This window comes from Streptomyces profundus (genome assembly GCF_020740535.1).
Classification (GTDB): Bacteria; Actinomycetota; Actinomycetes; order Streptomycetales; family Streptomycetaceae; genus Streptomyces; species Streptomyces profundus.
Genome location: NZ_CP082362.1, coordinates 5,303,605 through 5,418,947, shown reverse-complemented (window position 1 = coordinate 5,418,947; position 115,343 = coordinate 5,303,605). Strand labels below are relative to the sequence as shown.

General features: G+C 73.5%; 91 protein-coding genes, 1 pseudogene and 2 riboswitches (2 of these 94 only partly in view). Of the genes and pseudogenes, 38 read left to right on the top strand and 54 right to left on the bottom strand.

The features are described from left to right. The 5 genes from K4G22_RS23905 to K4G22_RS23885 all read right to left on the bottom strand — a co-directional run. Positions 1–911 carry the 5' portion of a branched-chain amino acid aminotransferase gene (locus tag K4G22_RS23905; RefSeq protein ID WP_228082402.1) on the bottom strand. 193 nt of this gene lie to the left of the window's left edge, so only the first 911 of its 1,104 coding nucleotides appear in the window; the start codon lies at positions 909–911; its stop codon lies off the left edge, out of view. A 281-nt stretch (positions 912–1,192) separates the two neighbouring features. Continuing rightward, the gene (locus K4G22_RS23900) at positions 1,193–2,236 is read right to left on the bottom strand and encodes a 3-isopropylmalate dehydrogenase (protein ID WP_228082401.1); all 1,044 of its coding nucleotides are present in this window, start codon (positions 2,234–2,236) and stop codon (positions 1,193–1,195) included. A 76-nt stretch (positions 2,237–2,312) separates the two neighbouring features. After that, a complete protein-coding gene (locus K4G22_RS23895) occupies positions 2,313–2,525 on the bottom strand; it encodes a hypothetical protein (RefSeq protein ID WP_228084300.1) in 213 nt (70 codons plus the stop codon). A gap of 216 nt (positions 2,526–2,741) precedes the next feature. Next, on the bottom strand, positions 2,742–4,373 hold the full coding sequence (gene pruA, locus K4G22_RS23890) for an L-glutamate gamma-semialdehyde dehydrogenase (protein ID WP_228082400.1): 1,632 nt from the start codon (positions 4,371–4,373) through the stop codon (positions 2,742–2,744). 82 nt (positions 4,374–4,455) lie between these two features. Beyond that, positions 4,456–5,382 carry a proline dehydrogenase family protein gene (locus K4G22_RS23885; RefSeq protein ID WP_228082399.1) on the bottom strand — a complete coding sequence of 309 codons (927 nt, stop codon included), beginning with the start codon at positions 5,380–5,382 and terminating at the stop codon, positions 4,456–4,458. A 190-nt stretch (positions 5,383–5,572) separates the two neighbouring features. On the opposite strand from K4G22_RS23885, the gene K4G22_RS23880 reads away from it, so the two are divergent. The 4 genes from K4G22_RS23880 (at position 5,573) to K4G22_RS23865 (ending at position 10,079) form a co-directional block, all read left to right on the top strand. Continuing rightward, the gene (locus K4G22_RS23880; protein WP_228082398.1) at positions 5,573–6,694 is read left to right on the top strand and encodes a PucR family transcriptional regulator; all 1,122 of its coding nucleotides are present in this window, start codon (positions 5,573–5,575) and stop codon (positions 6,692–6,694) included. A 168-nt stretch (positions 6,695–6,862) separates the two neighbouring features. Then, positions 6,863–7,888 carry a glycoside hydrolase family 6 protein gene (locus K4G22_RS23875; RefSeq protein WP_228082397.1) on the top strand — a complete coding sequence of 342 codons (1,026 nt, stop codon included), beginning with the start codon at positions 6,863–6,865 and terminating at the stop codon, positions 7,886–7,888. A gap of 307 nt (positions 7,889–8,195) precedes the next feature. Further along, positions 8,196–8,963, top strand: a complete 768-nt coding sequence (locus tag K4G22_RS23870) for an SDR family NAD(P)-dependent oxidoreductase (RefSeq protein ID WP_228082396.1) — start codon at positions 8,196–8,198, stop codon at positions 8,961–8,963. Between the two features lie 75 nt (positions 8,964–9,038). Next, positions 9,039–10,079 carry an NAD(P)-dependent alcohol dehydrogenase gene (locus K4G22_RS23865; protein ID WP_228082395.1) on the top strand — a complete coding sequence of 347 codons (1,041 nt, stop codon included), beginning with the start codon at positions 9,039–9,041 and terminating at the stop codon, positions 10,077–10,079. Between the two features lie 69 nt (positions 10,080–10,148). Here K4G22_RS23865 and serA read toward each other — a convergent pair whose 3' ends face one another. From serA to K4G22_RS23835, 6 genes are all read right to left on the bottom strand, one after another. Next, positions 10,149–11,738 carry a phosphoglycerate dehydrogenase gene (gene serA / locus K4G22_RS23860; protein ID WP_228082394.1) on the bottom strand — a complete coding sequence of 530 codons (1,590 nt, stop codon included), beginning with the start codon at positions 11,736–11,738 and terminating at the stop codon, positions 10,149–10,151. Between the two features lie 214 nt (positions 11,739–11,952). After that, positions 11,953–12,951: a ketol-acid reductoisomerase gene (gene ilvC / locus K4G22_RS23855; protein ID WP_228084211.1), complete on the bottom strand. Its 999-nt coding sequence runs from the start codon at positions 12,949–12,951 to the stop codon at positions 11,953–11,955. A 126-nt stretch (positions 12,952–13,077) separates the two neighbouring features. Beyond that, positions 13,078–13,602: an acetolactate synthase small subunit gene (ilvN, locus tag K4G22_RS23850; protein ID WP_062205756.1), complete on the bottom strand. Its 525-nt coding sequence runs from the start codon at positions 13,600–13,602 to the stop codon at positions 13,078–13,080. 77 nt (positions 13,603–13,679) lie between these two features. Next, entirely contained in the window at positions 13,680–15,569 is a 1,890-nt protein-coding gene (locus K4G22_RS23845) for an acetolactate synthase large subunit (RefSeq protein WP_228082393.1), read from the bottom strand. A gap of 246 nt (positions 15,570–15,815) precedes the next feature. Next, on the bottom strand, positions 15,816–18,710 hold the full coding sequence (locus K4G22_RS23840) for a putative bifunctional diguanylate cyclase/phosphodiesterase (protein ID WP_228084210.1): 2,895 nt from the start codon (positions 18,708–18,710) through the stop codon (positions 15,816–15,818). Positions 18,711–18,817: 107 nt separating this feature from the next. Then, entirely contained in the window at positions 18,818–19,768 is a 951-nt protein-coding gene (locus K4G22_RS23835; protein WP_228082392.1) for a 2-hydroxyacid dehydrogenase, read from the bottom strand. A gap of 98 nt (positions 19,769–19,866) precedes the next feature. Between K4G22_RS23835 and K4G22_RS23830 the strand changes: the two genes are divergently transcribed. Beyond that, entirely contained in the window at positions 19,867–20,868 is a 1,002-nt protein-coding gene (locus tag K4G22_RS23830; RefSeq protein WP_228082391.1) for an aldo/keto reductase, read from the top strand. A 103-nt stretch (positions 20,869–20,971) separates the two neighbouring features. Then, positions 20,972–22,147: a PQQ-dependent sugar dehydrogenase gene (locus tag K4G22_RS23825; RefSeq protein WP_228082390.1), complete on the top strand. Its 1,176-nt coding sequence runs from the start codon at positions 20,972–20,974 to the stop codon at positions 22,145–22,147. Positions 22,148–22,301: 154 nt separating this feature from the next. Here the strand turns inward: K4G22_RS23825 and K4G22_RS23820 are convergent, their stop codons facing one another. From K4G22_RS23820 to K4G22_RS23760, 12 genes are all read right to left on the bottom strand, one after another. Continuing rightward, the gene (locus K4G22_RS23820; RefSeq protein WP_228082389.1) at positions 22,302–25,313 is read right to left on the bottom strand and encodes a helix-turn-helix transcriptional regulator; all 3,012 of its coding nucleotides are present in this window, start codon (positions 25,311–25,313) and stop codon (positions 22,302–22,304) included. A gap of 43 nt (positions 25,314–25,356) precedes the next feature. Next, positions 25,357–25,611: a hypothetical protein gene (locus tag K4G22_RS23815; protein ID WP_228082388.1), complete on the bottom strand. Its 255-nt coding sequence runs from the start codon at positions 25,609–25,611 to the stop codon at positions 25,357–25,359. A 191-nt stretch (positions 25,612–25,802) separates the two neighbouring features. Next, positions 25,803–28,829 (bottom strand): helix-turn-helix transcriptional regulator, encoded by a 3,027-nt coding sequence (locus tag K4G22_RS31860; RefSeq protein ID WP_322785129.1) that lies wholly within the window; start codon positions 28,827–28,829, stop codon positions 25,803–25,805. 68 nt (positions 28,830–28,897) lie between these two features. Next, entirely contained in the window at positions 28,898–29,047 is a 150-nt protein-coding gene (locus K4G22_RS23800) for a hypothetical protein (protein WP_228082387.1), read from the bottom strand. A gap of 210 nt (positions 29,048–29,257) precedes the next feature. Further along, positions 29,258–30,766 (bottom strand): Asp-tRNA(Asn)/Glu-tRNA(Gln) amidotransferase subunit GatB, encoded by a 1,509-nt coding sequence (gene gatB / locus K4G22_RS23795; protein WP_228082386.1) that lies wholly within the window; start codon positions 30,764–30,766, stop codon positions 29,258–29,260. Positions 30,767–30,796: 30 nt separating this feature from the next. Further along, positions 30,797–31,018, bottom strand: coding sequence for a hypothetical protein (locus K4G22_RS23790; RefSeq protein ID WP_228084209.1), 222 nt, complete (start codon positions 31,016–31,018; stop codon positions 30,797–30,799). A gap of 2 nt (positions 31,019–31,020) precedes the next feature. Further along, the gene (gene gatA / locus K4G22_RS23785; protein ID WP_228082385.1) at positions 31,021–32,514 is read right to left on the bottom strand and encodes an Asp-tRNA(Asn)/Glu-tRNA(Gln) amidotransferase subunit GatA; all 1,494 of its coding nucleotides are present in this window, start codon (positions 32,512–32,514) and stop codon (positions 31,021–31,023) included. Between the two features lie 5 nt (positions 32,515–32,519). Beyond that, entirely contained in the window at positions 32,520–32,816 is a 297-nt protein-coding gene (gatC, locus tag K4G22_RS23780; protein ID WP_228082384.1) for an Asp-tRNA(Asn)/Glu-tRNA(Gln) amidotransferase subunit GatC, read from the bottom strand. A gap of 137 nt (positions 32,817–32,953) precedes the next feature. Further along, positions 32,954–35,065, bottom strand: coding sequence for a putative bifunctional diguanylate cyclase/phosphodiesterase (locus tag K4G22_RS23775; protein WP_228082383.1), 2,112 nt, complete (start codon positions 35,063–35,065; stop codon positions 32,954–32,956). 255 nt (positions 35,066–35,320) lie between these two features. Next, a complete protein-coding gene (gene ligA / locus K4G22_RS23770; protein WP_228082382.1) occupies positions 35,321–37,546 on the bottom strand; it encodes an NAD-dependent DNA ligase LigA in 2,226 nt (741 codons plus the stop codon). A 14-nt stretch (positions 37,547–37,560) separates the two neighbouring features. Then, on the bottom strand, positions 37,561–38,571 hold the full coding sequence (locus K4G22_RS23765) for a methionine synthase (protein ID WP_228084208.1): 1,011 nt from the start codon (positions 38,569–38,571) through the stop codon (positions 37,561–37,563). A gap of 39 nt (positions 38,572–38,610) precedes the next feature. Further along, a complete protein-coding gene (locus K4G22_RS23760; protein ID WP_228082381.1) occupies positions 38,611–39,300 on the bottom strand; it encodes an SDR family oxidoreductase in 690 nt (229 codons plus the stop codon). Positions 39,301–39,345: 45 nt separating this feature from the next. On the opposite strand from K4G22_RS23760, the gene K4G22_RS23755 reads away from it, so the two are divergent. Next, the gene (locus tag K4G22_RS23755; protein WP_228082380.1) at positions 39,346–40,146 is read left to right on the top strand and encodes a carbon-nitrogen hydrolase family protein; all 801 of its coding nucleotides are present in this window, start codon (positions 39,346–39,348) and stop codon (positions 40,144–40,146) included. Between the two features lie 19 nt (positions 40,147–40,165). Here K4G22_RS23755 and mnmA read toward each other — a convergent pair whose 3' ends face one another. Both mnmA and K4G22_RS23745 read right to left on the bottom strand, forming a co-directional pair. Next, positions 40,166–41,341, bottom strand: a complete 1,176-nt coding sequence (mnmA, locus tag K4G22_RS23750) for a tRNA 2-thiouridine(34) synthase MnmA (RefSeq protein ID WP_228082379.1) — start codon at positions 41,339–41,341, stop codon at positions 40,166–40,168. Positions 41,342–41,365: 24 nt separating this feature from the next. Beyond that, positions 41,366–42,535, bottom strand: a complete 1,170-nt coding sequence (locus K4G22_RS23745) for a cysteine desulfurase family protein (protein ID WP_228082378.1) — start codon at positions 42,533–42,535, stop codon at positions 41,366–41,368. A 100-nt stretch (positions 42,536–42,635) separates the two neighbouring features. Here K4G22_RS23745 and K4G22_RS23740 point away from each other — a divergent pair, with 100 nt between their 5' ends. Continuing rightward, entirely contained in the window at positions 42,636–43,340 is a 705-nt protein-coding gene (locus K4G22_RS23740; RefSeq protein ID WP_228082377.1) for an N-acetylmuramoyl-L-alanine amidase, read from the top strand. A 40-nt stretch (positions 43,341–43,380) separates the two neighbouring features. Here K4G22_RS23740 and K4G22_RS23735 read toward each other — a convergent pair whose 3' ends face one another. From K4G22_RS23735 to K4G22_RS23715, 5 genes are all read right to left on the bottom strand, one after another. After that, positions 43,381–43,557: a hypothetical protein gene (locus K4G22_RS23735; RefSeq protein ID WP_199823913.1), complete on the bottom strand. Its 177-nt coding sequence runs from the start codon at positions 43,555–43,557 to the stop codon at positions 43,381–43,383. A gap of 129 nt (positions 43,558–43,686) precedes the next feature. Then, positions 43,687–44,778, bottom strand: coding sequence for a peptidoglycan recognition protein family protein (locus tag K4G22_RS32030; RefSeq protein ID WP_228082376.1), 1,092 nt, complete (start codon positions 44,776–44,778; stop codon positions 43,687–43,689). A 191-nt stretch (positions 44,779–44,969) separates the two neighbouring features. Next, positions 44,970–45,443 carry a Dps family protein gene (locus tag K4G22_RS23725; RefSeq protein WP_228082375.1) on the bottom strand — a complete coding sequence of 158 codons (474 nt, stop codon included), beginning with the start codon at positions 45,441–45,443 and terminating at the stop codon, positions 44,970–44,972. 82 nt (positions 45,444–45,525) lie between these two features. After that, complete coding sequence (locus tag K4G22_RS23720; RefSeq protein ID WP_228082374.1) at positions 45,526–46,299, bottom strand: enhanced serine sensitivity protein SseB C-terminal domain-containing protein; 774 nt, start codon at positions 46,297–46,299, stop codon at positions 45,526–45,528. 122 nt (positions 46,300–46,421) lie between these two features. After that, positions 46,422–47,189: an enhanced serine sensitivity protein SseB gene (locus tag K4G22_RS23715; protein WP_228082373.1), complete on the bottom strand. Its 768-nt coding sequence runs from the start codon at positions 47,187–47,189 to the stop codon at positions 46,422–46,424. A 178-nt stretch (positions 47,190–47,367) separates the two neighbouring features. Further along, positions 47,368–47,463: riboswitch (glycine riboswitch) on the top strand. Then, a riboswitch (glycine riboswitch) is annotated at positions 47,464–47,568 on the top strand. A gap of 56 nt (positions 47,569–47,624) precedes the next feature. On the opposite strand from K4G22_RS23715, the gene gcvT reads away from it, so the two are divergent. From gcvT to K4G22_RS23690, 5 genes are all read left to right on the top strand, one after another. Continuing rightward, positions 47,625–48,743 carry a glycine cleavage system aminomethyltransferase GcvT gene (gcvT, locus tag K4G22_RS23710; protein WP_228082372.1) on the top strand — a complete coding sequence of 373 codons (1,119 nt, stop codon included), beginning with the start codon at positions 47,625–47,627 and terminating at the stop codon, positions 48,741–48,743. Positions 48,744–48,822: 79 nt separating this feature from the next. Further along, positions 48,823–49,209, top strand: a complete 387-nt coding sequence (gene gcvH, locus K4G22_RS23705) for a glycine cleavage system protein GcvH (protein ID WP_228082371.1) — start codon at positions 48,823–48,825, stop codon at positions 49,207–49,209. Between the two features lie 7 nt (positions 49,210–49,216). Beyond that, positions 49,217–50,599, top strand: a complete 1,383-nt coding sequence (locus K4G22_RS23700) for an L-serine ammonia-lyase (protein WP_228082370.1) — start codon at positions 49,217–49,219, stop codon at positions 50,597–50,599. Positions 50,600–50,654: 55 nt separating this feature from the next. After that, the gene (locus tag K4G22_RS23695; RefSeq protein WP_228082369.1) at positions 50,655–51,098 is read left to right on the top strand and encodes a hypothetical protein; all 444 of its coding nucleotides are present in this window, start codon (positions 50,655–50,657) and stop codon (positions 51,096–51,098) included. Between the two features lie 226 nt (positions 51,099–51,324). Beyond that, a complete protein-coding gene (locus K4G22_RS23690; RefSeq protein ID WP_228082368.1) occupies positions 51,325–51,726 on the top strand; it encodes a hypothetical protein in 402 nt (133 codons plus the stop codon). A gap of 50 nt (positions 51,727–51,776) precedes the next feature. On the opposite strand, the gene K4G22_RS23685 is transcribed toward K4G22_RS23690, so the two are convergent. Beyond that, complete coding sequence (locus tag K4G22_RS23685; RefSeq protein WP_228082367.1) at positions 51,777–52,604, bottom strand: class I SAM-dependent methyltransferase; 828 nt, start codon at positions 52,602–52,604, stop codon at positions 51,777–51,779. A gap of 148 nt (positions 52,605–52,752) precedes the next feature. On the opposite strand from K4G22_RS23685, the gene rpmF reads away from it, so the two are divergent. The 6 genes from rpmF (at position 52,753) to K4G22_RS23655 (ending at position 57,276) form a co-directional block, all read left to right on the top strand. After that, complete coding sequence (rpmF, locus tag K4G22_RS23680) at positions 52,753–52,923, top strand: 50S ribosomal protein L32 (protein WP_228084207.1); 171 nt, start codon at positions 52,753–52,755, stop codon at positions 52,921–52,923. Positions 52,924–52,951: 28 nt separating this feature from the next. Further along, positions 52,952–53,188: a 50S ribosomal protein L28 gene (gene rpmB, locus K4G22_RS23675; protein ID WP_228082366.1), complete on the top strand. Its 237-nt coding sequence runs from the start codon at positions 52,952–52,954 to the stop codon at positions 53,186–53,188. A gap of 38 nt (positions 53,189–53,226) precedes the next feature. Further along, positions 53,227–53,532, top strand: a complete 306-nt coding sequence (gene rpsN / locus K4G22_RS23670; protein WP_228082365.1) for a 30S ribosomal protein S14 — start codon at positions 53,227–53,229, stop codon at positions 53,530–53,532. An 85-nt stretch (positions 53,533–53,617) separates the two neighbouring features. Further along, positions 53,618–53,881, top strand: a complete 264-nt coding sequence (locus K4G22_RS23665) for a type B 50S ribosomal protein L31 (RefSeq protein WP_228082364.1) — start codon at positions 53,618–53,620, stop codon at positions 53,879–53,881. Further along, a complete protein-coding gene (locus K4G22_RS23660; protein WP_228082363.1) occupies positions 53,881–55,032 on the top strand; it encodes a CobW family GTP-binding protein in 1,152 nt (383 codons plus the stop codon). The genes K4G22_RS23665 and K4G22_RS23660 overlap by 1 nt, the downstream gene beginning before the upstream one ends. 114 nt (positions 55,033–55,146) lie before the next feature. After that, entirely contained in the window at positions 55,147–57,276 is a 2,130-nt protein-coding gene (locus K4G22_RS23655; RefSeq protein ID WP_228082362.1) for a hypothetical protein, read from the top strand. A 15-nt stretch (positions 57,277–57,291) separates the two neighbouring features. Here K4G22_RS23655 and K4G22_RS23650 read toward each other — a convergent pair whose 3' ends face one another. Genes K4G22_RS23650 through fxsT form a run of 3 tightly spaced genes read right to left on the bottom strand, consistent with a single transcriptional unit; the run spans position 57,292 to position 65,433 of the window. Next, positions 57,292–58,308: a hypothetical protein gene (locus K4G22_RS23650; RefSeq protein ID WP_228082361.1), complete on the bottom strand. Its 1,017-nt coding sequence runs from the start codon at positions 58,306–58,308 to the stop codon at positions 57,292–57,294. Continuing rightward, the gene (locus tag K4G22_RS23645) at positions 58,305–59,591 is read right to left on the bottom strand and encodes a hypothetical protein (protein ID WP_228082360.1); all 1,287 of its coding nucleotides are present in this window, start codon (positions 59,589–59,591) and stop codon (positions 58,305–58,307) included. Before K4G22_RS23645 ends, K4G22_RS23650 begins: the two co-directional genes overlap by 4 nt. Positions 59,592–59,595: 4 nt before the next feature. Continuing rightward, a complete protein-coding gene (gene fxsT, locus K4G22_RS23640; protein ID WP_228082359.1) occupies positions 59,596–65,433 on the bottom strand; it encodes an FxSxx-COOH system tetratricopeptide repeat protein in 5,838 nt (1,945 codons plus the stop codon). 152 nt (positions 65,434–65,585) lie between these two features. Here fxsT and K4G22_RS23635 point away from each other — a divergent pair, with 152 nt between their 5' ends. From K4G22_RS23635 to K4G22_RS23605, 7 genes are all read left to right on the top strand, one after another. Continuing rightward, positions 65,586–66,392, top strand: a complete 807-nt coding sequence (locus K4G22_RS23635) for an AraC family transcriptional regulator (protein WP_228082358.1) — start codon at positions 65,586–65,588, stop codon at positions 66,390–66,392. A 220-nt stretch (positions 66,393–66,612) separates the two neighbouring features. Then, a complete protein-coding gene (locus K4G22_RS23630; protein ID WP_228082357.1) occupies positions 66,613–67,686 on the top strand; it encodes an iron-siderophore ABC transporter substrate-binding protein in 1,074 nt (357 codons plus the stop codon). After that, complete coding sequence (locus tag K4G22_RS23625; protein WP_228082356.1) at positions 67,683–68,726, top strand: FecCD family ABC transporter permease; 1,044 nt, start codon at positions 67,683–67,685, stop codon at positions 68,724–68,726. The genes K4G22_RS23630 and K4G22_RS23625 overlap by 4 nt, the downstream gene beginning before the upstream one ends. Continuing rightward, entirely contained in the window at positions 68,723–69,769 is a 1,047-nt protein-coding gene (locus tag K4G22_RS23620) for a FecCD family ABC transporter permease (protein WP_228082355.1), read from the top strand. Before K4G22_RS23625 ends, K4G22_RS23620 begins: the two co-directional genes overlap by 4 nt. Next, positions 69,766–70,581, top strand: a complete 816-nt coding sequence (locus tag K4G22_RS23615) for an ABC transporter ATP-binding protein (RefSeq protein WP_228082354.1) — start codon at positions 69,766–69,768, stop codon at positions 70,579–70,581. The genes K4G22_RS23620 and K4G22_RS23615 overlap by 4 nt, the downstream gene beginning before the upstream one ends. Before the next feature lie 84 nt (positions 70,582–70,665). Next, complete coding sequence (locus K4G22_RS23610) at positions 70,666–71,853, top strand: S8 family peptidase (RefSeq protein WP_228082353.1); 1,188 nt, start codon at positions 70,666–70,668, stop codon at positions 71,851–71,853. 100 nt (positions 71,854–71,953) lie between these two features. Further along, positions 71,954–72,877, top strand: coding sequence for a phosphotransferase family protein (locus K4G22_RS23605; RefSeq protein WP_228082352.1), 924 nt, complete (start codon positions 71,954–71,956; stop codon positions 72,875–72,877). A 7-nt stretch (positions 72,878–72,884) separates the two neighbouring features. On the opposite strand, the gene K4G22_RS23600 is transcribed toward K4G22_RS23605, so the two are convergent. Continuing rightward, on the bottom strand, positions 72,885–74,126 hold the full coding sequence (locus K4G22_RS23600) for a PP2C family protein-serine/threonine phosphatase (protein ID WP_228082351.1): 1,242 nt from the start codon (positions 74,124–74,126) through the stop codon (positions 72,885–72,887). Positions 74,127–74,342: 216 nt separating this feature from the next. Here K4G22_RS23600 and K4G22_RS23595 point away from each other — a divergent pair, with 216 nt between their 5' ends. After that, positions 74,343–74,573, top strand: a complete 231-nt coding sequence (locus K4G22_RS23595; RefSeq protein ID WP_228082350.1) for a DUF4287 domain-containing protein — start codon at positions 74,343–74,345, stop codon at positions 74,571–74,573. Positions 74,574–74,646: 73 nt separating this feature from the next. Here K4G22_RS23595 and K4G22_RS23590 read toward each other — a convergent pair whose 3' ends face one another. The 3 genes from K4G22_RS23590 to K4G22_RS23580 form a co-directional block, all read right to left on the bottom strand. Further along, a complete protein-coding gene (locus K4G22_RS23590) occupies positions 74,647–76,590 on the bottom strand; it encodes a PA14 domain-containing protein (RefSeq protein ID WP_228082349.1) in 1,944 nt (647 codons plus the stop codon). 356 nt (positions 76,591–76,946) lie between these two features. After that, positions 76,947–78,005: a Gfo/Idh/MocA family protein gene (locus tag K4G22_RS23585; protein WP_228082348.1), complete on the bottom strand. Its 1,059-nt coding sequence runs from the start codon at positions 78,003–78,005 to the stop codon at positions 76,947–76,949. After that, on the bottom strand, positions 78,002–78,775 hold the full coding sequence (locus K4G22_RS23580) for a ThuA domain-containing protein (RefSeq protein WP_228082347.1): 774 nt from the start codon (positions 78,773–78,775) through the stop codon (positions 78,002–78,004). The genes K4G22_RS23585 and K4G22_RS23580 overlap by 4 nt, the downstream gene beginning before the upstream one ends. Before the next feature lie 238 nt (positions 78,776–79,013). Between K4G22_RS23580 and K4G22_RS23575 the strand changes: the two genes are divergently transcribed. Further along, complete coding sequence (locus K4G22_RS23575; RefSeq protein ID WP_228082346.1) at positions 79,014–80,225, top strand: MFS transporter; 1,212 nt, start codon at positions 79,014–79,016, stop codon at positions 80,223–80,225. 61 nt (positions 80,226–80,286) lie between these two features. Next, positions 80,287–81,252 carry an aminoglycoside phosphotransferase family protein gene (locus K4G22_RS23570; RefSeq protein WP_228082345.1) on the top strand — a complete coding sequence of 322 codons (966 nt, stop codon included), beginning with the start codon at positions 80,287–80,289 and terminating at the stop codon, positions 81,250–81,252. Here K4G22_RS23570 and K4G22_RS23565 read toward each other — a convergent pair. Genes K4G22_RS23565 through K4G22_RS23550 form a run of 4 tightly spaced genes read right to left on the bottom strand, consistent with a single transcriptional unit; the run spans position 81,203 to position 89,091 of the window. Further along, on the bottom strand, positions 81,203–85,135 hold the full coding sequence (locus K4G22_RS23565) for an SAV_2336 N-terminal domain-related protein (RefSeq protein WP_228082344.1): 3,933 nt from the start codon (positions 85,133–85,135) through the stop codon (positions 81,203–81,205). The two genes, K4G22_RS23570 and K4G22_RS23565, sit on opposite strands and share 50 nt — an antisense overlap. After that, on the bottom strand, positions 85,128–86,069 hold the full coding sequence (locus K4G22_RS23560; RefSeq protein WP_228082343.1) for an AAA family ATPase: 942 nt from the start codon (positions 86,067–86,069) through the stop codon (positions 85,128–85,130). Before K4G22_RS23560 ends, K4G22_RS23565 begins: the two co-directional genes overlap by 8 nt. Continuing rightward, positions 86,066–88,144, bottom strand: coding sequence for a vWA-MoxR associated conflict system protein (locus tag K4G22_RS23555; RefSeq protein WP_228082342.1), 2,079 nt, complete (start codon positions 88,142–88,144; stop codon positions 86,066–86,068). The genes K4G22_RS23560 and K4G22_RS23555 overlap by 4 nt, the downstream gene beginning before the upstream one ends. Further along, a complete protein-coding gene (locus tag K4G22_RS23550; protein ID WP_228082341.1) occupies positions 88,141–89,091 on the bottom strand; it encodes an RBBP9/YdeN family alpha/beta hydrolase in 951 nt (316 codons plus the stop codon). Before K4G22_RS23550 ends, K4G22_RS23555 begins: the two co-directional genes overlap by 4 nt. A 281-nt stretch (positions 89,092–89,372) precedes the next feature. Between K4G22_RS23550 and K4G22_RS23545 the strand changes: the two genes are divergently transcribed. Continuing rightward, the gene (locus K4G22_RS23545) at positions 89,373–89,888 is read left to right on the top strand and encodes a flavin reductase family protein (RefSeq protein WP_228082340.1); all 516 of its coding nucleotides are present in this window, start codon (positions 89,373–89,375) and stop codon (positions 89,886–89,888) included. A gap of 17 nt (positions 89,889–89,905) precedes the next feature. Here K4G22_RS23545 and K4G22_RS23540 read toward each other — a convergent pair whose 3' ends face one another. The 3 genes from K4G22_RS23540 to K4G22_RS23530 form a co-directional block, all read right to left on the bottom strand. Continuing rightward, on the bottom strand, positions 89,906–93,334 hold the full coding sequence (locus K4G22_RS23540) for a HEAT repeat domain-containing protein (RefSeq protein WP_228082339.1): 3,429 nt from the start codon (positions 93,332–93,334) through the stop codon (positions 89,906–89,908). A gap of 12 nt (positions 93,335–93,346) precedes the next feature. Next, a complete protein-coding gene (locus tag K4G22_RS23535; protein ID WP_228082338.1) occupies positions 93,347–93,697 on the bottom strand; it encodes a hypothetical protein in 351 nt (116 codons plus the stop codon). 124 nt (positions 93,698–93,821) lie between these two features. Further along, a complete protein-coding gene (locus K4G22_RS23530; protein WP_228082337.1) occupies positions 93,822–94,427 on the bottom strand; it encodes a hypothetical protein in 606 nt (201 codons plus the stop codon). A 242-nt stretch (positions 94,428–94,669) separates the two neighbouring features. On the opposite strand from K4G22_RS23530, the gene K4G22_RS23525 reads away from it, so the two are divergent. Next, complete coding sequence (locus tag K4G22_RS23525; protein ID WP_228082336.1) at positions 94,670–95,365, top strand: response regulator; 696 nt, start codon at positions 94,670–94,672, stop codon at positions 95,363–95,365. Between the two features lie 108 nt (positions 95,366–95,473). Here the strand turns inward: K4G22_RS23525 and K4G22_RS23520 are convergent, their stop codons facing one another. Further along, the gene (locus K4G22_RS23520) at positions 95,474–97,171 is read right to left on the bottom strand and encodes a sensor histidine kinase (protein WP_228082335.1); all 1,698 of its coding nucleotides are present in this window, start codon (positions 97,169–97,171) and stop codon (positions 95,474–95,476) included. Between the two features lie 184 nt (positions 97,172–97,355). On the opposite strand from K4G22_RS23520, the gene K4G22_RS23515 reads away from it, so the two are divergent. After that, positions 97,356–98,420: an enoyl-CoA hydratase/isomerase family protein gene (locus K4G22_RS23515; protein ID WP_228082334.1), complete on the top strand. Its 1,065-nt coding sequence runs from the start codon at positions 97,356–97,358 to the stop codon at positions 98,418–98,420. A 315-nt stretch (positions 98,421–98,735) separates the two neighbouring features. On the opposite strand, the gene serS is transcribed toward K4G22_RS23515, so the two are convergent. The 3 genes from serS to K4G22_RS23500 all read right to left on the bottom strand — a co-directional run bounded on the left by serS (position 98,736) and on the right by K4G22_RS23500 (position 103,162). Further along, positions 98,736–100,052: a serine--tRNA ligase gene (serS, locus tag K4G22_RS23510; protein WP_228082333.1), complete on the bottom strand. Its 1,317-nt coding sequence runs from the start codon at positions 100,050–100,052 to the stop codon at positions 98,736–98,738. Positions 100,053–100,401: 349 nt separating this feature from the next. Continuing rightward, positions 100,402–102,168, bottom strand: a complete 1,767-nt coding sequence (locus tag K4G22_RS23505) for a siderophore-interacting protein (protein ID WP_228082332.1) — start codon at positions 102,166–102,168, stop codon at positions 100,402–100,404. A gap of 1 nt (position 102,169) precedes the next feature. After that, complete coding sequence (locus K4G22_RS23500; protein ID WP_228082331.1) at positions 102,170–103,162, bottom strand: ABC transporter substrate-binding protein; 993 nt, start codon at positions 103,160–103,162, stop codon at positions 102,170–102,172. A 162-nt stretch (positions 103,163–103,324) separates the two neighbouring features. Here K4G22_RS23500 and K4G22_RS23495 point away from each other — a divergent pair, with 162 nt between their 5' ends. The 5 genes from K4G22_RS23495 (at position 103,325) to K4G22_RS23475 (ending at position 108,152) form a co-directional block, all read left to right on the top strand. Then, positions 103,325–104,074: a helix-turn-helix transcriptional regulator gene (locus K4G22_RS23495; protein WP_228082330.1), complete on the top strand. Its 750-nt coding sequence runs from the start codon at positions 103,325–103,327 to the stop codon at positions 104,072–104,074. A 13-nt stretch (positions 104,075–104,087) separates the two neighbouring features. Continuing rightward, positions 104,088–105,134, top strand: coding sequence for an iron chelate uptake ABC transporter family permease subunit (locus K4G22_RS23490; protein WP_228082329.1), 1,047 nt, complete (start codon positions 104,088–104,090; stop codon positions 105,132–105,134). Then, positions 105,131–106,162, top strand: a complete 1,032-nt coding sequence (locus K4G22_RS23485; RefSeq protein WP_228082328.1) for a FecCD family ABC transporter permease — start codon at positions 105,131–105,133, stop codon at positions 106,160–106,162. Before K4G22_RS23490 ends, K4G22_RS23485 begins: the two co-directional genes overlap by 4 nt. Before the next feature lie 19 nt (positions 106,163–106,181). Continuing rightward, complete coding sequence (locus K4G22_RS23480) at positions 106,182–106,961, top strand: ABC transporter ATP-binding protein (protein WP_228082327.1); 780 nt, start codon at positions 106,182–106,184, stop codon at positions 106,959–106,961. Positions 106,962–107,069: 108 nt separating this feature from the next. Further along, positions 107,070–108,152, top strand: a complete 1,083-nt coding sequence (locus K4G22_RS23475; RefSeq protein WP_228082326.1) for an epoxide hydrolase family protein — start codon at positions 107,070–107,072, stop codon at positions 108,150–108,152. Here the strand turns inward: K4G22_RS23475 and K4G22_RS23470 are convergent. The 5 genes and pseudogenes from K4G22_RS23470 to K4G22_RS32025 all read right to left on the bottom strand — a co-directional run. Next, complete coding sequence (locus K4G22_RS23470) at positions 108,142–108,780, bottom strand: hypothetical protein (RefSeq protein ID WP_228082325.1); 639 nt, start codon at positions 108,778–108,780, stop codon at positions 108,142–108,144. The genes K4G22_RS23475 and K4G22_RS23470 overlap by 11 nt on opposite strands. Positions 108,781–108,824: 44 nt before the next feature. Continuing rightward, on the bottom strand, positions 108,825–109,481 hold the full coding sequence (locus K4G22_RS23465) for a lysoplasmalogenase (protein WP_228082324.1): 657 nt from the start codon (positions 109,479–109,481) through the stop codon (positions 108,825–108,827). Continuing rightward, the gene (locus K4G22_RS23460; protein WP_228082323.1) at positions 109,481–110,356 is read right to left on the bottom strand and encodes a sterol desaturase family protein; all 876 of its coding nucleotides are present in this window, start codon (positions 110,354–110,356) and stop codon (positions 109,481–109,483) included. The genes K4G22_RS23465 and K4G22_RS23460 overlap by 1 nt, the downstream gene beginning before the upstream one ends. A 117-nt stretch (positions 110,357–110,473) precedes the next feature. After that, the gene (locus K4G22_RS23455; RefSeq protein WP_228082322.1) at positions 110,474–111,868 is read right to left on the bottom strand and encodes a DUF6055 domain-containing protein; all 1,395 of its coding nucleotides are present in this window, start codon (positions 111,866–111,868) and stop codon (positions 110,474–110,476) included. Between the two features lie 604 nt (positions 111,869–112,472). Then, positions 112,473–112,838, bottom strand: a pseudogene (locus K4G22_RS32025) (AAA family ATPase); the annotation flags it as partial. 884 nt (positions 112,839–113,722) lie between these two features. On the opposite strand from K4G22_RS32025, the gene K4G22_RS23445 reads away from it, so the two are divergent. Next, positions 113,723–115,343, top strand: the 5' portion of a protein-coding gene (locus K4G22_RS23445; RefSeq protein WP_228082321.1) for a caspase family protein. It continues 302 nt past the right edge of the window; the window shows 1,621 of its 1,923 coding nt (coding positions 1–1,621); the start codon lies at positions 113,723–113,725; the stop codon falls past the right edge of the window.

Sequence of the window (115,343 nt, the reverse complement as noted above, 5' to 3'; positions counted from 1 at the left end):
GCGCCGCTGGCGCTGCCCTCCCGCCAGTCGTCGGTGGAGATCTTGACCTCACCCGTCGAGTAGCCGAGGTCGCTGGCGATGCGCAGCAGCGAGTCGCGGGTGATGCCCGGCAGCAGGGTGCCGCTGAGCTGGGGGGTGACGATCTGGGTGTCGGCGCCACCGCCCCGCACGAAGTAGAGGTTCATGCCGCCCATCTCCTCGACCCAGCGGCGCTCCACGGCGTCCAGCCAGACCACCTGGTCGCAGCCCTGCTCGGTGGCCTCGGCCTGCGCGAGGAAGGCGGCGGCGTAGTTGCCGCCGGTCTTGGCCTCGCCCGTGCCGCCGGGGGCCGCGCGCACGTACTCCTGGGAGAGCCAGACGGAGACCGGCTTGATGCCCCGCGGGAAGTAGGCGCCGGCCGGGGAGGCGATCACGACGAAGAGGTATTCGTTGGCCGGGCGGTTGATGCCCAGGCCGACCTCGGAGGCGATCATGAACGGCCGCAGATAGAGGGACTGCTCCCCGCTGGCCGGGACCCAGGCCGAGTCCTGGCCGACGAGCACGTCGATGGCCTCGACGAAGAGCTCGACGGGAAGCTCGGGCATGGCCATCCGCCGGGCGGAGCGCTGGAAGCGTTCCGCGTTGGCCTCGGGGCGGAAGACGGCGACGGAGCCGTCGGCCTGGCGGTAGGCCTTCAACCCCTCGAAGATCTCCTGCGAGTAGTGGAAGACCATCGTGGCCGGGTCCATCGGTAGGGGCGCGTAGGGCTGAAGTCGCGCCTCGTGCCAGCCCTGTTCCTCGGTCCACCTGATGGTGACCATGTGGTCGGTGAAGTGATTGCCGAACCCGGGGTCGACCAGCGCCGCCTCGCGGTCCGCGTCGGACCGCGGCTGGGCCGCGAGCTTACGGTCGAAGGGCAGGGAGGTTGTCATGGTGAGCGCGTCCTTCACTGAGTGTCGAAGCGGACCGCGCCCCGGAGCCCGAGGGTATTAGGAAGTCCGAGCATCGGGGCGGAAACCGGGCGATGACGTGGGTGGAACGGATGCCCGCCCGCGGTCTGCCCGAACCCCGCCTGGAACGACGGCGTCCGGTGAGCCCGCTGGCCCGGCGTCCGCGCCCGTCACCCGGTCGCGGTCCTTACGAGCGATGGTGGCACCCAGCGGCGGCCTCGCACCAGCCGCCGGGCACCAGAGCCCGGCGGCCTTCGGCCGGGCTAGCCGGCTACTCGCGCCGCCAGCGCGTCGCCGATGGCCTCGGTGGAGCGGGGCGACGCCGCGTCGCGCTCGGCGAGGTCCGCCGTGACGACGTCCTCGATGCGGGTGGCCTCGGCCTGGTAGCCGAGGTGGCGGAGCAGCAGCGCGACCGACAGCACGGTGGCCGTCGGGTCGGCCTTGCCGGTGCCGGCGATGTCCGGGGCGGAGCCGTGGACCGGCTCGAACATCGACGGGAAGGCGCCCTCGGGGTTGATGTTCCCCGAGGCGGCGAGGCCGATGCCGCCGGTGATGGCGGCGGCGAGGTCGGTGAGGATGTCACCGAAGAGGTTGTCGGTGACGATCACGTCGAACCGCTGGGGCTGGGTGACGAAGAAGATGGTGGCGGCGTCCACATGCAGATAGTCGACCTCGACGCCCTGGTACTCCTCGGCGACGCGGTCCACGGTGTTCTTCCACAGGTGGCCGGCGTGCACCAGCACGTTGTTCTTGTGCACCAGGGTGAGCTTCTTCGCCGGCCGGGCGACGGCCCGCTCGAAGGCGTCGCGCACCACGCGCTCCACACCGAAGGCCGTGTTGAGGCTGACCTCGGTGGCGACCTCCGCCGGCGTACCGGTGCGCATGGAGCCGCCGTTGCCCACATACGGGCCCTCGGTGCCCTCGCGGACCACCACGAAGTCGATCTCGGGGCGGCCGGCCAGCGGGCTCGGGGTGTTGGGGAAGAGACGGCTCGGGCGCAGGTTGACGTAGTGGTCGAAGGCAAACCGCAGCTTCAGCAGCAGCCCGCGCTCCAGCACGCCCGAGGGAACGGACGGATCGCCGATCGCGCCGAGCAGGATCGCGTCGTGGCCGCGCAGGCGCTCCAACTCCGCCTCGGGCAGGGTCTCCCCGGACGCGTGCCAGCGGCGCGCGCCGAGATCGTATGCGGTGGTCTCGCACTTGACGTCCGAGGGCAACACCGCGGACAGGACCTTGAGCCCCTCCGCGACCACCTCAGGGCCGATGCCGTCGCCTGGGATCACCGCGAGATCGATACTGCGAGCCATGGGATGGACCCTACGCCCCGTCCCACCCTTCGAGGGCGGATGTCCACCATGCGGACGGAACCCGGCGGGCGGCCGGTCAGAGCGCGACGGGGCCGCCGTTGTCGCGCCGGTCCATGGCCTCCTGGAGGGCGAGGGCGGCCTGCCGGCGGCTGGCGATGCCGGCGGCGCGGGCATCGGCCCTGGCGCGGCTGCGCGCGCTGGGCCCCGCGGCGGCCACCTGGGCCTCACGCGCGGCACGGACGGGAACGACGGCGACGGCAGGGGCAGTCGTGACTGCGGTGGCGTCCATGGCGGTCAGCTCCAGGTGGGGGTGACAGGCTGCCGGGGCGACGGTGACCCGACGTATGGCCTCCACAAAAGTAGCCCCCGGATCCCGTGCTGTCTGCCCAAATAGTCGACCGTCCTACTATCTGAGACGCGGACGACCCCCACACCTATCCCCTGAGGCACGGGGGACCTCGTGGGGCGGGTGGGGGCCGAGTCAGGTGACCGCGTCAGAGGGGCGTCACCCCATGTGCGGATAGCGGTAGTCGGTGGGGGCCACCTGGGTCTCCTTGATCACACGGGGCGACACCCAGCGCAGCAGGTTGAGCTTGGACCCCGCCTTGTCGTTGGTGCCGGAGGCGCGCCCCCCGCCGAAGGGCTGCTGGCCGACGACGGACCCGGTGGGCTTGTCGTTGAGGTAGAAGTTCCCGGCGGCGAACCGCAGCCGCTCGCTCACCTCGGCCGCCAACGCCCGGTCCCTGGCCAGAAACGCGCCGGTCAGCGCGTAGTCGGCGACGGACTCCATCTGGTCGAGCATCGCGTCGAAGTTCTCGTCCTCGTAGACGTGGACGGCGATGATCGGCCCGAAGTACTCGCTGCTGAACACCTCGTCGTCCGGGTCCGAGCAGGTCAGCACCGTCGGCCGGACGAAGTAGCCGACGCTGTCGTCATAGGTGCCGCCGGCGATGATCTCGCAGCTGGGGTCGGCGACCGCCCGGTCGATGGCGGCGCGGCACTTGGCGAACGCCCGCTCGTCGATGACGGCGGCCATGAAGTTGCCCAGATCCGTCGGGTCGCCCATGGTCAGCCCGTCGGTCTCGGCCGCCAGCTCGTCCCGCAGACCGCCCTCCCAGAGGGAGCGCGGCACATAGGCGCGGGAGGCGGCCGAGCACTTCTGCCCCTGGTACTCGAAGGCGCCCCGGACGATCGCGGTGCGCAGCACCGCCGGGTCGGCGCTCGGGTGGGCGACGATGAAGTCCTTGCCGCCGGTCTCCCCCACGATCCGGGGGTAGTTGCGGTAGCGCTCCAGATGGTCGCCGACGCCACGCCAGAGCGCCCTGAAGGTCGGCGTCGAGCCGGTGAAGTGGATGCCGGCCAGGCTCGGGTGCGGCAGCGCCACCTCGGAGACCGCCCGGCCGTCCCCGGTGACCAGGTTGATCACGCCGTCCGGCAGCCCGGCCTCCTCCAGCAGCCGCATCAGCAGCACGGCGGCGTGGGTCTGGGTGGGCGACGGCTTCCACACCACCACATTGCCCATCAGCGCCGGCGCGGTCGGCAGGTTGCCGGCGATCGCCGTGAAGTTGAACGGGGTGACCGCGTAGACGAAGCCCTCCAGCGGCCGGTGGTCCATCCGGTTCCAGACGCCCTTGGGCTGCACCGGCGGCTGCTCCGCGAGGATCTCCCTGGCGAAGTGCACGTTGAACCGCCAGAAGTCGATCAGCTCGCAGGGCGCGTCGATCTCCGCCTGCTGGATCGTCTTGGACTGGCCGAGCATGGTCGAGGCCGCGATGGTCTCCCGCCAGGGGCCCGAGAGCAGCTCGGCGGCCTTCAGGAAGACGGCCGCCCGGTCGTCGAAGGACAGCGCCCGCCAGGCGGGGGCCGCGGCGAGCGCCGCGTCGATGGCGTCACCGGCGTCCTGCTCGGTGGCGTTGCCATAGGTGCCGAGCCTGGCCGCGTGCCGGTGCGGCTGCACCACGTCGAAACGTTCGCCCCCAGCGAGCCGCCGATGGCCGCCGATGGTCATCGGCAGCTCGATCGGGTTCTCGCCGAGCTCCTTGAGCTTGCGTTCCAGTCGGGCGCGCTCGGGAGAGCCGGGCGCGTAGGTGAGCACCGGCTCGTTCACCGGCACCGGGACCTGGGTCACAGCGTCCATGGCCGTTCGTCTCCTTCGGTCAGCGGGGATCCATCAGCGGGCATCCATCAGCGGGGATCGGTCAGCGGGGGATCTTCTCCGGTCAGCCCCGGGTCGCCAGGGAGCGGGCGAAGAAGGTGAGGTTGGCGGGGCGCTCGGCCAGCCGGCGCATGAAGTAGCCGTACCAGTCGTCGCCGTAGGGCACATAGACCCGCACCCGGTGGCCGAGCGCGGTCAGCCTGCGCTGCTCGGCGTCGCGGATGCCGAAGAGCATCTGGTACTCGTAGGCGTCGAAGGCCCGGCCCTCACGCTTGGCGAGTTCCTCGGCCACCGTCACCAGCCGGGGATCGTGGGTACCGACCATCGGGTAGCCGCCGCCCGCCATCAGCAGCCGCAGGCACCGCACATACGCCAGGTCGACCTCGGACCTCCGCTGGTAGGCGACGGAGGCCGGCTCCCGGTAGGCGCCCTTGACGAGCCGCACCCGCGCGCCCGCCTCGGCCAGCTCGCGGCAGTCGTTCTCGCTCCGGAAGAGGTAGGACTGGAGCACGGCGCCCGTCCGGGGGTAGGCGCGGCGCAGCTCCCGGTGGATGGCGAGGGTGGAGTCCACCGTGCGGTGGTCCTCCATGTCCAGGGTGACGGCGGTGCCGGCCTCGGTGGCGGCGGCGACCACCCGCTCCACATGCCGACGGGCGATGTCGTGGCCGTCGGGGAGCGCCTGGCCGAAGGCCGAGAGCTTCACCGACAGCTCGGCGCGCTCGGCGAGACCGTGCCCCGTCAGCTCGTCCAGCAGCTCCAGATAGCCGTCCCGGTTCCGCACGGCCTGCGCCGGGTCGGTCACCGACTCGCCGAGCCGGTCGAGGGTGACCGTCATCCCCTGGTCCAGCAGGGTCCTGGTGGTGTCCAGCGCGTCGGACACCTGGTCGCCCGCGATGAAACGGTCCACCACCGGACGGGTGAGCGAGGCCGACGAGACCAGCCGCCGAATGCGATCGCTGCCGGCCGCCGCCAGCAGTACGGGTCCAAGCACGGGCACCTCCCGATGGGTCCGCCGAAGTGGAGCGACGACGCGTTACCCAGAAGGTAGGACCGCCGCGTCCCCGCGCCTATCGACAGCTGTCGAGCGGCCGGTCGCACGAACTCAGACATCTGTATGGGACTGCACGAGAATGGTGACGGACCGCCGGGACCGGCGCGAGAGGAAAGGTGGCGAACGGGCGATGCGCTCCCCCTACCAGGAACTCATCGACGAGATCTGCGCGCTGCTCGACGCCCCCGCGACGCTGGAGGGACGCGACTTCGGGCTGATCGCCTTCGGCGCCCACGACAGCGAGGACGACCGGGTGATGGACCCGGTCCGCACCCGTTCCATCCTGCGCCGACGCTCCACGGCCGCGGTGCGCTCCTGGTTCGAGGGCTTCGGCATCACCAGGGCGCGCGAGCCGGTGCGTATCCCGCCCGATCCATCCGCCGGCGTGCGCACGGGGCGCGTCTGTCTCCCCGTGCGCCATGGCGGGGTGGTGTACGGCTACGTCTGGCTGATCGACGACGGGACGTTCCCGTTGGACGACCCCAGGCTGACGGAGGCGATGGAGATCGCGGGGCGCGCGGGCGCGCTGCTCGCCGAGGAGGCCAGGGCCGGCTCCCGCGCCGGCGAGCTGCTGCGCACGCTGCTCGGCGCGCCGGCGGGCGAGGAGACGGCCGACGCGGCCGGCGAGCTGGCCGAGGCGCTCGGCCCGGCGGCCGAGGGGCCGCTGGCGCTGATCGCCGTGGCGCCCTGGGACGCGGCGGCGGATCTGCCGGCGGCGCCGCCGGGCGCGCTCGCCCTGATCGCCCTGCCGCCGGGGCAACGCGCCGGCGCCGGCTGGGCGTTGGCCGCGCTGGTCCGGCCGAGCGCGGCCCGCGCGGTGGCCGAGCGGCTGGGCCGCCGCGCCGGCCTGAGCGCGCCCAGGCAGGAGGTCGCCGAGCTGGCCGCCGCCTGGCCGGAGGCGCTCGCCGCCGTCCGGGCGGCCGGCGCTGACGACCGCCTCGGGCCGCTCGCCGACTGGGCCTCGATCGGCCCCTACCGGCTGCTGGCCGCGCTCCCCGCGCAACTGCCCACCGACCCGGCCGTCGCCCCCCTGCTGAGCCCCGAACACCGCGAACTCGCCCACACCGCCGAGACCTTCCTCGACCTCGCCGGCCAGGCCACCCGCACCGCCGCCGCCCTGGGCATCCACCGCCAGACGCTCTACTACCGCGTCTCCCGCATCGAACACCTCACCGGCCTCAGCCTGAACAACGGCGACGACCGCCTCCTGCTGCACCTCGCCCTGAAGCTGGCCCGACTGCGCTCCCCCTGACGCTGTCGCCAGCCCGCCGCCCCCCAGGGCCCGACGCCGGTCAGCGCCCGTCGGCCGGACGTTGTGTGCGAACGGTTTACTCGTCGACGCGAACCCGCTATGTTCGTGCCTCAGCGATGGGAGCGCTCCCACACCCCCACGCCATCGTCCCGAGAGGAACGATCCATCGTGCGCACCGCAAGAGCCGCACAGTCCCCCACCCCCACCACCACCGACCCGCGTCGGCGCCGACGCCGCGCGCCGCTGCTGTTGGCCGCCGCGGCGTCGGTCGGCGGGCTGCTCGCCTCAGGCACCTTCGCGTCGAGCGCGCAGGGCGCGGACACCGCCGCGCTGCCCGACGACACCGTGTTCCACAACTATCCGGCCAATGTGCACGCCTGGGTCGAGGAGAACCCGAACGACCACAGGCAGCCGCTGATCGCCGAGCGGATAGCGAGCCAGCCGCAGGCCGTGTGGTTCGCCAACTACGAGCCCAGCACCGTGACCGCCGAGGCCACCGCCGTCACCTCGGCGGCCTCGGCGGCCGGCGAGGTGCCGGTGATCGTCTCCTACATGATCCCGAACCGGGACTGCGGTGGCGCGTCGGCCGGCGGCGCCCCCGACTTCCCCGCCTATCTGGACTGGACCCAGGACTTCGCCGCCGGTCTCGGCGACGAGCCGGTGCTGATCGTCCTGGAGCCGGACTCGCTCGCGCTCACCACCTGCCTGGACGGGGCGGAGCGCGCCGAGCGGTTCTCCTCGCTCGCCGAGGCGGCCGACATCATCCACGCCGCCAACCCGGAGGCCAAGGTCTACTTCGACGCCGGCCACTCGGACTGGCACGAGCCGGCCACCATCGCGGACACCCTCCGCGAGGCCGGCGTACTGGAGAGCGGCGACGGCATCTACAGCAATGTCTCCAACTACCGGGTGACCGGCGAGGAGAACGCCTTTGTCGAAGGGGTGCTCAACGAGCTGGGCGACCCGAGCCTGACCGCCGTCATCGACACCAGCCGCAACGGCAACGGCCCGGACGGCTCCGAGTGGTGCGACCCGCCGGGACGGCTGATCGGGGAGAACCCGACCGCCAACACCGGCAACGAGCGGATCGACGCCTACCTGTGGATCAAGCTGCCCGGTGAACTGGACGGCTGCGCGGGGCCCGCGGGCTCGTTCTCGCCCGATATGGCGTACGAGTTGGCCGGGGGGAACTGACCCCGAGCCACGCTCCACGCCACGCGAACCGGCCGGTGTCGCCCCGTCCTCGGGGGCGACACCGGTCTTCGCGTTCCCGGGCGCGGTGGCCGCGGAGGAGCCCCCGAAACTGACCGGAGCCGACCGGAGCCGACCAGGGCTGACCAGGGCTGACCAGGGCTCGTTGAAGCCCACCAAGATCAAACGGGGACAGCTAAAGCCGCAGATAGTACATCCTCGGATATATTCTGTCGCACCCGCGCATAAGGCTTACCGTGGAATCGTGCCGCCCGCCCTGGCGGGCCAGCCGAGCGCCGAAGGAATCCCGATGAGCGTCACGGAGTACCGCACGGAGTTCGCCGACAAGACCGCCCTGGTGACCGGTGGTGCCTCCGGGATCGGCCGGGCCGTCGCGGGGCGGCTCACGGCCGGCGGGGCGCGGGTGGTGATCGCCGACTTCAACGAGGACGGCGCGAACGGGGCCGCCGAGGAGCTGGTGGCCGGCGGCGGGAAGGCGTCCGCCGTGCGCCTGGACGTGACCGATCCGGCGTCCGTCGAGGCCGCGGTCTCCTTCGCGACCGGCACCTACGGAACGCTCCATCTGGCCGTCAACAACGCCGGTGTCGGCGGCGCGAGCGCGCCCGTCGGCGACTATCCGCTGACGGAGTGGCGGCGGGTGGTGGACACCAACCTCACCGGCGTCTTCCTGTGCCTGCGCGCCGAGTTGCCGGCGCTGCTGGCCGCCGGCGGCGGGGCGGTGGTGAACATGGCCTCGATCCTGGGCACCAACGGGTTCCCCGGCTCCGCCGCCTACGCGGCGGCCAAGCACGGGGTGGTGGGGCTGACCAAGAGCGCCTCCCTCGAATACGCGGAACGGGGGGTGCGGATCAACGCGGTGGGCCCGGGCTTCATCGACACCCCGCTGCTGCGCCAGTCGGAGACCGTGGACTTCGAGCAGCTGGTCTCGCTCCACCCGGCGGGCCGCCTGGGCACCGCGGAGGAGGTGGCCGAGCTGACCGCGTTCCTGCTCTCCGACCGGGCGTCGTTCGTGCACGGCGGCTACCACCTGGTCGACGGCGCCTACTCGGCCCGCTGACCCCCCGGCCCAGCGAATCCGACGACTGCCAGGACACGCCAGACCGCGCGCCCGCGCGGAGTGAGGAGGCCCACCATGAAGGCCGTTCAGTACCGGGAGATCGGAGCCGCCCCCGAGGTGGTCACCGTGCCGGAACCCACGCCGGGGCCCGGACAGGTGCTGCTGCGGGTGGCGGCGGCCGGGGTCTGCCACTCCGACATCGCCCTGATGAGCTGGTCGGCCGAGAGCTTCCCCTACCAGCTGCCGCTCACCCTCGGCCACGAGGGCGCCGGCACCGTGGCGGCGCTGGGCGAGGGCGTCACGGGCGTGGAGGAGGGCGACGTGGTGGCGGTCTACGGGCCGCAGGGCTGTGGCCGCTGCGTCAAATGCGCGCAGGGCAAGGAGAACTACTGCCTGCGCGCCGCCGAACTCGGCATCCTGCCCCCGGGGTTGGGCGCGCCGGGTGCGATGGCGGAGTTCCTGTTGGTGAACGACGCCAGGTTCCTGGTGCCGTTGAACGGTCTTGACCCCGTCACCACCGTCCCGCTCACCGACGCCGGGCTCACCCCCTACCACGCGATCAAGCGCTCGCTGCCCAAGCTGGTGCCGGGGACGACGGCGGTGGTGATCGGCGCCGGCGGGCTCGGCCATGTGGCGATCCAGCTGCTGCGGGCGCTGACGCCCTCGCGGGTGGTGGCGGTCGACGTCTCGGAGGAGAAGCTGGCGCTGGCCCGATCGGTCGGCGCCCACGAGACGGTGCTCTCCGACGAGGGCGCGGCCGACCGGGTGCGGCGGCTGACCGGCGGCCTCGGCGCCGAGGGCGTCTTCGACTTCGCCGGCGTCCAGCCGACGGTGACGCTCGCCGGCGCGGTGGCCGCGGTGGAGGCGGATGTGGCGATCGTGGGCATCGGCGGCGGCGCGCTGCCGGTGGGCTTCAACAGCACGGCGTTCGACGTGGCGGTGACGGCGCCCTACTGGGGCAGCAGGAGCGAGCTGGCCGAGGTGTTCGACCTGGCCAGCGCGGGGGCGGTCGAGGTGCGGGTGGAGACCTACGGGATCGACGAGGCGCCGGTGGCCTACGAGCGGCTGCACGCCGGCAAGATCAACGGCCGCGCCGTGATCCTGCCGAACGGCTGACGCGGCCGGACGCGCGAACGGGCCCCGCCATGTTGTCCCATGGCGGGGCCCGTTCGGAGACAGCGTCGGTCAGGGCTCCAGATCGACGCCCCGGGCCGAGGTGGCGCCGATCTCCTCGCCGACCTCGTTGAGCACCTGCGCCGGGATGGTGCCGTCGACGGTGAGCACGATCAGCGCGTCGCCGCCCTCCTCGGCGCGGGCCACCTGCATCCCCGCGATGTTGATCTCGGCCTCGCCCAGGATGCGGCCGAGCGTTCCGACGACGCCGGGACGGTCCGTGTAGCGCAGGAACGCCATGTGGTCGGCGACGGCCAGATCGACGGTGTGCCCGCCGATGCCCACGATCTTCTGCTGGTGCTTGGGCCCGGCCAGGGTGCCGGAGACCGAGATCACCTCACCGTCGGTCAGCGTGCCGCGCACGGTGATCAGGTTCCGGTGGTCGGGGGACTCCGAGCTGGTGGTGAGGCGCACCTCCACGCCGCGCTCCTGCGCGAACAGCGGGGCGTTGACATAGGACACCGTCTCGGCGACGACATCCTCGAACACGCCCTTGAGCGCGGAGAGTTCCAGCACCTTGACGTCGTGCTGGGTGATCTCGCCGCTGACCTCGACGTCGAGCCGCTGGGCGACCTCGCCGGCGAGCGCGGTGAAGATCCGGCCCAGCTTCTCGGCGAGTGGCAGGCCGGGACGCACATCCTCGGCGATGACGCCGCCCTGCACGTTGACCGCGTCGGGGACGAGCTCGCCGGCGAGGGCGAGCCGCACCGACCTGGCGACCGAGATGCCCGCCTTCTCCTGGGCCTCCCCCGTCGAGGCGCCCAGGTGCGGGGTGCCGACGACCTGGTCGAACTCGAAGAGCGGGGAGTCCGTGCAGGGCTCGCTCGCGTAGACGTCCAGGCCCGCGCCGGCGACCCGGCCCTCCTTGAGGGCGCTGTGCAGCGCCGCCTCGTCCACGATGCCGCCCCTGGCCGCGTTGACGATCCGCACCGAGGGCTTGACCTTGTGCAGCGCCTCGTCGCCGATCAGCCCCAGGGTCTCCGGGGTCTTGGGCAGGTGGACCGTGATGAAGTCGGCCGTCTCCAGCAGCTCGTCCAGGCTCAGCAGCTTGACGCCCAGCTGGGCGGCGCGGGCGGCCTGCACATAGGGGTCGTAGGCCACGATCTTCATGCCGAAGGCGGCCATCCGCTGGGCCACCAGCAGGCCGATCCGGCCCAGGCCCACCACGCCCAGGGTCTTCTCGGACAGCTCGACGCCGGTGTACTTGCTGCGCTTCCACTCGCCGTTCTTGAGCGCGGCGCTGGCCTGCGGGATGTTCCGCGCGGTGGCGATCAGCAGTCCGCAGGCCAGCTCGGCGGCGGTGACGATGTTGGAGGTGGGCGCGTTGACCACCATCACGCCCGCCTTGGTGGCGGCGGAGACATCGACGTTGTCCAGGCCGACGCCGGCCCGGGCGACGACCCGCAGCCGGCGCGCGGCGGCGATCGCCTCGGCGTCCACCTTGGTGGCGCTGCGGATCAGGATGGCGTCCACCTCGGCGATGGCGCTCAGCAGGGCGGCGCGGTCGGCGCCGTCGCAGTGCCGGATCTCGAAGTCCGGCCCCAGCGCGTCAACCGTGGCGGGGGAAAGCTCTTCGGCGATGAGTACGACGGGCTTGCTCACTTGGTCTCACTGGTCCTTTGCGGAAGGCCGCGTCCCGACGGCCGACGACGGGGGTGGAGAGGTAGGCAGCCGCGTGGAGACGCACGACGCTGTGAGCCTTTTTACGCGCTTGTGGTTGGCAGTGTATCGGCGCGCCGTGGGCCCGACGGCAGTCCGTCGGGCCCACCGCTCGTTCGAGCGAACTCCCGCGGTTCGGACGGGTTTCCGCCCGCGCTCAGGCTTCCTCGTCCACCCAGCTCATGAGCTTGCGCAGCTCCTTGCCCGTGGTCTCCAGCAGGTGGTCGCCGTCGGACTTCTTGTACTCGTTGTAGCGCGGCAGGCCCGCCTCGTACTCGGCCATCCAGGCGTTGGCGAAGCTGCCGTCCTGGATCTCGCCGAGGATCCGCCTCATCTCGGCCTTGGTGTCGGCGTTGATGAGCCGCGGGCCCGAGACGTAGTCGCCCCACTCGGCGGTCTCGGAGATCGACCAGCGCATCTTCTCCAGGCCGCCCTCGTACATGAGGTCCACGATGAGCTTCAGCTCGTGCAGGCACTCGAAGTACGCGATCTCCGGCTGGTAGCCCGCCTCGACCAGGGTCTCGAAGCCGGCCTTGACCAGCGCCGAGGTGCCGCCGCAGAGCACGGCCTGCTCGCCGAAGAGGTCGGTCTCCGTCTCCTCGGTGAAGGTGGTCTTGATCACACCGGCGCGGGTGCCGCCGATGGCCTTGGCGTAGGAGAGCGCCAGGGCGAACGCGGCGCCGGAGGCGTCCTGTTCGACCGCGGCGATACAGGGCACGCCGCGCCCCTCCTCGTACTGGCGACGGACCAGGTGGCCCGGACCCTTGGGGGCGACCATGCAGACGTCGACCCCGGCCGGCGGCTTGACGAAGCCGAACCGGATGTTGAAGCCATGGCCGAAGAAGAGCGCGTCGCCCTCCTTCAGGTTGGCGCGCACGGACTCCTCGTAGACCTTGCCCTGGATCGGGTCGGGCACCAGGATCATCACGACGTCGGCCTCGGCCGACGCCTCGGCGGGGGTGGTCACCCGCAGGCCCTGCTCCTCGGCCTTGGCGCGGGAGGCGGAGCCCTCGTGCAGGCCGACGCGGACGTCGACGCCCGAGTCCCGCAGGGACAGCGCGTGCGCGTGACCCTGACTGCCGTAACCGAGAACCGCGACCTTACGGCCCTGGATGATGGACAGGTCGGCGTCGTCGTCGTAGAACAGCTCGGCCACTTCGGTTTTCTCCTTGTTGTTGCTGGTGGTCCGCCACACGGGGGACCACCACCGTATGACATGGGCCTCTTCCGTCCGGCTGAGGACGGAAGGGGCGTGGACGGCGGGGGGCGCGTCCGCCCGGGGTCAGGCGGAGCGCTCCAGAGCGCGCAGCGAACGGTCCGTGATGGACCGGGAGCCACGGCCGATGGCGATGGCGCCGGACTGCACCAGTTCCTTGATGCCGAACGGCTCCAGCATGCGCAGCATCGCGTCCAGTTTGTCGCTGCTGCCGGTGGCCTCGATGGTGATGGCCTCGGGCGCCACATCCACGGTCTTGGCGCGGAAGAGGCGGACGATCTCCACGATCTGGCTTCGCGTGTCGTTGTCGGCGCGCACCTTCACCAGCACCAACTCGCGGTGCACGGCGGCGGACGGCTCCAACTCCACGATCTTGAGCACGTTGACCAGCTTGTTGAGCTGCTTCGTCACCTGCTCAAGCGGGAGGTCCTCGACGCTGACCACGATGGTGATCCGCGACACCTCGGGGTGTTCGGTGGTGCCGACGGCGAGGGAGTCGATGTTGAAGTTCCGGCGGGAGAAGAGCGAGGTGATCCGGGAGAGCACCCCGGGCTTGTTCTCCACCAGAACGGAGAGCGTGTGCTTGGACATGGCGGTTCTACCTTGTCGATGGCGGCAATGGCGGCGTTGGCGGCGTTGGCAGGCGGCTGCGGTGGGGACGGCGGGCGTCAGTCGGAGGCGTCGCCGAAGTCGGGACGCACGCCCCGCGCCGCCATCACCTCGTCGTTGGAGGTGCCGGCGGCGACCATCGGCCAGACCATGGCGTCCTCGTGGACGATGAAGTCGACCACCACCGGACGGTCGTTGATGGCGTTGGCCTTCTCCAGCACGGCGTCCAGCTGGTCCGCGCGCTCGCAGCGCAGCCCCACGCAGCCCATCGCCTCGGACAGCTTGACGAAGTCGGGGACGCGGGTGCCGGTGTTGGTGGCCGTGCCGCTGCCCGCGGCCGAACCGCTGTAGGAGCCGCCGCTGTCGTCGTGCAGCACGGTGTTGGAGTAGCGCTGGTTGTAGAAGAGCGTCTGCCACTGGCGGACCATGCCCAGGGCGCCGTTGTTGATGATGGCGACCTTGATCGGGATGTGGTTGAGCGCGGCGGTGACCAGCTCCTGGTTGGTCATCTGGAAGCAGCCGTCGCCGTCGATCGCCCAGACCGGGGCCTCGGGGCGGCCGGCCTTGGCGCCCAGCGCGGCGGGCACGGCGTAGCCCATGGTGCCCAGGCCGCCGGAGTTCAGCCAGGTGCCGGGGTGCTCGAAGGAGAGGTAGTGCGCGGCCCACATCTGGTGCTGTCCGACGCCGGCCGTGAAGACCGTGCCGGCCGGGGCCAGCTGCCCGATCCGCTGGATCACGTGCTGGGGGGAGAGCGTGCCGTCCTCGGGCTGGTCGAAGCCGAGCGGGTAGGTCGAGCGCCAGCTGTCCAGCTGCCGCCACCAGGCCGCGTAGCGCTGCCTGGCGTCGCCGCCCGCGGGCTCCGCCTCCTCCGCCAGGGCGGCGGTGAGGTCCGTCATGACCTCCTTGACGTCGCCCACGATCGGCACGTCGGCCAGCCGGTTCTTGCCGATCTCGGCCGGGTCGATGTCGGCGTGCACGATCTTGGCGTGCGGCGCGAAGGAGTCGATCCGGCCGGTGACCCGGTCGTCGAACCTGGCGCCGAGGGCGACGATCAGATCGGACTTCTGGAGGGCGGTGACGGCGGCGACCGAGCCGTGCATCCCCGGCATGCCCAGATGCTGCGGGTGGCTGTCGGGGAAGGCGCCCAGCGCCATCAGCGTGGTGGTGACGGGGACGCCGGTGCGCTCGGCGAGGATCCGCAGCTCGGCCGCGGCCCCTGACTTGATCACGCCGCCGCCCACATAGAGCACGGGGCGCCTGGCCTCGGTGATCAGCCGGGCGGCCTCGCGGATCTGCTTGGCGTGCGGACGGCTCACCGGACGGTAGCCGGGCAGCTCGGGGGTGGGCGGCCAGCTGAACGTGGTCTGCTTCTGAAGGGCGTCCTTGGCGATGTCCACCAGGACGGGGCCGGGACGCCCGGTGGCCGCGATGTGGAACGCCTCGGCGATGGTGCGCGGGATGTCGGCCGGGTCGGTGACCAGGAAGTTGTGCTTGGTGATCGGCAGCGTGATCCCGCAGATGTCGGCTTCCTGGAAGGCGTCGGTGCCGATGGTCGGGGCGGCGACCTGACCGGTGATGGCGACCAGCGGCACGGAGTCCATGTGGGCGTCCGCGATGGGGGTGACCAGGTTGGTGGCACCGGGGCCCGAGGTGGCCATGCAGACGCCGACCTTGCCCGTGGCCTGCGCGTATCCCGTGGCCGCGTGGCCGGCGCCCTGCTCGTGCCTGACCAGGATGTGCCGGACGCTCGTGGAGTCCATCAGCGGGTCGTAGGCGGGGAGGATCGCACCGCCGGGAATGCCGAACACGGTGTCGGCGCCGACCGCTTCGAGGGAGCGGATGAGCGACTGGGCGCCGGTGACATGCGCGACAGCGGGGGTTGGCTGGGGTGCTCCGCCTCGGGGGGCCCTGGGTTGCGGCTTCGGTGCCCCGGTGGCCTGCTCGGTCATCGCGATCTCTTCTCGGAGGATACGGGTGGTGGCGCCGCGTGGGACGCGGGCGAACGTCTTGCGTGGGGGGCTGCTGGGCTGCTGGGGGTGTCGGTGCAACAAAAAACCCCCCGTGCCGGTGAGGCAGGCGAGGGGAAGCGCGTCGCTGGGGGCCGCAGGATGTTCCTGGGGTCAGCCGACGCGCCGCGAAAGTACGAGAATTCCGGTGTGCATGGCACAGACATTGCTCCCCTCCGCCATCGACTGTCAAGCGCGGGGGATGGAAGTCTCACTATGTGGGCGCGGGACCGCGTCCGGCGGGGGCAGCTGCCCGGCGGCCTGCTCCGGGGCGGGCGTCCGGCCGCGCGGCAGCACCGGCGCCCGGGGCAGTGAGGGGCTGGGCAGCGGGAGCCGGCCCTCCTCCAGCAACCGGCCGAGACGGGCGGCGTCCAGCGGCTCGCTGAAGGCCAGGCCCTGGGCTCTGCGACAGCCGAGCGCCCGGAGCGCGGCGGCCTGCTCGGGCCGGTCGACCCCGTCGGCGAGGGAGTCGATCCCGAGATCGTCCGTCATCCGCAGCAGCCCGGCGACGATCTTGCCGAGGGCCGGGGAGTCCAGCACCCCCTCGACCAGCTCGGCGTCCAGCCGGACCAGATCGACGGGGAGGCGGTGCAGGGCGGCCACCGCCGTGCCGGCGCCGCCGAACCCGCCGAGGGCGATGCCGACCCCGAGCCGGCTGAGATCCGTGAGCCGATGCCTCAGCTCGGTCGACGCGAGCACCGGATCGGCCTCCGGCAGTTCGAGGAGCAGCGCGCTCGGGGGGAGGTGGTGCTCGCCGAGGAGCGCTTCGAGGGTGCGGGCGGACAGCGCGCGGTCGGCGAGCCGGCTCCCGGGGACCCGGACGCTGACCGGCGGGGTGTGCCCCGCGCGGTGCCGGCGTCCGGCCGCGGCCACGGCCTGCGCCACCAGCCAGGCCGTGACGTCGAGCGTGGCGTCCGGGCCGCCGTGCGCCGCCAGCGGCGGATCCCACCGGCCGCCGTGGAGGAACTCCAGCGGGGTGGTCAGCAGGCCGTGCGCGGAACGCCAACGGGCCTGCGCGCAGACCGCGGCGACCCGGCCGTCCGTCAGCTGGACCATGGGCTGGTGGAGCAGCGCGAACTCCCCGTCGTGCAGGGCGCGGCGCAGCCGGTCGGCCAGCTCGGTGCGGCGCACCGCCTCGGACTGGAGCTGGGGGGCGTAGAGCTCGACACGGGCCTTGCCCGCCTGCTTGGCGCGGTACATCGCGAGGTCGGCGTTGCGCATCAGGGCGGCGGGGGTGGCCCCCGGCTCGGCGAAGGCGACGCCGATGCTGGCGGCCACGCCGAGCCGCTGCCCGTCCACCGTGTAGGGGCGGGAGAGCGCGACGCGGACGCGCTCGGCGATCTCCAGGATGCGGTACTCCCTGGGGCCCTCGTCGCCGCCGTCGCCGAGGATCAGCGCGGCGAACTCGTCGCCGCCGAGCCGGGCCGTGGTGTCGTCCGAGCGGACCGAGTCCCGCAGCCGCTGGGCGGCCTGGACCAGCAGCTCGTCACCGGCCTGGTGGCCCGCCGAGTCGTTGACCGCCTTGAAGCCGTCGAGATCGATGAAGAACACCGCCACCCGCTCCTCGGCGCCCCTGCCGCCGCTGAGGGCCAGCCGGACCCGCTCGGTGAACAGGGCGCGGTTGGGCAGGTCGGTGAGCGCGTCATGGGAGGCGCTGTGCTGCAACTGGGCCTGGAGGCGGACGCGTTCGGTGACATCCCGGCTGTTGAAGATGAGGCCGCCCTCGTGGCGGTTGACGCTGGACTCGACGTTGAGCCAGTGGCCGGCGCCGTGCCGCACCCGGCACTCGACCCGGGTGGCCGGCTCCCGGCTGGGCGGCACGGCGAGGAAGCGGCGCAGCTCGTGCAGGACGCGGCCGAGATCCTCCGGGTGGATCAGGGTGGACAGCTCGCTGCCGATCAGCCGGCCGGGCTCCTGACCGTAGACGCCGGTGGCGGCCGGGCTGACATAGCGGAGCTTGCCGTCGGGGGCGGCGATCATGATCACATCGCTCGACCCCTGGACCAGCGATCTGAAGTAGTTCTCCTTCTGGGTCAGCTCCCTGGTCAGCGAGATGTTGTCCAGCAGCGTGATGCCCTGGCGGACCAGCAGGGCCAGCACCACGGCGCAGGCCAGATAGACCACCGTGGCGTCGACGGGGCGGCCGGCGACGATGGTGCCCAGGATGCTCAACACACAGACGGCGGCGGCCAGATAGGGCGTCAGCGCGGCCAGCGAGCCGGCCAGCGGATGGCCGGGCGCGCCCCGCCCGTCCCTGGGCCCCTGGGCCTCGACCGGGACCGGGCCCCGGCTGGTCGTCCAGGGGGCGCAGGCAAGCAGCAGGGAGCCGGCGAACCAGCCGGCGTCGAGCAACTGCCCCGAGCTGTACTGCTCGCGCAGCGGCGGGCTGGTGAACAGGGCGTCGCAGAGCACGGTGAGCGCGAGGGCGCCGATCGCCGCGTTGATCGCCGGGCGGTGGCGGGCGCTGCGCCGGAAGTGCAGCACCGCGACCATGCTGACCAGCACGATGTCCAGCAGCGGATAGGCCAGGGCCAGGGCGACCTGGCCCACCGACTCGTCGCTCAACTCGGCGGTGTGCGCCAGCGCCACGCTCCAGGAGAGCGTCATCAGCGAGCCGCCGATCAGCCAGACGTCGAGCCCGAGGCAGACCCAACCGGCCCTGGTGCGGGGACGTTTGGCGAGCATTAAGAGCCCGACGATGGCCAGCGGCGCGAACAGCAGGAAGCAGACGTCGGCCAGCGAGAGACTGGGCACCGGCTCGCGGAGCACCACCTCGTACCAGCCCCAGGTGGCGTTGCCGAGGCCGATCATGACCGAGGAGAGGCCGAACATCGTCCACGCGGCGCGGAACTCCTGGGCCTGGCGCCGGGCGTACCACAGGCAGGAGACGGCGGCGGCGAACGCCGCGGCGCTCAGCCCGAAGTCCCCCATCACCCTGGCGAACTGGGGGGATCCCCAGCCCGCGAGGGCGCCGGCCGCGTAGCAGGCGCAGACCGCGGCGAGCGCGAGCTGCGGGAGCGGGCCGCTCAGCGGCGGCCCCGCCGGCACCTCACCCGCGCGCGATCGCGCCCATGAGTGGTGCATCGCCATCGCCCCCCTCTCGTTCTGGGCTCACCCCGAACCGGACGATACACCAGAACAGTCACGCAGCGACATAGACGCATCACCCATAGTGATGGTTTGGGGCGAGGCTAACGCTCCGAGCCGCTGGCCGCGACCACATGCCGCAGCTCCTCGCCGGCGGCGAACCGGGAGAGCTGGGACCGCAGCAGCCGCTTGGCGCGCGGCTCGAAGGCGGTCGAAGGGCCGCCCACATGCGGCGTGATCAGCACGCCGGGCGCGCGCCAGAGCGGATGGTCGGCCGGCAGCGGCTCCGGGTCGGTGACGTCCAGCGCCGCGCGCAGCCGCCCGCTGGACACCTCGGCCAGCAGCGCCTCGGTGTCGACGACCGGCCCCCGTGACACGTTGACCAGCAGGGCGCCGTCGGGCAGCAGCGCCAGCTCCCTGGCGCCGAACAGCCCGCGCGTGGCGTCCGTCAACGGGGTGGCCACCAGCACCACCTCGGCGTCGGGAAGCAGTTCGGGCAGCTTCGACGAGGGGTGCACCTGGCCGCGCGGGGCGGTCCTGGCGCGGCCGGCGACGCGGACGACGTCGGCGACCTCGAAGGGCAGCAGCCGCTCCTCGATGGCGGCGCCGATGCCGCCGTAGCCGACGATCAGCACCCGGCGGTCGGCCAGCGAGGTGTGCATCGCCGACTCCCAGCGCCCTTCCGGCTGGGCGCGCGCCGCCTGGTCCACGCCGCGCAGCGCGGCCAACGCGAGGGCGAGGGCCAGCTCCGCGGTGCTGGTGTTGTGCAGCTCGCCGGCGTTGCAGAGCACGGCGCCGGACGGGAGCCCCGGCACCTCGGGGAGCATGTGCTCCACGCCCGCCGTGAGCGTCTGCACCACCCGCACCCCCGTCATCGCTGGCAGCGGTCGCACCGCGACCTCGGGGCCCTTGAGATACGGCACGGTGTAGAAGGCGCAGTCCGCCGGATCGGCGGGGAACTCCCCTTCGCCGTTCCAGAAGTGATAGCGCAAGGTGTCGGGCAGGGACTCCAGTTCGGAGGCGGGATAGGGCAGCCAGACTTCCGGTGTACTCATGGCGCCAGGCTAACCGGGGCATCCCGGGCGGGGTCCTGGCTGTCGGTGGCAGGGGATACGTTGGTGACGACGGCTCACGCCGGGAAGGGAACGGCCAGGTGCGGTACAGGACGTTGGGCGCTGGGACGCTCCGGGTGGGCGCTGTCGGCCTGGGCTGCATGCCGATGAGCTGGGGGTACTCGGCCTCCCAGCGGGATGGTGAGTCCTCGCTCCGGGCGCTGAACGCCGCGCTGGACGAGGGCTGTTCGCTGCTGGACACGGCCGATATCTACGGCCCGTTCACCAACGAGCGGCTGCTGGCCCGGCTGCTCAAGGAGCGGCGGGACGAGGTCTTCCTGGCCACCAAGTGCGGGCTGCTGGTGGGCGAGCAGCATCTGGTGGCCAACGGCAGCCCGGCCTATGTGCGGCGGGCCTGCGACGCCTCGCTCCGCCGTCTGGGCACCGACGTGATCGATCTCTACCAGCTGCACCGGGCCGATCCCGAGGTGCCGGTGGAGGAGACCTGGGGGGCGATGGCCGAGCTGGTCCGCGCCGGGAAGGTGCGGGCGTTGGGCTGGTGCGCGCTGGATCCGCACGACCGCCGCCGGGGTCGCGGGGCCGGCGGGGAGCACGGGCGCACGCTGGAGCTGCTCTCCCGGGCCCAGCAGGTCTTCCCGGTGAGCGCGGTGCAGGCGGAGTTCTCCGTCTGGTCGGCCGAGGCGCGCGCTGAGCTGCTGCCCTGGTGCGAGGCCCGTGGTGTCGGCCTGCTCGCGGCGATGCCGCTCGGCAGCGGCTTCCTCACGGGCACCCTGGTGCCCGGCGGCGGTTTCGAGCCGGACGATCTGCGCGCCCGGCATCCCCGGTTCACGGCCGAGATGATGGCCGCCAACCAGCCGGTGGTCGCCGGGCTGCGGCGGGTCGCGGCCCGGCATCCGGGGGCGACGCCGGCGCAGATCGCGCTCGCCTGGCTGCTGGCCCAGGGCCGCCAGGTGATCCCGCTGCCCGGCGCCAAGCGCGCGTCCTGGGTCCGGGAGAACGCGGCGGCGGCCGAGCTGACGTTGACCGAGTGGGATCTGGCGGAGATAGCCGCGCTGCCGGCGGCCCGCGACTCCTGGCGCTGAGGGCCGCGCCACCGCGCGCCGGCGCGCGGTGTGGTGTCCTGGAGAGGGGGCGGATACCCCGTCGCGTCGGGAGTCGAGAATCGTGAATCGTGAAGGAAACCCCATGAGGCAACGCTCGGTCGGCGGCGTGCTGCTGGCCCTCGCACTGACCGCTCCCCTGCTGGCGGGCTGCTCCTCGTCGGACGACGAGAACGGTCCCGCGCCCGACCGGAACACGGCCGAGCCGTCCGCCGAGGGCGGGACCGCCGATGAGTCGCCCGCCGCGTCGGCGGCGCCCGAGCGGGGCGAGGTGGAGGTGCTTGAGACGCTGGCCGACGGCCTCGGCTCGCCCTGGGGCCTCGCCCCACTGCCCGACGGGGACGTGCTGGTGGGCTCCAGGGACGGCGGCACGCTGTCCCTGGTGGCGGCCGGCGGCGAGGTGACGGAGCTGGGCGGGGTTCCGGGGGTGGTGGCCAACGGCGAGGGTGGGCTGCTCGGCCTGGCGCTCGCCCCCGACTTCGACACCACGGGCCGGCTCTTCGTCTACACGACGACCGCGTCGGACAACCGGATCATTCCCCTGACGCTCGACGGGGACCCCGACGCGGACGAGCGGCTCACCTTCGAGGAGCCGCTGCTGACCGGCATCCCCAGGGGCGAGGTGATCCACAACGGCGGCGGCCTCGCGTTCGGCCCCGACGGGATGCTCTACGCCAGCACGGGGGACGCGGCCGATCCGCCGCTCGCCCAGGATCCGGGCTCGTTGGCCGGGAAGATCCTGCGGATCGACCCGGAGACGGGCGCCCCGCCAGCGGACAACCCGGATCCGGAGTCCCTTGTCCTCTCGCTCGGCCACCGCAACGTGCAGGGCCTGGCCTGGGACGCCGAGGGCCGGCTCTGGGCCTCGGAGTTCGGCGACGACAGCTGGGACGAACTGAACCTGATCGAGTCGGGCGGCAACTACGGCTGGCCGGAGCACGAGGGCGAGGGCGGCGCGGATGACGGCTTCGTGGACCCGGTGGCGAGCTGGCCGCCCGCCGAGGCGTCCCCCAGCGGGCTGGCCTTCAGCGGTGGTTCGCTCTGGCTGGCCGGGCTGCGCGGCGAGCGGCTCTGGCGGGTGCCCATGGACGGCGCCGAGCCCGTAGCCGATCCCGAGGCGTTCCTGGAGGGCGAGTTCGGCCGACTGCGCGGGCTGGTCGCCGTGGGGGACGACGAACTGCTGTTGGCCACCAACGAGACGGACCGCCGGGGTTCACCGGGCGAGGGCGACGACCGGCTGCTCCGACTGCGGGTACGCTGACCGGCTCCCGCCGGAGCCACGGACGACCGGCATGCCAGGACCGCCGGCACGGGGCAAGGGGCGCGACAGGGCCCAGCTCGACGCGCGGCCGGCCGGCGCCGCCGGACACCAGCGGCGCGTTCAACGCCCGAACGGCGGCCGGCCCCCCGGGGCCTCAGCCGACGGGCCGGCCCAGCTCGCTCAGGAGGCCGAGGCGGTGGGCCAGGGCGGCGGCCTCGCCCCGGTTGGCGACCTCCAACTTGGCCAGGATGTTGGAGACATGGACACTCGCCGTCTTCGGCGAGATGAACAGCTCCTCCGCTATCTGCCGGTTGCTCCGCCCCGCCGCCACCAGACCCAGCACATCCCGCTCCCGAGGCGTCAACCCGAAGGAGACGCCCGGCTCGGGCGGCGAGCCGGCGGCGGCGCGGTCGCCGAGGGTCAGCCGCCCCCTGAGGGCCAGCCGCTGGGCCTCCTCCGTGAGCGGCGCGGCGCCCAGCCGCCGAGCGATGCCGCGCGCCGTGGTCAACGCCTCGCCCGCCGCGTCCCGTCGGCCCTCGGCCAGCAGCGCCTCCGCCCACCGGGCGAGCGCCCTGGCGCGTTCGAAGGGCCTGGTCCGCTCGTCGAAGGCGGCCACCACCGCGGCCCAGTCGGCCGCGCCCGCGCGGCCCTCGGCGCGGCGCAGCTCGGCCTCCACCAGCAGGGCGTACCCGGCCCAGACCGGATAGTGCGGGGGCAGCGACCGCGCATAGGCCCGGATCCGCTCGATCGCCGCGCACCGCCCTGGCTCGGCGACCGGCACCCCCACCGCCTCGGACTCGGCCCTGGCCATGGTGTGCAGCACCGGCCAGGTGTAGTTGCCGACTCCCGGCGCCTGGTTGACCCGGACGACCTCGGCGAACAGCTCCCGCGCGTCCAGCAGGCGCCCGCGCCAGGCCGCGACCGCGATGCGGTGCTCCGCCACCGGATGGGCGCTCTGCGCCGCCGCCCCGTCGTAGTCCTGTAGCTCGCAGTGGACGGCCAACTGCCGCTCGGCCTCCGGAAGATCGCCCCTGGCGATCGCCAGCCTGGCCCGCCGCAGCGCGACCTGGGCCTTGGTCACCGGCGTCTGCGCCCAGCTGAGCGCCTCGGCGCAGGCCAGCTCGGACTCCTCCCAGCGGCCCAGCGAGAAGAGCGCGTCCGCGCGGTTCCCCACGATCCAGGCGCGGGTGTCGGCCAGGCCGTAGCGGTGGGCCAGCTCCAGCGCCTCGTCCGCGATCTCCAGCGCGGCCTCCGAGCAGCCCATGCCCTCCAACTGGGACTGGAGGTTGACATGGCTGCGGGTGAAGACGCCGACCCGCTCCTCGGGCACCACCCGGTCGGCGACCGCCCGCAGCTCGGCCACGCCGCGCTCGCCCTGGCCGATGTCGATCAGCAGCTGCCCCCTGCTGAGCAGCGCGTTCAACAGCACCTCGGGATCGCCCATGGCGCGCGACAGCTCCACGGCCCGCTCGGCGATGGCCAGGCTGTCCTCGCCCGGGTCGAAGACGGAGCCCCAACTGGCCGCCTCGGTGAGCACCAGGGCGTGCACCGGCGAGGGGGCGAAGCCGTCGAGCAGCTCCTGAGCCCTGGCCAGCTCCTGCCAGCCGTCGCCCCGACCCAGCTGCCGCACCAGCCGGGACCGCTGCGTCCAGAACCACGCCGCGCGCAGCGGATGGTCCATGTCCGCCAGCAGGCGCAGGGCGCGCTTGGCGACCGAGAGGCCACGCTCCTGCTCGCCGGCGAACCGGGCGGCCAGCGTCATCTCGGCCAGCAGATCCAGGAAACCCAGCGTCTCGTCCGGACACTCGCAGAGGGGGTAGGACTCCACGTCAGAGGCGATCCGCAGCGAGCGCCGCACCTCGGCCGGGACGTCGTCCCACAGCTCGGTGCCCCGGTGCAGCAGGTGCAGTTGCTCGGCGTAGGCGTGCCGGCAGCGGGCCTCGGCCGCGGCCTCGAAGACCACGGGCAGCGCCTTGGCCGGCACATGCGCGTGGTACCAGTAGCTCGCGAGGCGGGTGGTGCGCTCGTCGGCCGGCACCAGCTGGGGATCGGCCTCCACGGCCTCGGCGTAGCGCCGGCTCAGCCGGGAACGCTCGCCCGGCAGCAGCTCGTCGTCGACCGCCTCGCGGGTGAGCGCGTGCCGGAAGCGGTAGGTGTCGTCGTCCCCGGCGCGGAGCACGCCGGCGCCGACGGCCGCGCGCAGCGATTCGATCAGCTCGTCCTCACTCAGCCCGACGACCGCTCTGAGCAGCCCGAACTCCACCCGCGAGCCGCCTTCGGCGGCCACCCGCACCACCCGCTGGACCGAATCGGGCAGCGCCTCGACCCGGAGCAGCAGCAGATCCCGGACCGAGTCGCTGAGCGTGCCGGCTCGGCCGTTGCCCGTGATGCTGGCCAGCTCCTCGACGAAGAAGGCGTTGCCGTCGGACCTGCGGAAGATCTGGTCGAGCAGCTCGGGAGCCGGCACCTCGCCCCTGATGCCGGCGAGCTGCTCGCCCACCTCGCCCCTGGTGAGCCGGGGGAGCTCGATCCGCCGCACCGTCGGCAGCCGATCCAGCTCGGCGAGGAAGGGGCGCAGCGGATGCCGGCGGTGGATGTCGTCGGAGCGGTAGGTGGTGACCACGAGGAGCCGGCAGCTCCGCACCACGCGGAAGACATAGCCGAGCAGCTCCCTGGTGGAGCGGTCCGACCAGTGCAGATCCTCGAAGACCAGCACCAGCGTGCGCGTCTGGGCCAGCCGCTCCAGCAGCCGGGCGGTCAGCTCGAAGAGCCGGCCGCGCACCTCCTGGTCCCTGGCGGCGTGGTCCTGCGGGTTGGGCGGCCCCAGATCGGGCAGCAGCCGGGAGAGCTCCCCCTGGAAGCCGGCGGCGGCATCCGTCAGCTCCTCCCCCAACTCGCGGTGGAGGACGCGGAGCACCGCCACGACGGGTGCGAACGGCAGACCGTCCGCACCCACTTCGACGCAGCCGCCGACGGCCGTCAGCGCGCCCTCGGCCTGCGCCGACGCCAGGAACTCCTCCACCAGACGGGACTTGCCTATCCCGGCCTCGCCGCCGACCAACGCCGCCTGCGGAACGCCGTCGGCCGCCTCGCGCAGGGCCTCACGCAGAGCCTGGATCTGGGGGTTCCTGCCGACGAAGACGGGGCTGACGGATCTGGTGCGCATGCTCCGCAGGATCGCACAGGGCACTGACAACGGCACGGGTGTTCTAGGCCCTGGCCCGACGGCGGCGCAGCCGCTGTACCAGGCCCACGGCGGACGACCGCCAGCCCGACGCCCCGGCGTGGGCCCGGGACACCGGCCGGCTGGACCGGCCGCCGCTGGCGCGACGTGACGTCTCGCGCCCCCTGAGCACCTCGCGGACCAGGCGCTCGTGCTCGGCCTCGCGCAGCAGCAGCTCGACGCGCTGCTGGTGGGCGTACATCTCGAAGGTGTTGAAGGACGTGGAGTACGGCTTGTTCATGGTGGCTCTCCCGAGGTCCAGGAACGGTGTCCGGTCCACCCGTCCACCAGAGCTTGGTGGACACCCGTCGTCCCTGCGATGCCTCCACGCTCGTCCCCCAGGGGCCCTCGCCGCATCGGGCCATCGCCGCAAACCTCGACGTCCCAGGGGCCTTAGAGGCCCCTAGGGGCCGCCTTAGCCGCCGTAGCGCCTCAGGTCGGTCGGAGCGGCACCATGCGCAGCCGGTGGGCGACGGCCGCCGCCTCGCCCCGGCTGGTGACCTCCAACTTGGCCAGGATGTTGGAGACATGGACACTCGCCGTCTTCGGCGAGATGAACAGCTCCTCCGCTATCTGCCGGTTGCTCCGCCCCGCCGCCACCAGACCCAGCACATCCCGCTCCCGAGGCGTCAACCCGAAGGTGTCCCCCGGCTCGGGGGCCGCCTTGGGCTCGGGCCGCGCGCTGAGATCCAGCCGGGCGCGCTGGGCGAGCCGCTCCACGCGCTCGCGCAGCGGCGCGGCGCCGAGCGCCAGCGTCGTCTCCCTGGCCGCCCTGAGCTGCTCGGCGGCCCGGGCGCGGGCGTCGGGCTCGCCGGCGGCGAGCAGCGACTCGGCCCAGCCGTACCGCGCCTCGGCCAGGTGGTGGGGCAGGTCGAGCGGCTCGATGGCGTCCACCGCCTCGGCCCAGTGGGGTGGGCGGTCGCGGCTCTCCGCCCGGTACAGCTGGGCGTCGACCAGCAGGCCGAGCGCCACCCGGATGGGAAGGTTGCGGGGCAGCGAGCGCGTCAGCTCCCTGATCAGCGCGACCGCCTCGGGCCGCCCCTCGTCGGCGCCCGGCATCCCCCGGCCCTCCGCCTCGGCCATCGCGGCCGAGGAGACCAGGCCCCACACCAGCTGGGTGAGGCCCAACTGGAGGTCGGAGCGCGCCGAGCGCAGGATGTCCCTGGACCGCTGGGGCTCGCCGGTGAGCAGGGCCAGATCGATCTCCAGGCGGGCCAACTCGACCTCGAAGGTGGCACGCACCCGGTCGGCGCTGAGCTTTGTCCGCACCGCCGTGGCCGCCTCCCGGGCGGTGTCGACGTCGCCGCGCAGGGCGGCCAGCTGTCCCGCCAGGATCCGGCTGACATGCTCGCTGTGCGGGCTGCGGGCCTGCCGGCGGGCCTGGTCGAGCGCCGACCCCGCCTCGTCCCAGCGCCCCTGGAGCGTCAGCACGAAGGCGAGGTTGGCCTGGAGCCAGCTCTTGGTCTCCTCCAGGCCGTAGCGGTCGGCCAGCTCGATGCCCTCCGCGATGGAGATCAGGCTCTCCCGCAGCTCGCCGGCGTCGGCCAGCACCGCGGACAGGTTGACCAGGCAGCGTCCGAGCAGGCTGACCTCGCCCCGGTCGAGCACCGTCCGCAGCACGGACCGCATCTCGACGACGGCCCCCGCGCTGTCCCCGGCGTCGGCCTGGAGGGAGGCCAGGGTGTAGCGCGCGTACAGCTCGGTGCTGGTGGCGCCGACCAGCCGGGCCAGCGAGACGGCGCGCTCGGCCTGCTCCAGCTGCTCGGGTCCTGGGCCCTGGAGCGAATGCCAGGCCGCGGTCAGCGCCAGCACCCTGGCGTGCACCTCGGAAGGCGGCAGGCCGCGCACCAGCTCCTGGGCGCGGGACAGCTCGTGCACGCCGTCGCCCCGCACCTCGCGCTCGGCCATCCCGGCGCGCTGGACCCAGAACCACGCGGCGTGCAGCGGCAGCCGGATCTCGTCCAACTCGCGCAGCGCGCCCCGGCAGATGGCGTTGGCCCGGTCGTACTGGCCGGCGAGGCTGGCCGCCACCACGGCCTCGGCCTGGAGGTCGACCCAGCCGACCGGGCCGTTCGCCCCGCCGGCGCCGTCCGGGACCTCGCCCGCCGGGTAGCCCCACATCGGCTGGGCGGGGCGGAGCGTGGCCCGCACCTCCTCGGGCGCCGCGTCCCACAGCTCCTGGGCCCGCTCCAGCAGCCGCAGTTGCTCGGCGTAGGCGAAGCGGCGGCCCGCGGCGACGGACGCCGTCAGCACGGCGGGCAGCGCCTTGGCCCGGTCGCCCGCGCACTCCCAGTAGCTGGCCAGCCGGGTGGGCAGCTCGTCGGCGGCGATCAGTCCGGGCTCGGCCTCCAACGCCGTCGCGTAGCGGCGGTTGAGCCGGGCGCGCTCCCCCGGGAGCAGATCGTCCGTCACCGCCTCGCGGGTGAGCGCGTGCCGGAAGCGGTAGCCGTCGGCGTCGTCGGTGGCGGCCAGCAGCCTGGCGCCGACGGCGTCGCGCAGCGCGCTCAGCAGCTCGGGCTCCGGCACCCCGGCGACCCGGGCCAGCAGCGCGTGCTCCACGGACGAACCGCCGACGGCCACCACCCGCAGCACGTCCTGTACCTGCTCGGGCAGGGTCTCCACGCGCACCAGCAGCAGATCGCGGAGCGACTCCGTGAGCCCGCGCGCCGGGTCGGGGTCGACGGTCAGCTCCTCGACGAAGAACGGGTTGCCGTCGGAGCGGGCGAAGACCGAGGCGGCCAGCGTCGCCTCGGGCGGGGTGCCCAGGATGCCGGCCATCTGCGCGGCGACCTCGTCGCCGGAGAGCCGGGTCAGCTCGATCCGCTGGACGGTGCGCAGCCGGTCGAGCTCGGCGAGGAAGGGGCGCAGCGGATGGCGGCGGTGGATGTCGTCGGCGCGGTAGCTGCACAGCACCATGACCCGGGCGCCCGGGTGCACCGAGCGGAAGAAGAAGGCGAGCAGCTCCCTGGTGGAGCGGTCGGACCAGTGCAGGTCCTCCAGGACCAGCACCAGCGTGCGGCGCTGCGAGAGGCGTTCGAAGAGCCGGGTGATCAGCTCGAACATCCGCGCCCGGTCCACGGTGTCGACGCCGCCGGCGAGGTGCCCTGGGGCCTCGCCCAACTCGGGCAGCAGCCGCGTCAGATCGCCGGTGGGCTCGCTGGCGGCCTCGACCAGCTCGGGGCCCAGCTGGCGGTGGAGCGAGCGCAGCAGGCCGACGAGCGGCGCGAACGGCAGCCCGTCCGCGCCGAGTTCGACGCTGGCGCCGACCGCGGTGGTGGCGCCGGCGGCGCCGGCCACCGCGAGGAACTCCTCCAGCAGCCGCGTCTTGCCGATGCCTGCCTCGCCGCCGACGACCACCGCCTGCGAAACGCCGGCCTCGGCCCGGCGCAACGCCTCGACCAGCTCGGCCAGCTCCGCCTTCCGGCCCACGAACACCGGGCTCACATCGCGCGTCTCCACGGGGTCGAGGATGGCACGCGCCGGGGAAGGGGCGGTACCGGATTGGCCGACGGCAGAGCGTGGGCCGGTCACGCCGCGGTGACCCAGTCGACGTCGAAGCCGGCGACCCGGCGCCGCGCCAGGCGCATCAGCCGGCGGAGCGCCCGTGCCCTGCGGTGGTCCCGCGCCGCGCTCTCAAGCTCGGTCGCGCGCTGACGGTGCAGTTCGTACTCCAGCATGGTGGTGCTCCTCGCGATCGTGCTGGTGTCGAGGAACGGCCCCTCGACCCGACAACGTCCACGATCCGCGCCAAGGCCCCCCTTCCACATCGGGCGAAGTCAGCGACCGACGCGCCGACCGTCCCTATCCGGCGAAGGCCCCCGACACCGGGATGGAGTCGGGGGCCTTAGACCGGACCCGTCGAGTCCTTAGGCGCGTCGTGCCATGCCCTACTCCGTCACGCCGAGCCGCTCCAGGATCAGCTGCCTGGCCCTGGCCGCGTCGGCCTGCCCGCGCGTCGCCTTCATCACGGCGCCGACCAGCGCGCCGGCCGCCGCGACCTTGCCGGCCCTGACCTTGTCGGCGATGGGCGCGTTGGCCTCGATGGCCTCGTCCACCGCCTTCCCGAGGGCGCCGTCGTCGGAGACGATGCGCAGCCCTCGCCGCTCGACCACGGTGTCCGGATCGCCCTCGCCGGCCAGCACGCCCTCGATGGTGGCGCGCGCCAGCTTGTCGTTGAGCGCCCCCTCGGCCACCAGCGCGGTGACCCGGGCCACCTGCGCCGGGGTGATGGGCAGCGCCGAGAGATCGGTGCCCTGCTCGTTGGCGCGGCGGGCCAGCTCGCCCAGCCACCACTTGCGCGCCGAGGCGGCGTCGGCACCGGCGTCGATGGTGGCGACGATCAGCTCGACGGCGCCCGCGTTCAGCGCCGACTGCATCTCGTGCGCCGAGATGCCCCAGTCGGCGCGCAGCCGGTTGCGGCGCGCGAGCGGCAGCTCGGGCAGCTCGGCCCGCAGCTCCTCGACCCAGGCGCGGTCGGGGGCCACCGGCACCAGATCGGGCTCGGGGAAGTAGCGGTAGTCCTCCGCCTCCTCCTTGACCCGGCCCGAGGTGGTGGTGCCGTTCTCCTCGTGGAAGTGCCGCGTCTCCTGGATGATGAGGCCGCCGCCGTCGAGCACGGTGGCGTGCCGCTGGGCCTCGAACCGCACCGCGCGCTCCACGCTGCGCAGCGAGTTGACGTTCTTGGTCTCGCTGCGGGTGCCGAACGCCTCCCGGCCGTGCGGGCGCAGCGAGAGGTTGACGTCGCAGCGCAGCTGCCCCATCTCCATCCGGGCCTCGGAGACGCCCAGCGCCCTGATCAGCTCGCGCAGCTCGGCGACATAGGCGCGGGCCACCTCGGGCGCCCGCTCGCCGGCGCCCTCGATCGGCTTGGTGACGATCTCGATCAACGGGATGCCGGCCCGGTTGTAGTCGAGCAGGGAGTGCGAGGCGCCATGGATCCGGCCGGTGGCGCCGCCGATATGCGTGGACTTGCCGGTGTCCTCCTCCATATGGGCCCGCTCGATGCCCACCCGGAAGACCTCGCCGTCGGCCAGCTGGACGTCCAGATGTCCGTTGAACGCGATCGGCTCGTCGTACTGCGAGGTCTGGAAGTTCTTCGGCATGTCCGGATAGAAGTAGTTCTTCCGGGCGAAGCGGCACCACTCGGCGATCTCGCAGTCGAGGGCGAGGCCGATCCGCACGGCCGACTCCACGCCGACGGCGTTGACCACCGGCAGCGCCCCGGGCAGACCGAGGCAGGTGGGGCAGGTCTGCGCGTTGGGATCGGCGCCGAGGGTGGTGGCGCAGCCGCAGAACATCTTGGTCTTGGTGCCCAGCTCGACATGGACCTCAAGGCCCATGACGGGGTCGTAGGACGCCAGCGCGTCCTCGTACGACACCAGGTCGGTGACGGTCACGGGTACTACCTCTCGGATGTGCGGGAGCGCTCAGTCGCTGAGGACGTCGTTCTCATCGCGGTTCAGACGGCGCAGCTGACGGGCGAGCAGCGCCACGCCGGTGACGATGCCCGCGGCGGAGATGACGGCGTCGGTCAGTTGCAGCGCGTCCTGCTTCTCGCGCGCCTCACGCAGCTGCTTCGCGACACTGATCACGGCGAACAGACTGCCGCCGATGGACAGATAGGTGCCCATCTTGGACTTCGGCTGCATACTCACAGTGCTGGTACCTCCTCAAGGATCGGATGACCCCAGCGTGCCTGGAATCCCGCCTCGACGGCGGCTCCGACGCGATAGAGGCGGTCGTCGGCCATCGCGGGGGCGATGATCTGGAGCCCCACGGGCAGACCGTCCTCAGGCGCGAGGCCACAGGGCAGGGACATGGCGGCGTTGCCCGCCAGGTTGACCGGGATGGTGCAGAGGTCGGCCCGGTACATGGCCATCGGGTCGTCGGCGCGCTCGCCGATCGGGAAGGCCGTCGTCGGGGTGGTGGGCGAGATCAGCACATGCACATCGGCGAACGCCCGCTCGAAGTCGCGGGTGACCAGCGTCCGGACCTTCTGGGCGCTGCCGTAGTAGGCGTCGTAGTAGCCGGAGGACAGCGCGTAGGTGCCCAGCATCACGCGGCGCTTGACCTCGGGCCCGAAGCCGGCCTCGCGGGTGAGCGCGGTGACCTCCTCGGCCGACCTGGTGCCGTCGTCGCCGATCCGCAGCCCGTAGCGCATCGCGTCGAACCTGGCCAGGTTCGACGAGCACTCGGAGGGCGCGATCAGGTAGTAGGCGGCGAGCGCCAGATCGAACGAGGGACAGGACACCTCGACGATCTCGGCGCCCAGCTCGCGCAGCAGCTCGACGGACTCGTCGAAGCGCTGGAGCACCCCGGCCTGGTAGCCCTCGCCACGGAACTCCTTGACCACGCCGATCCGCAGCCCGGCCACCGAGCCGCCGCGCGCCGCCGCCACCACATCGGGCACCGGGGCGTCGATGGACGTCGAGTCCAGCGGGTCGTGGCCGGCGATCACCTGGTGCAGCAGCGCCGCGTCCAGGACCGTGCGGGCGCAGGGGCCGCCCTGGTCGAGCGAGGAGGAGAAGGCCACCATGCCGTAGCGCGAGACGCCGCCGTAGGTGGGCTTGACGCCGACCGTGCCGGTGACGGAAGCGGGCTGCCGGATGGAGCCGCCGGTGTCGGTGCCGATGGCCAACGGCGCCTGGAAGGACGCCAGGGAGGCCGCCGAACCGCCGCCGGAGCCGCCGGGGATGCGGGTGAGGTCCCACGGGTTGCCGGTGGGGCCGAAGGCGCTGTTCTCGGTGGAGGAGCCCATGGCGAACTCGTCCATGTTGGTCTTGCCGAGGATCACCACGCCGGCCGCCTTGAGGCGCTTGGTCACCGTGGCGTCGTAGGGCGGGATCCACCCCTCAAGGATCTTCGAGCCGACCGTGGTGGGCACGCCCTCGGTGGTGAAGATGTCCTTGAGCGCCAGCGGCACGCCGGCCAGCGGGCCGAGCCGCTCCCCGGCGGCGCGGCGCTCGTCGACGGCCTTCGCCTGGGCGATGGCGCCCTCGCGGTCGACGTGCAGGAAGGCGTGCACCTTCTCGTCCACGGCGTCGACGCGGTCCAGATGGGCCTGGGTGATCTCGACGGAGCTGGCCGTGCCGTCCGCGACGGCGGTGGCCAACTCGGCGGCGGTGAGCCGGATCAGGTCTGCCATCTCGCTCACTCCTCCCCCAGGATCTGGGGCACCTTGAAACGCTGCTGCTCCTGCGCCGGCGCGCCGGCGAGGGCCTGGGCCGGGGTGAGGCCGGGACGGACCTCGTCGGCACGCATCACGTTGGTGAGCGGCAGCGGGTGGGAGGTCGGCGGAACGTCCTGGGAGGCGACGTCGGAGACGCGGGCGACCGCGCCGATGATGTCGTCGAGTTGTCCGGCGAAGTGCTCTAGCTCCTCGGCCGTAAGCTCCAGACGCGCCAGCTTGGCGAGGTGGGCGACCTCCTCGCGCGTGATGCCGGGCATGTGGCGATCCTCTTGCTCGTCGCGGGCGGGTTCGATGGGCCCAATCCTAGGACGCGGCACCGACTGCCCGCGCACGCGTTGTCGCTCGGGCGTCCCCTGGCGTCCTCCGGGCCCGCGGATTGCCCGGGGCGGCCCGCTCAGCACGTGGGCGCACGCCCCGCGGGCTGTCCGTGCGGCCGGCCGGCGGGCAGCGCACGGGCCGCGCGCTCGGCCTCGGGGGCCTCGGTGTCCCGGGCGCGCAGCCAGGAGGTGGCCTCGTCGACCGGCATCGCCGCCGCGACCAGCCAGCCCTGGACCGCGTCGCAGCCCAGATCGCGCAGCCGCTCCCAGGTCTCGTCGTCCTCCACGCCCTCGGCGACCACCACCAGGCCCAGGGAGTGCGCCAGATCCACCGTGCAGCGGACGATCTCGGCGTCCTGCGCGTCCAGGACCAGCCTGGCCACGAAGGAGCGGTCGATCTTCAGCTCGCTGACCGGGAGTTTGCGCAGGTGGACGAGGGAGGAGTAGCCGGTGCCGAAGTCGTCGAGGGACATCCGGACGCCGTGCCCGGCCAGCGCGGCGAGGGTGTCGGCGGCGTGGTGCGGGTCCTCCAGCATCACGTGTTCGGTGATCTCCAGCTGGAGGGCGTCGGGCGGCACCCGGTGACGGGCCAGCCGCGCGGCGACCGCGCCGGCGAAGCCGGGCGCGTGCACGTCGCGGGGCGAGACGTTGACGGCGACCGGGACGGTGAGGCCGGCGGCGCGCCAGCGGGCGACCTGCCGCAGGGCCGACTCCAGGACGTGCTCCGTGAGTCGGGGCATCAGCCCGGACGCCTCGGCGATCGCGATGAACTCGTCAGGAGGAACCTTTCCGCGCACCGGGTGGTTCCAGCGGACCAGCGCCTCAAGACCGGCGACCACCCCGTCGAACCGCACCTTGGGCTGGTAGTGCAGCTCCACCTCGCCGGCGTCGAGGGCCCGGCGCAGATCGCCCAACAGGGCCAGCCGGTCGGGCGTGTTGCCGTCGCGGCTGGCCTCGTAGACCTCGACCTCGCTGCGGTCCCGCTTGGCGAGGTACATCGCCACATCGGCGCGGCGCAGCAGGCCCTCGGCCTCGCACGCGTGCTCGGGGAAGACGGCGACCCCGGCGCTCGCCTCGACCAGGAGGCTGAGGCCGTCCAGTTCGAGCGGCGCGTTCAGGGCGCTGATCAGGGTGCGCGCGGTGCGCTGCGCCGCCGTGGCGGAGCCCGCGTGCGGCAGCAGGATGGCGAACTCGTCGCCGCCGAGCCGGGCGGCCGAGGCGCCGGCCGGCAGCCCGGCCCGGATCCGGTCGGCGATCAACAACAGCAGTCGGTCGCCGGTGAGATGGCCCAATGTGTCGTTGACCGAACGGAAGCTGTCCAGGTCGATCAGGATCAGCCCGACACGACGCCCCTCGCCGGCGGCCTCGCGCAGCACGGCGTCGGTGCGGGTCAGCAGCCAGCGGCGGTTGGGCAGCCCGGTGAGCGGATCGAGCAGCCGCTCCTCGACGCGGACCCTGGCCATCCAGAAGGTGTGGTCGAGGACGATCAGCGGGACGGCGAAGAGCGGCAGCAGCCCGGGGGTGGCGACGGCGACCACGGCGATCAGCGGGGTGGTGCACAGCAGGGCGAGGGCCACCAGGGCGTCGCGCGGCCACGGCCAGGTGACCAACGCCCGCGCGCCGTTGGCCGGTTCGACGGTCAGCCGGTGCACGGTATGGACGACGAGCAGGTAGGCGCAGGCGCCGAGGAGCAGCTGCGGGAGGCTCTCCAGGCCCCAGTCCGCCGGGCTCCAGGGCCGCTCCACGGTCGGCGTGGTGCCGAAGGCGGCCAGCACCAGGGCCGCGGCCCCCACCCCGAGCGCCTCGGTCGCGCCGTCGTGCAGCGGCCGGCGCCTGGGCCCGACGCGGGCCACACCGATGACCGCGGCCATGGACACCGTGACCAGGACGGCGGGCAGCCAGCCGTAGAGCAGCAGCGTGGCCAGCGCCAGCGCGGCTCCCGCGCTGCTGCCGTGGAGCCAGCGGCCCCGGTCCAGGGCGAGGAAGTAGGCGACCACAAGGCCGATGAGGACGCCGAGGCCCCAGCCCGCCTCGTCCGAGGGGAAGAGCGATCTGCCGTCCTCCACGACGCGTCTGACGCCGCCGAGGACCAGCAGCACCGCGATGACGAGCACGGCACCCCTGAGGTACCGGCGTGACCTGGAGTCGTCACGCCGCGAGATCCGTCTCCCCAGCGGGGCTGACTGCATGGCGGGAACCTCTCAGGACCGGCTCGACGGCACGCCGGAGAGGCGCGCGCGCCCTGTCCACCCTAGGCGGCCAACCACCGCATGGGGCAGGGAACTTGACGGCTTACCGAAAGCGACCCGGGGGATCGCGTTCCCCTGGTATATGCCATTGGCCAGTCGAGCCTACGCGTCTGCCGGGCGCCGGAATCCGGGCGCCGCCCCCGCCGGACGCGCCCGCAAGGCCGCGCTCGGCGACAACGCCGCTGGTCAGCGGTGTCAGGCGGGCGCGGCGTCGGCTTCCTGCCCCTCCTCGGCCTCGGGCGGCGCGAGCGCCACCTCGCGAGCGGCGTCCGGGCCCTGTGCCAGCAGCACGGCGAAACCGTCCTCGTCCAGAACTGGCACCTTGAGCTGCATCGCTTTGTCGAATTTTGATCCAGGACTCTCCCCGACCACCACAAAACTCGTCTTCTTGGAGACAGATCCAGTCACTTTCGCTCCTCTGGAGCGCAGCGCGTCCTGGGCCTCGTCCCGGGTGTGGCTGCCGAGCGTGCCCGTCACGACGGCCGTGACGCCGGCGAGCGGACGCGGTGTGTCCGCCCGCTCACCGGACTCGGCCAGCCGCACCCCGGCCGCCCGCCAGCGCTCCACGATGTCCCGATGCCAGTCCACCGCGAACCAGTCCTTCAGGGAGGCGGCGATCGTCGGCCCCACGCCCTCCGTGGCGGCCAACTCCTCCTCCGTGGCCTCGGCGATCCGGTCCAGCGAACGGAACTCGAGGGCCAGCGCCTCGGCGGCGACCGGCCCCACATGCCGGATGGAGAGACCGGCGATGATCCGCGCCAACGGCCGCTGCTTGGCCACCTCGATGCTCTCCAGCATGGCCCGGGCGTTCTTCTTCAACTCGCCCTGCTGGTTGGCGAAGAACGTGACGACCTTGGGCTCGCCCGTCTCCGGATCCGTCTTGGGCAGCCCCGTGTCCTGATCCAGCACATGGGACCTGATCGGCAGCAGCTCCTCCACCGTCAGCTCGAAGAGCCGGCCCTCGTCCAGCAGCGGGGGCGCCGTCGGCTCCAGCGGCTGGGTGAGCGCGGTGGCCGCGACATAGCCGAAGTGGTCGATGTCCAGGCATCGGCGGCCCGCCAGATAGAAGATCCGCTCCCGCAACTGCGCCGGACAGGAACGGGCGTTGGGGCAGCGCAGATCGATGTCCCCCTCCTTCATCGGCATCAGCCCCGTGCCGCACTCGGGGCAGGCCGTCGGCATCACGAACTCCCGCTCGCTGCCGTCCCTGAGATCCGCGACCGGGCCCAGGATCTCCGGGATCACGTCCCCCGCCTTGCGCAGCGCGACGGTGTCCCCGATCAGCACGCCCTTGGCCTTGACGACCTGCTGGTTGTGGAGCGTGGCGAACTCCACCTCGGAGCCGGCCACCGTGACCGGATCCACCACCGCGTAGGGCGTGACCCGGCCCGTGCGGCCCACGCCCACCCGGATGTCCACCAGCCGGGTGTTGACCTCCTCCGGCGGGTACTTCCAGGCGATGGCCCAGCGCGGCGCCCTGGAGGTGTGGCCGAGCCGCCCCTGGAGCGGGATCTCGTCGAGCTTGACCACCACGCCGTCGATCTCGTGCTCCACGGCGTGCCGGTGCTCGCCGTAGTAGGCGACGAACTCCCGCACCTCGGGCAGCGAGGTGACCACCTTGCTGGCCCGCGCCGTCGGCAGGCCCCACTCGGCCAGCAGCTCGTACGCCTCCGAGAGGCGGCCGATGTCGAAGCCCCGGCGGGCGCCGATGCCGTGCACCACCATCTGTAGCGGGCGTCCCGCCGTGACCTTGGGGTCCTTCTGCCGGAGCGAACCGGCCGCCGCGTTCCTCGGGTTGGCGAAGGGCTTCTCGCCGGCCGCGACCAGCCGGGCGTTCAGCTCCTCGAACCGCTCCATCGGGAAGAACACCTCGCCCCTGATCTCCACCAGCTCGGGGACCCGCTCGCCCAGCAGGCGGTTGGGGATCTCGTCGATGGTGCGGACGTTGGGCGTGATGTCCTCGCCCGTGCGCCCGTCGCCCCGGGTGGCCGCCCTGGTCAACCGGCCGTACTCGTAGGTGAGGTTGACGGCGAGGCCGTCCACCTTCAGCTCGCAGAGGAAGTGGTGCGGGATGCCGGACAGCTCGTCGGAGACCCGCTGCTCCCAGGCGGCCAGCTCCTCGTCATCGAAGGCGTTGTCCAGGGAGAGCATGCGCTCCGCGTGCTCGACGGAGGTGAACTCCGTCTCGTAGCGGCCGGCGACCGCCTGCGTGGGCGAGTCGGGGGTGCGCAGCGCCGGGTGCTCCTCCTCCAGCGCGATCAGCTCCCGCAGTATCGCGTCGAAGGCGGCGTCGCTGATCACCGCCGTGCGCACGTAGTAGCGGAAGCGGTGCTCCTCCACCTGCTCCGCCAGGCGGGCGTGCCGCTCACGCGCCTCGGGAGGCACCGACGACTCGTCTTCGAGGGGTCGTTCGCCAGCCACAGTCCTGTCTCCCGTCACTCAGGGTTGTCCGCGAGGGATCTCGCCGCCCGGACGCACTGCGCCAACGCGGCCCGCGCGTACGCCGGGGAGGCGCCAGCGAGCCCGCAGGACGGGGTGACCACCACGGACTCCGAGAGAAGCCCGGGCGACAACCCCAGCCTGCGCCAAAGCGACCTGACTGATGTGACAGTACCGGCCGGGTCTGACAATTCTCCGGGCGCGACGCCGGCGCCGGGGAGCACCCCGGCGAACAGCGCCACGCCGCCCTCGACGGCCTCCCCGACCGCCTCGTCGTCACGCTCGGTCAACAGCGCCAGATCGCACGAGACCGCGGCGGCACCGGCCCCGCGCAGCAGCTCGAACGGCACCCCCGGGGCGCAGCAGTGCACCACCACTGGCGCCTCGCCCGCGACCGCCACCAGCCGGCGCAGCGTCTCCTGGACGGCGCCCCTGTCGACCGCCCGGTGGGTGCGGTAGCCGCTGGCGGTGCGCACCCGGCCGGCCAGCACCGCGGGCAGCGATGGCTCGTCGAACTGGGTCACCACCGTGGCCCCCGGCACCCGGCGCCGCACCTCGGCGAGATGCTCGGCGAGCCCCTCGGCCAGCGACTCGGCCACGTCCCTGGTGGCGCCCCGATCGCCCAGCATCGCCTCGCCGTTGCGACGCTCAAGGGCGGCGGCCAGCGACCAGGGGCCGAGCGCCGACACCTTGACCACGCCCTGGTAGCCCTGGGTGAACTCCTCGAAGGCGTCCAGGTCCTCCCGCAGCCACGCCCTGGACCTGCGGGTGTCCCGTCCGGGCCGGTCACCGATCCGCCAACCGCTGGGCTCCAGGCGGACATACAGCTCGGCGAGCAGCCCCGCGGTGCGGCCCACGATGTCGGCGCCCGGGCCACGGGCGGGCAACTCGGGGAGGAACAACAGCGAGTCCAGCTCGCCGGCGACCGTGCGGGCCGCCTCCCTGGCGTCCTCGCCCGGCATCGAACCGACTCCGGTGGCCGAGGCCGGGCCCCAGGGGAACTTCATCTTCGTCGTCACCCGACGCAGCGTACGGAACCCCGGGGGTCAACGCGTCGGGCGCACCCGCAGATCGGTGATCTCGGCGCCGCGCGGCAGGTCGAGCGCGGTGAGCACGGTCTCCGCCACCGCCTCGGGCGGAATCCAGACCTCCGGGTCGTAGGGGCGCCCCTCCTGCTGGTGCACCTTGCGCTGCATCGGGGTGGCCGTCCGCCCGGGATAGACGGTGGTGACGCGCAGCCCGTTCGCCCGCTCCTCCCCGCGCAGCGCGTCGGCGAGCGCGCGCAGACCGTGTTTGCTGGCCGCGTAGGCGCCCCACCCCGGGCTGGTGTTGAGCCCGGCGCCCGAGTTGACGAAGACCACATGGCCGGCCGCTGCCCGCAGCTGGGGCAGCAGCAGCCGGGTCAGCTCGGCCGGGGCCAGCAGGTTGGCGGCGAGCACCGACTGCCAGACCTTCGGCGTCAACTCCCCCACCTCGCCGAGCTCGACCACGCCGGCGCTGTGCGTCAGCGAGTCCACCCGGTCCGGCGGGGACTGGTGCCCCAGCGCCCAGGAGAGGCGCTCGGGCTCGGCGAGGTCGCCCACCAGGGTGTGCGCGCCGGGGAAGCGCTCCCGAAGCTCCTTCGCGCGCCCCGCGTTCCTCGCCCAGAGCCACAGCTCGTCGCCGCGCGCGAGGAGCCGCTCCGCGAGGGCCGCGCCGATACCCGAACCCGCGCCTGTGATCACATGTGTCGCCATAGGACCATGGTCCCCCTTACCCCCGAGGCGGAAGGACGTGCCCCCATGCGGATCGCGCTCAGCCAACTGGCCAGTGGAGTCCGGCCGGCGGAGAACCTGCGCCTGGTCGCCGAACAGACCGGGCTCGCCGCGGCGCGGGGCGCCGACCTGGTGGTCTTCCCCGAGGCGACGATGGCCAGGTTCGGCGTTCCCCTGGCGCCGGTGGCCGAGCCGCTCGACGGGCCCTGGGCGAACGCGGTGCGGGAGATCGCCGAGCGCGCCGGGGTGCTGCTGGTGGCCGGGATGTTCACCCCGGGCGACCAGGGCCGGGTGCGCAACACCCTCCTGATCACCGGCCGTGGCGTGGACACCCACTACGACAAGCTGCATCTCTTCGACGCCTTCGACTTCGCCGAGTCCACCACCGTCGCCCCCGGCGACCGGCTGGTGACCGCGTCCCTCGACGGGCTGACGCTGGGCTTCGCCACCTGCTACGACGTGCGCTTCCCCGAGCTGTTCCAGCGGCTCGCCGGCCGGGGCGCCCGGGTCATGGTGCTGCCCGCCTCCTGGGGCGCGGGCCAGGGGAAGGCCGAGCAGTGGGAGGTGCTGGTGCGGGCCAGGGCGCTGGACAGCACCAGCTGGGTGCTGGCCGTCGGCCAGGCCGATCCGGCGTCGGTCGGCGAACCGCCGGCGACCTCGGCGCCCACCGGCATCGGGCACAGCATGGTGGTCTCGCCGCTCGGCGAGGTCGTCGCGCGGCTGGACGGCGCCCCAGGGCTGCTGGTCGCCGATCTGGACGAGGCCGCGACGGACGCTGCCAGGGCCGTCCTGCCCGTGCTCCGCAACCGGCGCACCGACCTGGGGTGACGGCCGCCAGGCGCCGCCGTCAGGCCCGGCTGGTGGTGCCGGCCGCGCTGGCGGTGCCGGCCGCGCTGGTGGTGCGCGCGATGGTGGCCGAACCGACCACCCGGCTGCCGTCGTAGAGCACCACGGCCTGCCCAGGCGCCACGCCACGCACCGGCGCGTCGAACGTCACCCGCAGCTCGCCGTCGACCAGCTCGGCGCTCACCGGCGTCTCCGCGCCGTGCGCCCGCAGCTGCGCCGTGTAGCGGCCGACGCCGGCCGGGACCGTGTCGCCGCACCAGCGGGGACGGATGGCCGTCAGCGCCGCCACGTCCAGCGCCTCCGCCGGGCCGACCGTGACGGTGTTCTCGACCGGTGAGATGTCCAGCACATAGCGGGGCTTGCCGTCCGGCGCCGGATGCCCGAGGCGCAGGCCGCGCCGCTGGCCGATGGTGAAGCCGTGGGCGCCCTGGTGGGTGCCGAGCCTGGTGCCGTCCTGGTCCACGATGTCGCCCTCGGCGGAACCGAGGTGCCGCGCGAGGAAGCCCTGGGTGTCGCCGTCGGCGATGAAGCAGATGTCGTGGCTGTCCGGCTTCCTGGCCACCGCCAGACCGCGCCGCTCGGCCTCGGCCCTGATCTCGTCCTTGGTGGAGCTCGTGTCGCCCAGCGGGAACATCGCGTGCGCCAGCTGCCGATCGTCGAGCACGCCCAGCACATAGCTCTGGTCCTTGCTCGGATCGCTGGAGCGGTGCAGCTCCCGGCCGCCCTCGGCGGTGCGCCGGACGGCGGCGTAGTGGCCGGTGCAGACCGCGTCGAAGCCGAGCGCCAGCGCCCGGTCCAGCAGGGCGGCGAACTTGATCTTCTCGTTGCAGCGCAGGCAGGGGTTGGGGGTGCGGCCGGCCCGGTACTCGTCGATGAAGTCGTCGACGACCTCGGCGCGGAACCGCTCGGCGAGATCCCACACATAGAACGGGATGCCGATCACATCGGCGGCCCTGCGGGCGTCCCTGGAGTCCTCGACGGTGCAGCAGCCGCGGGCGCCGGTGCGGAAGGACTGCGGGTTGGCGGAGAGGGCGAGGTGGACGCCGGTCACCTCGTGGCCCGCCTCGGCGGCACGGGCGGCGGCGACCGCCGAGTCGACGCCGCCCGACATCGCGGCCAGCACGCGCAGTCGGGGGCCGGTACGGGGGCCGGTGGGGGCACCGGGGAAGTCAGTCATAGCCCGTCCAGGGTACGACCCCCGTCAGCTGAGCCCGGCGGCCCGGGCCCGTGCCACGGCCGGGGCGATGGCGCCGGCGAGGGCGTCGACGTCGGCCCTGGTCGAGGTGGAGCCGAGGCTGAACCTGAGGGTGCCGCGCGCCAGTTCCGGATCGGCGCCCGAGGCCAACAGCACATGGCTGGGCTGGGCGACGCCGGCGGTGCAGGCCGAGCCGGTGGAGCACTCGATGCCCTGCGCGTCCAGCAGCAGCAGCAGCGAATCGCCCTCGCAGCCGGGGAAGGCGAAGTGCGCGTTGCCGGGGAGCCGGCCGGCCGGCTCCGGATCGCCGCTGAGCCTGGCGTCGGGCACCGCGCCCCGCACCTCGGCGATCAGCAGGTCGCGCAGCGCGCCGACCTCGTCGGCGAAGCGCGGCTGGCGCGCCACCGCGTGGGTGGCTGCGGTGGCGAAGGCCGCGATGGCGGGGACGTCCAGCGTGCCGGAGCGCACGTCCCGCTCCTGGCCGCCGCCGTGCAGCACCGGGACCGGGGTGACATCGCGGGACAGCAGCAGCGCGCCGACCCCGAGCGGGCCGCCGATCTTGTGCCCGGAGACGGTGAGCGCGGCCAGCCCCGACTCCCCGAAGCGCACCGGGAGCTGGCCCACCGCCTGCACCGCGTCGGCATGCATCGGGATCTCGAACTCGGCGGCCAGCGCGCTCAGTTCGGCGATGGGCTGGATGGTGCCGATCTCGTTGTTGGCCCACATGACGGTGATCAGCGCCACCGTCTCCGGCGCCCGCTCGATCCGCGCGCGCAGCGTCCCGGGGTGGACCCGCCCCCAGGCGTCCACGGGCAGCCACTCCACCTCGGCGCCCTCGTGCTCGGCGAGCCAGTGCACCACATCCAGCACCGCGTGGTGCTCCACGGGGCTGGCCAGCAGCCGGACGCGGCGCGGATCGGCCGCGCGGCGGGCCCAGTAGAGCCCCTTGACCGCGAGGTTGTCCGCCTCGGTGCCGCCGGAGGTGAAGACGACCTCGCTGGGCCGGGCCCCCAGCGCACCGGCCAGCTCCTCCCTGCCCTCCTCCACGATGCGCCGCGCCCGCCGCCCCGAGGCGTGGAGTGCGGAGGCGTTGCCGGTGAGGCCGAGCTGGGCGGCCATCACCGCCTGGGCCTCGGGCAGCATGGGCGTCGTGGCCGCGTGGTCGAAGTAGGGCATGATGCCGCCGATTCTACGAGCCCGCCACCAGCCGACCGGGATCGGAGGCCCCGGCGGAACCCCTCGCCGGCACCGACCGTTCTCCCAGCCGGAGGTCACGATGGGTGAACATGCGGGGGACAGGTCGGGACGCGGCCGGCAGCGGGAGCTGCCGAGGCGCGCGCTGCTGACCGGAGGTCTTGTGGGGGCGGCCGGGATCGTCGGGATCGCCAACCGGGATCGGCTGAGCAGCTGGTGGTGGCGGTATTCGGGGGCGAACACCCCGCGTGTCGAGGGCGAGGTGGACCATCCGGGCGCGGAGTGGGTGCCGGCGGCCTCGGCCAACTACCGCAGGGCCAACCGCCCTCGGGACTACTCGATCGACCGGGTGGTGATCCATATGCCGGAGGCGGACTACGCCGTGACACTGCGGGTCTTCCAGGATCCGGCCCATGGCGCGGCCACCCACTATGTGGTGCGCTCCGAGGACGGCCATGTCGCCCAGCTCGCCAGGGAGTTGGATGTGGCCTACCACGCGGGCCACCAGGGCTTCAACGAGCGCAGCGTGGGCATCGAGCACGAGGGCTGGGCGGACCAGCCGGAGTATCTGACGGACGCCCTCTACGCCTCCTCGGCCCGGCTGGTGGCCGGGATCTGCGCGCGGCACGAGATACCCATCGACCGCGAGCACATCGTGGGCCACAACGAGGTGCCCGAGGTGATCCGGATCTGCCCGGGCCCCCACTGGGACTGGGACCGCTATCTCGGCATGGTGGCCGAGGCCGCGCGGACCCCGGAGCCGACACCGTCCGAGAGCGCGCCCTGAGGGGCGGGGCGGCGCCAGGACGCCGCCCTGGCCGGGCGGTTCAGTTGAGCGTGCCAAGGCGGGTCAACTCCAGGGCGCAGCGCAGCGCGTCCGCCTCGCGCTCGAAGAGCGCGGCGCGCAACGCCTGCGTGTCGGGATCGGGGACATGGGCCAAGTGGCCCTCGTCGGAGACGACATACCAGCCTCGGGCCTCGCTGTGGCGAGCTTCGTAGCGCATGGTGACCACGGTAGTACCGACCGCTGACAATCGACCGCCAGCCGCCGAACCAGGCGAACCAGACCGACCAGGCGAAGCAGGGAAGCAGGGAAGCACGCCAGCCGAGCGGTCCGGGCGTCTTGAGCGCCGTCAGCTGGACCAGTAGAGCGTCTCGGCCCTGACGTAGTCGATGACGATCGGCTCGTCCCCGTACTGCGCGACCTCGACCCGCAGCCGCCGCGAGCCGGAGAGGTGCCCGTTCCAGGCGTAGGTGAAGTGGGCGTCGCCGCCGTCGTGGACCGGGGAGTTGATCGGCATGCCGCCCGTGCGCTCGAAGCCGCCGCCGTCCTTCTCCGCGTAGTGCGCCACCCTGATCTGCAACTCCTGACCCCGGCTGAGGCCGCTGGCGCGCACCGCGACCGTGGTGGAGTAGTAGCAGGCACCGAAGGCGACGGACGGCTCGGGCGTCTTGGTCTCCCACCCCTTGCCGCCGTACTTGCGGTCGAACTTCAGGGTGGTCCAGGAGCCCGGCCGCAGGGTTTGGGTGTAGTCGCCCGTGGTGCCGTACAGGGTCCGCTTGGGCACGTCATCCTCCTCGTGGGGCGGGTTGGAGCCGCCGGGGCTCCAGTCGGCTGGGTGCTTGAGGCGTTCGCTGACCCGCTTGCGGATATCGCCCATGGAGACGCCGGGACCGCGCGGGTCGATTTTCCCCGGCTGCCATTCCAGATGGCCGATCACGGAGGTGTCCCCGGACTTTCCCCAGCCGTGTGCGCGCAGCAGCGCGGCCGAGGCCCGGACGATCGCCTCCACCTGCTCGGCCGGCCAAGGGTCCTTGTTGTCACCGAGGTTGACGCACTCGAATCCGTAGAAGTGCTTGTTCCCGTCGGTGTCGGCCTTCTGGTCGGGGGGCAGTTTGCCTTCGGCGATCACCGCGTCCAGCACGGCGCGGTCGCCGCTGCCGGCGTGGTTCGCCCGGCCGTGCCCGACCAGATAGACCGTGCCGTCCTTGGCGATGACGCCGTGACAGAGCGGCCCCGGCAGGGAGGAGTGCCCGTTGTAGCAGAGATCGACGGAGCTGGCGGTGCCCGAGGTGACCGTGTGATGGACCATCACACCGTGCACGGGCCCCCAGGCTCCGGCGCTATTTCGATTGTGTGTACGCCAATTCTTGTGTTCGACGATTTTCACGCCCTCGTCCTTGAGCGCCTTCACAACCTTGTCGGCGGAGAGCGGAGTGGCCATGCGTTAACCCCCCGGAATTCGTCAACTGTCCTTGATGATATGCCCGCTTGTCGGCGACATACGCGGCGACGTGAATTTCCCGGCGCGCCGATCCCGCCGTTCAACGGCCGCGTCAGAGGTCGCGTCAACGGTCGCGGCGGAACGGCGTCCGGCGGCTGTTCCCCCCCTCCGCCGATCGGGGTCGCGGCGGGTCAGCCGGCGTTCTCCGCCTGGAACATCCAGTGGTGCTTCTCCAGGTCCTTGGTGATCTGGATCAGCACGTCCTCGCTGACCGAGTCCACGGGGCCGACCTCGTCCAGCCGCTCCCGCATCCGGACGATCACCGCGCCCAGGGCGTCCACCATGAACCGGACCGCCGCGTCGTCCCGCTGCCAGCCCTCGGGCGGGTCGCTGATCCCCGTGCCGGCGGCCACGGTGGCGGCGCGGCCGTCCGGGGGCACGCCGAGGGTGGCGGAGCGTTCGGCGACCGTGTCCGAGTGGGCGCGGGCGGTGGAGACCACGTCGTCCAGCTGGAGATGGACGGAGCGGAAGCGCGGTCCGATGATGTTCCAGTGGGTCTGCTTGGCGACCAGCGACAGGTCGATCAGGTCGACCAGCGCGCCGCGCAGCGCCTCGCCCACCACCTTGAGCGTGGCGTCCGGCAGGGTGCTCTTGACGGTGCTCATGCCTCGTGGCTCCTCTCGGCCCGGTCCTCACGTGCCCGCCCCGAGTACCCCGTCGCCGCCCGGCCTACGCGGTGGGCGACGCTCAGGCCCCCGGGTAGCCGTACCCCGAACCGCCCCCGGCGGGGTCGGGCGGATACGGCGCGCCCGGCGCGTCCCTGTCGTAGAACGGGCGGGTGTTGGCGCGCAGCCACATGGCGACCGGATCGTAGCCGTCGGCCATCGCCACCGTGCCGACCGTCAGCCCGTCGGGCACCTCGACCACCGCGTCGCGCATCATGGCGCGCACGGTGTCGGCGCCGTCCGACGGCCGGCCGTCCACATCCAGGCCGATGGCCAGATAGGAGGCCCCGAGCGCGGGGCGCACCCAGGCGCGCCACAGGGCGCGTAGCACGGGCGTGCGCCGGGCGAGCGCGACAAGGCGCGTGTAGAAACGGTCCACGTCGACGCTGGGCTCGCTGATCAGCAGCGGTCCCGCCGGCAGCCGGTCGAGGCCGCCGGCGATCCGTCGCAGATCGAGCCAGGGGATGCCGAGGCCGCCGCCCGGCGCGTGCGGGTTGAGCCACAGCCCCCAGTGCTCCGGGTAGAGCGCGGCGGCGATATCGCGCCCCGGCACCACCTCGTGCTCCCGGGTCCAGCCGCTGGCGGCGAGCTGCGCGGCCGAGGTCACACAGGGCGCGTAGCCGTGGCCGGCGACCTCGACGCCGCCGTAGTGGGCGTCGGGCGCGCCGGGCGCGCCCTGCCACAGCAGCATCCAGACCTCGCCGCCGGCCAGCGCGCCCAGCAGTGCCTCGTAGGTGTCCAACCGGTCCGCCGTCACCTGGGGGAGCAGCTCCTCGACGCCCTGTCCCGCACTCACCTGGGCCCGTCCTCCTCGCGCTGCGGCACAGCTCGGTCGTCAGCCTTCACAGGACCCGTCCCGCGAATCCGTCTCGCAAGCAGCTTGCGAGCCCGTCCTCCGGCTGACAAGGTGCCCCGTGCTCAGGCGCCACGCGAGTAGAACGGCGCCACACACTCGCGCAGCCAGTCCACCACCGGGTCCTGGGCGGCGTCCAACAGGACGAGCTGGACCGGCCAGGCGGCCGGGCTGCGGGCCAGGGCCCGGCCCAGCGCCTCGTTGACCGCGGTGTGGACGGCGTCGTCGAGGCCGTCGAGCTCCACGCCGACGAAGAGCGAGGGGGCGGCGCCCTCGGCGCTCGCCAGGCCGCGTCGCGCGGTGCGCACCGGTGGAAGCGCCGCGAGCTCCTCGGCCGCGGCGGTCAGGAAGGCGACCGGATCGTCCTGCCAGTCCGGCTGGAACAGCCGCATCCGCGCGCCGGAGGGCACGCCTGGCGTGCGCTCCCCCGGGGTCACACGGCACAGCTCGGCGACGGCGAGCGGCGGCACCGGGATGCCGACCGTCCCGCCGGGGTTCACGGCTATCCCCACCTGGGGCGGCAGCCCGCGGGCGAACTCCCAGGCCGGCGCGACCGTGAACGGCAGATGGGAGGCGCCGCCGAGGTGCAGCTGCTCGGCGGAGCTGAAGACCGGCACGAACACCCCGCCGGCGAGGTCGATGGTGGGCAGGTCGAGCGTCTTGCTCTCCCGGCCGCCGCCCTCGGGCAGCGGCACCCAGACGGCGCTGCGGGAGAGCACTCGGAGGAGCTTCGGGGCCGCGTCCGGCACGCCGAGCGAGGCGGCCAACGTCTCCTCCAGCTCGTTGCTCGGCCAGCCGCCGCCGAATCCGGGACCCGCCCTGTGCTCGCTCATCCGCTCTTTCCACTCCCTCGTCGTTCCTGGCCCTCGGTGTTCCCCGGCCCCGGAAGGGCCCCGGGTCGAAGCGAACCCTAACGGTGTTCGGCTCTTGCCCCCGCCGGCATCCGTGCGATGATGGCCGGGCCGCAACCGCGGAGCAACACCGTTCAGCCACAAGTACATATCGGCCGTTTGACCACGCGCGGGAGAGTCCCCGGTTTTCGCTCCGGGGCGCCGAAGGAGCAAGTCCTCCCTTGAATCTCTCAGGCCCCGTTACCGCGCGCGGGAGGCAGATCTGAAAAGCGGGCCGGTTTCGCCGGCCCCACCCACGGTGCAAGCCGCCGTCCGGCAGGGCGCGGCGAACCTCTCAGGTGCCGATGACAGAGGGGGAGGGCCAAGGCGCGCGCGTCCGCGTGTCGCCCGTCGCCCGTACCCCCTGGAGCAAGCCCCATGTCCGACTCCCCTCGCGTCACCGCCCTGGACGCCGTGCACCGCGCGCTCGGTGCCACCATGACGGACTTCGCCGGCTGGTCGATGCCGCTGCGCTACGGCAGCGAGCGCGCCGAGCACGAGGCGGTGCGCACGGCGGCCGGCCTCTTCGACCTCTCCCATATGGGCGAGATCGCCGTGCTGGGCGAGGAGGCGGGCGCGCTGCTGGACTTCGCGCTGGTGGGGCGGCTCTCCGCGCTGCGGGTCGGCCGCGCCAGGTACACCATGATCTGTGCCGAGGACGGCGGCATCCTGGACGATCTGATCGTCTACCGACTGGCCGAGGCCGAGTTCCTGGTGGTGGCCAACGCGGGGAACGCCGAGCGGGTGCTGACCGCGCTGAGCGAGCGCGCCGCCGGCTTCGCCGCCGAGGTCCGCGACGACCGCGACGCGTACGCGCTGCTGGCCGTCCAGGGCCCGGCCGCCGCCGGGGTGCTGGCCGAGCTGACGGACGCCGACCTGGCGGGGCTGCGCTACTACGCCGGACTGCCGGGGACGGTGGCGGGGAAGCCGGCCCTGATCGCCCGGACGGGGTACACGGGCGAGGACGGGTTCGAGCTGTTCGTGGCCCCGGCCGACGCCGAGGCGCTCTGGGCGGCGCTCACGGCGGCGGGGGCCGCCGACGGTCTGGTGCCGTGCGGTCTCGCCTGCCGGGACACGCTGCGCCTGGAGGCGGGGATGCCGCTCTACGGGCACGAACTCACCGAGCGGACCACGCCGTTCGACGCGGGGCTCGGCCGGGTGGTGAAGTTCGAGAAGCCGGGCGACTTCGTGGGGCGCGCGGCTCTGGAACGCGCCGCCGAGCGCGCCGCGAGCGCCCCTCCGCGGGTGCTGGTCGGCCTGGTGGCCGCCGAGCGCCGGGTCCCGCGCGCCGGGTATCCGGTGGTGGACGCGACGGGCGCCGTCATCGGCGAGGTCACCTCGGGCGCGCCCTCGCCCACGCTGGGCCGCCCCGTCGCCATCGCCTATGTCGACGCCACGCACGCCGAGCCGGGAACGGCGGGCGTCGCCGTCGACATCAGGGGCACGGCGGCGCCGCACGAGGTGATCGCGCTGCCGTTCTACACCCGGCAGCGCTGACCCGCACACCCTCCGGCGCACGCCGCGCCGAACCTCGACGACCGACCACGATGAACCCCATCCAGGAGAATCAGCTGTCATGAGCAACCCCCAGCACCTGCGCTACAGCAAGGAACACGAGTGGCTGTCGGAGTCGGCCGACGGCGTCGCCACGGTGGGCATCACGGAGTTCGCGGCCACCGCGCTCGGCGATGTGGTCTACGTCCAGCTCCCCGAGGTCGGCGACACCGTCACCGCCGGCGACTCCTGCGGCGAGCTGGAGTCCACCAAGTCGGTCAGCGACCTCTACGCCCCGGTCAACGGCGAGATCACCGAGGTCAACCAGGCCGTAGTCGACGATCCGGCGCTGGTCAACTCCGCGCCCTTCGAGGCCGGTTGGCTCTTCAGGGTGCGTATCGACAGCGCGTCTGACGCGCCGGCCGAGCTGATGTCGGCGGACGAGTACGCCGCCTTCACCGAGCAGTGAGCCGGCCGTGGCTCTCTCCGCCTTCGACCTGTTCAGCGTCGGCATCGGCCCGTCCAGCTCGCACACCGTGGGGCCGATGCGCGCGGCGCTGATGTTCGCCCGCCGGCTCAAGGACGAGGGCGCGCTGGCCGCCACCGCCGCCGTGCGCGTCGAGCTGTACGGCTCGCTGGGCGCGACCGGCCACGGGCACGGCTCGCCCAAGGCCGTGCTGCTCGGGCTTGAGGGCCACGCCCCGGAGACCGTCGATGTCGCGGCGGCCGAGGCCGAGGTCGACCGGGTGCGGAGCAGCCGCCGGCTGCGCCTGCTGGCCACCGACCTCGGCGAGGCGCATCCGATCGGGTTCGACCCGGACACCGATCTGGTGCTGTACCGCAGGCGTTCGCTGCCCGCGCACGCCAACGGCATGGTCTTCCGCGCCTCGGACGCCGACGGCCACCCGCTGCTGACCGGGACGTACTACTCGGTCGGCGGCGGCTTCGTCGTCGAGGAGGACGCCGACGGCACGGCCAGGATCCGGGTCGACGACCGGCAGCCGCGCCATCCGTTCCGCACCGGCGCCGAGCTGCTGGCGCTGACCCGCGCCACCGGCCTCTCCGTCTCGGCGCTGATGCTGCGCAACGAGGCGCTGTGGCGCGGCGAGGCCGAGGTCCGCGACGGGCTGCTGGACATCTGGGCGGTGATGCGGGAGTCCGTCGAACGAGGGCTCTCCGAGGAGGGCATCCTGCCCGGCGGCCTCCGGGTGCGCCGGCGCGCGGCGGCCTCGGCGCGCCGGCTCCGCGCGGAGACCGGCGGCGCCGCGCACGAGTTGGAGTGGGTCACGCTCTACGCGATGGCCGTCAACGAGGAGAACGCGGCGGGCGGCCGGGTGGTCACCGCGCCCACCAACGGCGCGGCCGGCATCATCCCCGCCGTCCTCCGCTACTACCTGGACTTCGTGCCGGGCGCGGACGCCGACGGCGTGGTCAGGTTCCTGCTGGCCGCGAGCGCGGTGGGGATGCTGTTCAAGGAGAACGCGTCCATCTCGGGCGCCGAGGTCGGCTGCCAGGGCGAGGTCGGCTCGGCGTGCTCCATGGCCGCCGGCGGCCTCGCCGAGGTGCTGGGCGGCACCCCGGAACAGGTGGAGAACGCCGCCGAGATCGGCATCGAGCACAATCTGGGCCTCACCTGCGACCCGATCGGCGGCCTGGTGCAGATCCCCTGCATCGAACGCAACGGCATGGCGGCGGTCAAGGCGATCACCGCGGCCCGCCTGGCGCTGCGCGGCGACGGTCGCCACCATGTCTCCCTGGACAAGGCCATCGCCACCATGAAACAGACCGGTGCCGATATGAGCGTCAAGTACAAGGAGACGGCCAGGGGCGGCCTCGCGGTGAACATCGTGGAGTGCTGAGACGCCGCGTCGCCCCCCGTTGACAGGGGTTCGGATCCCCCGCTTGATGGTCTCCATGAGCGGACATCAGGGGTGGGCGCCGATCCGTTGGGCCGTGGTTCTGGTGGTGCTGTCGGCCGTCGCGTGCGGCGCGGACGGGGAGCCGACGCCCGACCCGCCTCCCCCGCCGTCGGCCGAACCTCCCGTCCCCGACGCGTTCGTCGGGGACTGGTACGGCCACAACCGACGCCTCACCATCCCGCCGGACGGCGCCGTCTCCTACGCCTGGCGGGACTACGGGGCGCGGGAACCCACCTTCATCGAGCTGGAGTTGGAGCTGCGCCCCGAGGGGGACGCCCTCGGGGGCGAGGTCGTCGGCACCAGCGGCGCCGACGTCCCCGAGGGCACCGGCGTCCGGGTCGAGCCCTATGAGCCCCACGTGCTCGCGGTCCGGCTGACGGGCGGCGAGACGGCCCTCGTCTGCGGCAAGGAGGCCCCACCGGGCCGGTGCGGCGCCTGACCGCACCTCACCGACCGGCGGCGGTCAACGAGGACGGCCGCTCGTCTCGACGCGGCCCTCCGCTGGCGCTCAGAGCCAAACACCTGGCGCTCTAGGCGCAGGCGGCGGCCTGACGGTTGTGGTTGGCTGCCCCCGGGCGAGCGCGGACGGCTCCCCCGCCGGGGCGCCGCCCGCGCCGCTGCCGCATCCGTCCTTTCGTCCGCTGACTCGATTTCGGGGAGAGCAGATGACACGTCCACGTTCACGTTCACGCGCGCTACGGCTGCTGATGTCCTTCGCACTGATCACCGGCGGTGCGACCGCCGCGGGCACGGCGCCGGCAGCCGCCGCGCCCGTTGGCCCCATGGCCTGCTACGACCAAGCCGTCAGCTACGAGACCACCGCGATCGGGGAAAGGCACAGGTGGCCGTCCACCGGATGGGCCACGACGAGCCCGCACTGCAACGACATCAACGTCAAGGCCCTCTACCGCACCGATGTGCGGGTCTGTTTCCGCGCGACCGACACTTGCAACGGCGTGAAAACCGCCTACGCGGGCACCTGGATACTGGCCGCGACCAATGTGCGGGACGGAACGGCCTACCACCTCAGCTTCTCCAGCTGGAGCGTGGGGGAGGCGGCGGCCTGACGGGAGTTCGTTGGTCGTGCGTGGTGGTGGTCCTCTGATCGGCTGCGGGTTCAGGGGAGTTGGACCAGGTGCATCCGGTACTGCTCCACCTGGGGCAGCCGCTGGCGGGCGAGGTCGTCGAGCATGCGTCGGTGGGGGGTGGGCAGGCCGGCGTGCACCGCGTGGGGCAGTGAGGTCAGGGTGTGGGAGCCGAGGATCCGGGTGCCCGGGACCCAGTCGGTGAGTACGTCGATGTCGTCACACCCCCAGCGCAGCCGGGCCGCCACCTTGCTGAGCGCGTCGTGTCCGTCCTGGGCGCCGACCAGCGCGGTGCTGTTGGTGTCGAGCGCCAGCAGCGCGCCGGGGAAGCGGCGCGCGAGGCGCCGAAGGAGTTGGCGTACCGCCTCCTCCGCGAGGAACGGCAGCACCGCCTCGGCGCTGAACAGCCAGGGCCCTTCGGCCCGTTGGGCGATCTCGTCCAGCCATGCCTCCTCCGTCACCGAGGCCGCGAGCATCCGGCGGCGGGGGGTGTCGGCGAAGAAGGCGCGGCGCAGCGCGATCACATCGGGGAGGTCCAGGTCGAACCAGTGGGCGCGCCCGTTGTCGGCGCGCTCGTAGCGGGTGCCCCGGCCGGTACCGATCTCCACCACCGTCCCGGTGGGGTGGCGGTCGAGGAAGTCCCGCGTCCAGGCGTCGAAGAGGACGGTGCGTAGCACCGATCCGGTGAGGCTGGGGAGCGCGTCGAAGCGGCCGAAGTCGTAGGCGATGGCCGCCACCAACTCCACGGCTCGGGGGTCGCGGAGCGCGGGCTCGGGTTGGTGGTGCTCGACCGCCCGCCCGTAGAGCGGTATCAGCAGGGTCTCCTGGACCGCGCCCAGGCTCGGGATGTGTCGACTCATCGTGGTCTCCGCCAGGTGTCCGTCGGGGTTCGTCGGGGTTCGTCGGGTGTCCGTTGGGGTTTCGCCTGTCCGGGGGTACGATACGCAAACGGCAATCATTTTCAATAACGTGGGCCGTCGTGCCCCGTCCGAGGAGGAGCCGATCGAGATGGCCGTGCCCAAACGGAAGATGTCGCGCGCCAACACCCGTCACCGCCGCGCCCAGTGGAAGGCGAGCCCGCCGGATCTGGTGCCCGTCACCATCGACGGCCGCCGCCATCTGGTGCCCCGGGCCCTGGTCCGCGCCTACCAGCGCGGGCTGCTCACCCCCGACGGCTGAGGACCGCCCCCGACGAGAGGACCCCGTCATGTCCGCACACTGCCAACTCACCGGCCGGGCACCCGGCTTCGGCAACCAGATCTCGCACTCCCACCGGCGCACCCGGCGGCGGTTCAACCCCAACATCCAGACCAAGCGGTACTGGCTGCCGGGCGAGAACCGGTTCGTCCGCCTGCGGCTCAGCGCCAAGGGCGTCAAGACCGTCGACGTCATCGGCATCGAACGGGCCGTCGCCCGCATCAGGGCGCGCGGCGAGAAGGTCTGACCCGCGTCCCACGGACAGCGAAGGAAACGGAACACCCCATGGCCAAGGCCAGCAAGATCGCCAAGAACGAACAGCGCAAGGAGATCGTCGCCCGCTACGCGGCCAGGCGCGCCGAGTTGAAGAGGATCATCCGCACCCCGTCGACCAGCGAGGAGGAGCGGCTGGCCGCACGGCGGGAGCTGCGGCGCCAGCCGCGCGACGCCAGCGCCACCAGGATCCGCAACCGCGACAGCGTGGACGGGCGCCCCAGGGGCCATCTGCGCACCTTCGGCCTCTCCCGGGTCAATGTGCGACGGATGGCCCACGCGGGCGAGCTCCCCGGCGTCACCAAGTCCAGCTGGTGACCCAGGCACGCCATCAGCGAACAACCGCGAAGAGCAGTGAACAACTGCGAACACCCGCAACCATCTGAAGAAAGGTCCTTTCGCCATGCGGTCGGACATTCATCCCGCCTACGGCCCGGTGGTCTTCCGCGACCGCGCCGCCGGGTTCGCGTTCCTCACTCGTTCGACCTTGGTCTCCCGCCCCGACGCGGCCACCGTGGAGTGGGAGGACGGCGAGGTCTATCCGGTGGTCGATGTCGAGATCTCCTCGGCGAGCCACCCCTTCTACACCGGCAACGTGCGGATCGTGGACACCGCCGGGCGGGTCGAGCGCTTCCGGCGCCGCTACGAACAGCGGGGAGCACGCTGATGCTGCCCGTGGTGATCGTCGGCGGGCTGCACGCGGACGCCAGGCGGGCCACCGTGGACGCGCTGCTGCGGCTGGTGCCCCGCAGTGTGGCGCTGCACCACGACCTCACCGGCGCCGCCGAGAGCACCGTCCGCCGGGTGCTGCGGGACGGCGGCGGCCCGGTGGACAGCGGGGAGGCGCCCCTGGTCAACGACTGCGCCTGCTGCGCGCTGCGCGAGGACCTGCTGCCCGAGCTGGAACGGCTCGCGGACAGCGGTGTGTTGTGCGCCCTGGCCGTCGTCGAGCTGTGGGACTCCGTCGAGCCGCAGGCGATCGCCCGGCTGCTCGGCGCGGCGGACCAGGAGCGGCTCTCCCTGGTGGGGGTCGTCACCGCGATCGACCCGGCCCTGGTGCGGCCGTGCCTGGCGAACACCGACGATCTCGCCGATGTCGGCCTGGCCGCCGCGCCGAGCGACCACCGCACCGTGGGAGACACGTTCGCCCGGCAGTTGGAGTACGCCCCGGTGCTGGCCCTGGTGGCGGGGGAGGCCGAGCCTGACGCCACCGACCGCGCGCTGCTGGCGCAGCTGCACCCGCTGGCCCGGCTGACGGGCCCGGCGGATCCCGCGTTCCCGCGCGTGGTCACCGCGGGGTTCGACGCGGTGGCCGCGGCGGCGCGGGTGCATCCGGCGACGGCGCTGCTCCCGCAGGACGGCACCGGCCACGGGGTGACCACCCGGGTGTGGCGGGCCCGTCGCCCGTTCCATCCGGACCGGCTCTACGCCGCGCTGCCGGAGTTGGCCTGTGCGGCGCTGCGCAGCCGGGGGCGGTTCTGGCTGGCGGACCGGTTCGACGCCATGCTCTCCTGGGAGGCCGTCGGCGGGGCGCTCTGCGTCGACCGGATCGGTCCCTGGCTGGCGTCGCTGCCCGAGGCGGCCTGGTCCGAGGTGCCGCCGGAGCGGCGGGCCGCCGCTCTGGTGGACTGGGATCCGCACCAGGGCGACCGGGGTCAGCATCTGGTCTTCGTCTCCCCCGATCTGGACGCGGAGGGCCTTGGCGCGCTTCTCGACTCGTGTCTGCTGACCGACGCCGAGCACGAGCTGGGGCCGATGGTGTGGGCCTGCCGGGGCTCCGGCTTCGACCAGCTGCTGGAGCCCCTGCCCCAGAGCTGACCACCCCCTGGTGCGGGGAACGGCCCCACCCGGTAACGTCGTTGGCCATGTTCGCGATGGGGAACACCTCTGACGGCGCCAGCCGGGTCGGGGACGAGAAGAGGGAGGGCGCCCGTGTCGGCCGCACCTGAGGAACCGGCCAAGCACTCCCCCGCGCGGCCGGCGGGGCGCTGGTGGTGGGGCCCGGCGCTGTTCGGTGGCGCGCTGGCGGCGCTCGCGCTCGCCGCGCTGTCCCCGTGGGCCGACGCGCCGTTCGACGAACTGGGCTCGGCGCCCTGGTGGGTGGCGGCCACGGCGCTGCTCGCCTGGCTGACCCTGCTCGGCGGCCTGGGCGCGCGGCGCGGCCTCCGGCTGGCCGGCACGCTGGCGGCGCTGACGGCGGCGCTCGCCGTGATCGGGTACCTGGGCGGGACGGTCGAGGCCGATCCGCCGGAGCTGTTCGCTTCCGCCACCGAACCGGGCCGCCCCGTGGCGGCGTTGCTCGCCGCCTCGGCCGCCCTGGTCGCCGCGGCGCTCTGCTTCCTGCTGTCCCGGCGCCGGGTCTCCTGGCTGCCGCCGGCCGGCACCGGCGACGCCAGGGCCAGGGCCAGGCGGCTCACGGCGGCGACACTCGCCGGTGTGCTGCTGGCCGGGTTGGCGGGGGTCGGCGGCGGCTACGGCGCGCAGTCCTTCCAGCGCGGCGGGGAGGCGGACTCGCGGGTGGACGCGACGTCCCAGCCGGTGCCGCCCGGGGAGCGCGACACGGGCGTCGAGGTGTCCTACGGCGAACACCACGAGCGTGTCCCGCACTTCGAGCCGACCGAGGTGCTGTGGCAGGAGACGCTGCCGGGCGCCGCGGCGCTGACCACCTGTCTGCTCGACCAACCGCCGTACGAGGACGGCGAGGTGCCCCTTGAGCACGACGACGATCCGCTGACCGTGGCCAGCACCCTGGTGTCGGTGGAGGCGGGCGACGGCGAGGACGCGGTGATCGGCTATGACACCGCTGACGGGACGGAGCGCTGGCGCTACACCGTGCGCTACGAGGGCGCGCGGGAGGACCCGGAACTGCCCGCGTACCCGGGCCGTATCGGCCAGGTCGGCGTCTCCGACTTCTGCACCGTGCATGTGGTCGCGGACGCCACCACGCTGGTCACCCTCGACGGCGGCTCGGGCGAGGTGCTGCGCGAGACGGCCCTGCCGGAGCCGGGCCACCGCTTTGAGAACCCGGCCAGGAGCTGGATGTTCCTGACCGGCACCCACCCCTACGAGGGGGACGACGGCGGCGGCTTCGACTGGCGGCCCGTGGTTCCGCTGGGCCAGGTGTGGGAGTTCTATCTGGAGCAGCCGAACTACCTGCTCGAAGTGCGGCAGCGCGACGGCACGGTGCTCTCCGCCGAGGGACTGGAGGACGCCGGCTCCTGCTTCCGGATGATCGCGCCGGACCTGTCCCCCTTCTCCCCGCGCGTCGCGCGGTCTCCCTACCTGGTCACCAACGGCTGCGTCACGCCGCGCTACACCAAGGTGCCGCCGCTGCCCCAGTACCAGGGCGACGTGACGGAGGCCGAGGCCCCGCACCGTTCCGCTCCCCTGACCTTCGACCAGGTCACCGCGCTGGGCTGCCCGTACGCGCCGTATCTGAGCGAGGCCGGCGCCATCGACCGCTCCCTCGTGCTGGTGGGCCACTGGTGCCGGGAGGACTTCGACGGGCCGGTGCTGCTGTTCGACGACTCCTCCGACACGGTCCTGGTCGCCGAACTGCCGGCGGACACCGAGCTGCCGCTGCGTCCGACGGCCACGCTCGTCGGGGAACACCCCGTCGCCTGGCTGAGCGGCGGCTCGCTGTACGCGCTGACGGACGTCTGGGGCGAGACGGTGCTGGCGGACGGGCCACGGCGGTTCGTCGAGAGCGCGTACCGGGAGATCCACGGGGGGCCCGAACCGCTGGAGGCGGCGTTTGTCGGCGGCGCGCCGGCGGCGGCCGGCCACGAGTCCCTGCTCGTCTACGGGGTGACCGCGTCCGGCACCGTGCTGGCGCTGGCGCAGGAGGCGGACGACGAGGGCGAGTTCGCGCCGGAGTTGAGCCCGTACGCCGAGCTGCCGGAGGCCGCCGGCTCCTGCGCGGGCAGTCGGGAGATCGTGCTGGACCGGGCCGGGCTGAAGCTGCTGACCTGGTGCGAGACGCCGGAGGGCACGGTGGTGACCGCCGTCGCCGGGGAGCGGCTGACCGAGGCGGACGACATCAGGGGCCAGCGCAGCTACTGACGCGGCCAGGAGGGCTCAGCGGGAGAGCGCGGCGAGGCTGAGCAGCAGATGGGCGGAGTCCGGGTGGTGGAAGTCGGAGTGCGCCCCCGCGGGGAGCAGCCGGCTCACCCGGCCGCCCCTGAAGCGTCGGCTCGCGTCGACGTTGACGATCCGGTGGTCGAGCAGCCGCCTCGCGTAGGGCTCCCCCGGCGGCCTGAGCCGGGTGGTGAACTGCGGCACGGGGGCGGCCCCGACGCCTGAGTGCCCGATGCCGGCGGCGCCCTCGGCCCGCAGATGCCAGAACCCGGTGGCCCGGTCCCACCGCGAGTAGGTGAGGACGAGCGGGCCGCGCAGCGGGGCCCGAAGGCGCCCCTCGCCCTCGAAGAGGGCGGGGAAGCGGGTGGTGAAGCTGTCCCTGGGGGCGGCCATCTGGAAGACCAGGGAGCTGTCCACGGTGAACGGACGTCGGGGGTCGACGGGGGTGCTCCAGCCCAGCACGCGCGGCGCCCGCCCGGGGTCGGCCGCCCACTGGGCCGCCTCGCAGAGGAACCGGCCGCCGAAGGAGTGGCCGACGAGATGGAGATACTGCCCGGCACGGTTGGTGAGCACCGCCGGATCGTCGGGGCTCACCCGGTGGGCGTCCAGGTATCCCAGCAGATAGCCGAGAACGTGCGCGGCCTGGCCGACGCCCGGCGCGCTCATCGCGTGCGCCCGGTCGCGGACCCGGCGGTAGCCGGCGGGCGTCGGCGCGCTGGACGACGGCCAGCAGACGACCACGCACCAGGGCCGGTAGCCGCCCGCGAGCCCCGGATAGTCCCCGGGGGCCGAGGCGGCCAACCCCCGTGCCGCGTCGAGCAGTCGGCCGGCGCTGCGCAGGGCGGCGCGGGGCGGCGTCTGCCAGCCGTGGACATAGACGTAGAGGTCGGTCGCCCGCTCGGGCACCCGCAGCGTCCGGTCGAGATGCTCGGCGATCCGGTCCGGCGGCACGGGCGCCGAGCCGTCGGCGGGGCGCAGCCGCCCCCGCTCGTCGAGGTGGAGCACGGTGGGGGTCAAGGGGCGGTCTCCAGCCGGCTGTCGATCCCGCAGTAGACGGAGTACGTCAGGGCCAGCGGGTTGTGGTGGTCGTCGACGAACCGGCGGACCAGCGCCATGGCGATCTCCCCGGCGGTGCCCGCGCCGCTCAGATAGTGCCCCAGAAAGGCCAACGCGTATTCGGAGGCGAAGAGTTGGGGTATCTCGATCTGTGGCCCGAGGACCCCGTCGGCACCGAGTTTGACCAGCGCGCCACCGAGGTGTTTCAGCCCGGGCTCGGGCGCGGTCTGGCCGGTGTGGCAGGCGTTGAGGAGCACGAAGGGGCGGAAGAGCGCGTCGGTCGAGCCATGGTGGGGGCCGCGTTTGCGCTCCACCAGATCGGCGTCGATGGGCAGGCTGTCGGAGAGCCGGACGGCCAGGTGCGGATGGGGGGAGCCGTTCTCGACAAAGGCGCCATGGCACCAGAAGTACATGACGTCCTCGTCGAGGACGGGCGCGGCGAGCGCCTCCAGCAGCCGCTCCGAGCGGGTGCGCACGGTGAGTCGGGACCGTTCGGCGAGCAGCTTGCGGATCTCGGGGGCCCGGCCGACCGCGTCGAGGGTGGAGTCGGTGTTGAGGCTGGTGACGGGGAACGCGTGGGTGTTCGCGTCCACCTGGGCCGGCGCGTAGGCGGAGGAGCCGGTCTGCTCGATCTGGTGCCGGTAGCCGAGGAACCCGTGCCGGGGATCCTCGCCGTCCGGCAGCCGCACGGCCAGCATCGGCCAGGGCAGATGGAGATCCGAGTCGAACGAGACGCGCATCCGCTCCTCGCCGGCGAGCGTCTCCAGCAGGAAGGCGCGGAACCCGCTGATCTCCCGGTCGGTGCCGGCGAGCAGCTTCTCCACCAGGAAGTAGTGGCCCTCGTCGACGAGGTTCTCGGTCAGCCTGCGGGCCGGCTCGGCATGCGCGCCGAGGTCGACCGCCTCGCTGAACGGGTAGCCGCCGACCGGCATGTCGTCCTCGTCCAGGGGCTGGTGACGGACCAGCTGGTCGCGCCAGATCGAGCGCAGCCGCGCGGCGGCCTGGAGTATCTCGCCGGCCGTCACGGTGAGATAGGCGTTCGGGGTGCCGTTCTTCGGGGTACGCCGCCCGTGCGCGAGGGCCGCGATATGCAGCCGGTCCGGGCTGTGCTGGCGGAGCATCACCACCAGGTCCAGCGGCTCCCGCACCCTCAGCCGCCCCTCCGGGTCCCGTTCGCGCGGCGGGAGCAGCGAGAAGTCGAACGACGGGTTGTGGATGATGTCCACGGTCAGCTCTTTCGGCACCTGCTCAGTCCCTCCCCACGCCGGGCAGCACGTCGATACCGGTCTCCAGATCCTGGAGGACGACGCCGATCTCCCGGTCGTACACGGTGAACCGCAGCCGGTGTGCTCCTGGTTCCCACGCGGTGAAGGTGAAGACGGCCGGCTCGTCCCCGGCGGTGTACTCGGCGACCTGGGGCTCGACCGACGCCGCCGAACGGGACGCGGCCACCAGCAGCAGCAGCGGAAGCGGCGCCTCCCCGTCCGCCCGCGGACCGGCGCGCTCCAGGCCAAGCTCGACGGGGACCGGCTCCCCCGCGCGCACCTCGTCGGCGAGCAGCGTCAGCCGGGGCGTCCAGGACGGGCGGGACGCCAACAGCCGCCGGCGGACGGCCTGGACGCGGGGGTGGCGCGCGCCGAGCGCCCGTTCCCAGTCCGCGAGCAGCCGGGCGGTGGCGCGGGCGGCGCCGCCCGGGTCCTTGACGGCGCGGGCGAGCACGGCGCCGGTGCGGCTCTCCAGCGTGCGGGGGTGGTTCTCGCCCAGCACCTGTCCGCGCCCGTCGGCGAGGGCGGCGAAGAGCGCCTCGGCGCGCTCCGGCTCCCCCGCCGCGGCGTACGCCTCGGCCAGCGCGTCCATGGCGGTGGGGTGGGTGATGTCCAGGAGGCGCCGCAGACAGGCGTCGACGGTGGGCAACTCGGCCCGCCCGCGCCGGTGGGCGGCGGCGACCCCCTCGACGGTGTCGGGGAGGCCGAGGCCGACGGCCCGGGCGCGGTCGGCGACGACGGCCTCGAAGAGGGCGATCGCCCGCCGGGGATCGCCGGCGCGCAGCCAGGCGTAGGCGAGCCGTTCGCGGCTGGCCAGCGTCTCGGCGTGGTCGGCGCCCCACACCCGTTCGTGGTCCGCGACCAGCGCGGCGCAGCGGTCCACCGCCTCCCTGGCCCGCCCGAGCGCGATGACGGCCAGCGCCCCGGCGCCGCGGGTGGCCAGGGTGTCCCCGTGGTCGGGGCCCTGGATCCGCTCGCGATCGGCGGCCAGTTCGTCGTAGAGCGCGGCGGCCCGCGCGTGGTCGCCGGCCGCCCGGCACGCCTCGGCGAGGTCATCCCGGTTGGTGAGGGTGTCCGGGTGGTCGGGGCCCTGGAGCCGGGTGCGGTCGGCGACCAGCTCCGCCAGCTCCGCGACCGCCGCCGCGTGCTCGCCGGCCAACTGCCGGGCATAGCCGAGGAGAACGCGGCAGGCGAGGGTGTCGTCGTGCTCCGCGCCCAGCACCCGGACGCTGTCGGCCACCAGCGGTTCGAAGAGGGCGACGGCGGCGGCGTGACCACCGGCCTCGCGCCCCTCGTGGGCCACCCACTGGCGGGCCACCAGCGTGTCGGGATGGTCGGGGCCGAGGAGCCGCGTGCTGTCCCGCACCAGTTCCTCACGGAGCGCGAGAGCGCGGTGGTGGTCGCGGGCGTCTCCGCAGGCGTGGGCGAGGTCGCGCCGGAAGCCGACGGTCGAGGAGTGGTCGGGACCGAGGATGCGCTCGGCGTCGGCGACCAGCCGCTCGTAGTCCGCCAGGGCCCGCGGATGGTCCCCGGACGCCCGGCGGGCGTAGGCCAGGTTCGCGCGGCTGACCAGGGTCAGCAGACGGTCGGCGCCATGGATCCGCGCGCGGTCGGCGACCAGCGACTCCATCTCCGCCACCGCCGCCGGGTACGCGCCGGCCAACTGCCGGGCGAAGGCGAGGGCGTTGCGGCACTGGAGGGTGTCCTCGTGCTCCGTGCCGTACACCCGGGTCAGATCCGCCAGCAGCTCCTCGTACCGCTCCACCGCCCGCCGGTAGTGGCCCGCTCCCCGAAGGCTGTTCGCGACGGAGAGCCGGGTGTCCAACACGTCCGGGTGGTCGGGGCCCTTGATGGCGAGGTGGTCGGCGAGCAGCGTCCCGAACTCGGCTACCGCGCGCTGGTGGTCGCCCCACTCCAGGTGGGCGAGGGCCAGATTGGACCGGCTGATCAGCGTCGCCGGGTGCTGCGGGCCCTGGATCCCGGTGCGGTCCCGCACCAACTCCTCGCAGGCCGCCACGGCTTCGCGGTAGCGGCAGGCGCGCAGCAGGACCAGGTTGAGCATGTCCCTGCTGTCGAGCGTGTCGGAGTGATCGGGCCCCAGCACCCTGATCCGATCCCGCAGCAGGTCCTCGAAGAGCGCGATGGCGCGGGTGAGTCGGCGGGCGCTCCGGCAGGCCGTCGCGTGACTGTCGCGGTAGTCGAGGGTGCGGGGGTGGTCACGGCCGAGGACCCGTTCGGCGTCGGCGACCAGTTGCTCGTAGCCGGCCAGCGCCCGGGCGTGATCGTCCGCGCTGTTGTGGGCGTTGGCCAGGTTCGCCCGGCTCACCAGCGTCAGCACGTGGTCGGCGCCCAGCAGCCGGGTGCGGTCGGCGACCAACCGCTCCATCTCCGCCACCGCCGCCGCGTGCTCGCCGGCCAACTGCCGGGTGAAGGCGAGGGCGTTGCGGCACTGGAGGGTGTCCTCGTGCTCCGTGCCGCGCACCCGCGTCAGATCCGCCAGCAGCGCCTCGTACCGCTCCACCGCCCGCCGGTGGTGGCCCGCTTCCCGAAGGCTGGTGGCGACGGAGAGCCGGGTGTCCAGTATGTCCGGGTGGTCGGGGCCCTGGACGTCGGCGCGTCGCACGACCAGGGCGGCGAACGCCTCGGCGGCCCGGGGGAAGTCGCCCGCCGAGAACCAGCCGTTGGCGATGATCTCCTGGGTGTAGAGCACATCCGGGTGTGCTGGCCCCTGGAGTCGGATCCGGTCGGCGAGCAACTCCTCGTAGAGCTCGATCGACCGCCGGTGCTCCCCCGCCCTCCGGTGGACGAGGGCCAGCATGGACCGGGTGTTGAGCGTCTCGGCGTGCCCGGGGCCCTGGGCCCGGACCCGGTCGGCCAGCAACTCCTCGAACAGTCCGATCGCCCGCCGGTGGTCGCCCGCGCCGTCGCGGGCCACGGCCAGCCACCAGCGCTCGTTGAGGCTCGCGTCGTGGTCGGCGCCCTGGAGCCGGACGCGGTCGGCGACCAGCGCCTCGAACTCCCGCACCGCGCCGGCGTGGTCCTCCGCGCAGTGGCGGGTGTAGGCGAGGTCGTGGCGGGCGGTCAGCGTCGCCGGATGGTCGGCGCCCTGCACCCGCGTCCGGTCGGCCAGCAGCGCCTCGCACTCGGCGACGGCCGCCGCGTTCTGGCGCGCCTGTCTTCGGGCGGCGGCCAGCCAGCGCCTGCTGACCAGCGTGTTGGGGTGGTCGGGGCCCAGCGCCCGTGCGGTGTCGGCGATCACCCGCAGATACCAGCTGATCGCCTGCGTGTGGTGACCCGCCGACCGATAGGCGTAGGCGACGTTGCGGCGGGCCGCCAGCGTGGCCCCGTGCTCGGGGCCCTGCACCCGGACGCGTTGCGAGAGCAGCGCCTGGAAGTGCCGGATGGCCCGGGGGTGGTCCCCCGCGTCCACCAGGGCGTACGCCAGATCGTTCCTGACGTCCAGCGCGGCCGGATGCCCGCGCCCCTGGACCCGGGCCCGGTCGGCCACCGCCCGCTCGTACAGTTCGACGGCGCGCAGGTGGTGGCCGGCGGCGCGGCAGGCCCGCGCCAGGTTCTCCCGCTCCCTGAGAACCCCGGGGTGGTCAGCGCCCTGTGCCCGGGTGCGGTCGGCGAGCAGCTCCTCCATCTCCCTGATGGCGCGCGGCAGTTCGCCGGCGCTCTGCCGGGCGTAGGCGAGGGCGGTCCGGCTGCCCAGCGTCTCCGGGTGGTCGGCGCCCTGGACGCGGGTGCGGTCGGCGACGAGCGCGGCGAAGGCGGCGACGGCCGCGCGGTGGTCCCCGGCGACGCGTTGGGCGTGGGCCAGCCAGCCACGGCTGGTCAGGGTGTCCGGGTGGTCGGGCCCGAGCACCCGGGTGCGGTCGGCGACGGCCTCCTGGTAGAGGGCGATGGAGCGCGCGTAGTCCCCCGCGTCACGGCAGGCGTAGGCCAGGCTGTTGCGGCTGGCGAGGGTGGCCTCGTCGTCCGCGCCGAACAGGGCGGTGCGTTCGCCGACCACCAACTCGTACTCCACCACCGCCCGCCGGTGGTCGCCGGCCAGCTGCCGGGCGTAGGCCAGGCCGTCGCGGCTGTCCAGGGTGTCGCGGTGGTCGGCGCCGAGCACCCGGGTGCGGTCGTCGACCAGGGAGGCGAACTCGTCGGCCGCGCGCCGGTAGTCCTCGGCCTTGCGCAGCGCGAAGGCCAGGGTGTGGCGGCTGGCGAGGGTCGCCGGATGGTCCGGGCCCGACAGCCGGGCGCGGGCGGCCACCAGCTCCCGGCTGAGCGCCACGGCGCGCTGCGGGTCGCCGTCCGTGGCCTGGACCTCGGCGAGGGTGTGGCGGCTGTCCAGGGTGTCGGGGTGGTCGGGGCCGAGGAGCGCCGCGCGGCCGTCGGCGACGGCTTCGAGCAGGGTGATGGCGAGGGTCTTCTGGTCGCGCGCCGTCAACTCGTCGGCGGCGCGCCGGTAGAGCCGGACGGTCGGCTCGTCGGGGCGGACGTCGGCGGGACGGGTGGCGGCCAGCGCCTGGATGTGTGGCAGCAGCGCCTGCCAGCGCTCCTGCGCGGCGCGGTGGGCGCGCGGCCCTTCGGGCAGCGCCTGGCCCAGCGCCGCCTCGGCCCAGCGGCGCCCGGCGGCGGCCTCGGCGGTGGCGGCCCGCAGCACGGTCTGCACCAGCCGGTGCACCGTGACGGTCCGCTCGGTGAGGGTGATCATGCTGTAGTCGGCGAGCACGCCGAGGGCCCGTTCGACGTCGGCGGCGGGCCCCGCCTCGGTGAGGACGTCGCGGGGCACCGCCTCGGGCGCGTACCAGGCGAGGGCGTGCAGCAGCAGGGCGGCGATCGGGTCGACGCGGTCGACGGCGCCCAGCGTGGTGCGCCAGATCCTGGCGATGGTGCGGGTGGCCTCGGCCGGCCCGGCGGCGGTGTCGAGCACGGCCTCGGGGATCTCGGCGAGCAGCGCGCGGTAGGCGGCGAAGGAGGCGCCCGTCTGGTGCAGATAGGCGCCGGCCTGGGCGAGCGCCAGCGGCAGGTGGCCCAACTCGGCGGCCAGCGCGGTGGCTTCGCGCCGCTCCTCGGCGGTGACGGCGCGGTGGGGCAGCGCCAGCCGGCTGAGCAGGTCGACGGCGGGGGAAGGGGAGAGGACGTCGAGGCGCAGCGGCACGGCGTCGCGGTGCCAGCCGTCCGCGCGGCGGCTGGTGACGAGTTGGTGGCCCCGGCCGCGGAGCCGGCCGAGGTAGGGGTTGAGATCGGCCGGGTCCTCCGCGTTGTCGAAGACCAGCAGCCAGTCCCGGTGGGACCGTAACCAGGCCAGCGCCCATTCCGTCCGGAGCTTGGGCAGCGCCGTCAGGGCCCAGCCGGGGTGCAGGCGGACGGCCAGGTCGGCGAGGGCCGCGTCCACCTGCTCGCGGCTCTCCGCGACGATCCACCAGACGAGGGTGTGGTCCGCGCGGTGGGTGCGGGCGTAGTGCAGGGCGAGGGTCGTCTTGCCGACGCCGCCGAGGCCGTGCAGGGTGTGCGCCTGGGCGATGACGCCCTCGCCCCGGATGAGCGCGGCGCGCACCCGCCGCAGATCGTCGATCCGGCCGACGAGGGTGTCGGCCGCCTCGGGCGGCAGGTTGTGCAGCCCGTCGGGCGCGTCGATCGCCGCCGCGGCGGCGATGGCGTCGGGGGGCAGTTGGACCCGCTGCTCGCGGTGGGGGTTCCCGCTGGCGTCGGCCTCGGCCCTGGCGGGACGGGCGTCGCCGAACTCGTGGTCGGCGGGCTGGGCCTCACCCCTCTGACCTGGCTGGGCCTCGCCCCTCTGACGCAGTCGCTCCACCGTGATCATGGCCCACGCCCCCTGCCGCGTTCTCCCGCCGAACCCGAACAAACCCCCAACCGCCCTGTGGCGCAGGATAGTCGGGCCGCCACGGCCGGTACAAGGCACGGCGGGGCTCCCCGTCCGGGGAGCCGGGGTCGAACCGGACCTAGGGTGGGGGAATGCCGTCCACCGTCCCGCCGCGCGCCCGGCGGGAGACCCGTACGCTCCCCGCGTTCGCCCCTGGCGCGGTGGAGACGCCGTTCGTCATCAGGTGCTATGACGAGCTCTTCGCCCAGGACACCACCTGGGACGCCCACTCCCACCCGTGTCATGAGCTGCTCTGGAACGAGCGGGGCGCCTCGACGGCCGTGGTGGACGCGCGGGTGTGGACCATCACCCCGACGCTCGGCCTGTGGATGCCGGCGGGCACGCTGCACTCGGGCTCCGCGACGGCCGGCACCTGGCTGCGGGCCAGCTTCGTCGGGCTTGGCGGGCTCGGCGCCACCACCTCGATCTCCGATGTGCCGGTGGCCGTCGAGATCACGCCGCTGCTCCGGCTGCTGCTGGACCGGCTCGGCGCGGAGGGGCTTCCGGCGAGGTCACGGCAGGTGACGGAGGCCATGGTGCTGGATGTGCTCACCCCGTCCGCCCATGAGTTGCTGTTGAACGTGCCGGTCTCGGATCTGCTGCGGCCGATCGCCGAGGCGGTGCGTGCGGACCCGCGCGACCAGCGGACGCTCACCCACTGGGCGGCCGAGCTCGGGGTGAGCCCGCGCACCATCACCCGGGCGTTCAACGCCGAGACCGGCACCAGCTTCGCGCGCTGGGTCGCGGCGGTGCGCGCGCAGCACGCGGTGGGGCTGCTGACCCGGGGCTATGAGGTCGACGCGGTCGCCGAGATGGTCGGCTACCGGTCGGCCAGCGCGTTCGGGGTGGCGTTCCGGCGCACCACCGGGCTCACTCCGGGGGCGTTTCGGACGCACTGATCGGGCCCCGACGCCGGGCCCGATGTCCCGATCGCGACAGGGGCTGTCTCGAACGGTCGATTGCGACACACCACCCCCTCCCATAAAGTACCGAAAGCAAGGCAAGCCTTACCTAACTTCCTTGCGTCAGTTCGGTGTACCGCTCCACGACCGCGTTTCCGTTTTTCGACGTGTGAGGTCCGGCACCAACCACACATCTCGGAAGTGGAGTTCGAAAACGATGCGCGCACACCGCCTGCTCCCGCTCGCCGTGGCGGCCGTCCTGCTGGGGGCCACCGCCTGCGGCTCCTCAGACAGCGAGGACAACCGGGACGACAACGTGGGGGAGAGCCCGGAGAACAGCTCGGAGAACGGCTCGGAGTTCGACTCGGACGCGTTTCCGCTCACGCTTGAGCACGCCCTGGGCGAGACCACCATCGAGTCCAGGCCCGAGCGGGTCGCCACCGTCAACTGGGCCAACCACGAGGTGCCGCTGGCGCTTGGCGTCGTACCGGTCGGCATGGCGGCGGCCAACTTCGGCGACGACGACGGGGACGGCGTCCTGCCGTGGGTCAGCGAGCGCCTCACCGAGTTGGACGCCGAGACCCCCGTGCTCTTCGACGAGACCGACGGCATCGACTTCGAGGCGGTGGCCGACACCGAGCCCGACGTGATCCTCGCGGCCTACTCGGGGCTGACCCAGCAGGACTACGACACCCTGAGCGAGATCGCCCCGGTGGTGGCCTACCCGGACGCGGCCTGGGCCACGCCATGGCGGGAGATCGTCCGGCTGAACAGCGAGGCCATCGGGCTCGGCGCCGAGGGCGAGGAGCTGATCACCGGCATCGAGGGCGACATCGAGGCCGTGGTCGCCGACTACCCGCAGCTGGAGGGGAAGTCGGCGATGTTCATGACCCATGTCGACCCCAACGACGTGAGCGAGGTCGGCTTCTACACCACCCATGACACCAGGACGCTCTTCTTCGAGGACCTCGGCCTCACCACCCCGGAGTCCATCGCGACCGCGTCGGCGGACACCGACCAGTTCGCCCTGACCCGCAGCGCCGAGCAGATCGATCTCTTCGACGACGTCGACATCATCACCGGCTACGGCGACGAGACCGGCGAGCTCCTGGAGACGCTGGAGAACGACCCGCTGCTGTCCCGGATCCCGGCCGTCGAACGCGGATCGGTGTTCCTGCTGCCCGGCAGCACCCCGCTGGCGACCGCGGCCAACCCGACGCCGCTGTCGATCTCCTGGGTGCTGGAGGACTATGTCGCGGCGCTCGCCGAGGCCGCGGACCAGGTCAGGTGACGGCACCCGCCACCGAACGCGCGCCGGACGCCGCCGTGACGCGGCGTCCGGCGCACGTCCGATCGCTGTGGCTGCTGGTCGCCTTCGTGGTGCTGGCCGCCGTCATGCTGGCCTCCGTCGCCTTCGGCTCGCGCACCGTGCCCTGGTCCGACGTGGTCGCCGCGCTCGGCGGCGCGGAGGACTCGCTGGAGCAGGCGGCCGTCACCAAGCGGGTGCCGCGCACGCTGCTCGCCGTGCTGGTCGGCGCCGCGCTCGGCCTCGCCGGCGCGGTGATGCAGGGCGTGACCCGCAACCCGCTGGGCGACCCCGGGATCCTCGGCGTCAACATGGGCGCCTCGCTCGCCGTGGTCACCGCCGTCGCGTTCTTCGGGCTCAGCTCGCCGACCGGCTATGTCTGGGTGGCGATCCTGGGCGCGGGCGGCGCCGCCGCCTTCGTCTACACCGTCGGCTCGCTCGGGCGCGGCGGCGCCACCCCGCTGAAGCTGGCGCTCGCCGGCGCCGCCACATCGGCCGCGTTCGCCTCGCTGGTGAGCGCCGTGGTGCTGCCCCGCAACGACATCGCCGGCGGCTTCCGGCTCTGGCAGATCGGCGGCGTGGGCGGCGCCTCCTACGCGCGCATCGAACAGGTGCTGCCGTTTCTCGCGGTGGGCTTCGTCCTCTGCCTGATGTCGGCCAAGGCGCTCAACTCGCTGGCGCTCGGCGACGAACTCGCCGCCGGGCTCGGCGAACGCGTCGCGGTGGCCAGGGCGGTCGCCTCGCTCGGCGCGATCACGCTCTGCGGCGCGGCCACCGCGGCTGCCGGCCCGATCGGCTTCGTCGGTCTGGTCGTTCCGCACGCCTGCCGGCTGCTGGTCGGCGTGGACCACCGCTGGCTGCTGCCGTTCTCCGCGCTGGTCGGCGCCTCGCTGCTCACCGTCGCCGATGTGTTCGGCCGCGTCGTGGCCCGACCGGCCGAGGTCGACGTGGGCATCGTGACGGCCCTGATCGGCGCCCCGTTCTTCATCCATATCGTCCGCCGTCAGAAGGTGCGTGCCCTGTGACCGCCCCCGCCCCGACGTCCGTGCTCCGGGCCGTCACGGTCGGCAGGACCCGGCGCGCGATCCGGCGCCGTGGTGTCGTGCTGGTGCTCGCGGCCCTGGTCGTCGTCCTCTTCGCCGCCACCCTGATGTTCGGCCGGACGTACTATCCGCCCGGCGATGTGCTCCGGGTGGTCATGGGCGAGCAGGTGCCGGGGGCCTCGTTCACGGTGGGGCGGCTGCGGCTGCCGCGCGCGGTGCTCGCCGTGCTGGCCGGGTTCAGCTTCGGGATGGCGGGCGTCACCTTCCAGACGATGCTCCGCAACCCGCTGGCCAGCCCGGACATCATCGGCATCAGCGCGGGCGCCAGCGCGGCGGCGGCCATCGCGATCGTCACCCTCTCCCTGGACGAGAACCAGGTCTCCGTGCTGGCGATCGGCGCCGGGCTCGGCGTCGCCCTGCTGGTGTACACGCTGGCGTTCCGGGACGGGGTGGTCGGCACCCGGCTGATCCTGATCGGCATCGGGATCTCCGCGATGCTGGACAGCGTCACCTCCTATGTCCTCTCCCGGGCCGCCGAATGGGATCTCCAGGAGGCGATGCGCTGGCTGACCGGCAGCCTCAACGGGGCCTCCTGGGAGCAGGTGGTGCCCGTGCTGGTCTCGGTGGCCGTGCTCGCCCCTGTGCTGCTGGCCCGCTCCCGGGACCTCTCCGCGCTGGCGCTCGGCGACGACACCGCCGGCGCCCTCGGGGTCCGCGTCGAACGCACCCGGGTCACCCTGATCGTGGCCGCCGTCGGGTTGATCGCGTTCGCCACCGCGGCTTCGGGGCCGATCGCCTTTGCCGCGTTTCTTTCCGGTCCGATCGCGGCCCGGCTGATCGGGCCCGGCACCTCGCTGCTGGTGCCGGCCGGCCTGGTCGGCGCGGTGCTGGTGCTCACCGCCGACTTCGCCGGCCAGTTCGCGTTCGACCACCGCTACCCGGTCGGCGTCGTCACCGGCGTGCTGGGCGCGCCCTACCTCATCTATCTGATCGTCCGCGCCCATCGGGCGGGAGGCTCCCTTTGAACCTGACCCACTCCCTCACGGCCGAGCGGCTGACGCTCGGCTACGGCGACCGGGTGGTCGTCTCATCGCTCGATCTGACGGTGCCGCCCGGCGAGATCACGGTGATCGTCGGGGCCAACGCCTGCGGGAAGTCGACCCTGCTGCGGTCGATGTCCCGGCTGCTGCGGCCCCGGGAGGGCCATGTCCTGCTGGACGGCCGGGCGGTGCACCGGCTGCCGGCCAAGGAACTCGCGCGCACCCTCGGCCTGTTGCCGCAGTCCCCGGTGGCGCCCGAGGGCATCACGGTGCTCGATCTGGTCAGCCGGGGCCGCCACCCCCACCAGGGCGTCTTCTCCCGCTGGAACGAGCGGGACGACGCGGCCGTGGCGTCCGCCCTGGAGGCCACCAGGACCACGGACCTCGCCGACCGCGCCGTGGACGAGCTGTCCGGCGGGCAGCGCCAGCGGGTGTGGATCGCCATGGCCCTGGCCCAGGAGACCGCCCTGCTGCTGCTCGACGAGCCCACCACCTTCCTGGACGTCAGCCACCAGGTCGAGGTCCTCGATCTGCTGACCGACCTCAACCGCAAGCGCGGCACCACCATCGTGATGGTGCTGCACGACCTCAACCTCGCCGCCAGGTACGCGGATCACCTGATCGCGCTGGCCGACGGCCGGCCGCACGCGGCGGGGCCGCCGGCCGAGGTGCTGACGGAGGACTGCGTGCGCGTGGTGTTCGGCCTGGAGAGCCGCGTCATCGACGACCCGGTCTCGGGACGGCCGTTGATGCTGCCCATCGGCAGGTACCACAGCGAGGTGACCGCCCCCGGCTGAGGCGGGGTTGCCGGGCGGGACCGGGTGCGGAAGGCTGGCCGCACCCCAACCCTGTCATGCGCACGCCACCACTGGAGGAGTTCCGTGAAGGCAGTGAACCGCGTCGTGTCCGTGGCCGCCCTGTTGTGCCTCGCCGCCGGCACCCTGCCGGCCGGCGCGGCCCACGCCGCCACGGCCCCGACGCCCCAGCCCGCGACCATCGTCAACGCCGAGGCGCCCGGCGCCGTCCCCGACAGCTATCTCGTCCTGCTGGACGACGGGATCAGAGCCGACGACACCGAGCTGACCGCGCGCCACGGCGTCACCGTGCTGGACACCTACACCCACGCCGTCGACGGCTACCACGTCAGGGCCACCGAGGAGCAGGCGCTGGCCCTGGCCGCCGACCCCGCCGTCCTGGCGGTGGAGCGGGACACCCTCGTCGAGGCCGCGGACCTCGTCCAACCCCAGCCGCCCTCCTGCGGGTTGGACCGCATCGACCAGCCGGACCTCCCGCTCGACGGCGCCTACCGCTACCCGGACTCGGCCGGCGCCGGCGTCACCGTCTATGTCGTCGGCACCGGGATCCGCTACACCCACCAGGACTTCGGTGGCCGCGCGCAGCCGGGCTACGACGCCGGCGGCGGCGACGGTTCGGACGAGAACGGCCATGGCACCCATCTGGCCGGCACGGTGGGCGGCGCCTCGCACGGCGTCGCCAAGGCGTCGACGCTGGTGTCGGTGAAGGTCCTCGACGCGGGCGGCGCCGGCAGCGTCGCCGGCGTGGTCGGCGGCATCGACTGGCTCACCGAGAACGCCGACGGGCCCGCCGTCGCCGCCCTCAGCATCGGCGGCGCCCCGAGCGAGGCGCTCGACGCGGCCGTCCGCGCGTCCATCGCGGCCGGCGTCACCTACGCCGTGGCCGCCGGCAACTCGGCCGCGGACGCCGGGAACTTCTCGCCGTCCCGGGTCACCGAGGCGGTCACCAGCGCCGCCTCCAGCTGCGACGACCGGGCCGGCTCGGCCAGCAACCACGGCCAGGCCGTCGACCTCTACGCCCCCGGCGTCGACATCGTCTCCACCTGGCACGCATCCGACACGGCGACCGCGACGCTCTCCGGCACCGCCTCGGCCGCCGCCCATGTCGCCGGGGTCGCCACCCTCTACCTCGGCGACCACCCGACGGCCGGCCCCGCCGACGTCTGGGCCGCCATCGACGCGGCGGCGGTGCTCGACCGGCTCACCGGCGTCCCCGCCGGCACCCCCAACAAGCTGCTCCAGGTGGTCGACTGACGCACCGCGCCGCACCGGTCCCCGGCGCCGCACCGTAGCCTTGCCGTCGGGCGGGACGAGGAGCGGACCGCCGGGGCCCCGCGGAACGAGGAGCGCGCAGGTGCAGCGGCACGACGAGAAGTGGATCGACTACTTCGCGGCCAGGGGCCATGCCTCGGTCGCCCCGCTGGCGGCGGGCATGGAGGGCTCGGTCTACGCGCTCGACGCGACGTCGGTCGCCAAGGTCTGGGCCGTGCGCTCGGGCGAGGAGCTCGCGCGGCTCCGCCGCTTCTACGATGCGCTCGCCGCCACCGAGCTGAGTTTCCGCACTCCGCGCATCACCGAAGTGCTCGCTGTGGACGGCCAGTTCGTCAGCGTGGAGGAACGCCTGCACGGCACACCGCTGGACGAGCGGGACGCGCAACACCCGGAGGTCCTGCCCCGGGGCGCGGCGGCCATGCTGGACGTGCTCGACCAGCTGGGCCGCGTCGACGCCCCGGCGCTGCGCGGGCTCGCGGTGCTCGACGAGGAACACCCCTTCTGGGCCGGGCACGCCACCTGGCCCGAGGCGCTGACCGCGCTGATCGAACGCCGGCTGGCCCGCTTCGGCGACGTCTACCGGTCCTTCGTGCCCGGCTTCGACGCGAAGGTGCGGCGGATGCTGGCGCTGGTCGCCGGACTCGACGTGCCGCTCGGCCTGCTGCACGGCGACCTCGTCCCGCCCAACCTGCTGGTGGACGACGAGCTGCGGGTGGCGAGCGTGCTGGACTTCGGGTTCCTCTCCACCGTCGGGGACCCGGTCTTCGACCTCGCCGTGACGGCGAGCGTCTACGACATGTACAGCCCGGCGGCGCGGCGAACGGAGCGGCTCGTCGACGGCCTGATCGCCGAGCGGTTCGACGCCCCGCCGGAGCGGATGGCGCTGTACCGGGCGGTCTACGGGGTGGTCGCCGGCAACGTCTTCGACCCGCTCGGCCAGGACGGCCACTTCCGGTTCTGCGCCGACCAGCTGACCCGCCCCGAGGTCGCCGACCTCCTGGGCTGACCCCCCGTCACAGCCGCACGATCACCAGGGCCGTGTCGTCCTCGGTGCCGCCGTGGCTCAGCAGGTCGGCGAGGAGGGCGTCGGCGAGGGCCTCCGGGCTCAGGGTGTGGTGGCGGGTCAGGGAGTCGGCGAGCCGGGCGAGGCCCAGGTCGATGTCCTCGCCCCGGCGTTCGACCAGGCCGTCGGTGTAGAGGACCAGGGTGTCGCCCTCGCCGAAGTGGACCGACGCCTCCTCGGCCGGACCGGGCTCGGGGCGGGCGCCGAGCGGCGGCGCGGTGGCCCGGTCGAGGAACTCCACGACGCCGCCGACTCTGACCAGCGCCGGCGGCAGATGGCCGGCGCTGCTGTACACGACGGTGCGCGACCGGCGGGCGATGAAGGTCTTCACCACGGTGGTGGACTCGGCGCCCCGCACCGAGCGCGAGTAGAGGTCGAGCACCTCAAGGGCCCGGCCCGGGCCCTGGGAGACCCGGGCCACCGCGCTGAGCGCGCTGCGCAGTTGGCCCATGACGCCGGCCGCCTCCAGGCCGTGGCCGACCACGTCGCCCACCGCCACGGAGATCCGGTCCTCGTCCACGGTGATCATGTCGTACCAGTCGCCGCACACGTTCATGGTGGCGCTGGCCGGGCGGTAGCGGACGGCGACCCGGTCGCTGAAGGCCGGTTCGGGGACCACCAGCATCGCCTTCTGCAACGTCAGCGCCACCTCCTTCTCGCGGGCGTGCGCCCGGCGGAGGGTCTCGTTGGCGTCCTGGACCTCCTTGGCACGGGTGAAGAGATCGGACTCCAGCCGGGTGGCGCGGTCCTCGGCCTCCGGGCCGAGGCCCGTGTCGTACCTGGCGCGGATGAGTTCGGTGACCTCCTCGACCCGGTGCAGCAGCAGCGCGACCGATCCGTCGGGGCCGGGCACCGGCATGTTGACGATGCTCCAGTACCGCTCCGACCAGGTGCCGGGACGGTCCTCGAACTGCACGTCGTAGCGCTGGATGGCCATCGCGTCGCGCTCCCCCGTGGCCGCCACGCGTTCCAGCGACAGCTTGAGGTTGCGCATCCCGCTGGCGCGCGCGTCCTCCGGGTTGTCGGGGAATGCCTCGAACACGTAGTGGCCGACGACCTGCTCTCTCGGCCGTCCCGCCACCTTGAGATACGCGTCGTTGGCGTCCACGTACATGAGGTCTGGGCTGAGCAGGGCCACCGCGGCGGGGTACGCCTGGTAGACCGCCGCGTAATCGATCTCCGACTCGGTCATCTGGGCCACCTCGGCAAGCTGTCGTGTGGCGCCACGATAAGGTCCTGGCGCCCGGCCGCCCTGGGCATCGGCCGTCGTCGGCCGCCGGGTCACACGGACGGGCGCCGCCCCTCGGGGGTGTGAGCGGGCTCACAGGGCAGGGGCGATGAGTTCGGCGCCACCGTCGGGTCCCACTGGTCGGGAACACGAAGGACCACCGGACGGAGCGGCAGGATCATGGCGAACACAGCGAAGGGCCCAGCGAGTTACTTCCCCTCCATCGAGCGGACCTACGGGCGGCCGATAGCGGAGTGGCAGGCGCTGATCCGCGCCTCGCCGCTGACCCGGCACGGGGAGCTGGTCTCCTGGCTGAAGCAGGAGCACGGCCTGGGGCACGGCCATGCCAACGCGCTGGTGGCGCATGTCCGCGCCGAGGACGCGGCGGGGGGCGCCGGCGCGCCGGCGTGAGCGCGGGGGTGCCCCCGCCCCCGGGGGGCGGGGGGCGGGGGCACCTGAGCCGGCCGCGCGCGAGCGCGTGGCCTCAGGGCAGGGCGTTGAGCGTGTACCAGGCCTCGGTGCTCCACAGCGACTCGCCGTCGGCGGAGCTGAAGGGGCGCGGGGACTGGATGTGCACCACCCGGTCGGTCTGAAGGCCGTTGATCCCGAGGGTGACCTCCGTGCCGTCCTCGGACAGTTCGGCCGAGGCGACCTGGAGGGTCTCCTGGTCGAGCTTCGGGCCGCCGTACGCCTCGGTCGGCTCGTAACGCCACTGCTCCACCTGGTAGCTGGAGGCCAGCGAAGCGGCGGTCTCCTCGGAGAGCGGCTGGGTGTAGCTGAGGACGAAGCCGTCCTCGGTGACCCGCATCTCGTGGATGTCGAAGGCGTTGGCGCCGCTTGGTGTCAGCTTCTGGAGGCCGTAGTCCAGCTTGCCCTCCTGGCCCCAGTTGCCGCCGGCGCCGAGGCCGCCGAGGTAGTAGGCGCCGTCCGGGCCGAGGGTGACCCGGGTGATGCCGGCCTCAAGCCCCTGGGTGTGGCGGAAGAGCGCGCCCTGGTACTCGCCGCCGACCTCCTCCAGATAGGCGCGCTGGAGGCCGCCGTAGGTCACGTCGGCGATCATCATCTGCCCGGCGAACGGGCCCTCCTCGGCCATCACCAGGGTGCTGGGGGAGTTGCCGATCTCGTTCTGCGGCAGCCACAGCACGGGCTTGGTGACCTCGTTCTCGTCGAACGGGCCTGCCGGGTTCATGTAGTGGTTGAAGAAGCGGTCCTGCTGGACGTGCACCAGCTTGGACGAGGGCAGCCAGCCGCCCTGGTTGTCCGTGACGAACAGCTCGCCCTCGGGCCCGTGGCCGATGCCGTGCGGGGTGCGCAGCCCACCGGCGATGTAGGAGACCTCGCCGGTCTCCTTGTCGACGCTGATGGTGGTGCCACGGTCGGGCGCCGGCTGCGGGTCGGTGGTGTCGCCGCCGAGGTCGATGGCGACGGAGAGGTTGAGGTAGAAGTGCCCGTCCTCGTAGAGCAGGCCGAAGGCGAACTCGTGGAAGTTGCCGCCGTAGGGCCACTCGGCGACCTGGGTGTACTCGTCGGTGACCTCGTCGCCGTCGGTGTCGTTCAGCTCGGTGAGCTGGTGCTTCTCCGACACATAGAGCTTGCCGTCGACATGGGCGAGGCCCATGGGCTCGTTGAGGCCCTCGGCGATCCTGGTGTAGGTCACCTGGTCGGGGCCGGTGTCGCCGACCACGTTGTCCAGCAGGTAGACCTCGCCAGCGACGTTGTCGGTGCCACCCCAGGTGGCGATGGCCAGCCGGTCGTCCGGCAGCCACGCCATGGCGGAGACCTGCGGCTCGAAGCCCTCAGGACGGAGGTCCGTCAGATCGTAGTTGGGGTGCACGGAGTCCAACGGGAGCCCGTCGCCCGGGGTGTCGAGGCCGCCCTCGCACTCCTTCTTGCCCGGCGCGGTCACCCGCACCACGTCGGCGTCGGTGCTGAGCACGTCGTTCGGCACCAGGGTGAAGTCCTCGGCGCCCGGCGGCAGCCACTCCAACGTCAGTTGCTGTTCGGCCGCGTGGTCGAAGTAGTCGATGTGCAGGGCGTGGAAGCCCGCTTCGAGCTGGACGGTGCCGTCCTTGGGCTCGGCCGAGTGCAACCCGTCGTGGTCGATGACCAGTTGGTCGTCGATCAGCAGCCGTGATCCGTCGTCGCTGATCAGGCGGAAGGTGTAGTCGCCCGACTCGGCGATGTCGATGTTGGCGATCACCTGGGAGAGGAAGAAGTCCTCCAGGCCGAAGTCCTCGGTGGACTCCCAGTCGATCGTGGGCATCAGCTTGTCCACGTTGGGCGTCTGACCGGACTTCAGGGTGCAGATCTGCTCGATCGGATCCTGGATGTCGAAGCTGCGGAGCGTGACGCCGGGTTCCTGTGGGGGGAGATCGGCCGCGGAGCTGCTGGGCACCGCGAGACTGCCGAGAAGCAGAGCGCTGAACATCACTCCGGCCGCTCGTCTGCGCCGGCGTCGATCCTGCCGTGGATTCACTTGTCCTCCTGCCGCTGACGGGAGCTGTGGGGGCACGTCGCGAGCGGGGCGTGCGCGTCCCGCCGGTCGGGAGTCCCGGCGGACGGACAACGTTTGTCATGGCCTCGTAACACGCCCATATCGCGGATACCGTAGGGACTTTGAACGAACGTGTCCACACTTTCGCCAGTATCAGGACGATGTTGCCCGTCTCCGCCCATGCTTTTGACGGCGACGAGGGATAGCTCCGTCGCCGTCGATGTCGAGGCGGGGGAAGCGACGTGGGGGGGCGGCCCGGTCGGGCCGCCCCCCGTGCAACAGTGGCCGGGTCAGCCGGTGGGCGTCGCCGCGGTGAGCACCTCGGCCACCGGCACCCGGACCCGGTCGGCCGACGAGGCGATCGCGGCGTGCACCATGGCGAGGCTCAACAGGTTGTCGTGGCACTCCCCCATCGGCACCCGCCCGGTGCGCAGCGCGTCGACGAAGTCGGCCAGCGCGCCGGCGATCCCGCCGCCCGGCGGGGCCTGGGGCACGAACCCCGGATCCCGCGCCGGGTCCGTGATCTCGACGGCCGGCTCGCCCTCCCCGTCCCAGGTGGCGCTGCCGCCGGCGCCGCTGATCCGCCAGTGGCTGTTCCAGGAGGTTTCGAGCCCGTCGGCGCACCAGCTGCCGGTGTAGACGAACCGGGTGCCGCCCGTCATCTCGAAGAGCGCCGTGCCGGCCGCGTCCCCCGCGTACCAGCTCCAGGCCGGGTTGTACTCCTCGCAGTAGACCGCCACCGGATCGGCGCCCAGGACGAACCTGGCGGCGTCGAAGTTGTGGATCGCCATGTCGAGGACCAGCGGGTGGTCCATCGCGTCCCGGAAGCCGCCGAAGCGCGGCGCCTTGAAGAACTCCTGGGTGAGCACACCGAGTTGCCCAAGACGCCCGGCCTGGGCCCGCAGCGCGAAGAGCTGCCGGTCGTAGCGGCGACTCTGGCTGACCATGAACAGCTCCCGCGCCTCCTCCGCCGCCCGCACCAGCGTGACCGCCTCGGTCAGGCTCGCCGCCAGCGGCTTCTCGCCCAGCACCGGCAGCCCGAGGCCCAGCGCCTCAAGCGTCACCGGCAGATGCGCGGCCGGCACGGTGACGTCGACCACCGCGTCGACGCCCTCGCCGTCGGCGAGTTCACCGATCGAGGCCGCGACCGGCACCCCCGGCTCGCCGCACTCCTCGGCCACCGCCCGAAGGGCCGCCGCCACATCCAGGTCCACCACACCCGCCAGGACCACCCCCGGCTCCCGCGCGATGGCGCGCAGCCACGCCCGGCCCATGCCGCCGGCGCCCACCAGCAGCAGCCGCAGCGGCTCGGTGCCCCCGGCGGTGCGGAAGGCGGCCGGCGGGCTCATCGCCCCTCGCCGGCGAACCAGTCGACGGTGGGGCGCTGGTGGATCTCGGGCACCCCCCGCGCCCGCTCAGGCTGCGCCGCCCAGCGCACCCCGTTCGCCAACACCCGGCGCACATCGGGGTGGTGGTAGACGGGGTACTCCTGGTCGCCGGGGCTGAAGTAGAAGATCCGGCCGTGCCCACGGGTGAACGTGACGCCGGAGCGGAAGACCTCGCCGCCGCTGAACGAGCTGACGAAGATCAGCTCCTCCGGCGTCGGGATGTCGAAGTACTCGCCGTACATCTCCTGTTCGGGGATGTCGATGGGGCTGGGCACGCCCTCGGCGATCGGATGCGTCGGTGCGACGGTCCACACCAGCTCGCGGTCCTTGGCGTTGCGCCAGTTGAGGGTGCAGGTGGTGCCCAGCAGGGTGATGAAGATCTTGGAGAAGTGCCCCGAGTGGAGCACCAACAGGCCCATGCCGGCCAGCACATGGCGCCGCACCCGGTCCACCACCGCGTCGTCCACCCGGTCGTGAGCGGCGTGCCCCCACCAGGTGAGCACATCCGTCTCGGCCAACACCTCTTCGGTCAGGCCGTGTTCGGGCTCGGCCAGGGTGGCGGTGCGGATCTCGGCGTCGGTGAGGTGGGCGCGGACGCCGTCCGCCACGGCGCCGTGGATGCCGTCGGGATAGCGCGCGGCGACGTCGGGCTCGGTGGTCTCGTGGACGTTCTCGTTCCAGACGGTGACACGCAGGGGGCGGCCCGACGTCGGGGGTATCGCTCCGGTCATTTGCGGTGCTCCTTGAGGCAGTTCGGGGCTTGAGGCAGGTCGGGGCGTTGCCGACCATCGAGCCTGCCATGCCAGGGCGGCCCCGCACACACCGCCCCAACCGGGACGAAGCGGTTGGCCTTGCCGGCACGGCTCCGGCGGGTGGGGCGGCCGGGGCGGGGGGATTGATCAATTCCGCTGATCGATCGTTGAGAAAATCGTCGTTGTTCGTGTTCCGGGGCGCTGTTGTGCTGGTCCCATGAGCTCCCCAGCGCCGGTCACCGACTCCGGCTCCCCGACGGCCGAGGCCACCAGCGGGTGGCAGTGGCTGGCCGTCGCCGTGCTGTCGTTGAGCACCTTTGTGGTGGTCACCTCGGAGATGCTGCCGGTCGGCGTGCTGACGCCGATGGCCGATGGCCTGGACATCAGCACCGGCACCGCCGGCTACAGCCTGACCGTCACCGGGCTGGTGGCCGCCGTGACGGCACCGAGCGTTCCGCGCCTGCTGGGCGGGCTGGACCGGCGGCTCGTCCTGGCCGTGGCGATGGTGGTGCTGGCCGTCGGCAACGCGCTGACGGCCGTCGCCGGCGGGCTCGGCCTGCTGATGGTCTCCCGGGTGGTGATCGGCTTCGGCATGGGCGCCGTCTGGGGACTGGCCTCCGCCGTAGCGACCCGGCTGGTGGCGCCGCGCAACGCGGCCCTCGCGGTGTCCTTCGCGGTCAGCGGCGTCGCCGCCGCCTCCGTCGTCGGGGTGCCGCTTGGCACGCTGGTCGGCAACGCCTTCGGCTGGCGGGCCGCGTTCGGCTGCCTGGCGGGCGCGGCGCTGCTGCTCGCCGCCGGGCTGCTGCTGGCGCTGCCGCGCCTCCCCCGCCCGGCCGCGCCCGACCCCGCCCCGGACGGACGACGAGCGGGCCTGTGGACGCCGGCCGTCGGCGTGGGCCTGACGCTGATCGCGTTGCTGGTGACCGCGCACTTCGCCGCCTACACCTATGTGCGGCCCGTGTTGGAGGAACGCACCGGTCTGACCGCCGGCTCCATCGCCCTGCTGCTGCTGGTCTACGGCCTCTTCGGGCTGGTCGGCAACTTCGCCGCCGGCGCGGCTGCGGCCGGCCGGGCCCGCCGCACCGTGCTCGGCCTGGCGCTCGGCATCGGCACGGCGATCGCGCTGCTCGCCGTCCTGGGCACGGTCGTCGGCGCGGCCTGGGGCGCCATCGCGCTGTGGGGGCTGGCCTACGGGGGGCTGTCCGTGGGCGGTCAGATCTGGATGAGCCAGGCGGCGCCGCACCGCGTCGAGCAGGTCACCGGCCTCTATGTCGGGGTCTTCACCGCCGCGATCGCGCTGGGCGCGTTCCTGGGCGGCACCGTCGTGGAGTCGGCCGGCATCACGACGCTGCTCTGGAGCGCGGCGGCGCTGGCCCTGGCTGCCCTGGCGGTGGGCCTCACCGGCCCGGGGCCGGCCGCCCGGCGATGACCGCCCATCCGGCCGGCGTCCGTCCCACCGCGCCGCCATCGGCCCGGCGTAGGCTGCCGACATGATCACCGTACCGGAGGCGTTCGCGTGGGGGACGCGGGAGCGTGAGGGGGACGCCGCGGCGGGGTGGCTGGCCGAACTGCCGGGGATCGTCGCGGAGTTGCTGGACCGCTGGGGTTGTGTGCCGGACGGCGGGGTGACGCATGGCGGCGTCGGCGTCATCGTGCCGGTGCGGCGCGGCGCCTCGGGGCCCGCCGTGCTGAAGGTGTCGTTCCCACATCCGGGCAACGTCCACGAGCCCGACGCGTTCGCGGCCTGGCGCGGACGCGGCGCCGTGCTGTTGCACGAGCGGGACGACGCGCGCTTCGCGATGCTGCTGGAGCGGGCCGACACGGCGACCCTGGCCGAGGTGCCGGACGGCGACGAGGTGGTGCGGATCGCCGGACGGATCAGCCGCCGGCTGGCCGTCGCCGCCCCGCCGGGGCTGCCCAGGCTGCGCGGTCGGGCCGACACCTGGGAGGAGGAACTGCGGCGGGACGCGGCCGAGTTGACGCACGCCCTGGCGCCCCGGGTGGTGGCGGCTGCCAGGGCGACCGTCCGCGAGCTGGGCCGCGACCAGCCGGACACGCTGGTCCATGGCGACCTGCACCCCGGCAACATCCTGCGGGCCGAACGCGAACCCTGGCTGGCCGTGGACCCCAAGGGGTACGCGGGCGATCCCGCCTATGACAGCGGCGCCCTGCTCAAGTCCCGCGCGCTGACGCTCGCCCGGGCCGACGACCCGCGCCGGGCCGTCGCCCGCGCGCTGGACGGGTTCGCCGACGCCGCCGAACTCGATCCCGAACGGGTCTGGCGCTGGGCGCAGTTCCACGCCGTCGAGACCGCGTTCTGGGCCCGCCGCCACGGTTTCCGCATCGCCCGCGAGGGCCCGTCCCTCGACCACCTCACGGCGCTGGCCGACCAGTTGGCCACCCTCCTCACCGATCCCCGGCGAGGGGCCCCGCGTCGGAGGGGGGGAATCTCATGAAGAACCCGACGATGGGGGTGGGGCTCCCGGCGTCGGCCCCGAGGGGCTGGCGGAGCAGGTAGAGCAACAACAGCGGTCGGTCGCGGCGGTGGACGGCCCCGCCCTCCCGTCCCGCTGCCGGGTCGGCGCGCTCGTCCTCCGGGGCGACCAGGCGGCGCACCAGCTCGTCGACGTCGGCCCCGGGTTCGTCGAGCGGCGATCGTTGCACCAGCCCGATCAGGTGCTGGGCGACGGCCGCCCGCTGGGGAGCGTGCCCCCGGCTCATCAGGCACACGTTCCAGCCGTCGGGCCCGCCGGCAGCCGCGCGAGCGCGTGCGTCGGCGTCGACGCCGGGCCGCCCGTCCTGGGAGAGTTGGTACGCGTCGAGAAATCCGGTCACCTGGTCCATGGGCACCCCCTCCCACAGCACGGTGCGGTCGAGAGGGTGCACCGATCCGGGGGCGATCCGGTCGAGCGAGGCGACCATGCGCTCCAACGTCTGGAAGTTGTTCCTCAGGACCTCGGGGGACAGGCTGAAGCGCGGCGTCTCGACCACCGGTCCGGAGCGACCCGAGGTGGCGGGGGGGCCGACGCGGCCGGGCCGCCCCCACTTCTCGTGGTTGTCCGGGGTGGTGTAGAGGCGCCTGATGCCGTTGCGACCGCCGCGGAACTCGCCCAACCACCGGGGTGGGAAGAGGGAGTCGCGGGGGGAGCCGAGGACATAGGCGACGGTGGGCCCGTCGATGGGAAGGCTGGCGGTGGACAGGGCCACCGTGACCGCGATGGTGTTCCTGCTCCCCGGGGCGCGCTCGGAGAACGCCGTCATGTCCCGTGGTTCCCCGTCGAAGGTCCGGACCCGGATGCTGGCGACGGCCCATCGCACATGCGGCGCGACGTCCCGCCAGGAGAGCTCTCCCGGTTCGGCGGGTGAGAGGTGCGTCGCCCAGGCGGACTCGAAGGCGGCCATCCGCCGCTCCGCCTCGGGGCCGCCGGCCCCGAGGGTGTCCTCGATCCCGCGGACGCGGGAGTCGACCCAGTCCCGCACATGGGCCTGGACCCGAGGGTGCCGGCTGACGCTCACCAGCATGGAACAGGTCTCCGAGAAGTCCCCGTGAGCGCGGCGCGCGGCGCAGGCGAGCACAAACGCGTCGATCGCCGAGCACAGCGAGGGGGGCAGCTCCGAGCTCGGCACATGCGCCGCCGGGTGCCGGGCGGGCATCCACTCCTCGTGGTCGGTGACCGGGTGGAAGCTCGACTCCGAGCGGGGCGGGAGGGGTTCCCGGAGCGGGTCGGACGAGCCGGCGGGGCTCGTGGCATCTGACGACGGCACGCGCAGGGTGTGGCGGAAGGTGTCGGGGGAGAGCAGGAATCCGTTCCCCCGGAGTTCGAAGCCGGTGGGCAGTCCGCCGACCGGCGACTCCCCGTATCCGAGGTAGACGGACCTCTCGAAGCGGTCCACCAGGGCGCGGACGCTCGCGGCCCAGGGGGTGGACGGGCCCCCGCCCGACGCCGAGAGGAAACGCGTGGAGGTCGCGTCGACGTCGTGATCGACGACCAGCAGGGGGAGGTCACGGGTCACTCCGGCGGCGCCCGTTCCCGGCAGGTCGGCGAGCCACTTGCCGAGGCTGTCCAGGACGCGGGAGTTCCGCTTGACGACGAAGACGTGGGGGAGCGTTCCCACGAGGAACGGGAGGCGCCTCGCGTGCTCCGGGCTGAAGTCCCCTCCCTCGCCGCTGCTCGTCATGGCGACGATGTCGAGCCGCTCGGCGTGCGGGGCGGAGCCGACGCCGCGCCGGTGCGCCGCGTCCTCGCCGTCCCGCGGGGCGCGCGGCCGGAACCTGGTGTCGAACCCCAACAGGCCCCGGTCGACTCTCTGTTGCACCTCGCTGCGCTCGCCGTCCGTGGTCCCGGCGATCAGCACGACCAGCCGGTAACCGGCGTCGATGGCCTTGGCCATCAGGCCGATGGCGTGCGCCGTCCGATCCAGCCTCGGGTGGCTGACGAGCCGGCCACCGCGTCGCCACCTGCCCAAACGCCAGGGGTCCTCCAGCTGGGCCAGCACGTCCCTGGTGTCCTCGTCGATGCGCAGGACCACGGGCGCCGCGACGCGCTGGTCCTCCGTCAGATACCGCTTGTACTGGGACCAGAAGTGGCTGGCGCGATCGGCCTCCCCCTCCGCCGGCGCCTGCCAGACGTTGACGAGGGACTCCAACTCCCGCAGCAGCGCCGCGCGGTCGGTGCCGAGGTCCTGGTCGGCCAGCAGCTCCAGCGTCGTGTCCACCGCGGAGACGAGATCCCCCGGCCGCGGCCACCGCGGACCGTCCCAGGGCAGCAGGGTCATCGCGAGGCGCGCCGCCGTCGCGCTGACGGACTCCGTGGGCGGGGCCGGGGCGGCGCCGGCCAGGACGTAGCCGAACGGGGTGGGCTCGGCCAGGACCTCGTCCGTGGCCCGGCCGCCGCTCACCACGGCGGTCGGGCCGCGACCGCCGGCGGCACGCGCGATGCGCAGGCCGGCGAGGGTGCGGCGGACGCGGTGGCGTTCGTGGTCGCGTAGTTCGTCGCCCAGCAGGGCCTGGACCGGGGCCGGTACCGTCAGGACGGCCACCCCTTCGGGGTCCGTCCGCAGGGGGAGGATACCGGCGGTGAGGAGCTCGGCCATGTCCGAGGTGGTTGCCTCCGGGACGATCTCCTGGCGGATCAGATGGAGCAGCGCCAGGCTCAGTTGGTCGAAGGGTGAGCAGAGCACCGCGAGTCGGATGGCCGGGGGCGAAGCCGTCCGGAGGAAGCCCCGGGCGCGCTCCTCGGGGCCCCGGGGGGACGAGCGGGCCCGTCGGCGGCTCACCGGGTGGCCGTCCGGGGGGACAAGGACCGCGCCGCAGCCCCCGGGGTCGCCGCGCATCACGGTGTCCGACCAGCGGGCCAGGGAGTGCGGGGTCAGGGACAGGACCGGGAGCGGCATCCACCCCTCCCACTCGTCCGCCCCGTTGGGCGAGAGCATGGTCGGCCGGGTGAAGGAGAGTTCGTTGTTGGCGGCGCCCGGCCGCCCCGGTCGGACGCGGACGGTCGGCAGGTCGAGGCCGGCGGAGCGCCACAGCTTCACCGGCAGGGGGTTGAGCAGCGCGACGGGCGTGGTGCGGGACCAGGCGCGCAGCTGCCGCCAGATCTCCGGGGCCCGCCATGCGCGGGGGGCGCAGTCGGACACCACCAGCACCAGCCGGCGGCCGGTCGGGGAGCGCAGCTGCCCCGGGTTGCCGGCGCGCCCTTGGCCGTCGCGGAGGGTGGCCTCGCCGTCGGCGTCGAGCGTGAGGTCCCGGATCTGGAGGGTGCGGAAGGCCCCGAGTTGGTCGAGGACGGCGGTGAAGGCGTCGATGGTCTCCCGCCACACCAGCATCGACGGGGACCGGTCGACGACCACGACCAGGTCGAACCAGCGTTCCGGCGCGGTGGTGAAGACGGGGATCAACTCACCGCTGCGCGCGTAGTCCTGGGCGGTCGCTTCGATGTCCAGGGCCTGGTGCCGCCCGCCGCGCCAGGGCCGCTTCCAGGGGCGCAGGGCCCTGGCCAGCTCCAGGGCGAGCGGCAGGGCGGCGGCGCCCGGGAGGTCCACCACCTCGCCGCGCACCCGAGCGGTGGACCCGGACAGCCGTTCGTGGAGGGCGAGTTCGGACGGGTTCGCACGTTCGGTCCCGGAGCCGCCGTGGCGCTCGGGGCGCGGCGGCGGAGAGCGGCGCTCCAGCTCCTGGTCCTGGCCGGTGGTCGACGGCGAGCGCGCGGACCCGTCGGCGGTTCCCGAGGGCTCGGCCATCAGGGAGGCCAGCCACAGCGCCTCGGCGAGTCCGGTGGCGTCCAGCTCGGGGGCGACGCCGCGCAGCGCCCCGACCGCCAGGGCCAGTGGTTCAGGCATGGGTGAGCCCACGGAGGATCAGCTCCAGCACGCTTCGCGCGTCGTCCTCGGCCGGTGCCTCCTGCGCGGTCAACACATGTACGGCGTTGAGGAGTTGGTCGACGGCCAGGCTCTCGCCCGCCTCAAGTCGTTCGACGAAGGCGGTCACCAGGGTGTCCACGGCGCCGGCCTGGGCCTCGTCGACCCGAAGGTGGGCGGCGACGACCCGGTGCAGCGTGGCGACGGTGGGCTGCGGCATGGTGTAGCGGACGCAGCGCCGCAGGAACGCGGCGGGGAAGTCGCGTTCGCCGTTGCTGGTCAGCACGAGGAACGGGAAGACGGTGCACCGCACCCGGCCCTTTTCCAGCGCGGCGAGGGTGTTCTCCGCGGCCTCGCGGACATGGACGACGTCCTCCCGGTAGCGGGCGAGTTCGGGGATCTCGAACTCGCCGCGCTCCAGCACGTCGAGCAGGTCGCTGGGGAGGTCGAGATCGCTCTTGTCGATCTCGTCGACGAGCAGGGCCCGAGGGCGTTCCCCCGGCAGCAGCGCGGTACCGAGGGGGCCGAGGCGCACGAAGGGGGCGATGTCATCGGCGCCGGCGTCGGCGCCTCGGCCGCCCTCCAGACGCTGGGCGTGGATGCGTCCGAGCGCGTCGTAGTGGTAGAGCGCGTCCGTGAGGGTGCTGCGGGAGGTGATGTGCCAGCGCAGTGTCCTGCCCAGTTTCAACTCCTGTGCCACCTGCTCGATCACCGTCGACTTGCCCGAACCTGGGGCGCCGGTCAGCAGCAGGGGGCGGCGCAGCGCCAGCGCGGCGTTGACCGCCTCGACCAACCCGGGCGGCGGCTGGAACTCCCGGTGCAGGGACTGCCTGGGGAAGCGGCGCCACGGCGGTGGCTCGCCGAGATCCACGTCCCGGGGGGTGCCGTCGCCGACATAGAACGGTTGCCAGGTCATAGGGTGTTCGCTCCGTCGGTCGTTTGTGTCTCGAACCAGTCGCAGAAGTCGAGCCACTCCGTGTCGTGCCAGACGCATCGCAGCCGGGCGAGCGCCGGCCTGTCGTGGCGCGCGCCGTTCGGCCCCGGGTTGGCCCGCCAGTCGTCGCGGTAGGCCTCGCTGAACCGCTCGGGCAGCCGGTCCCAGTGGCGGTTGACGCCGTCCCGTGTGGCCGCTGGCAGATCCTCGTCGTCCGCCGGCCACAGGACGATCGGGGCGTGGGCCAGCAACGCGGGCATCAGCTGGTCCAGTTGGGCGGGGCGGTGGCCGAGCGCCACCGCCCGTTCGAAGACCCCGTCGGCCAGCCGGGCCGTCAACTCGCGTGCGGAGCCGGTCTCCTCCTTGCCGAGCCAGTCGACGGGCGCGCAGCCGTCCTGACCGGTGTTCATGGCCGCGAGGCGGTCACGGGCGTAGTCGTTGATCCAGCCGAGATGCGCCGGCGGGCAGAGCCGGTCGCTCCAGCGCAGCACGACGTTGTGCGTGCGGCCGAGCCGCGTCCCGATGTCCGACTCCTCGGGGCGCCAGTGGACCAGTTGGTGCGCGGAGGCGGCGATCTCCACCCGCCGCAGGCGGGCGCCTATCCTCCGAGCCTGGCGGGTGGCCCAGGCGAGGATGGTCGCCAGGGTTCCCTCGATGCCGGGCTGCGTGGCGGGGCAGGGGAAGTCCCCGTAGGCCACCTGTTCGCCGCGGTCCAGGAGCCAGGCGGTCAAGGTCTCCGGCCACGCGTCGGCGAGGGCCGCGTGCAGGCTGACGACCAGCCGCAGGCGGGAGGCGTTCTCCCGGTCGGCGAGCGCGGCGACGGCGTCGTTGTACTCGATGGCGGCGCCCGTGGCCCTGATCCACGCGGCCAGTTCGGGCGTGTCGGGGTCGATGCCGTCCTCGTGGGCGAGCGCCGCCACGAACTCGGCCAGATGCGCCTCGCGGTCGCCCGCGCCCCTGGGCGCCCTGAGGCGGAGGAACTCGGCGCAGTGCCGCAGCAGATCGCCACCGCCGAGGTGCGGCGGACAGGCCGCGCTGCCACCGGCGGCGTTGGCCGCGCGGCGCAGCCGCTCCGAGGTCAACGGGCCACCCGGCCAGTCACGCAGCAGCTCCACCGTCCTGGTGGCGGTCAGCAGCCCGTCGACGACGGCCCTCGCGTACGCGGCGTCCTCGGGCGCCGCCGTGCCGCCGACCCCGGGATCCCGCAGTCGCCGCCGCAGGCCCTCCAGATCGGCGGTGCCGGGGAGCGGGGGCACGTCCTCGCCCAACGGCCTTAACGCCCAGGCGAGTTCCTCGGCGCCCACGGGCCCGAGGAGCGGCCCGTCGGCCGGCCGGTGGCAGACGTTGCGCGCGATCCAGGGGTGCTGTCCGGGGAGGGGATCGCCGTCCGCGTCCACCAGGCGGGCGGCCGTCCCCGTCGCCTCGTTCACGGCCACGCACACCGCCCTGGCCGACAGGTGGGCGCCCTCGCCCGGGATGCCGCCGCGCAGGACACGGACCAGTCCGCGGGTGAACGCGAGGCCGTACGCGTCCTCGTCGACCCCGACGGACATCAGCAGGGACAGCCGGCCGGTGCCCCGCCTGATGCCGCCGCCCAGCGCGGCGAGGTCGGGTATGGCGCCGCCCGCGTGGCAGGTGTCGACGAGCGCGACGACCCCCCTGACCCCCTGGGTGTCGAGCACCTGGCCGAGGAGGTCGCCGACATCGACCACCGTGGTCGGCTCGTCGGGGCGGGAGTCGGCCGCCATCAGATACAGCTCGGGCACCCCGCCGTGGATCGTGCCGTGGCCGACCAGGGCCAGCACCAGCTCCGCCCCGGCCCGGCCGGCCCGTCGGGCCGCGTCGCGGATGGCCCCCTCGATCCGCGCCTGTCCGAGCGAGGGCCCGTACAGCAGCGTCTCCACCCCGGGCGGGCCCGCCTCGCAGGCGCCCGTCCGGCGATCCAGCAGGGTCTCGTGCAGTGCGCGCGCCACCTCCTCAAGCCCGTCCAGCTGGCCAAGGGCCGGGCACTGGGGCGCGATCACCAGCAGGTGACGAAGGGGCGGCGGAACGGTCATCCGGCCGCCTCAAGGGCCTCGATGACGGGACCGGCGACACCGGGCGTCGCCAGATAGGTGGCGGCCGGGTGCACCCAGAGGCCGTCGGAGTCGACGCGCCTGGTCTCGGGGCGCACCGAGGCGGCGTTGGCGGCGACGGCGTCCTCGATCCGGGGCCGGCCGACGATGATGTCGTCCCGGTCCCAGAAGTTCAGCCAGCGTCCGACGGTGGCGGGGACCCGGGGTGGCTGCGGGCGCATCCGGGAGCGCACGGCGGTGCGCATCCCGATCGGGGAGCCCAGGGTCACCAACAGCGGTACGACACCCGCGTGTTCGAGGAGCGCCTCGACGGCGACCACCGTCCCGAGGGAGTGCGCCACGACGACGGTGGGCCCCTCGGCGTCGAGCTCCCTCCGGACGCGCGCGCGAATCCGCAGGTCCAGGCTCGGGACGTCGGCGTCGGCCTCCGCGCGGTCGAGATAGCGACGCACCTGGTCGAGTTGGCTGACCATCATCCTGGCGCTGGCCCAGCCGCCGAACCGGCGCAGGCCGGGTAACGCCAGCAGGGAGTTGCCGGCGTTGAGAGCCCGCCGGCCGACGCTGCCGGCGCCCTGCGGCTCCCCCTCGGGGAGCAACTGGCCTCTGGCGCGCCGCAGCACCCTCGCCTCGTGCGGGGTGACGGTGTGGGCCTCGGCGAGCCGGGTGTCGACCACCTCCAGCAGGAGCTCGGCCAGGGGGTCGGCGGCCGGCAGGTCGGCGGGGGCCCCCTGGGCGTGCGGTTCGGTGAACAGATCGCCGTAGTAGGCGAAGCGGGCGTCGACGCCGCCGGTGCCGAGGAGTCGGGCGGCCCGTCGGGAGTGCCCGGCGACCCGGGCGCCCTCCGTCAGCGCCTCGCTCCAGGCCCTCAGCTCCGCCTCGGGAACCCTCGGCCCGCCCACGCCGTGCACAAAGACCAGCCGCGGCTTCATCCGTCCCCCACCGCCTATCCGCGCCCCGCGTGCCGCCGGACGGGATCGAGAATACCAACGGCGCCCGGGGGCGGGACGGTACCGAGCGGTGGTTGACAGCACGGCCCGCCGGGGACGGGAACATCCATCCGCTTGTGTGCGCTGAAGGGCAGAGCCCCTCAGGCCGTCGAGGGGATCGGCTCCGCACGTTCCCGCGATCGAGAGGAAGTGCCCTTGTCCCCCTCATCCTCAGCCCCGAGCCTCGTCGCGCCACCCGTGACCCCGAATCCCGAGGGCCCCCGATGACGGCGGGCGAGCGCCTCGGCGAGGACTGCCTGACCGCCGAGCAGTACAAGTCCGTGTTCCGTCAACACCCGGCGGGTGTCGCCGTGATAGCCACGACGCACCAGGGCCGGCCCGTCGGCTTCACCGCCACCTCCGTCATCTCCGTCTCCGCCGACCCCCCGCTCCTCGCCTTCTCCCTGGCCGCCACCTCATCCAGCGCACCCGCCATCACCACCGCCGACACCCTCACCATCAGCCTCCTCACCGGCACCCAGGACCACATCGCCGCCCGCTTCGCCACCACCGGCATCGACCGCTTCGCCACCAACGACTGGACCACCCTCCCCACCGGCGAACCCATCATCGACAACGCCCACGCCTGGATACGCGCCCGCATCCTCGAACGCACCCCCGTCGGCGGCAGCTACCTCATCTCCCTCCTCGCCCTCACCGCCAACGCCCAACCCGAAACCACCCCCCTCGTCTTCCACGACCGCACCTACCACCGCCTCGGCCCCCACACCGCCATCTGACCCCACGCGCCGGGGGCTCAGCCGTGGTCGGCGTGGGCCGCCAGAGCCCTCGCCGTGGCGAGCGCGGCGGTGGCCGCCGCGCGGACCTCCGGGTCCGCGTCGTCGGTGGCCACCGCGCCGAGGGCGGCGCGCACCGTGGTGTCCGCGTACCAGCCGAAGGCGGCCGTCCAGGCGATTCCGGCCCGCACCTCGGGCGCCGGATCGGCGCGCAGCCGGTCCGCCACGGTGGGGGCGCCGTCCGGCTCGGCCACCGCCCACATGCGGAACGCGGCGAGCCGGGCGGCCGGCTCCGGCTCGGCGACGGAGCGGTCGCGGACCAGGCCGGCCGCCCGATCCGGCCAGTGCCACGCCAGCACCCACAGCGCCGTGGCGCGCGTCGCGGGGTCCGGGTCGCCGACGGCCCGGTCCGCCACCAGCCGCCGCGCCTCCTCCGGCCAGCGCCGCGCCAGGAGTTCGAGCGCCGCCGCGCGAAGCGGCGGGTCGTCGTCGCGCAGCGCCCGGTCCCGCAGCGTCTCCCGGATCTCCGCCGAGCCGTGGGTCGCCAGCAGTTGGAGCGCGACCCCCCGCACCAGGGGGCCCGGATCGTCGACGAGGCGCCCGGCCACCAGCCGCCGCACCTCCGTCGACCAGCGCGCCGCCAGCAGGGCCAGCGCGGACCCGCGCACCTGGGGATCGGGGTCGTGGAGCGCCCGGTCCGCCAGCACGTCGCGCACCTCGTCCGACCACCGCCACACCAGCAGCTGAAGCGCGGTCTGCCGTGGCATCGGGTGGGGGTCGGCCACGACCCGCTCCGCCAGCAGGCCCCGCGTCTCGGTCGGCCACCCCTCCGCGAGCAGCGTCAACGCGGTCCGGCGCGCGCCGGGATCGGGATCGTCGACGGCGCGGCCGAGCAGGATCTCCCGCGTCTCCCCCGGCCAGCGTTCGGCCAGCGTCCGCAGCGTGCCCCGGCGCAGGCCGGGATCGGGGTCGTGGACCGCGTGCTCGGCGAGCACCCCACGCGTCTCGTCCGGCCACCGCCGGGCCATGATGCCCAGCAGCACCCGGCGTGCACCCGGGTCGGGTTCCAGGGCGAGGCGGTCCTCGACCGTCCGGCGGTCGAGATCCGTCGCCCACTCGTCCAGCAGCGTCAACGCGCTCCGGCGCACCAGGGGGTGGGGGTCTTCGGCGGCCCGTCGAGCCAGCAGCGCCCGTGTCCCGGCCGGCCAGCGCTCGGTGAGCGCGCGCAGCGCGGAGCGCCGCACGCCCGGGTCGGGATCGTCGACGACATGCTCGGCCAGCGGGGTGCGCGCCTCGTCGGGCCATGCCTCGACGAGCATCGCCAACGCGGTCCGGCGCGGGCCGGGGTGCGGGTCGTTGGCCACCCGGTCGAGGATCAGCTCACGGAGCGCGTCGTCCGGCTCGGCGCGCTGTCGTCCGGACGCCCGCAGCGCCGCCGCCCGGACGTCGGGCCCCGGGGCGTGCACCGCCAGGACGGCGGGGGTGCCGGGGGCGCGGTAGAAGGCGGTGGCGAAGGAACCCGGCGTGGACCCGAAGAGCCCGCCCCCGTCGAGGAACTGCCCGTGCAGATGGAACCAGCGCAGGAACCTCGGGCGGCCGGCCCAGTAGTCGCCGAAGGTGGCCACGGCCGGCTGGGCCGTGACCAGCAGGGTGGCGGCCCAGGGGCGATGGGTGAGCCAGCCGGTGAGCGTGTCGATCACGGCCTCGCTGCGCCGGACGAGCGCCGGCGTGCCGATCCGGCGGATCTCGGCCAACGTCCGGACGGCGAAGGCGAGTTGCTCCTCGTCCTCGGAGGAGCGGAAGGTCGCCAGCAGATGGTCGACGAACGCGGCGGCGTCCGCCGGGCCGAGCTGGCCGGCGACCAGCAGCAGCACCTCGCGCCAGGCGGGTTCGGTGACCCGGGGCCCGAGGACCTCGGTGATCAGCTCCGCCCGGCTCCACTCCCGGCCCTCCTGGTAGCGGTGCGCGAGGTCGGAGGCCGCCAGATACTCAAGGAACGTGCGGTGCACGAAGCCGTAGATGTCGCCGCCGTAGTGGCTGAGGATGAAGTTCCGGCTCCGCAGCTGGTCCACCATGGCGCGGGCCGCCGCCTCGGCGCGGACCGGCGGCAGCTCGTACTCGGCGAGGAAGTCGCGGATGACGGACCGCAGTTCGTCGGCGTGCAGGTGGTTGCCCGCGATGCCGCCCGCGCCGTCCTGCATCCGGCGGGCCAGCTGCCGCAGCAGATCCCCCAGGTCCCGCGCTTCGAGGAGTTCGAGGACCTCGCGGATCTCGGGCCGCCCGGCGGGCGCCAGATGCTTGGTGTCCCGGTCCCAGTGCGCCAACAGCACCGTCACCGCGTGCTCGTAGACGCCCTGCCGGTCGCGCGGCAGGGTCCCTCGGCGGCCGACGATCGCCAGGACCGTCAACAGCAGGGGGTTGCCGGCCAGTTCGCGCACCGCCCGGGAGTGCGCCACCGCGTCGGTGACCCGCCGCACCAGGATGCCGGCCAGCTCGCGGTCCCCCGGGCAGGCCGTGGCGTACCAGCGGCGGGCGAACGCCGCGATCTGCTCCTCGGTGAGGTCCTGGAGCGTGTGGTGGGTGAAGCCGGCCGCCGCGAACACCCCGGGCCGATAGCCGACGATCCGCGAGGTCACCACCGTCCGCACCCCCGGATGGCGGGACGCGAAGGCGGCGATCCGGTGCGCCGTCCGCTGCCGCAGCTCCGGGTCGAACAGCTCGTCGAGACCGTCGAAGACCACCACCGCCCGGCCGCCGGAGAGCGAGGCCCTGAGCACCCGAGGCGGCACCGAAAGCCCCTCGGTGCCGTGCAGGTGATCCAGGAACTCCTCGAACGTGGCGTCCCGCCAGCGGGGTTCGGCGCAGCGCCGCAGCTCGACCAGGAGCGGCAGCCGCTCCCGCAGCGCCGCCGGCACCTCGTCGCTCGCGCCCTGGGTCAGCCACAGGGTCAGATACCGGCCCAGCGTCGACTTGCCCGCGCCCGGGTCGCCCAGCAGCACCAGCCGCTCCCGCCCCGCGTCCGCCAGCACATCGAGCACCGGCTCCACCGGGCGCTCCGCCCGTTCCTCGTCCGCCCCCTGGGCGCCCGCCGCCTCGCCGCACTCGCCGCGTTCGGTCAGCCGCCGCACCAGCTCACGCGGCAGGGCCACCGGCGGCACGCCCTCGCGCGCGCCCGGCGGGACGAACACCTCCCGCAGCTCGATCGGCTGCTGCTCACCCTGGTCCGACAGCGGCGTCAGCACCTCAAGGTCCAGCCGCCCGTATGCCTCCCGCACCCGCAGGGCGTAGGCGGCCAGGGCGTCGCGCGACTCGGCCGGCGCCACCGCCCCCGGCTGCTCGGCGAGGTGCACCACCAGCGTCTCGATGTGCAGCACCCCCGAGTTGGCGACGCCGCCGCCGTCGGCGCTGGCCGCTCCCGTCCCCGAGGCGGCGCCGCCCCTTCTCCTCATCCGCCGGGCCCGCTAGGTCAGCTCGACGCCGCTGTTGGCGCCGCTCCCGGGGCCCTCGGCCACGGCGTCGCCGCTGTCCCGCACCTGACCGCGCGCCGACCGGCCGCCCGTGGCCCGCAGCCCGGTGTTCGCCGAACCACCGCCGCGCGCGGTGGCGTCGCCCGTGCGGGACGCCTCGGCGACCGGGCCGCCGCCCGACGGGCCCAGCAGGCCGGCCAGCAGCCCGGCGACGCCCACGACCCCGCCCACCACGCTCGCCACCCAGCCGGCCCGCTCCAGATCGACGAGGATCCAGGTCCCCGCCATCGCGGCCAGCAACGCGGCCGACCCCGCCACCACGACGACCTTCACCCACCCGTGCATGGCTCCATTCTCCCCCCGACCGCCCCGCCGGGGGCGGCACTTGTCGAGAGGGGCGCCGCGATACCGGGGGAACCGGCGCCCCGACCGTCGCACGGTCGGGGCGCCGGGCCGTTCGGGGGGCGGGTCAGCGCAGCCACGGCACGGCGCGCACCGCCGGAAGGCGGGACCAGGCCCGGCCCAGGCCCCAGGTGTCGCCGGCCCTGAGGAGCGCCAGGGCGATCAGCACCAGGGCGTAGACGAGATGGGAGTCCATGAACGGGTTGCTCGACATGCTGGGCGAACCGTCCGAGAGATGCCGCGCCGGCGGCCATTCCGCGGCCCACATCAGCAGCATCAGCACCGATCCCGCGACCGCCGAGATCCGCAGCCCCACCCCCGAGCAGACCGCCACGCCGACGCCCAACAGGCCCAGCATGAACAGCCAGTCGGCCCAGACCGCGCCCGCCATGTCCTGGAACGTGGACTCCAGCGGGCCGACCGACACGCCGCTGAGGAAGCCCCGGGTGGGCGAGCCGCCGTCGGTCCAGGCGTTGCCCGCCCCGGTGGCGTAGCCGAGGCCGAACGCCTTGTCGGCGAAGGCCCAGAGGAAGACGAAGCCGATGGCGATCCGCAGCAGGGCGAGGAAGCGGGCGGCGGAGCGGTCGGCGCCGGCCGGCGCGGTGGCGCCCCGCCCGGCGGCCAGCGGTCGGGAGGCTCCGCCGGACGCACGCGGGGTGTCATGGAGAGTCATGGTCCCTTTCCCTTCTGGGAGTCGACGCCGCGGGTGCCGTGGGCACCTTCTGGCGATCTCCACTCTGGTCGTCGGGCCGCGCCCCCGCATGGGCCGCGCGGGGCACGCCGCCCGGGCCGGACGGGCCGTCCGCGGGACCGTGCGACGGGGGCCGTTCGGCCCATGTGGAAGGGGCCCAGGCCGGTGCACCCTTAAGACGCGGCGCCGTCCGGGGGCGCCGCCCAGGACAGGGAGCGCGGGGCATGGGTGCGGAACGGGACGGCGCGGGGGCGGAGCCGATCAGGGTCTTCCTGCTGGACGACCACGAGGTGGTGCGGCGCGGGGTGCACGATCTGCTGGACGCCGAGCCGGATCTGCTGGTCGTCGGCGAGGCCGCCAGCGCCGGCGAGGCGATCGTGCGGGGGCCGGCGCTCCGGCCCGACGTGGCCATCCTCGACGTCCGGCTGAACGACGGCGACGGCATCTCCGTCTGCCGTGAACTCCGTTCGCTGATACCGGGGTTGGCCTGTCTGATGCTGACGTCGTTCGATGACGACGACGCGCTGCTGGACGCCATCATGGCGGGCGCGGCCGGCTATGTGCTCAAGCAGATCAGGGGCTCGGACCTGATCACGGCGGTGCGGACGGTGGCCTCGGGGCAGTCCATGCTGGACCCGGCCACCACCGCCCGGCTGATGAGCACCCTGCGGACGGAGGCCCCCGGCGAGACGCCGAGCGAGCAGGCGGTGGCCAGGCTCACCGCGCGGGAGCGGGAGGTGCTGGCGCTGGTCGGCGAGGGGCTGACGAATCGTCAGATCGGCGCCCGGCTCCATCTGTCGGAGAAGACGGTCAAGAACCACATCTCCCGGCTCCTCGGAAAGCTTGGTGTGGAGCGCCGAGTGCAGGCGGCTCTCCTCGCCAAGGAGGCCGGCTCGGGCCAGGGCTCCCCCCGCCCCTGAGCCGGCCTCCCGCCCGCCCCGTGGGTGCGCGCGCACCCACGGGGCGGGCCAGCGACGGGAGCGTTGGGCACGTCGGGCCCCCCCGTCGCCCCCTGGCGTCGCCACGGGTCAGCCGACCGGCAGCGGCACCCGCCACTCCAGGCGGGTGCCGCCGCCGTCAGCGCGGCCCACGGTCATCGCGCCGCCGAGCCGTTCGGCCCGCTCGGCGAGGTTGCGCAGTCCGCCGAGGTGTCCGGACTCGCGCGGCCCCACGCCGTTGTCCCGCACCGTCAGCGTCAGGGCGCGGTCCTTGACGACCACCGCCACCTCGCCGGCGCCGGCGCCCGCGTGCCGCGCGACGTTGGAGAGCGCCTCGCGCAGCACCGGCACGGCGTGCTCGGCCACCTCGGGCGGGACATCGGTGTCGATCAGCCCCTCCATCCGCAGCGCGGGCCGGAAGCCCAGCGAGGGCACCGTCTCCTCCACCGTCCGCACCAGCCGCGCGCGCAACCCCCTGGCGCCGGGACCGGTTTCGTGGGTGCGCAGACCGAAGATGGTGGAGCGGATGATCCTGATGGTCTCGTCCAGATCGTCGACGGCCCGCATCAGCCGCTCGGACGCCTGCGGGTGCTCGACGAACCGCACCGCGCTCTGGAGGGTCATCCCGGTCGCGAAGAGCCGCTGGATGGCGAGGTCGTGGAGGTCGCGGGCGATCCGGTCGCGGTCCTCCAGGATCGCCATCTGTTCGGCGGCGCGGCGGCGTTCGGCCAGCTCCATGGCGAGCGCGGCCTGTCCGGCGAAGGCCAGCAGCGGCTCGGGGGCGTCCTCACCGAACGCGGGGCGCCGCCGGTCGCGCGCCAACAGCAGCGCGCCCCAGGCGTGTTCACCGGCGCGCATCGGGACGGCGAGCGCCGGGCCGAGCCCGGCGGACGGCCCCTCCCCGCCCGCGCCGATGTCCGCGCTGGTGACCGGACCGCCCTCGGCCATGGCCCGCCGGACCACGGCGGCCAGCTCGGGCGGCGTCCTCGCGCGCACCGCCTCGGCGCCGGGTCCGTCGGCGACGCTGACGGCGGTGCCCTCGCCTTCGGCGCCCGGCGCGCAGAGCGCCCCGAGGTCGGCGTCGAGTATCCGCCGGGCGTGGCGCACCAGCAGTTCCAGGACCTCGTGTTCCTCGGCGCCGGAGAGCAGGCTCCGCACGACCTCGGCGTTGGCCTCCAACCAGCGCTGGCGGTTGCGCGACTCCTCGTAGAGCCGCGCGTTCTCGATCGCCACCCCGGCGGCGACCGCCAGGGTCGCCAGCACCGACTCGTCCTCGGCGTCGAAGTCCTGCCCGCCGCGCTTCTCGGTCAGGTAGAGGTTGCCGAACACCTCCTCGCGCACCCGGATCGGGACGCCGAGGAAGGACCGCATCCTGGGGTGGTTCGGCGGGAAGCCGTGGGAGGCCGGGTGGGCGGCGAGGTCGGAGAGCCGCAACGGCGCCGGATGCCGGATGAGCTCGCCCAGGATGCCGTGCCCGGACGGCAACGGGCCGATGGCGGCGGCCCGTTCGCCGTCGACCCCGACGGTGAGGAACTCGCTCAGGCGCTCGTCCTCGCCGATCACGCCCAGCGCCCCGTACTCGGCGTCGACCAGCACCGTCGCCGCCTCGACGACGCGCCGCAGGACCTGTGGCAGATCCAGCTCCCGGCCGACCGCGAGGACCGCCTCCAGCAGGCCGTGCACCCGGTCCCTGGTGCCGCGCATCGCGTCGATGCGCATCTGGAGTTCCTCAAGCAGCGCGTCCAAGCGCAGTCCTGGCAACCGCTGTTCGTCGCCGTCCGCCACCATGGTGCCTCGTTCCCTCCCAGCGGGCCGGTCCGCGAGCCTACCGGCCTCCCTGGTCGGCGGGCCACGCCGGCTGGCCTCGCGGCCGGGAGCGCGAGAGGATCCGCCGGAGGGGGCACCGCACCGGGGAAGGAACCGACCAGATCATGCGAAGCACCGTGGCCGAGGCGCCGAGGGGAACGATCCGATGAGCGACACCGGGCCCGAGGTCCTGCTCCGGGTGGACGGCCGGGCGGGTGTGATCACGCTCAACCGGCCGCGCGCGATCAACGCGCTCTCGCACGCCATGGTGCGCGCCGTCGACGCCGCGCTCCGCGACTGGGAGCGCGATCCGGCCGTGCGGACCGTGGTCGTCGAGGGCGCCGGCGAACGGGGGCTCTGCGCGGGCGGCGACATCCGCGCCATCCACGACGACGCCCGCGCCGGCACCGGCGCGGCCCGCGACTTCTGGTACGACGAGTACCGGCTGAACGCCCGCGTCGCCCGGTTCCCCAAGCCGTATGTGGCGCTGATGGACGGCATCGTCATGGGCGGCGGCGTCGGCGTCTCCGCGCATGGGAGCGTCCGGATCGTCACGGAGCGCTCCCGGGTGGCGATGCCGGAGACCGGCATCGGGTTCGTCCCCGATGTCGGCGGCACCCAGCTGTTGGCGCGCGCCCCGGGCGAGTTGGGCACCCATCTGGGGCTCACCGGCGAGTCGATGACCGCCTCGGACGCGCTGGCCTGCGGGTTCGCCGACCACTTCGTCCCCTCGGCCGCGCTGCCCGAACTGCTGCGGGACCTCGCGCGGCTGCCGGCCGAGGACGCCGTCGCCCGCCACGCGGCGCGGGCACCGGCCGGCACGCTGACCGCCTCGCGCGACTGGATCGACGCCGGCTATGCCGCCGACTCGGTCGAGGAGATCGTCGAACGGCTGCGCGCGGCGCCGGGCGAGGGCCCCCGGCGGGCCGCCGAGGCGCTGGGCACCCGTTCGCCGACCGCGCTCAAGGTCACCCTCGCCGCGCTGCGCCGCGCCCGTGGGCTCGGCACCCTGGAGGCCGTCCTCGCCCAGGAGTACCGGACGTCCTGCCACGCCCTGGAGACGGCCGATCTGGTCGAGGGCATCCGCGCCCAGGTCATCGACAAGGACCGGCGCCCGAGTTGGCGCCCGCCGACGCTGGCGGAGGTCACCCCCGCCGATGTGGCGCGGTTCTTCTCCCCGCTGGAGGGCCGCGAACTGCGCCTGCCGCCCCCGACGGGGGCCGTGGGCTGAGCGCGAGCGCGACCGGCGCTCCGGGTCCGTCGGCCACCTGGGGGGTGGTGCAGAGGAACACCAACGCGGCGTGCCGCCAGGCGAGATCGCCTTCCAGATCGATGTTCTCCAGCACGTTCCGCGGATCGCCGACCGGGCCCCGGCAGCGGCCCCACGCCAACAGGGTGTCGCCATCGGCGCGGTAGTCGGTGGTGAAGCACCTTTCGCCGTCGCCCTGCGGCTCCTGGGCGCCGTCGGCGAGGGCGAACCGCGGGCCGCCCTCGCCGGGTGCGCCTCGTTCCCTGGTCGCGCGGATGGTGCGACCGGGCGCTTTCCTCAGGCGTTCCTCTCCGCCGCCGTCAGCCGTCGGGCGGTGGTCAGCGGCGTCAGGAGGAGGTCGGGGAACCAGGGGCGGAGCACCTCGGGGAGGGCGACGGTGCCGTCCTCGCGCTGGTGTTGTTCGAGGAGTGCGGGCATCAGCCGGCTGGTGGCGAGGCCGGAGGCGTTCAGGGTGTGGACGAACGCCGACCTGCCGTGGCGGGGCCGGTAGCGGATGTTGCCGCGCCGCGCCTGGTAGTCACGGGCGTTGGACACCGAGCTGACCTCCACATGGCCGCCGACGCTGGGCAGCAGGACCTCGATGTCGAGGGTCCTGGCCATGGCGGCGCTGGTGTCCTCGGCGGCGAGTCGGGTGACCCGGTAGGTCAACCCCAGGTCGGCGACGAGGCGTTCGGCCTTGGCCAGCAGCTCGTCGTGGGCCTCGTCCGACCGCTCGGGGTGCGCGAACTGGAACATCTCGACCTTGTTGAACTGGTGCCCGCGCAGCGTGCCCCGCTCGGTGGAGCGGTAGCCGCCGATCTCCTTGCGGTAGCAGGGCGAGTAGGCGAAGTACCGCAGGGGCAGCTCGGCCTCCGGCAGGGTCTCGTCCCGGTGGAGGTTGACCAGGGCCGTCTCCGAGGTGGGCAGCAGGAACCGCTCGGGGCCCGTTTCGCCCCGCTCCACCGCGAAGACCTCGTCGGCGAACTTGGGGAACTGGCCGGCGGCGTAGCCCGCCTCGTGGGTCAGGATGTGCGGCGGCAGGACGAACCGGTAGCCGTCGCTCAGATGGGCGGCGACGAAGTAGTTGAGCAGCGCCCATTCGAGGCGGGCCCCGTCGCCGCCGTACACCCAGAAGCCGCTGCCGCCGAGCTTGGTGCCGCGCTGGTAGTCGACGAGGTCGAGCGACCGCGCCAACGTCACGTGGTCCTTCGCGGGGAACGGGAGGTCGGCCGGTTCGCCGACGGTCCTGAGGACCTCGTTCCGCTCCTTGCCGCCGGCGGGCACATCCTCGTCGGGGAGGTTGGGCAGCGGGTCGAGGAACTCCCGGCACTCCCGCTCCAGCTCCGTGAGGCGGCTCTCCCGCTCGGTCAGGAGTGCGGCCAACTCCTTGGCCCTGGCCTGGAGTTCCTCGGCGCCCTCGCCCGCCCGCCGGGCGCCGGCCACCTCGGCCGAGATCCGCTTGCGGTCGGCCCGCAGCCGCTCGGTCTCGGTCCTGGTATTCCGCCGCTCCTGGTCCAGGGCGAGGAAGGCCGAGAGATCGACCCGGACCCCTCGCTTCGCCAGGGCCCTTCGTACTCGCTCGGTGTCCGCACGGATCACGGTGACTTCCAACATCGCCGCCCCGTCCCCTCTCGCTCGTCCGCCAACTCGGAAGGTTCCCTTGTGGACGCGGGCGAGCAGGGGGCTCGCGGTGCCACCGCGCTTCACCGCCGCGCGGGACGGCGGACTCGTTCGGCCCGGTGACGGGGGCTGGCCGGCGGGGCATGGGGCGCGAACGGCGCCTTTCCTCCCCGCACTCGGGAGGGGATTCGCCTCGGGCGCGAGACCGCCTTCTCAGCTGCCGGCGGCTCTCTGGACTCGCGCGATCCCGTGGTTACTCGTCTCCGTCATCGCGTTGCGCGCAGCGTAGACGAGGCCTCAGGCGCGGGGCAAACACATTGGCCAGGACGCCGTCGGGCACCCGTCAGCCGCCCCTCGTCGAGGTCAGGGCGAGGGCCTCATAGCCCCAGCCGAGGGCGACGCCCCGGTCGAACCGCCAGCCGGCGGCCTCCGCCAGCGCTCTGACCGCGGCGGGGGAGCGCGGCGGTGCTCCGGTCAGCGCCATCCGCAGCACCCCCTGGTCGGCCGCGCCCTGCCCGAGCTCGTCGGGCCGCAGCGACTCCACGACCAGCAGCGTGTCCGCCACGGCGCGCAGCGACGCCAGCGCCGCCACCGCCTCCTCGTCGGTGCGGGGGCCGAGCGCGAGCGCCGAGACGGCGAGGTCGGCGGGGACCCGTCCGGCGACGAAGCCGATCCCGTGCGACCGCACCCGGGGCCGCAGCACGCCCAGGGCGGTCCCTGACCCCGTCACCGTCAGCCGGGCGGTGACGCCACGGTCGCGCAGCACGTCGGCGACCACGGCGGCCCCGGGGCCGCTGAGGGCGATGTGCCCGGCCGTGGCCACGGCGGGCTCGGCCGCCAGCGCGTCGAGGACGAAGCCGAGCGCCTCGCCCCGCTCGACGAACTCCCCGTAGATCTCCGGGTCCTGGGCGGCGGCCTCCCAGGCGGTGGCGCCATGGGACCTCGCCCAGCCCGAGGCGCCGTGTCTGAGCGTGTCGTCGAGCGCGGCCAGGGAGAGCAGCACCTCGGCGTCGAAGCCGTCGAAGCCCTCGCGGGCGTGCTCGTCGTTGACCAGCTCCGCGCCGGCCGTCCCCAACGCCACCGAGTCCGCCGTCAGTTCGACGATGTCCCGGGCGGCCAGCACGGCCAGCAGCGGGCCAAGGCCGGCCGGGGCGACGCCGGCCCGTGCGGCGAGTTCGGGGAGCGGCAGGCGCCCGGCGCCGGCGAGCGTGTCGAGCACGGAGAGGCGCAGCGCGGCGCGGACGGCGAACCAGGCGACGGTGGCCGAGCCCAACTCCGGTACCCCGGGCGGGCCGCCGGGGCCCGCCCGGGGTTCGGGCGCGCTCTCGTGCCAGTAGCCGGTGACGGAGATCCGGGCGCGGTCGAGGCCGCGTTCGTTGCGCAGGTGGCGCCGGACCGGGAGCAGCGCGCGGCTCTCGCCGGCGCCCCACACATAGCCGGCGCCCTCCCGCCACGGGTGGTCGCGGATCAGCCGCAGGGGCGTGCCCTGGTCGTGCTCCGGGTCCTCGATCCAGTGCACCCGGTCGCCCGGCCTGGTGGGGAGGTCGACGCGGGCGGCGGGGTCGCCGATGGTCAGGTAGACGTCCGCCGGGGCCGTGGTCGGGCGTTCCTCCAGGAAGCGGGCGACGGCCGGCAGCGCCGTCTCGTCGCCGAGCAGGACGATCCAGTCCAGCCCGGCGGGGAGGACGGTGGAGGACTTGGGGCCGACGATCCACACCGCGTCGCCCGGGCGGGCGCGGCGCGCCCAGCCGGCGGCCGGCCCCTGGTGGCCGAGGACGAAGTCCAGGTCGAGTTCGCGGGCTTCGGCGCGCACCGCGCGCGGGGTGTAGTCGCGGGTCAGCCGGTTCTCGGCGCGCGGCCACTCGATGCCGTGCGGGAGTTGGACGGGCAGCGCGTCCTCGATCCGGCCGCCGTCCGCGAAGATGATCTTGACATGGTCGTCGAACGCCGGTGAGGCGAAGGCCGGTTGGGCACGGCCGGCCGCCCGGAAGCCGTCGAGTTGCTCTCCCGTCAGGGTCACGCGGACCGTCCTGGCGTTGACCGTCGCGGTCCGCGCGACCTCCAGCCGGCGCAGCACCAGGGGATGCGTTCTGAGGGTGGGTGCCGTCATGTCAGCCGAACATCTCCTCGATGATGTCGAGCAGCGCCAGGGACTCGTCGTAGTCGGGGCGCACCGTCCAGTAGGGCAGGTCATGGGCGTCGCCCGACTGGAAGGACGGGAGGGACGCGTAGGCCGGGTGCTCGGCGAGCGTCGCGACGTCCGTGGTGTCCCCGTTGAACCCGGTGACGAAGACCGTCGGCTGGGTGAGGGTGGCGGCGATCTCCTCGGTGGCCAGGGTGAACATGTCCCCGCCGGCGGTGTAGGGCTCGAAGTCGCCCTCGGCGAAGACCGGCGCCGCCTCGATCCCGACCGCGGCCAGGTCGGCGGGCAGCCCCTGGTCCTCGATCAGCACATAGGGCGTGTTGTCGGCGGTGATGGAGAGATAGGCGGCGGGCCCCGGCGGGGTGATCGCCTCGCGCACCCGCGCCACCCGCTCCTCGTGCAGGGTGAGCAGCCGCTGGTACTCGTCGGGCCGGTCGAAGACCTCGTCCGCGAGGAACGAGAACTGCTGCCGCCAGTTGTCCAGTTCGCCGCCGACCAGCACGGTGGGCGCGATATCGGTCAGCTCGTCGTAGACCTGCTCGGCCTGCGTCAGCGGGAAGCCGATGCCGCCGCCGACGATCAGATCGGGGTCGGCCGCCAGGACGGACTCCAGATCGAACCCGTCGACGGACCAGGGCAGGAAGGTCGTTCCGGCGGCCTCGGCCTCCGCCGCCCAGAACTCGGAGAAGGCGCCCTCGTCCTGGTCGGCGTCCTCCGGAGTGATCGCGGTCACCGGGACGTCGAGGTGGTACAGATAGCCGGCGAGCGCGTGGTTCAGCACGACCACGCGCCGCGGGTCCGCCGGCACCTCGACGTCGCCGTAGTCGGTGGAGACGGTGCGCGTCGCGGAGTCGGACGCGCTCCCGTCGTCCCCCTCGTCGGAGGCGGAACAGCCGGCCAGCGCCAGGATGGCGAGGGTGGCGACCACGACCGGGCCGATGGGTCGGAGGGCGGACTTCATGGCTACCTCGAAGGACGAAAGCGGGTTAAACGGGATAAGCAGGATATGACTGCCACGCACAAGTGAGGTTAGGCTAACCTCGCTTCGGCCGGCGGAACCGGCCCGAACCTGACACCCGCCCTTCCGCATCTGACGTCTTCCGCCCCGAGGAGGAGAAGCCCGGTGACCGTCTCTCCCCTGGCCGCCGTCGTGCCGCACCACGCCATCCGGTTCCTCGGCCACGACACCCACGAGCACGAGGTCCCCCACCTCGTCCATGTGGTGAGCGGCACGGCCGAACTCGTCGCCGACGGGCGCCGCTTCCCGCTGCGGACGCAGGAGAGCGCCTGGCTCGCCCCGTTCGTCGCGCACGCCGTGCGGGTCTCCGAGGGGGGCCTCGTCCTGGGGCCCCTGCTCGAACCGTCCGCCGCGCCGCCGAGCCCCGTCCGGCACCTGCGTCAACTGCCGGCCGTGACGAGGGTGATGACCGCGATCCTGGGCGCCGCGCCCGCCACGGAGCCGGAGATCGCACCGTTCCGCCGCGCGCTGGGCGACGTGCTGCGCAGCCAACTCCCCCAGTACCTCGACGTGGTCGAACCCCGGCACCCCGTGGCCCGGGCCATCGCCCGCGACGCCAGGCGGACCAGGGACACCCTCGACCAGCTGGCCCACCGGCACCACATGAGCGCGCGCCAGGTGCAGCGGCTCTTCCTCGCCGAGACCGGCCTGGCGTTCGCCCGCTGGCGCACCCGCGCCCGTCTCAACACCGCGATCCGCGAACTGCTCGCCGGCGCCCCCGCCGCCCGCGCCGCCGAGCGGGCGGGCTACGCCACCCGCTCGGGGCTGCTGCGCGCGCTGGCCCGCGAATGCGGCATCGCCACCGAGGACCTGCACGGCGACCTCCGCGAGGCGCTGCTGGACACGGTCGCGTAGTAACGGACAGCCCATGGACGCCAGCACCGCCACCCGCCCCGTCGTGGGCACCGAGACCGCCGCCCGCCGGGCGACCAGGCCGCTCGCCCTCCTGGGCGCGGTGGCGCTGCTGCTCGTCGCCGTCGTCGCCAGCGTCATGGTCGGCTCGACGCGGGTGCCGCTCAGCTCGGTGCTCAGCGCGCTGGGCGGACACGACGGCTCCCCCGAGCACATCGCGATCCACGATCTCCGGGTGCCCCGCACCGCGCTCGGCGTCCTCGTCGGCGCCTCGCTCGCCGTCTCCGGGGCGCTGACGCAGGGGCTGACGCGCAACCCCCTCGCCGATCCCGGGCTGTTGGGGGTCAACGCCGGCGCCGGCTTCGCCGTGTCGCTGGCCGTCGCGTTCCTCGGCGTCACCCGCGTCGAGCAGTACCTCGGCTTCGCCTTCGCCGGCGCCGTCGCCGCCAGCGTCGCGGTCTATGTGATCGCCTCCCAGGGCCGGGGCAGCCCCACACCGCTGCGGCTGACCCTGGTGGGCCTGGCCCTTGGCGCCGTCCTCCTCGGCCTCTCCCGGACCCTCGCGCTGCTGGACGTGGCGACGTTCGACCGGATGCGGTTCTGGGACGCCGGCACCATCGCCGACCGTCCCGCCGGCACCATCGGCGCCATCGCGCCCTGGGTCGGCATCGGCCTGCTGCTCGCCTTCGTCTGCGCCCGGCCGCTCAACGCGCTGTCGCTCGGCGACCAGTTGGCCCGCGCGGTCGGGGTACGGGTGGGCCTGGCGCGGCTCGGCGTGGTCGTGGCGGTGACGCTGCTCTGCGGCTCGGCCACCGCCGCCGCCGGGCCGCTGGCGTTCGTCGGGCTGATGGTGCCGCATCTGGTGCGGTGGGTCACCGGGCCCGACTACCGCTGGATCGTGCCGATATGCCTGTTCGTGGGGCCGGCGCTGCTGCTCTTCGCCGATGTGCTGGGCCGGGTCATGGTGGGTTCCGGCGAGTTGCAGGTCGGCGTGGTCGTGGCGCTGGTCGGCGCGCCGCTGCTGGTCGTGCTGGTCCACCTCCGCCGGGCGAGCGCGCTGTGACCGGGCAACTCGTGCTCAGACACGGCCGGTTCAGCACCCGCGTCGCCCGCAGGCCGGCCCTGGTCTGCCTCGCCCTCGGGGCGCTGACGGTCGCGCTCGCGGCGCTGGCGCTCACCCTCGGGCGGGCCCAGGTCACCCTCCCCGACATCGTGGCCGTCCTCAGCGGCCAGGAGCGGGGCATGCCGCGGAAGGTCGTCCTGGAGTGGCGGCTGCCGAGGATCGTCGCCGCCGTGGTCTTCGGCGCCGCGCTCGGCGTCAGCGGGGCCGTCTTCCAGTCGCTGACCCGCAACCCGCTGGGCAGCCCCGACATCATCGGCTTCAACTCGGGCGCCTACACCGGCGTGGTCGTCGCCATCCTGCTGGGCGCGACCGGCTACGCCGCCCTGGCCGCCGGCGCGCTGCTCGGCGGGGTCGCCACGGCGGCGCTGGTCTACACGCTGGCGTTCCGCAACGGGCTGGCCGGTTTCCGGTTCGTCATCGTGGGCATCGCCGTGGGCGCGTTCCTCTCGTCGCTCAACACCTGGTTCTCGGTGCGGGCGGAGGTGGACCTCGCGCTGCGCGCCGCCGTCTGGGGCGCCGGCTCGCTCGCCAGGGCCGACTGGACCGCCCTGGCGCTGGCCGGCGCCGGCGGGCTGGTCGTCCTCGCCTGCCTGCCGCTGGCGCAACGCTGGCTGCGGCACCTGGAGTTGGGGGACGCCACGGCGGCGGGCATCGGGGTGCCGGTCGAACGCGCCAAGGGCGCCCTGGTGCTCCTCGGCGTGGTGACCACCGCGCTGGTCACCGCGTCGGCTGGCCCGATCTCCTTTGTCGCGCTCGCCGCCCCGCATATCGCCCGCCGGCTCACCGGCCGGGGCGAGTCGGTCGATCTGCTCGGCTCCGCGCTGGTCGGAGCGCTGCTGCTGCTCGCCTCCGACGTCGCCGCCCAGCACGCCGTCCCCGGCGTGGTCCTCCCGGTCGGCGCGGTGACCGTCTGCTTCGGCGGCCTGTATCTGGTCTGGTTGCTCGTCGTGGAGTCACGGCGCTCGTGAACGTCCTGAAGGGAACCCGGTGAGCAGACTCTCGGCGAAGGAACTGCGGGTGGGCCACGGTGCGCGCGATGTGCTCACGGATCTCGACTTCGACGTCCCCGACGCCGAACTCACCGTGATCATCGGCCCCAACGCCTGCGGCAAGTCCACCCTGCTGCACGCGCTCTCCCGGCTGCACGCCGCGCGCGGCGGCAGCGTGCTGCTCGACGGCAAGGACATCCGCCGGTACGGAGCGAAGGAGGTGGCGCGCCGCGTCGGCCTGCTGCCCCAGTCGCCCCTCGCGCCCGACGGCATCACCGTCCACGATCTGGTCTCCCGGGGCCGCTACCCGCACCAGGGGGTGCTGCGCAGCTGGTCGGACGAGGACGCGGCGGCGGTGGCCGACGCGCTGCGCGCCACCGGCGTGGCCGACCTCGCCCAGCGCCGCGTCGACCAGCTCTCCGGCGGCCAGCGGCAACGCGTCTGGATCGCGATGGCGGTGGCCCAGGAGACCCCGCTGCTGCTGCTCGACGAGCCCACCACCTATCTGGACATCGGCCACCAGGTCGAAGTGCTGCGGCTGATGCGGGAGTTGCGGAACACCGGGCGCACCGTGGTCGCCGTGCTGCACGAGATCAACCACGCCGCCCGCTACGCCACCCATCTGGTGGCCATGCACGAGGGACGCGTCATCGCGCGCGGCGACCCACGGGACATCGTCACCCCCGAGCTGATCGAGACGATGTTCGGCCTGCCGTCCCGCGTACTGATCGACGAGGTCACCGGCGCCCCCATCGTGGTCCCCGAGGAGACTCTCTGACCGCCGGACCTATTCGTTGGTCGCGCCAATCATTAAGTGCTACGGTTCCCGGCACCACCACATCGTTGGCGAGACCAACGATGCCGGAACTCCCCCTGGAGCCACGCCATGATCACGCCGTTCCGTATCGCCGTCCCCCAGGCCGACCTCGACGACCTCGACGACCGCCTCGCCCGCACCCGGTGGCCCAACGAGATCGACGGCGCCGGCTGGGACTACGGCTTCCCGCTGGCCCGCCTCACGGAGCTGGCCGAGCACTGGCGCACCGACTACGACTGGCGCGCCCACGAGGCGCGGCTCAATGAACTCCCCCACCACACCACCGAGATCGACGGCCAGAACATCCACTTCGTGCATGTCCGATCCGCCGACCCGGACGCCATGGCGCTGATCCTCACCCATGGCTGGCCAGGATCGTTCCTGGAGTTCCTCGATGTGATCGAGCCGCTCGCGCGCGACTTCCACCTGGTGATCCCGTCCCTCCCCGGCTACGGCTTCTCCGGGCCGACCCGGGAACGCGGCTGGGACGTCGACCGGATCGCCCGCGCCTGGGCCGAGTTGATGAGCGTCCTCGGCTACGAGCGCTTCGGCGCCCAGGGCGGCGACTTCGGCTCGGGCGTCTCCATGGCGCTCGGCGCGGTGGCCCCGGACCGGGTCATCGGCGTCCATGTCAACTACCTACCGACCCGCCCCGACCCGGACGCGGACGTCGAACTCTCCGCGACGGACGAGGCCCGGCTGGCCAAGGTCGGCGCGCTGATGGCGAACCGCCCCCCGTACCAGGCCCTCCAGGCCGCCACCCCCCAGACCGTCGGCTACGCCCTCAACGACTCACCGGTCGGCCAACTGGCCTGGATCGCCGAACGCTTCGCGCACTGGACGGGCCCCGGCACGGAGATCAGCGACGAGCGGATCCTCACCAACGTGTCCCTGTACTGGCTCACCGCCACCGCCGCCTCCTCCGCGCGCCTGCACCGCGAAACGCGACGCGCCACCGCGCCCTGCCCCGTCCCCCTCGGCGTGGCGGTCTTCGCCCACGACATCACCCAGTCGGTGCGACCGCTCGTCGAGCGGCTCTACGACGTCCGCCACTGGTCGGAGTTCGACCGGGGCGGCCACTTCGCCGCGATGGAGGTCCCCGACCTCCTCGCCCGGGACATCCGCGACTTCTTCGCCACCCTCACGCCGTAGAGCCGATGGTGCCGGCCCAGACGGGGTTGTCGAAGTCCATGCCCTCGTAGAAGCGCATCGTCTCGACGGTGATGTCGGCGCCGTACGCCCCGACGTCGAACGAGACATGCTCGATGTGATCACGCGTCTGCCCGGGTGCCAGCCGCCCTTCGAGGAACTCGTCACCGTCCAGGAAGAGCGAGTCGGCCTCGCCGCCGGTGGTGGCCCCGCGGACGAAGAAGGCGAACTCGGCGAGGTCGAGCGGGACGTCGCCCTCGTTGTGGATGGCCACCTCGACCGCGACGGGCGTGTGCCCCTCCGTCAGGAACTCGACGTCGAACTCGCTGAGTTGGTCGAGCGGCACCTCCGTGACACCGGCGACGGTGACGCTCGTGTCGTCGTTCCAGTTGTGGGTGTCGCCAAAGGCGAGGTCGCCGGGGAGCGAGGCCCCGCCCGGCTCCTCGCCGTCGTCATCGTCGGTGGCGGGTTCGTCTGTGTCCGCCGGCTCGTCGGTGGGTGCCTCGTCGGCGGGCTGGTCACTGGAGTCGACCGCCCTGGTGGGTTCGGCGTCGTCGTCGCCGCACCCGGTCAGAGCGAGCAGGGTGGCGGTGACGGCGGCGATGCCCAGGGCGCGGGTGTGCTTTCTCATGATCAAAGCATTTCGCACGTGACGTAGACGTGTGGCCCAAGTGATCATTTTGTGATGCCGCGGGCACGCGGCGACGTCCGCGCCGTCGCGCGGTCCGTCGTGAGGAGGCCCGTCGTGAGGAGGAACTGCGCGGCGACGTAGGTGGACATGACCCAGAAGTCCGAGGCGGGGAGCTGGGGCCACTCCGCGATGTCCGTGGCGATCAGGGTGTCGGAGAGCAGGAACAGCGCGCCGCCCGCGGCGGTGCGGGGGCCGAGGGAGCCGGCGCGGTAGGCCATGGCGGCCAGCAGCAGGGAGTACGCGGCGACGGGGACGCGGAGTTCGGCGGGCAGGTCGGGCCAGAGCAGGGCGACGGCGACGACCAGCACCACCGCGTAGCCGGGGCCGAGGAGCGCGGGCGCGCGGGCGCGGCCGAAGAGCGTCAGATAGCAGACATGGCCGGCGGCGAAGGAGCCCATGCCGACCAGGAACGCCCAGTCGGCGTCGGGGAGCAGGAAGACATCGCCGCCCCAGCCGAACAGCAGCGCGAGAACGAGGAGTCGGGGGGCGCCACGGCTGGCCGCGTAGGCGGCGAGCAGCGGCATCAGAAGCGGTTTGGCGATGACGTGGGCGAGGTCGGCGCCCACGAGCACCGCGGCCAGGTCCACCCCCGCGACCAGCAGGAACGCGCCGAGCAGCACCCGGGAGGGGCCGGCGGCCATCACGCGGCACGCCCGGGGGTGACGCGCTCGGGGGTGACGCGCTCGGGACGCGGCTGCCAGCCGGGCCCGCGGAACACCCGCCCGGCGCGCTCGCGCCAACCGGTCGCGGCCCGGACGTCGCGGGCGATGGCCGCGTACTCGTGGGTGGCCACGCGCAGCGGGTTGTGGGTGTCGATGTTCTTGGTGAGGCCGAAGACGGGCCGCTCGGTCTCCCCGGCCCAGGAGCCGAACGCGCGGTCCCAGACGATGAGGATGCCGCCGAAGTTCCGGTCCAGGTAGTCGCCCTGGGAGGCGTGGTGCACCCGGTGGTGCGAGGGCGTGTTGAGGAGGTACTCGACCGGGCGGGGCAGCTTGTCGACGCGCTCGGTGTGGATCCAGAACTGGTACACCAGGTTGACCGAGGAGCAGAACGCGACGGCCGCCGGATGCACCCCGAGGGCGATCATCGGCAGATAGAACGGCCAGGAGGTCCAACTCGTCCACGGCTGCCGCAGCGCGGTGGTGAGGTTGAACTTCCGGCTGCTGTGGTGGACCACATGGCAGGCCCACAGGATGCGGATGACATGGTGCCCCCGGTGGCTCCAGTAGTAGAGGAAGTCCTGCGCCAGCAGCATCAGCGGGATCGTCCACCACTCCAACGGGACCCGGAGCGGCGTCAGTTCGTGGACGGCCGTGTAGATCGCGACGATCGGGATCTTCCACAGCAGGTCGAAGACCAGACTGCCGATGCCCATGCTGAGACTGGTGGTGGCGTCCTTGGTCTCGTACCCGGCCTTGTCCTCGTCCGGATGGATGCGATAGCTGACCATCTCCACGACGGTCAGCAGCACGAACGCGGGTATGGACCACAGCACGACATCGGGCAGGTTCGGCATGTGACGACCGTAGAGCGGGGGCCGGGGCCCGGCTAGACGCTGTTACCACCAAGTAACGGGCCACAAAGCGTCCAGCCGGGGCCAAACCTTGTCACTTTCCCACAAGTGATGTCGCAACTACCGGTCCTGGGCCGCGCTCTCCCCTGTCGTCGTCGCCGGCGTGGCGCCCTGGATGGTGAGTTCGTAGGGGAACGGGTCGCCGACCTCGACCTGCCCGGCCGGGTAGTCGCGGTGCTGCGAGGGGGTGGCGGCGACGGTGAGGATCAGGGACGTCTCGCCGTCCCGCAGGCCGAACTCGGCCGTCTGGCCGGGGGCGAAGGTGTCGCTGTAGCGGACGGAGAAGTCGGGCGACACGGCGGCGAGCCGGAACCGCCAGTCGGCGCCGGCGAGTTCGGACGCCCCCCGCAGCTGGACGGACACCTGGTCGCCGTCCGGGTCGAGCTCGACGATGTTGTGCCCGTACTGGTGCGGGGCGTCGCTGTCGGCGATCCGGTACGCGTCGCCGCCGAGGCCCACCAGCGGGTCGGTGTGCAGGGGGCGGTAGCTCTCCCCGCCGCGCCAGAGGTCGCTCCGGATCGCGGCACCGTCGGCGAAGTCGTAGACGACCTGCCGCGAGGTGAACTCCGCGATCAGCTCGGCGAACTCCTGGTGGTCGAGTCCGAGGACGCGCTTGATGGTGTCGATCGGATGCTCACCCTGCTCGGCCTCGTACCAGAACTGGTCGATCACCTCGGGTCCGTAGAGGTCCCGGATGGTGTTGAACAGCATCCAGTCGCCGTAGTAGGTCTCCTGGGACAGCCAGCGCCGATGCTGGCGGTCGACGAGGTAGCCGGAGCCGACGACCACCTCGGGGCGCTTCATGCGGGCCATGTAGTTGGCGTGCGCCTCCCAGACCGGCCCGGCCACCGGGTTGCCCGCGCCCCAACCGCCGCCGTGTCCCGCCGCGATGTTGAGGTCGACGGCGTAGATCTGGAGCACGTGGTTGAACTCGTGCGACTCGACCCAGTCGTCCCAGATCTTGTCGTACGGCAGACACATGTGGCCCAGGCCGATGTCGTCCCCGCCGGCCCAGTTGGCCGGCGGCAGGAAGTCGCCCGACCAGGTCCCGCACAGGTGCAGGTTGATCCGGTACTGGGACCCGACCTCGTGCTCGGCCGGATCGACGAACCCGACCTCGTCCACATAGAACGCGTAGATCTCGTCCATGTGGTCCGCGACCCACTGCGGGTAGTTGTCGATGCCCCGGTTCTCCCGGCCCCAGGCCACCGCGTCGACCGCGTCGCCCCAGCGGACCGCGAAGTGCTCCGACTCGGCGACGTTCCCCGTCTCGGCGCCCGCGTCGACCATGAACCGCGGGACCCGGGTCTGCTTGTCGGCCAGCGCCTCCGGCTCCGAGGTCGCGCCGGCCGAGCCGGCGGGCGCCAGGAGCACGCCGGCGATGGCGAGCGCGGCACCGGCCACGAGGCCACGCCGCACGCCCCGGACACCGGACGTCCGTGGTTTCTCGAACATGGATCAGCCTTCCCGTCGCGAGGGGACCGGACCCGCCGTGACAGCGGGCCCGATGGCGGTACGGATCGGGAACGGCCCCGAAAGCCGGCACCCGCTCCCGCACCCCAGTCGCCACCACCAGGATCGAACGTTGCCGTCGAACGCCCGACTTCGCCGGTTCGGACACGTCCTTCAGTCGGCCCAGTGGACGACCCGGCGGTTGCCGCGCGAGGCGGGGTCGGTCGCGGCGAAGCCGCGCGCGGCCGGCCGGGACGGCGCGGTCGCGGCCCCAGGAGCGGATCTCCTCGATCTGTTCGGGGTTGGTCCGGCTGAGCGGGGCGGTGTTGGCGAAGACGTCCTCCACGAACGAAGGGCGCAGGTTCTCCGCGCCGCCGCCCAGAAAGACCTCGGCGCCGACCTCGTGCAGGGCCGACTCGATGTCGGAGCCGGCGAACCCCTCCGAGAGGTCGACCAGCCGGGCGACCCGCTCGGGGTCGGGCTCCGCCTTGACATAGCGGCGGTAGTAGAGCTCGATGATCTCCGCGCGGTCCCCCTCGTCCGGCAGGTCCACGAAGAACAGCTCGTCGAACCGCCCCTTGCGGAGCACCTCGGGCGGCAGAGCGCGCGCGTCGTTGGCGGTGGCCACCACGAACGCCCGGGAGGTGGACTCCTGGAGCCAGAACAGGAAGTGGCCGAGGACCCGCTGGCTGGCGCCGGTGCCGTCGTGGGCCCCCGCCAGGCCCTTCTCGACCTCGTCGATCCACAGGACACACGGCGCGACCCGGTCCGCCGTGTCCAGCGCCTCCCGCATCCGGCCCTCCGACTCGCCGAGGTACTTGCCGTGGATGCTGGCCATGTCGAGCCGGTAGAGGGGCAGTCGCCACTCGGCGGCGATGGCCTTGGCCGACAGCGACTTGCCGCACCCTGGCACGCCGACGAGCAGCGCCCCGCGTGGCGGGTGGAGCCCGGTGCCGCGCAGGTCGGCGTGCATCAGCTCGCGCTTCCGCCGCAGCCAGGTGCGGAGGTTGCCGAGCCCACCGATCTGGTGATCGGTGTCCTGGAGCTGGATGCGTTCCAGGCCGGAGAGATCGCTGAAGATGTGGTCCTTGTGGCGGGCGACGGCGAGGACGTCGTCCTTGTCGACCGACCCCTTGGAGAGGATGGTGGCGATGAGGTTGGTGGCCTCCGCCTCGGTCACCCCCCGGAGGAACTCGGCGGCGCGGCGCCGGTCCTGCTCGTCCCACGCGATGGGGACGATCCCCTCGTGATCGTCGAGGAGGCCACGGAGCGTCCGGTACATCTCCTCGGCGTCCGGCAGGTCGAGCGACACGCTCATGCCGAGCCGCTGGAGGCCGCTCCAGATCGGCTTGTCCGTGACCAGCACGATGGAGCCGGCGTTGGCGTCGGCGAGCCGGGCCAACTCGGCGACATGCCGGGTGAACTGGGTGTCGGCGTCCAGATCGTCCGGGTCGACCAGGACCAGCGTGGCCTGCGGACGGTTGATGAACTGTGCGGCGGCGAACTCCATGGCGCCGGTCAGCGACCTGTCGTCCTGCACCGTCACCTGGGAGCGCAGATCGCGCAGCCCGGTGGCCCTGGTGTAGATCCAGAACGGCATCGCGGCGCGGCGGCTGTCGGTGGCGACCTCGCGCACCAGCCGCAGCGCCCGCCGCTGCTCGATGGTGCGCACGCCGATGACCGGCACCCTCGCGTTGAGGAAGCTGTCCAGATCGCGCCGCGTGTCGGCGTAGTTGGTCATCGTGGCCTTCGTTCCTGCGTCATGTGCGGCCCCCGGACGGAGGGCGCCCGGAATCCGCCCGGCAACCGCCCAACTGCGGTCGGGACGCGGGAGGTTCGGCTGCCAGACTGCCGACCATGAACACGGTGTACGCCCTCCTCGTCGGCATCGACGACTACGCGGCCCACCACGGGCGTTCCCTGCGTGGCTGCCTCAACGACGTGGCGGCGGTGGAGGACTGGCTGCGCGGACGGGTGGGCGACCGGCTGCGGCTGAGGGTGCTGCGCGACGGCGAGGCCACCGCGTCGGCGATCGCCGACGGGATCACCCGCCATCTGGGCCGCTCCCGGGCGGGGGACAGCGCGCTGTTCTGGTTCTCCGGGCACGGCACCAGGTTCCCCGCCGAGCGGCCCGAGGACGCGCGGAGGGAACCCACCGGCTGGTACCAGGCGCTCGCCTGTGCCGATGGCCCCCTGGTCGACCGGCGACTCGGCGCGCTGCTCGACTCGGTCGCCGCCGGTGGCGGGCACCCGGTCGCCGTGCTCGACTGCTGCTACTCCGGCGGCGGGACACGCGAGGGCGGACGCGTCGCCCGTTTCCTGCCGCCGGCGTCCGACCGGCCCCCCGCGCGGGACCTCGTCCCCACCACGGAGCAGGGAACGCCAGGACGGCCGCGCCATGTGCTGCTCGCCGCGAGCCGCCTCGACCAGCTCGCCCTTGAGGACACGGTGGGCGGCAGGACCCATGGCCTGTTCACCCGTGCCCTGCTCGGGGTGCTCGGCTCCGGTGCCGACCGGAACGCCAGCTGCCGCGAGGTGCTGGCCGCCGCCCATGCCCGGGTGCGGATCGCCACCGAGGCCCAACATCCGGTGCTGCACCCGCTGGAGCCCGGCGGCCCCGCTGACCGGCCCTTCCTCGGCCCGGCCCCGGCCGAACCCCCGGCTCCGCACCTGCTGCGGTCCGGACGGGACGGCTGGGAGGTGGACTGCGGTGCGGTGCACGGGCTGCGTCCCGGCGCCCTCCCGGGGACGCCGGCCGGCATCGAGTTCACGGCGGCGGGCCCTTCGAGGGGCGGGACCGTGCGGGCCGCCGAGATCCGGCGGGACCACACCCTGGTCCTGCCCGACGGCTGGTCACCCGACCCGGAGCGCACCTACCCGGTGACCCTCTCCGCGCTCGAACTGCCGCCGGCCACCGTCACGTTGGAGGCGGCGGGGCCGGGGCCCACCGGCCTGCTGGAGGAAGCGCTGCGCACCGCGGGGCCCGGCGGCGGCCCGTCCCCACTGCTGCGCCGTCCGACGCCGGGGGAGCGGACGGCCGGGCCGCTGCGGCTCCGCGTTCTGGCCACCGCGGGGCGCGCCGAGATCCTGGGCCGCGACGGCGGCGCCCTGGTGGCACCGCTGCCGCTGCGCGGTCCGGCGGACGCGCGCCGGGTCGTCTCCTGCCTGACGCATCTGGCGCGCTGGCACCAGATCCGCGAACTGGAGAACCCCACCGCCCTCCTCGGCTCGCCCGTCCGCGTCGACGTGGTGCCGGAGGGCGGCGAGGAGCCGCGTCCCGGCGACGGCGCACGGGAGTTGGTCTGCGCCTACACCAGGACGCCGACCGGCTGGCGGGCCCCGCGCGTCTCGATCCGGCTGCACAACCGCTCGCGCCGCACCCTCTGGTGCGCGCTCCTCAACCTCACGGACAGCTACCGCAGCCACTCGGTGCTCTTCCCCGGCGACTTCATCGGCCCCGGCCGCACCGGGCACGCCC

Coding starts and splice junctions, on each gene's coding strand:
- K4G22_RS23835 (WP_228082392.1), bottom strand. CDS start 19,768: ATGAGTACACCGGAAGTCTGGCTGCCCTATCCCGCCTCCGAACTGGAG.
- K4G22_RS23735 (WP_199823913.1), bottom strand. CDS start 43,557: ATGCGCTACGAAGCTCGCCACAGCGAGGCCCGAGGCTGGTATGTCGTC.
- K4G22_RS23560 (WP_228082343.1), bottom strand. CDS start 86,069: ATGACCTGGCAACCGTTCTATGTCGGCGACGGCACCCCCCGGGACGTG.
- rpmF (WP_228084207.1), top strand. CDS start 52,753: ATGGCCGTGCCCAAACGGAAGATGTCGCGCGCCAACACCCGTCACCGC.
- gcvH (WP_228082371.1), top strand. CDS start 48,823: ATGAGCAACCCCCAGCACCTGCGCTACAGCAAGGAACACGAGTGGCTG.
- K4G22_RS23745 (WP_228082378.1), bottom strand. CDS start 42,535: ATGCCCTACTTCGACCACGCGGCCACGACGCCCATGCTGCCCGAGGCC.
- gatC (WP_228082384.1), bottom strand. CDS start 32,816: ATGCCCGGCATCACGCGCGAGGAGGTCGCCCACCTCGCCAAGCTGGCG.
- K4G22_RS23765 (WP_228084208.1), bottom strand. CDS start 38,571: ATGAAGTTCCCCTGGGGCCCGGCCTCGGCCACCGGAGTCGGTTCGATG.
- K4G22_RS23715 (WP_228082373.1), bottom strand. CDS start 47,189: ATGAGCGAGCACAGGGCGGGTCCCGGATTCGGCGGCGGCTGGCCGAGC.
- K4G22_RS23740 (WP_228082377.1), top strand. CDS start 42,636: ATGGGTGAACATGCGGGGGACAGGTCGGGACGCGGCCGGCAGCGGGAG.
- K4G22_RS23555 (WP_228082342.1), bottom strand. CDS start 88,144: ATGACCGTTCCGCCGCCCCTTCGTCACCTGCTGGTGATCGCGCCCCAG.
- K4G22_RS23755 (WP_228082380.1), top strand. CDS start 39,346: ATGCGGATCGCGCTCAGCCAACTGGCCAGTGGAGTCCGGCCGGCGGAG.
- K4G22_RS23600 (WP_228082351.1), bottom strand. CDS start 74,126: ATGACCGAGTCGGAGATCGATTACGCGGCGGTCTACCAGGCGTACCCC.
- K4G22_RS23540 (WP_228082339.1), bottom strand. CDS start 93,334: ATGAGGAGAAGGGGCGGCGCCGCCTCGGGGACGGGAGCGGCCAGCGCC.
- K4G22_RS23565 (WP_228082344.1), bottom strand. CDS start 85,135: ATGCCTGAACCACTGGCCCTGGCGGTCGGGGCGCTGCGCGGCGTCGCC.
- K4G22_RS23455 (WP_228082322.1), bottom strand. CDS start 111,868: ATGTTCGAGAAACCACGGACGTCCGGTGTCCGGGGCGTGCGGCGTGGC.
- K4G22_RS23470 (WP_228082325.1), bottom strand. CDS start 108,780: ATGAGAAAGCACACCCGCGCCCTGGGCATCGCCGCCGTCACCGCCACC.
- K4G22_RS23545 (WP_228082340.1), top strand. CDS start 89,373: ATGACGGCGGGCGAGCGCCTCGGCGAGGACTGCCTGACCGCCGAGCAG.
- K4G22_RS23490 (WP_228082329.1), top strand. CDS start 104,088: ATGGACGCCAGCACCGCCACCCGCCCCGTCGTGGGCACCGAGACCGCC.
- serS (WP_228082333.1), bottom strand. CDS start 100,052: ATGTTGGAAGTCACCGTGATCCGTGCGGACACCGAGCGAGTACGAAGG.
- K4G22_RS23690 (WP_228082368.1), top strand. CDS start 51,325: ATGACACGTCCACGTTCACGTTCACGCGCGCTACGGCTGCTGATGTCC.
- K4G22_RS23870 (WP_228082396.1), top strand. CDS start 8,196: ATGAGCGTCACGGAGTACCGCACGGAGTTCGCCGACAAGACCGCCCTG.
- K4G22_RS23695 (WP_228082369.1), top strand. CDS start 50,655: ATGAGCGGACATCAGGGGTGGGCGCCGATCCGTTGGGCCGTGGTTCTG.
- K4G22_RS23475 (WP_228082326.1), top strand. CDS start 107,070: ATGATCACGCCGTTCCGTATCGCCGTCCCCCAGGCCGACCTCGACGAC.
- K4G22_RS23790 (WP_228084209.1), bottom strand. CDS start 31,018: ATGCAGCCGAAGTCCAAGATGGGCACCTATCTGTCCATCGGCGGCAGT.
- K4G22_RS23535 (WP_228082338.1), bottom strand. CDS start 93,697: ATGCACGGGTGGGTGAAGGTCGTCGTGGTGGCGGGGTCGGCCGCGTTG.
- K4G22_RS23460 (WP_228082323.1), bottom strand. CDS start 110,356: ATGCCGAACCTGCCCGATGTCGTGCTGTGGTCCATACCCGCGTTCGTG.
- K4G22_RS32030 (WP_228082376.1), bottom strand. CDS start 44,778: ATGGCCACTCCGCTCTCCGCCGACAAGGTTGTGAAGGCGCTCAAGGAC.
- K4G22_RS23725 (WP_228082375.1), bottom strand. CDS start 45,443: ATGAGCACCGTCAAGAGCACCCTGCCGGACGCCACGCTCAAGGTGGTG.
- K4G22_RS23500 (WP_228082331.1), bottom strand. CDS start 103,162: ATGAAGTCCGCCCTCCGACCCATCGGCCCGGTCGTGGTCGCCACCCTC.
- K4G22_RS23635 (WP_228082358.1), top strand. CDS start 65,586: ATGCCGTCCACCGTCCCGCCGCGCGCCCGGCGGGAGACCCGTACGCTC.
- K4G22_RS23800 (WP_228082387.1), bottom strand. CDS start 29,047: ATGCTGGAGTACGAACTGCACCGTCAGCGCGCGACCGAGCTTGAGAGC.
- K4G22_RS23775 (WP_228082383.1), bottom strand. CDS start 35,065: ATGCAGTCAGCCCCGCTGGGGAGACGGATCTCGCGGCGTGACGACTCC.
- K4G22_RS23760 (WP_228082381.1), bottom strand. CDS start 39,300: ATGGCGACACATGTGATCACAGGCGCGGGTTCGGGTATCGGCGCGGCC.
- K4G22_RS23825 (WP_228082390.1), top strand. CDS start 20,972: ATGAGGCAACGCTCGGTCGGCGGCGTGCTGCTGGCCCTCGCACTGACC.
- K4G22_RS23840 (WP_228084210.1), bottom strand. CDS start 18,710: ATGCACCACTCATGGGCGCGATCGCGCGCGGGTGAGGTGCCGGCGGGG.
- gatA (WP_228082385.1), bottom strand. CDS start 32,514: ATGGCAGACCTGATCCGGCTCACCGCCGCCGAGTTGGCCACCGCCGTC.
- K4G22_RS23550 (WP_228082341.1), bottom strand. CDS start 89,091: ATGAAGCCGCGGCTGGTCTTTGTGCACGGCGTGGGCGGGCCGAGGGTT.
- K4G22_RS23845 (WP_228082393.1), bottom strand. CDS start 15,569: ATGACCGAGCAGGCCACCGGGGCACCGAAGCCGCAACCCAGGGCCCCC.
- K4G22_RS23590 (WP_228082349.1), bottom strand. CDS start 76,590: ATGTTCAGCGCTCTGCTTCTCGGCAGTCTCGCGGTGCCCAGCAGCTCC.
- K4G22_RS23525 (WP_228082336.1), top strand. CDS start 94,670: ATGGGTGCGGAACGGGACGGCGCGGGGGCGGAGCCGATCAGGGTCTTC.
- K4G22_RS23630 (WP_228082357.1), top strand. CDS start 66,613: ATGCGCGCACACCGCCTGCTCCCGCTCGCCGTGGCGGCCGTCCTGCTG.
- K4G22_RS23465 (WP_228082324.1), bottom strand. CDS start 109,481: ATGGCCGCCGGCCCCTCCCGGGTGCTGCTCGGCGCGTTCCTGCTGGTC.
- K4G22_RS23575 (WP_228082346.1), top strand. CDS start 79,014: ATGAGCTCCCCAGCGCCGGTCACCGACTCCGGCTCCCCGACGGCCGAG.
- K4G22_RS23520 (WP_228082335.1), bottom strand. CDS start 97,171: ATGGTGGCGGACGGCGACGAACAGCGGTTGCCAGGACTGCGCTTGGAC.
- rpsN (WP_228082365.1), top strand. CDS start 53,227: ATGGCCAAGGCCAGCAAGATCGCCAAGAACGAACAGCGCAAGGAGATC.
- K4G22_RS23900 (WP_228082401.1), bottom strand. CDS start 2,236: ATGGCTCGCAGTATCGATCTCGCGGTGATCCCAGGCGACGGCATCGGC.
- K4G22_RS23815 (WP_228082388.1), bottom strand. CDS start 25,611: ATGAACAAGCCGTACTCCACGTCCTTCAACACCTTCGAGATGTACGCC.
- K4G22_RS23865 (WP_228082395.1), top strand. CDS start 9,039: ATGAAGGCCGTTCAGTACCGGGAGATCGGAGCCGCCCCCGAGGTGGTC.
- K4G22_RS23570 (WP_228082345.1), top strand. CDS start 80,287: ATGATCACCGTACCGGAGGCGTTCGCGTGGGGGACGCGGGAGCGTGAG.
- K4G22_RS23515 (WP_228082334.1), top strand. CDS start 97,356: ATGAGCGACACCGGGCCCGAGGTCCTGCTCCGGGTGGACGGCCGGGCG.
- K4G22_RS23880 (WP_228082398.1), top strand. CDS start 5,573: ATGCGCTCCCCCTACCAGGAACTCATCGACGAGATCTGCGCGCTGCTC.
- K4G22_RS23820 (WP_228082389.1), bottom strand. CDS start 25,313: ATGCGCACCAGATCCGTCAGCCCCGTCTTCGTCGGCAGGAACCCCCAG.
- mnmA (WP_228082379.1), bottom strand. CDS start 41,341: ATGACTGACTTCCCCGGTGCCCCCACCGGCCCCCGTACCGGCCCCCGA.
- K4G22_RS23505 (WP_228082332.1), bottom strand. CDS start 102,168: ATGACGGCACCCACCCTCAGAACGCATCCCCTGGTGCTGCGCCGGCTG.
- K4G22_RS23665 (WP_228082364.1), top strand. CDS start 53,618: ATGCGGTCGGACATTCATCCCGCCTACGGCCCGGTGGTCTTCCGCGAC.
- K4G22_RS23895 (WP_228084300.1), bottom strand. CDS start 2,525: ATGGACGCCACCGCAGTCACGACTGCCCCTGCCGTCGCCGTCGTTCCC.
- K4G22_RS23530 (WP_228082337.1), bottom strand. CDS start 94,427: ATGACTCTCCATGACACCCCGCGTGCGTCCGGCGGAGCCTCCCGACCG.
- fxsT (WP_228082359.1), bottom strand. CDS start 65,433: ATGATCACGGTGGAGCGACTGCGTCAGAGGGGCGAGGCCCAGCCAGGT.
- K4G22_RS23660 (WP_228082363.1), top strand. CDS start 53,881: ATGCTGCCCGTGGTGATCGTCGGCGGGCTGCACGCGGACGCCAGGCGG.
- K4G22_RS23580 (WP_228082347.1), bottom strand. CDS start 78,775: ATGACCGGAGCGATACCCCCGACGTCGGGCCGCCCCCTGCGTGTCACC.
- rpmB (WP_228082366.1), top strand. CDS start 52,952: ATGTCCGCACACTGCCAACTCACCGGCCGGGCACCCGGCTTCGGCAAC.
- pruA (WP_228082400.1), bottom strand. CDS start 4,373: ATGGACGCTGTGACCCAGGTCCCGGTGCCGGTGAACGAGCCGGTGCTC.
- K4G22_RS23595 (WP_228082350.1), top strand. CDS start 74,343: ATGGCGAACACAGCGAAGGGCCCAGCGAGTTACTTCCCCTCCATCGAG.
- ilvN (WP_062205756.1), bottom strand. CDS start 13,602: ATGTCCAAGCACACGCTCTCCGTTCTGGTGGAGAACAAGCCCGGGGTG.
- K4G22_RS23585 (WP_228082348.1), bottom strand. CDS start 78,005: ATGAGCCCGCCGGCCGCCTTCCGCACCGCCGGGGGCACCGAGCCGCTG.
- gcvT (WP_228082372.1), top strand. CDS start 47,625: ATGTCCGACTCCCCTCGCGTCACCGCCCTGGACGCCGTGCACCGCGCG.
- K4G22_RS23685 (WP_228082367.1), bottom strand. CDS start 52,604: ATGAGTCGACACATCCCGAGCCTGGGCGCGGTCCAGGAGACCCTGCTG.